This is a genomic window from Mesorhizobium sp. WSM4904, assembly GCF_029674545.1.
GTDB lineage: Bacteria > Pseudomonadota > Alphaproteobacteria > Rhizobiales > Rhizobiaceae > Mesorhizobium.
Window position 1 is genome coordinate 4,523,444 of record NZ_CP121354.1, and the last position, 111,447, is coordinate 4,634,890.

Below are 111,447 nucleotides of genomic sequence, written 5' to 3' on the forward strand. Positions count from 1 at the left end.
GACGAAGATGTGTGCATTCGGGCGAATGCTGGGGTCGTCCGTCAACGTCCCCATGGCGACATGGACGTAGGCGCCCTCACGCACCAATGAATAGAGCAGCGAGCCGCATTGCCCGCAATGCGCGTCGTGGCCGTCGGCATCACCGTGGATCAGCAGCCTGTCGCCGCCCGCGGTGAGACGAAACTTGTCGCGCTCGATGCCGGCGAAGGGTTTGAAGGCCGAGCCCGTGGTGCGACGGCAGTTCGAGCAATGGCAATTCGCGGCGTAGACGAACTCGTCGGCCACCTCGTAGCGAGCCTGGCCGCAGAAGCACTTTCCCGTAAGCGTTCGAACCATTGGCTCCTCCGTCGCCGTGATGCGTGGGACCCTAACGCCTGTCTCCGAAAGTGGGAACCGGTTTCGGGACAAAGACATGCGCAAAAAACCTAAAGCGTATGGAGCGAATCTGAAAGATCGCGACGCGCTTTAATCGAGGTCCGCCACCGCCTCGCCGGCGCCGCCCTCGATGCGATGCGACAGCGAGGCCTCCATGAACTCGTCGAGGTCGCCGTCGAGCACGCTTGACGGGCTGGTGTTTTCGACGCCGGTGCGTAGATCTTTCACCAGCTGATAGGGCTGCAGCACATAAGAGCGGATCTGGTGGCCCCAGCCGATGTCGCTCTTCGATGCCTCGGTGGCGTTGGCTACCGCCTCGCGCTTCTTCAGCTCCTCCTCGTAGAGCCGGGAGCGCAGCATCTCCCAGGCCTTGGCCCGGTTCTTGTGCTGCGAGCGCTCGGCCTGGCAGGCGACCGCGATGCCGGTTGCGAGATGGGTGATGCGGACCGCCGAGTCGGTCGTGTTGACGTGCTGGCCGCCCGAGCCGGAGGAACGATAGGTATCGATGCGCACGTCGGATTCCGAGACATTGATCTCGATCGAATCGTCGATCACCGGATAGACCCAGACGCTGGCAAACGAGGTGTGGCGGCGGGCATTGCTGTCGTAAGGCGAGATGCGCACCAGGCGATGGACGCCCGATTCCGTCTTCAGCCAACCATAAGCGTTGTGGCCCTTGATCAGCACGGTGGCCGACTTGATGCCGGCCTCCTCGCCATCGTGGACTTCCAGCACCTCGACCTTGAAGCGACGCCGTTCGGCCCAGCGCGTGTACATGCGCAGAAGCATCGAGGCCCAGTCCTGGCTCTCGGTGCCGCCGGCGCCGGCATGGATTTCGAGATAGGTGTCGTTGGCGTCGGCTTCGCCCGAGAGCAGCGTCTCGACCTGGCGGGCCTTGGCCTCGCCCTGCATGGAGCGCAACGCGGCTTCGGCTTCGGCGACGACGCCCTCGTCGCCCTCTTCCTCGCCAAGCTCGATCAGGCCGATATTGTCCTCGAGCGCCTGGGTCAGCCCTTTGACAGCCCCAATACCTTCCTCGAGGCTCTGGCGCTCCCGCATCAGCTTCTGCGCTTCGATGGGGTCGTTCCAGAGGCTGGAATCCTCGGCGCGCGAATTCAGGTATTCAAGCCGCTTTATGGCCTGATCCCAGTCAAAGATGCCTCCTCAGCAGGGTTATCGCCTGCCTGATCTCGTCGACAATGTTCTGCGTTTCCGCGCGCATGGGTCTTCGTTCTGTCCTGTTTTTCTCGTTCTGTTCGGAATCGGCGCGATACATAGGCACGGCACCGCCGCCTGTAAAGCGAAATGGGCCGGCGTTGACCCGCCGGCCCATTTCGGAATTCTGAAATCCTAGTAGAGGCCGCCGCCGCCGTCCTGGATGGCCTGGTTGGCCTGCGGCGACAAGGCACCGCCGGCGCCGTTGGAACCGTCCGCGCCCATGCCGATGACCCAGTAGCTGTCGGCCGGACCGGTGCCGGGCTTGAAGGCCTCGATGATGGTGTTGGGATCGCCCTCGGCTGCGCGCATGCCGGTCTTGCGGTTGATGGCGATCAGCTTCATGCCTTCCGGAACCTGGAAGTCGACATTGGGCGTGCCGTCGAGAGCGACGCGCATGAAATCCTTGAAGATCGGCGCGGCGAGACCACCACCGGTGGCGCCCTTGCCGAGGCCGCGCGGCGTGTCGTAGCCCATGTAGAGACCGACGACCAGGTTCGGCGTGAAGCCGATGAACCAGGCGTCCTTCTCGTCATTGGTCGTGCCGGTCTTGCCGGCGATGTGGCGGCCAAGCTCGGCGATGGTGGCGCCCGTGCCGCGCTGCACGACGCCCTCCATCATCGAGGTGATCTGATAGGCGGTCATCGGATCGAGCACCTGCTCCGAATTGTCGACCAGCTCCGGCTCGGGCTGGTTCTTCCATTCGGTGGCGTTGCAGCCCTCGCAGCCGCGTTCGTCCTGCTTGAAGACGGTCTTGCCATAGCGATCCTGGATGCGGTCGATCAGCGACGGTTTGATCGACTTGCCGCCATTGGCCATGATCGAATAGGCCGACACCATGCGCATGACCGTCGTCTCGCCGGAGCCCAGCGCCATCGGCAGATAGGGCGCCAGATGATCGTAGACGCCGAAGCGTTCGGCGTACTCGACAACCAGCTTCATGCCCATGTCGTTGGCGAGCCGCACGGTCATCAGATTGCGTGACTTCTCGATGCCCGAACGCAAGGTGGCGGGGCCGGCGACCGTGCCGTCATAGTTCTTCGGCGTCCAGGTCGTGTTGCCGCTCTGGATGGTGATCGGGCCGTCCATGATCACGGATGCCGGCGTGTAGCCGTTGTCGAGCGCCGCCGAATAGACGATCGGCTTGAACGAGGAGCCCGGCTGGCGCATCGCCTGCGTCGCACGATTGAATTCCGACTGCGCGTAGGAGAAGCCGCCGACCATGGCCAGCACACGCCCGGTATGCGGGTCCATGGCAACCAGGCCGCCTTCCACCTCGGGCACCTGGCGCAGGCTGTAGGCATTGTCCGAGCCGTCGTTCTTCTGCACGAAGACGACGTCGCCCGGCTCCAGCACTTCCGCCGGAGACTTCGCCCTGACGGACTTGCCGTTGACGAAATGGCGCATGGCGAAGCCCATATCGTCCTTGCTGACGGTTCCCTCGACACGGTCCTTGACGAGGTCGCCGGAGACCTGACGCGCCGGCTGAATGCCGATGGTCAATCCGTCGGCCGAACTGTCGAGCACGACGGCCAGCGTCCATTCCGGCACGTCCTCCAGCCCCTTGACGGCACCGAGCGGAACGCCCCAGTCGCCGGAAATGTCGATATGGGTCACCGGTCCGCGATAGCCGCGCAGCATGTCGTATTTCAGCAGCCCGTTCTGCATCGACTTGCGGGCGATCAGCTGGATCTTCGGATCGAGCGTCGTGCGCACCGACAGACCGCCCTCGTAGAGCGCGTTCTCGCCGTAGCGGGCGATGATCTGGCGGCGCACCTCCTCGGTGAAAAATTCGCCCGCGAACAGATAGGAGCCGTTGCGGCGCGGCTTAACGCCGAGCGGCTCGGCCTTGGCCTTCTCGCCCTCGTCATGGCTGACGTAACCGTTCGCGACCATCTGGTCGATGACCCAGTTGCGGCGCTCGAGCGCGCGGTCGGCATGCTTGAAGGGATGGTAGTTGTTGGGGCCCTTGGGCAGCGAAGCGAGGTAGGCGGCCTCGGCGACGGTGAGCTCATTGACCGACTTGTCGAAATAGGTGAGCGCGGCGCCCGCGACGCCATAGGCGCCGAAGCCGAAGAATATCTCGTTGAGGTAGAGTTCGAGGATGCGGTCCTTCGAATAGGCCTGCTCGATGCGGAAGGCCAGGATCATCTCCTTGATCTTGCGCTCATAGGTCTGGTCGGCGGTGAGCAGGAAGTTCTTGGCCACCTGCTGCGTGATCGTCGAGGCGCCGACCTGACGCCTGCCGGAGCCGAAATTCTGCAGGTTGACGATGATTGCGCGACCAAGGCCGGTGATGTCGATGCCGGGGTGGTTGTAGAAGTTCTTGTCCTCGGCCGACATGAAGGCTGCCTTGACGCGATCCGGGACCGCCTGGATCGGCAGATAGAGGCGCCGCTCGCGCGCATACTCAGCCATCAGCGAGCCGTCGGACGCATGGATGCGCGTCGTCACCGGCGGCTCGTATTTGGCCAGGACTTCGTAGTCAGGCAGATCCTTCGTCAGATGGCCGATGTAGATGGCGAGGCCGGCAGCGACCAGCAGCGCCAGCGTCGTGCCGATGCCGAAGAAATAGCCGATGAGACGAATCATGCCCGCTCCAGTCCGAGGTTCGGGATTTTCCTAGACGAAGCCGACAGTCGCGCAAGCTTCCCGGGGCGGTTCCCAATCCGCAATGAAAAACCCATGTCGCCACCATGTGGACAAAATACGGCAGCGCCAAATTTCAGGACTCGGTCCGACAAATAATAACGCCACGTGTTGTCGTCGCGCAACGCCGCTTGTGGTTGTGGTACGGCTTGTGGTTGTGGGCGGATGCAGTCCCGTCAGCCGCCAGCCCGGGCTCCGGCTTTCGCCGCGGCGAACAGGGCGACGGCGTTGATTATGCTCTGGGCCGCCTTGCCTCGCCAGTCGGCGCTGAGCAGCTGCGCCTCGTCCTTGCTGTTGGAGAGATAGCCAAGCTCGACCAGCACGGAGGGAACGTCGGGCGCCTTCAGCACCTTGAAGCCCGCCGAGCGCTGCGGATTGTTGATCAGGCCGACGCTGGTCGACATCTGGCCGACCAGCGTGTGGGCAAAACTCATCGAAAAGCCGTGCGTCTCGCGGCGGATCAGGTCGATCAGGATGTCGGTGACATCCTTGTTGTCGTCTTCGATCTTCATGCCGGCGAACTGGTCGGACAGGTTTTCGCGGTCGGCTTGCGCCTGAGCCTGGGGATCGGAAGCCTTGTCGGAGAATGTATAGACCGTGGCGCCTCGGAGACCCTTCACGGCGATGGTGTCGGCATGGATGGAGATCAAAAGATCGGCCTCATGCTGGCGGGCGATGCGTACGCGCTCGTCGAGCGGCAGGTACGTGTCGTTGTCCCGCGTCATAAACACATCATAGCTGCCGACCGCGGCCAGCTTGTCGCGCAACTCAGCGGCGAAGGCGAGCGTGACGTTCTTCTCAACCGTGCCGCCGGGGCTCTCCGCGCCGCCGTCGACGCCGCCATGGCCGGGATCGATGACGACCGTGAAACGGTGACCCGGCGCGGAAACCGGCCCGGTGCCGACGCGGCCGCCCTTGTCGGTGGAAACGGTCGAGCCGGTCGTCAGCGACTGGTTGGCGAGGGCTTCGTCGAATTCCCGTGCCGATGCGGCCGACATGTCGATGGCAATGCGATAGCCACTTCCGTCGTCATTCTTCAGCACGTCAAGCTTGTCGACGACGAAAGGCCCCTTGCCCGTGAGGATCAGCCGCGAGCCTTTGCCCTGATCGCCGTAGCGAACGGCGCGAACGAGCCCGCGCGGCTTCACATCCTTGGCGTTGAGAGCGAATCGCGTGCGCGGCAGGTCGACGACAAGGCGGTTGGGGCCGCGCAGCAGGAACCACTTCACGTCCGGTTCGCGGTCGAAGGTCACGACGATGCGCATCCTGGTGGCGTCGCCGGCCATCTTGTAGCCGGTTGCGCCAAGCAGCCCATCGGCCCGCGCGGCGGCGGTCAGGCCAAGCAGGACCGCCAGCAGGAAAAGGGTTCTTGCCACCAGTCGGAGATGGCCGGCGGCGCCACGCCACTTGTCTGCGGTGCCTGCCAGTCCCATCTCTTGTCCGTCGCTCCCGGTTTGGCGCCATGCGCCGGGTCGTTTCACAGAAGGGCCTGTCTGGCCGCCAACTCGATTAACGATTGGTATCCAGAGAAGGTTAACCAAGCCTTTTCATGCAGCGGTGGAGCGCGACCTTCCCCAACGGAAGCGCTTTTTGCCGGCATCCGAAATCGGGGTTGCCTTCCACCCCGCCAAATCATAAAAGCGACATTGGATCACTGCAATCCTGGAACCGCCCGCCTCTGCATTTCCCGCCGGGGTAAGATATGAAGGCGCTTCCGGGTTTCAGGTGATCGCGACGATTTTCGTAGGCGCACTCCCGTGGCGGGGGATCGCTTGCGCGATGAAAACGGCCGGGGATGTCCCGCGCCGGCTCTGTATGAGCAAACAAGCTGGTCCGGCTAAAGCCCGGGCTTTGGTTCAAAAGGTTCTGCTGGGTGCCGATGGCTTCAAGCGCAATCATGGAAAGGTCCGCATCGAACCGCGCCATTGTGGCTGCGGGCGGCACCGCCATCGCGTTGAAGCTCCGGCCGGCGGACATTCAATTATCCGGCATCCACACAAATCCAGGCACACAGCGGCGGGGTCTGCCTCGCCAGCTGCGGCTGATGGCTGCCGGGAGGAAACGAAATAATGCCCAACAAGATGCTGATAGACGCCTCCCACCCGGAGGAAACACGCGTTGTTGTCGTTCGCGGTAACCGCATCGAAGAATTCGACTTTGAATCCCAGGACAAGAAGCAGCTCAAAGGAAACATCTACCTCGCCCGCGTAACCCGCGTCGAACCTTCCCTACAGGCAGCCTTTGTCGAATATGGCGGCAACCGTCACGGTTTTCTCGCCTTCAGTGAAATTCACCCCGACTACTACCAGATCCCGGTCGCCGACCGTCAGGCACTGCTGCGCGCCGAAGCGCAGGAGGCCGAGGATGAAGACGACGAGGAGGTGGAGGCTGGCGAGGAACAGCAGGCGCGCGATCGCGGCAGCCGCCGCAGCCGCCGGCGCGGCGGCAAGAATCGCGACCGCGCCGAGCAGAAGCGCGGTGCTGAAGCTGCCGGTTCCGAGGAAATTAGCGAACACGCCGGGGAGACCGCGGCCTCAGACGATTCCGACAATGCGCCCGGCGATGCAGCCGATGCCCCGACGGAGACCGCCGAAACAGTCTCCGAGACCGTCGAGGCCGTGACCGAGGCCGCTGACGAAGAGGGGAACAAGGCTCCCGAGGCCAGCAGCAGCGAGACCGCCGGAAGCGAAGCCGCCGAGCACGCGGATGACAAGCCGTCCGAGGGCGGCCCCACCTCGATGGCTGCGAGCGTCGACGCGGACGTGATTTCGGAAGCGGTGCCGCAGGCCGAATCCGACAGCGAGGTCGCTCCGGCCAGCGAAGCCGCCCCCAGCGACAACGATCGCGGCATGCTCGAAGAGGTGCAGTCGGCGCATTCCGACGAGCACGAGATCGAATCCGTCGGCGCCGAGGATGCGCTGGAAGAGGTCCGCAACCGCCGTAAGCCGGTCCGCCGCCAGTACAAGATCCAGGAGGTCATCAAGCGCCGCCAGATCCTGCTGGTCCAGGTCGTCAAGGAAGAGCGCGGCAACAAGGGCGCGGCGCTGACCACCTACCTCTCGCTCGCGGGCCGCTACTCGGTGCTGATGCCCAACACCGCGCGTGGCGGCGGCATCTCGCGCAAGATCACCAACGCCCAGGACCGCAAGCGGCTGAAGGAGGTCGTCGCCGACCTCGAAGTGCCGCAGGGCATGGGCGTCATCCTGCGCACCGCCGGCGAAAGCCGCACCAAGGCCGAGATCAAGCGCGACCACGAATATCTGATGCGGCTGTGGGAAAACGTCCGCAGCCTGACGCTGCAGTCCACGGCCCCTGCCCTGGTCTATGAGGAAGGCAGCCTGATCAAGCGCTCGGTGCGCGACCTCTACAACAAGGACATCGACGAGATCCTGGTCTCCGGCGAGGACGGCTATCGCGAGGCCAAGGACTTCATGCGCATGCTGATGCCGAGCCACGCCAAGGTGGTGCAGCCTTACCGCGACACCACGCCGATCTTCGTGCGCAACGGCATCGAGGCGCAGCTCGACCGCATGCTGCAGCCGCAGGTGACGCTGAAGAGCGGCGGCTACATCATCATCAACCAGACCGAGGCGCTGGTCTCGATCGACGTCAACTCCGGCCGCTCCACCAAGGAGCATTCGATCGAGGACACCGCGCTCCACACCAATCTGGAAGCCGCCGAGGAAGTCGCGCGGCAGCTCAGGCTGCGCGACCTTGCCGGCCTCATCGTCATCGACTTCATCGACATGGAGGAGAACCGCAACAACCGCTCCGTCGAGAAGCGGCTGAAGGATCACCTCAAGAACGATCGCGCCCGCATCCAGGTCGGCCGCATCTCGCATTTCGGGCTGATGGAGATGTCGCGCCAGCGCATCCGCGCCAGCGTGCTAGAATCGACGATGAAGCCCTGCCCGCATTGCGGCGGCACCGGCCATGTGCGCTCGGACTCTTCTGTGGCGCTGATGGTGGTGCGGGCGATCGAGGAATTCCTGCTCAAGGATTCGCGCAGCCACATCACCGTGCGCACGCCTGCCGCCACCGCGCTCTATGTGCTCAACCACAAGCGCGCCAACCTTGTCGAGCTCGAGGCTCGGTTCGGCCTGACCATAACGCTCGAAGCCGACGAGACGCTGGGCGCGCAGCACTACGCGATCTTCCGCGGCGCCGTTGCGGAGAAGCCGGAAGGCTTCGTCGAGGTGCGCAGCCTGCCGACCTATGTCGAGCCGGAGGAACCCGAGGACGAGATCGTCGTCGAGGAGGAAGAGGAGGTTTCGGTCCAGGCCGAACAGCCGCGTCACCCGCAGCAGGGACAGCAGCGGTCCGAGGACGGAGAAGGCGGCCGCAAGCGCCGCAAGCGGCGGCGGCGGCGCGGCGGCAAGGATCGCGACCGCGAGCATCAGGCCCATGGCGATGCCGTTTCGGCCCCAGCGCCGGCGGATGCAGCCGCGGCGTCAGGCGAAGCAACGGCCGAGGTAACGGCTGAAACACCGGCCGGCGCGGAAGCGGCCGAAGAGGATCACGGCAAGAAGCGCCGTCGCGGCAAGCGCGGCGGCAAGCGCAATCGCCGCGAGGAAGGCGAAACCGGGGCCGATGCCAGCGCCGGCGATGGTCTCGAAGGCGGTGAAGCGGAAGTCGAAGCTCCCGAAGGCGCGCCGCCGGTCGCTGCAGCCGAAGAGCAGGCCGCGCCCTCGCCCGCCAATGACGATGCATCGGAGACGGAGAAGCCGAAGAAGCCGCGCCGTGCTTCGCGATCAAAGAAGGCTGCCGAGGAAAAGGTGGCCGAGACCGCGCCCGAGCCGGTCGAGGAGTCCGCCGCGCCCGAGGTTGCCAAACCGGAACTGGCAGCAGCCGCTTCCGCTGCGAGCGAGGCCGAGGCGCCCGCCAATGCGCACCCGACGCGGCGCAAGCCCCAGTCGATCGACGCGCCGGTCGTTCCCATCGTTTCGTCCAACGTCTCCGAGGAGGCCAAGGCCGAAGAAAAGCCGAAGCGCGCCGGCTGGTGGCAGCGGAAAGGCTTTTTCTAGAATTTTCAGTCGACTAGGCTGATCTTTTAACAAAAATCCCGCGCCACCCCGGCGCGGGATTTTTTGTTTTCGATGCGTTTTGATTTCTGAAGCCGAACCCTTAAGGCGCGTCGCGGATCCAGGCGCGCCGCGCCTTAAGCTTTTGTTTTGATGCTTCTCCGCTGCGCACTTTTGGGCGACATGCATTGGCTCAAGGCGCGAAGATCGACCAGTTCATCATCCTGGCTAGCTTCTCCAGCGCGATGGAGCCGAGCTTGGAGTTGCCGTACTCGTTGAGGCCTGGCGACCAGACGGCGATCGAGGCCACGCCCGGCACGATGCCGAGAATGCCGCCGCCGACGCCGCTCTTGCCCGGAATGCCGACGCGGAAGGCAAAGTCGCCGGAGCCGTCATAGTGGCCGCAGGTCAGCATCAACGCGCCGATGCGGCGCGCCCGCTCCGGCGACACGACCGAATGGCCGGTCGCCGGATTCCTGCCGCCATTGGCAAGGAAGCGGCCGGCCATGGCGAGCTGCCGGCAGCTCATCGCAATGGCGCAATGGTGGAAGTAGACGCCGAGCGCCAGCTCCGGCTCGTGATGGAGATTGCCGAAGGATTTCATGTAATTGGCCAGAGCGAAGTTGCGGTAGCCGGTGGCGCGCTCGGAGGCCGCGACCTCACGATCGATGATGATGGTGTCGTCGTCGGCAAGGAACTGGACGAAGCGCAGGATTTCGCCGATCGCCTCGCGCGGCTGATGGCCGGCGAGCAGGACGTCGGAAACGACGATGGCGCCGGCATTGATGAACGGATTGCGCGGAATACCGTTCTCATGCTCGAGCTGGACGATCGAATTGAACGGATTGCCGGACGGCTCGCGGCCGACGCGGTGCCAGAGCGCATCGCCGACCTTGCCCAGCGCCAGTGTCAAGGTGAACACTTTCGAGACGCTCTGAATCGAAAACGGCTGATCGGCGTCGCCGGCAAGGATGACGCGGCCGTCATTGGTCACCGCGGCAATGCCGAATTTCCTTGGATCGACCTTGCCAAGCTGCGGGATGTAGGTGGCGACATCGCCACGATCGGTGCGCTCCCCCATTTCGGCGGCCACCTCGGCCAGCGCTTGCTCGAGTTCCGGCATGGCTTCTATTTCAGCCAGCGTTCGATGCGGGCCAGCGCCTCGACCATGTCGTCGTGGCTGCCGGCATAGGAAAAGCGCATGGTGCGGTGACCCTGCAGCGGGTCGAAGTCGCGGCCCGGTGTAGCCGCCACATGCGCCTCGGCCAGCATCTTGCGCGCGAAGGTCATGCTGTCATTGGTGTGCCGGGTGACATCGCAGAAGGCGTAGAAGGCCCCGTCCATGGGTGCCGCGAGCGCCAAGCCGAGTTCCGGCAGGCGCTTCATCAGAAGGTCGCGGTTCCAGGCATAGCGCGCCTTCACCGCTTCCAGTTCCTCGGTTGCCTTGAAGGCCTCGATCGCCGCGACCTGCGACAATTCCGGCGGCGAGATGTAGAGGCTCTGGGCGATGCGCTCGACCGGCCGCACCAGTTCCTCCGGCAGCACCATCCAGCCGATGCGCCAGCCGGTCATGCAGTAGTATTTCGAAAAGGAGTTGATCACCGTCACGCCGGCGCCATGGGCGAGCGCCGTGACATCGGGCGCGGCATAAGCCAGACGATGGTAGATCTCGTCCGATATCACCGCGATGCCGAGCTCTTCGGCGGTCTTCACCAGCGCGGAAAGCTCGTCGGCCGGAATGACCGCTCCGGTCGGATTGGCGGGGCTGGCGAACAGCACGCCTTTCAGCGGTTTTTCGCGATGCGCGGCCTTCAGGTGGTCGGCATACAGATAGGCGTCCGAGCCAAGCTCGATCTCGACGATCTCGATGCCGAGCGCGGCCATGATGTTGCGGTAGGCCGGATAGCCGGGCGCGGCGATGGCGACGCGGTCGCCCGGGTCGAACATCGCCAGGAAAGCAAGGTTGAAGGCGGCGGACGAGCCCGTGGTCACGGCGATGCGGCCAGGTGCGACATCGATCCCGTAGTGCTCGCCATAGTGTTCGGCAATCGCCTTGCGCAGCTCAGCCAGCCCCAAAGCGTCGGTGTAGCCGATGCGGCCATGTTTGAGCGCAAGAGCCGCAGCCTCACGGACTCCGGCCGGCGCGGGGTCCGACGGCTGGCCGACCGCCATCGACACCACGGGAATGCCGGTGGCCTTCAGCCGGTTGGCTTCGGCCAGAATATCCATGGCATGGAACGGCTCGACCTCGCCGCGGCGTGAAAGCGAAACGACCATTTGACCTCTCGTCCAGCCTGCCTTTTTTGTTGGAGCAATTCCGCGTGGAAAACCGCTGCGCGGTTTCTGGAATTGCCGCAGTTCGGCGGTAGCGCCGCACAAATGCCCGATTGATGTGGGGATCACAAGCGCGCAGGAAGTTATCGGCGCCGACTTTTCATCCTTCGCCCGCTCGTCTACCAGTGGACCTGTCATGTTGAGCCGACCCGAACGATGATTGGCAAATCGACCGCAATAAAGCGAACCGCGCGCGGATTCGCGACGCTTCTGCTTGCTGCCGCAGTCGCGGTATCGACTTCCGTGAATGCCTTCGCACAAGGCGTTCCGGTGGTGCGCGACGCCGAGATCGAAGCGCTGGTGCGCGACTATGCCCGGCCGATCTTCAAGGCGGCAGGCCTCGCCAATGACGGCATCGACATCGTTCTCGTCAATGATTCGAGCTTCAACGCCTTCGTCACCGGCCGCCGCCTGTTCATCAACACCGGCGCGCTGGTGACGGCCGAAACGCCGAACGAGATCATCGGCGTCATCGCGCACGAAGCCGGCCATATCGCCGGCGGCCACCAGCAGAAGCTGCGCGACCAGCTCGACCGCGCCAAGACGATGGCCATCATCGCCACGCTGCTCGGGGCCGGCGCGATGGTCGCCGGCGCCACGACCAACAGCCGCGGCCTTGCCGGCGCAGGCATAGGCGTCGCCGCCGGCGGCGGCGAGATGGCGCAGCGCAGCATCCTTGCCTATCAGCGAGGCGAAGAGATCACCGCCGACCGCTCGGCGATCACTTATCTCAACGCCACCGGCCAGTCCGGCATGGGCATGCTGAAGACCTTTTCCCGCTTCCAGAGCGCGCTTTCGCTGTCAGGCACCCAGCTCGATCCCTACCGGATCAGCCATCCGATGCCGCAGGAGCGCATCGCCAACCTCGAAGTGCTGGTCAAGGCGAGTCCGTACGTCAACCAAGTCGACCCACCGGCGCTGCAACAGCGGCACGACATGATGCGCATCAAGATCGCCGCCTACATGCAGGGCCAGGCGGCCGTGGCGCGGCTGATGCGCAAGAACCCGACCAGCCTCGCCTCGCGCTACGGCGACGCGCAGCAGACCTATCTCTACGGCAATCCGGGCGCAGCGCTGACCAAGACGGCGGCGCTGATCAAGGAGCAGCCGAAGAACCCCTATTTCCAGGAATTGCGCGGCGACATCCTGATGAAGGTCAACAAGCCCAAGGATGCCGCGGATGCCTATGCCAAGGCCGTCAGCCTCGATCCGGCGCGGTCCGGTTTGCTGATGGTCTCGCTCGGCCAGGCGTTGATGGCGGTCGGCACGCCGGATTCGATCAAGAAGGCGGTGACCCAGCTCAACAACGGGATCGGCCGCGACAAGGAAAATGCGGAAGCCTACCGCTATCTGGCGCAAGCCTATGGCGAATTGGGGCAAATACCGGCCGCCGATCTTGCGACGGCGGAAGGCCATTACTATTCGGCCGACTACAAGAATGCGAAGATTTTTGCCATGCGCGCTCAGCAGAAGTTGAAGCGCGGCGAGCCTGGCTGGCTTCGCGCGCAGGATATCATAAACTACACGCCATCGAACAAGCTCAAATGAACCTCCCGGCCGTGCGCGGCGACTAGAGTGGCCAGGGACAGGCAGAAGGAAATGATCATGAACAAGGCAATCCTGCTCGGCAGCGCCGGCGTAGCGGTAGCGCTCGGCATGCTGGCATTCGGCTTCGTGGCAGGAAGCCCGCAGGCCGCGAAGGCCGATACGACGCAGGCCATCCAGGTGGCTTCCACCGACACCAAGGTCGACCGCAAGGAGGTCGAAGGCATCATCCGCGACTATCTGCTGAAGAACCCGGAGGTTCTGCTCGAGGTTCAGGACGCGCTCGAGGCCAAGCAGAAGGAAGAGCAGCGGCTCGCCGCGCTCGGCGTCATCAAGAACGCGAAGGACGAGATCTTCAACTCCACTTTCGACGGCGTCGTCGGCAACCCGAAGGGCAAGGTCACCATCGTCGAGTTCTACGATTACAATTGCGGCTTCTGCAAACGCGCCATCGAAGACATGAAGGCGCTGACCAAGGCCGACCCGGACCTGCGCTTCGTTCTCAAGGAATTCCCGATCCTCAGCCCGGATTCACAGAAGGCCAGCATGGTGTCGATGGCCTTTCACCTGATGATGCCGGAGAAGTACGGCGAATTCCACACCGCGTTGCTTGGCGGCCAGGGCCGCGCCACCGAGGCAACCGCCATGAAGGTCGCGCTTTCGCTCGGCGCCGACGAGGCGAAGCTGCGCGAGAAGATGAAGGATCCGAGCATCAACGAGGCGCTCTCGCGGACCTACGACCTCGCCACCAAGCTGTCGATCACCGGCACGCCGTCCTATGTCGTCGGCAACGAGGTGGTGTTCGGCGCGCTTGGACAGCAAGTCCTGGCGGAAAAGATCGAAGAGGCCAAGAGCGCGCTCTGAGCTGTCGCGGGCTGCGCCAACAGGCGGTTTTCCGCCTGTTGAGGACAGCGAAAGAACGCACTTGCGCTCTTTTCGCGGGCGGTTATGCCCATTATAGAGGTCCGGCGCGCCGGCTTGGGGCCGGCGTCGAAGAAGGTCGGCATTTTGAAAACGATATTCGTCCTCAACGGTCCCAACCTCAATGCACTCGGCAAGCGCGAGCCGGGGATTTATGGCGGCAAGACGCTTGCCGCCATCGCGGAGGATTGCAAGGCCGCCGGCGCGGCGCTCGGGCTCGAGATCGATTTTCGCCAGTCCAATCACGAAGGCGACCTCGTCGACTGGATCCAGGAAGCCGGCGACAAGGCTTCCGGAATCGTCATCAACCCAGGTGCCTACAGTCACACCTCGATCGCCATCCATGACGCCATCCGCGCCGTCGCGCCGTTGCCCGTCGCCGAAGTCCATCTTTCCAATATTCACGCGCGGGAGCCTTTCCGCCACGTCTCCATGGTCGCGCCGGTCGCAGTCGGCATGATCTGCGGGTTCGGGCCACTCGGCTACACGCTTGCGCTGCAGGCACTGGCGGCACGCCTGTGACCGGCTCCCAAACAGAAGGCTCGAAAATGTCGATAAAGAAGAATGGTGTTGACCAGCAGCTGATCCGCGATCTGGCGGGCATACTGAACGACACCAACCTGACCGAGATCGAGGTCGAGCTCGGTGACCTGAAGGTGCGCGTCTCGCGCCAGTCACAGGCCGTCCATGCGGTCGCCGCGCCACTTCCCGTCTCCGCACCAGTCGCAATGACGCCGGCCCAGGCGGCGGCAGCACCTGCCGCCGCAGCCGATCCTGCCAAGAACGCCGTACCCTCGCCCATGGTCGGCACCGCCTATCTGGCGCCCTCGCCCGACGCCAAGCCCTTCGTCGAGATCGGCCAGAAGGTGAAGGAAGGCCAGACGCTGCTGATCATCGAAGCGATGAAGACGATGAACCAGATTCCCTCGCCGCGCGCCGGCACGGTGACGGCGATCCTGATCGAGGACGCCCAACCGGTCGAATACGGCATGCCGCTCGTGGTCATCGAGTAGAGCCGGGAACAGCGGAGAGATGTTCCAGAAGGTCCTCATCGCCAATCGCGGCGAAATCGCACTTAGAGTGCTGCGCGCCTGCAAGGAGCTCGGCATCCAGACGGTGGTGGTCCATTCGACGGCCGATTCCGACGCCATGCATGTGCGGCTCGCCGACGAGAGCGTCTGTATCGGTCCGCCGCCGTCGCGCGAAAGCTATCTCAACATCCACCAGATCGTCGCCGCCTGCGAGATCACCGGCGCCGACGCCGTGCATCCGGGCTACGGCTTCCTGTCGGAGAACGCCAAGTTCGCCGACATCCTCGCCGCCCACAACATCACCTTCATCGGCCCGTCCGGCGACCATATCCGCATCATGGGCGACAAGATCGAGGCCAAGCGCACGGCAAAACGCCTCGGCATCCCTGTGGTGCCGGGTTCGGACGGCGCGATCAGCGACGAAAAGGAAGCGAAACGCGTTGCTGCCGAGATCGGCTATCCGGTGATCATCAAGGCTTCGGCCGGCGGCGGCGGCCGCGGCATGAAGGTGGCCCGCTCGGAAGCCGACCTGGAAGTCGCGCTGCAGACGGCAAGGTCGGAAGCGGGCGCCGCCTTCGGCGACGACGCTGTTTACATCGAGAAATTTCTGGAAAAGCCGCGCCACATCGAATTGCAGGTGTTCGGCGACGGCGCCGGCCGCGGCGTGCATTTCGGCGAGCGCGACTGCTCGCTGCAGCGCCGCCACCAGAAAGTCTGGGAGGAGGCCAACTCCCCCGCCCTCAATTCCGAGGAGCGCGCGCGCATCGGTGGCATCTGCGCCAAGGCGATCGCCGATCTCGGCTATTCCGGCGCCGGCACCATCGAATTCCTCTACGAGAACGGCGAGTTCTACTTCATCGAGATGAACACCCGCCTGCAGGTCGAGCATCCTGTGACCGAGGCGATCACCGGCATCGACCTCGTGCATGAGCAGATCCGCGTCGCCTCCGGCGGCGGGCTGTCGGTCAGGCAGGAAGACATCAAGTTCAACGGCCACGCCATCGAATGCCGCATCAATGCCGAGGACCCGCGCACCTTCACGCCGTCGCCCGGCACCATCACGCATTTCCACACGCCAGGCGGCCTCGGCGTCCGCGTCGATTCCGGCGTCTATTCCGGCTACAGGATCCCGCCCTATTACGACAGCCTGATCGGCAAGCTGATCGTGCATGGGCGCAACCGCGTCGAATGCATGATGCGGCTGCGCCGGGCGCTCGACGAGTTCGTCGTCGACGGCATCAAGACGACGCTGCCGCTGTTCCGCGACCTTGTCGGCAATCCGGATATCGCCAATGGCGATTACGACATCCACTGGCTCGAAAAATACCTGGCCGAGGACGATTAAAGCGCGTCGCGCTTGAAGCGGATTCCGGCGACGCGCTTCAATCCTCTTGTTTGATGCATGTCGTCACACCAAAACCGCCGCGCACTTTTGGGCGACGCGGTTTAGGGTCTTGCGGTTATAATGGCGCAATGACTCGTCCCTACGCGCCCGGCTACCGCATCCCTACCGACCTGCTGCTGAAGGCCTATGCCTCGGGCGTGTTCCCAATGGCTGAGAGCGCGACCGACCCGGAAGTGTTCTGGGTGCGGCCGGAAACGCGCGGCATCATCCCGCTCGACGGGTTCCACACGCCTCGCAGCCTGAAGAAGACGATCCGCAGGCATCCCTTCGACATCCGCTACGATTTCGACTTCGAGGCTACGATCGACGGCTGCGCCGAAAAGCGCGACGAGCGCCGCTCGACCTGGATCAACGCACCGATCCGCGAAGCCTATGTCGAGCTCTACAGGCTGGGCCACTGCCATTCCGTCGAGGCGTGGCGCGAGGGCCGGCTGGTCGGCGGCCTCTATGGCGTGTCGCTCGGGCGCGTCTTCTTCGGCGAAAGCATGTTCGCCCGGGAAACCGACGCCTCGAAGACCTGCCTCTATTATCTCGTCGAGCGGCTCAACGAACGCCGCTTCGCCCTGCTCGATACACAATTCACCACCGAGCACCTCAAGCGCTTCGGCGCCGTCGACGTGCCACGCAGCCGGTACGAGAAGATGCTGGCCGAGGCCCTGAAGGGCGACGCGGTTTTTTATCCTTGAGAAAACGCGTCCGGCGGACAAAAGGCGCGCGGGCGCCGAAGGATCAGTTCTGGTCCGTGGTGTCGGCACCGTCCGGCGTGGGCGCTGCGTCCGTCGGCTCAGGCGCGGCGTCGGCCGGCTGCGCGGGTGCCTTCGGCCTGGCGGCATTCGTCTTCGGCTTGCCCGTATCGGCCTTGGCGGCGGTCGGCGGCGGCACATCGGACTTCTGCTTGCAGCCCTTCAGCCAGACGTCATAGACGGCATGCTCGACGGCGTTGAGGCCGGGGCTTTCGGCGAACATCCAGCCGGTGAAGATGCGGCGGATCTTGCGGTCGAGCGTGATCTCGTCGACCTCGACGAAGGAATCGGTCTTCGGCTGTTCCGTCTCTGGCCGCGAATAGCAGACGCGCGGCGTAACCTGCAGGGCACCGAACTGCACCGTCTCGTCGATATAGACGTCGAAGGTGATGATGCGGCCGGTGATCTTGTCGATGCCGGCGAATTCGGCGACCGGATTGGTGATGCGGTCGGAGACTGGCGGTGCTGCCGGTGCCTGCGGGGCGGCAAGCACTGCCGTCGAGGCGGCCAGAAAGGAAGCTGCCGCGACCAATCCCGTCGACATTCGGCTTGGAGCCTTTGAGCGCAATTCCGGACGGAAAACCGCCGCGCACTTTTCCTGGAATTGCTCGAAGAAGCTCATGCAAGGATACCGGTGGTTGCGCCCGGGTGATTCTCTCAATCGCCCAAGGCTAGTCATGGCTGCGATATCGGCAAGCAGCTAAACGCCAATTGTGGCGACAAAGGACCGAAGAACGCGTTTACGAGCCGGGCGTCCAGGCGTCGTAGTCGCCGGTCACCTGCGGACGGTGCTGGTTGGTCAGGATGGAACCCTGCGGGCGATAGGCACCGGGCATTCCGGTGAGGTTCGCCCGATGCGGCTTCTGCCACTCGCGAGCCTTGTAGCTCTCGCCCGATGGGGGCGTGTCGACGCGATGATGGATCCAGCCGTGCCAGCCCGGCGGGATTTTCGAGGCTTCGGAATAGTCGCGATAGATGACCCAGCGCCGGGTGCGGCCTTCCGAATCGATGCCGCCTTCGTAGTAGACGTTACCGGCCTCGTCCTCGCCGACCTTCTTGCCGAAGCGCCAGGTGTGGAAGCGTGTGCCCAGCGTCTGGCTGTTCCACCAGGTGAAAAACTGCAGCAGGAAAGTCTTCATCCAGATCCTCGTGGCGGCAGCGGCCGCGCTGTCTTCCTGCTTATGGCGTCAGGCCATCGCGAAGGCAAGGGTTTTGCCGCGCCCGCGACGTAAATGCTTCGTGCGCCAAAGCGCGTCGCGCTGAAACCGATTCAGGCGACGCGCTTTGGTTTGCTTATGCATGTCGCAAAACCGCTGCACACTTTTGCGCGACATGCATTAATCGATACAGGCGCGGAAGACGCGGCAGCCCTGCTTGCCAAGCGTTGCCTGTGTTTCTAAAGCTCGCACGCCCGCAAAGCGGGCGCCTGGCCCGCTCCGGCCGAGGGAGGTGAGGATTGGCCCCAGAACGGTCCACCGGCAATCGGATCGGCGCCGAAGACATTCGCCGCCGCAAGGGTGGCGTGCCGATCGTCTGTCTCACCGCCTACACCTATCCGATCGCCCGCATGCTCGATCGGCATGTCGACCTGCTTTTGGTCGGCGACAGCGTCGCCATGGTGCTGCACGGCCACCCTACGACGCTCGGCGCCTCGCTGGAGATGATGATCGCGCATGGGCAGGCGGTGATGCGCGGCTCGACAAAAGCCTGCGTGGTCGTCGACATGCCCGCGGGCAGTTACGAGGCCTCGGTGACTGAAGCGGTGCTCTCGGCAAGGCGCATCGTCGGCGAGACCGGCTGCCAGGCGGTGAAGCTCGAGGGGGGCGTCGACATGGCCGCGCAGATCGCGGCAATCGTCGCCGAAGGCATACCGGTGATGGGTCATATCGGCTTGCAGCCGCAATCCGTGGAAAAGGACGGCGGCTACAAGATCAAGGGCCGGACGGAGGAAAACATCGCCGCGCTTTTTCGCGATGCCGAGGCGGTCGAAAAGGCCGGCGCCTTCTCGGTGGTCATCGAGGGCACGGTGGAGTCGGTGGCGTCGGACCTCACCCGCCATGTCTCGATCCCCACCATCGGCATTGGCGCCAGCGGCGACTGCGACGGCCAGATCCTGGTGATCGACGACATGATCGGCATGACGGTCGACCGCGTGCCCAAATTCGTCAAGGAATACGCAACCCTGCGCGACACCGTTTCGGACGCGGCAGCGCACTACGCCGCCGAGGTGCGCAGCCGCGCATTTCCGGGCCCGGACCACGTCTTTTCGGCGACATCGGACAAGGACAAGGCATGAGCTGGCCGATCATCGTCGACAGCGTCGCAGCGCTGCGGGCGCAAATCCGGACCTGGCGCCAGGAAGGCCAGAGGATCGCCATGGTGCCGACCATGGGCGCCCTGCATGACGGCCACATCTCGCTGGTGAGGATCGCGCTCGAACAGGCCGAGCGCTGCGTCGTCTCGATCTTCGTCAATCCGGCCCAGTTCGCGCCGACCGAGGACCTGGACAAGTATCCGCGCCAGTTGGCCCTCGATCTCGACCGGTTGCGGGAAGCCGGCGCGCATCTCGCCTTCACACCGGGTGTGACGGAAATGTACCCGGCAGGCTTCGCCACCAAGATCTCGGTCGGCGGCCCTGCTGCCGGCCTTGAAACGGATTTCAGGCCGGCCTTCTTCGATGGCGTCGCCACGGTGGTGGCCAAGCTTTTCCTGCAGGCGGCGCCTGATTGCGCGGTGTTTGGCGAGAAGGACTACCAGCAGCTTTGCGTCGTCAGGCAGCTTTGCCGCGATCTCGACCTGCCGGTCGAGATCATCGGCGCGCCCACAGTGCGCGACTCCTGCGGCCTCGCCATGTCGTCGCGCAACGCCTATCTCAGCGAGGCCGAACTCGAGGTCGCGCGCAAGCTCAACGCGGTTCTGCGCCAAACCGCAACGGAACTGGCGTCCGGCGCCGATGAGACCGGCGCCATGGAGGATGCCGCAGAAGCTCTCGTCCGGGCAGGCTTTCGAAAGGTCGACTACGTCGCTGCACGCGAAGCAACGACGTTAAGGCCCTGGCGGCGGGACCGCGACGGCCGGCTGCTCGCCGCGGCCTGGCTCGGCACGACCAGGCTGATCGACAATGTGGAGATTCTTCCCGCGCCTGAGTGACGAAGTTTGGACGCCCGGGGATGCTTCAAATCATCTTCGGACGATCTACGTCAGCCGCTTCTCCAGGATGAGCGCGGGCATTCCCGAACCGCCGCCGCAATCGGCTGTCCTGCCGGCGGGCCGGAACCCATTCGCCTCGTAGAAGGCGATCGCCGGAGAATTCGCCCCCTCCACTTCCAGGCGCAGTGACCGCGCTTCCGGGAAGCTGGCCTCGACCTCGTCGAGCAGCGACCGGCCGATCCCTCGCCGCTGACAGTCCGGATGCACGTAGAGCTGGTTGAGCAGGACGATCTTCGGGTCCTCGGTGACGGAAGCGAACGCCATGCCGCCGAGGCGCTTGCCGTTGTCGGCCACCAGGAATTCCGAGTTGGGGCGCGTCAGCCGCGCCTTGAGCGAGGCGATCGAATGCCAGTCATCGGTGATCTCGGTGATGCGCCGGGCGCCGTAGACGGCATCGTAGGTGGCGTGCCAGGTCTCGACCAGCAGCGCACGGATGGCGGCGAGATCGCGTTCGCTCGCCGTCCGCACGAACATGCTAGCCCTCGATGCCGAGCTTGGCCTTGACCAGCTCGTTGACCGCCTGCGGGTTCGCCTTGCCGCCGGTCGCCTTCATCACCTGGCCGACGAACCAACCGGCCATGGTCGGCTTGGCGCGCGCCTGCTCGGCCTTGTCGGGGTTGGCGGCGATGACCTCGTCGACAGCTTTCTCGATGGCGCCGGTGTCCGTGACCTGCTTCATGCCTCGGCTCTCGACCAGCTGGCGTGGGTCGCCGCCCTCGTTCCAGATGATCTCGAACAGGTCCTTGCCGATCTTGCCGGAGATCGTGCCTTCCTTGATCAGGTCGATGACCGCCCCTAGCTGATCGGGCGAAACCGGCGCATTTTCAATATCTTTGCCGGCCTTGTTGAGAGCACCCAGCAGGTCGTTGATGACCCAGTTGGCGGCAAGCTTGCCGTCACGACCGGCCGCCACCTTCTCGAAATAGTCGGCGATCGGCTTCTCCGACACCAGCACTGACGCGTCGTAGGTCGAGAGTCCGAGCGAGCCGATCAGCCGCGCTTTCTTGTCGTCGGGCAATTCAGGCAGATGCTGTGCCAGATCATCGACGTAGACCTGGTCGAACTCCAGCGGCAAAAGGTCGGGATCCGGGAAATAGCGGTAGTCATGCGCCTCTTCCTTAGAGCGCATCGAGCGCGTCTCGCCCTTGTTGGGGTCGAAAAGACGGGTCTCCTGCTCGATCGCACCGCCATCTTCGAGGATGGCGATCTGCCGGCGCGCCTCGGATTCGATGGCCTGGCCGATGAAGCGGATCGAGTTGACGTTCTTGATTTCGCAGCGCGTGCCGAAGGCGCCTCCGGGGCGGCGGACTGAGACGTTGACGTCTGCGCGCAGCGAGCCTTCGTCCATGTTGCCGTCGCAGGTGCCGAGATAGCGCATGATGGTGCGCAGCTTGCTGACATAGGCCTTGGCCTCGTCGGCGGAGCGCATGTCGGGCTTGGAGACGATCTCCATCAGCGCCACGCCCGAGCGGTTGAGATCGACATAGGACATGGTCGGATGCTGGTCGTGCATCGACTTTCCGGCATCCTGCTCGAGATGCAGCCGCTCGATGCCGACCTCGATGTCCTCGAATTCGCCCTGCCGATCCGGACCGACAGACACGATCACCTTGCCCTCGCCGACGATCGGCTGCTTGTACTGCGAGATCTGGTAGCCCTGCGGCAGGTCCGGATAGAAGTAGTTCTTCCGGTCGAAGACCGACTTGTGGTTGATCGCGGCCTTCAGGCCCAGCCCGGTGCGGATCGCCTGCTTGACGCACTCCTCGTTGATTACCGGCAGCATGCCGGGCATCGCCGCGTCGACCAGGCTGACATTGGCGTTGGGCGCGGCGCCGAAAGACGTCGAGGCGCCGGAGAAGAGCTTCGCCTCGGACGTCACTTGCGCATGCACTTCGAGACCGATGATGATCTCCCAGTCGCCGGTAGCCCCGGAGATCAGGCGTTTCGGATCTGGCGTGCGGGTATCGATGATGCTCATTGAGGCCTACGTACTTAGAATTCTCGGATATGCATAACGCATATTTTTGATGTGCAACTTCGCTAGTGCAAACCGCCCGGCGAGACAAGCGCAAAGCCGCCTGCTGGCCTTTTCCGCCGCTTTCGCCTATAGGACATCCATCCCAATGGAGAGTGGATGTCCACTTACGCTCAGTCCCGGTAAGGCCCTGACCTCCTAGCGAGGCAGGGCGACAAAAACCTGAAACCCCGTGCCGCGATTTCCGCGGCGGCGGCTTTTGTTGTTTTCCCGGGAATTCTTCAATGGACATTTCGCGTAACGAACAGCGCATCCTGCACCTGCTCGCGCAAGGCGGGCGCATCGAAATCAAAAAGAACGACAGCAAGAAGATCGCTTCGGTCCAATGCCTGACCCGCGACGGCTGGCATTATCCGGGCCTCGACCTTGACCTCTTTCGAAAGCTAAGGCGGAAGAAGGCCGTATCTTCGTCTTCCGGCGGACCCTACCGCATCACCAGACGCGGGCTGGAACTGGTCCGCGCCGAGCTCGACAATAGATAGAGGCTTTCATGCCCGGTTCCGCCGGCCGGCAATGGCCGGCGGTTCCTCGCCGCCTCAGGCGGTGGCGATATAAGCCCGGATCTCCTCGGCCTCGCGCTCGACATCCTCGATGCGGCGCTTGACCACGTCGCCGATGGAGACGATGCCATCGAGCATACCATCCTTCTCCACCGGAAGATGGCGGAAGCGGCCCCTGGTCATGATTTCCATGACCTCGTTGACCGTATGGCTCTCGTTGCAGATCTTGACCTTGGGCGTCATGGCCGAACGCACCGCGATATCGAGCGCCGCCGCTCCTTCCCTGGCTATGACCCGCACGATGTCGCGTTCCGAAAGAATGCCGACGATCTTGCGGTCGCCATTGGTGATGACCAGCGCGCCGATCCGGTGCTCGGTCAGGATCCGGATGGCTTCGCTCAGCTTTTCATTGGGCCCGAGCGTGAACACGTCATGGCCCTTGCTTTCAAGAATTGCCTTAACCGTCATGGCGTCCTCCTCAGCCTTGCTCGCCGGCTCCTGCCCTGACCGGCTTAAGCCCCAGCGCCCTCGGGAAGACGCTGGGTGGCTCAAAGCGCGCCGCAGCGCGCTTTAAGTCATTGTTTTGATGCATCTCTCTCTCCCAAAACCGCTTCGCAGTTTTGGGCGACATGCATGGCAACATCGTGCGCCGTGATTGGTTGCATTTCAAGTATGATGCGGAGTTACTCGGCCGGCGGCGGACGGTCGAAAAAACGCAGGCCGAAGAAGCCGGCCACAAAGCCGCCGATATGGGCTTCCCAAGCGATCTGGCCGTCGATACCCGGCGCGAGGTCTAGCAGGCCGGTGGCGAGGTTGATCACCATCCAAACGCCGAGAAACGTCACGACGCCGCGCAAGCGCAACACGATTGCGATCGGCAACGGATCGCCGGCGAAGGCCGCCCGGCCGGACGAGCGGTCGATGCGGAAGCCGTAGCGCGCCGCCGCACCCATCATGCCCGAGATCGCGCCCGAAGCGCCGACGAGCGGCATCTCGCCATAAGGGTGCATTGCCCAGAACAGCGCGACCGAAGCGAGCCCGGTCACGGCGTAGAACACCGCAAATCGAAGGGCGCCGAGGCGATTGGCAAGCGGTGAGCCGAAAGCGGCAAGCCAGACCATGTTGATGGCGATATGGGCAAAGCCCCCATGCATGAAGGCGTAGGTGAAGGGACGCGTGAACAGGAACCAGTCGAAGCCGTATTGGCCGGTATAGAGCACCGGGATGAAGGCTCCATCGTAGAGCAGCGTCATTTGCTGGGTTTCGTTCAGCACATATTGCTGCAGCAAAAAGACGATCGAGCATATCGCGATCACCGCCAGCACCACCGGCGGCAGGTTGAACACCGGCTCGCGGCGCGGCTCCGGCGCCTCTTCGTCCGGCCGCGGTTCGGGTTCAGTCGGGCTTGTCGGTTCGTTCATGCGCACTTGGAGTTGGCTGGAGATTCGATGTGAGCGCCAGCATGTAGTTCACGCCCAACCGAATCACAAACCGCGAATCGCCACAGCCGAAGCGAATCAAAAGGAAAGCCGTCCAGGGCTTCCCCTGAACGGCCGGTCGAGTCCCCTGCTCCCCGAAAACTCCGACTAAAGCGCGGTCGATCGCTGCTGAAACGACCGTTTGGAGTGGTTTTCGATGTGCCACAGGCTCCGCAGGCACGCAATGTAAACCACTTGTTAACCTTAACGCCCCCGACCCGTGAACAAACGTTAACGATACTGGCACGCATCCTGCTCCGCACCGCATGAAGGTCATCGGAGGGCGCCCTGTCTGTTCGCCGATGGGACAGCAAGAAAGACAGATTGCTCGGAGCGGAATGGAAATGAATCAGAACGGATCAATCACGCTGTTCCAATATTGGAACCAGCTGCGTGAGGGCCGCCCGGCCCCGAAACGTTCGGAAGTCGAGCCGGCGGACATCAAGTCGCTTCTGGCCGATACGTTCATCCTGGAGCGCGACACGCGCGGCGAAGCCGTGTTCCGGCTGGCTGGCACCAGGCTCTGCGCCCATTACGGCCGCGAGCTCAAGGGGTTCTCCTTCCCTTCGCTCTGGCGCGAGAAGGACCAGCGGCTGGTGTCGCGGCTCATCCACGGCGTCTTCGACCAGAAATCGGTCCTGCTGCTGAACTACGAGGGCTTTAGCCAAAACGGCCGTTCCAACAAGTTCGAACTGCTTGCGCTGCCGCTCGACGGCGGTGTCGAGAACCCGCGCTGCCTGGGCATTATCAGCGCTGCGGAAAGGCCATTCTGGCTGGGTGCCGACCCGCTCGTCGACGCCCTGATCGACGCGATCCGGGTCATCGATCCCGACAAGGAACCGATGTTCCTGAAGAACCGACCCGCGATCGACGTTCCGTCGCTCGTTCCGACTGAGTTCGATGCGCCCGAAACCATTTCGGCGCTCGGCCGCGTGCGCCGGATCCGGCACCTCGTCGTCTTTGACGGCGGGCGCAACGAATAAGGCGATCGCGACGTTTTTGCCCTGATCGGACCTTGCTTCCCGCATTGCCCTGGCGTCTGGTCCCAAGCCATTTAGGGCTGGCTTTTTCCCCTTTGTTAACCTGCTTTGCTGTAACTTTTTCCGGTGAAATTCCTCGCATCGGCGCGCGGAATGCCAACGGGGTGTAGGCAGTCATGAGGTCAGCGGCGGAATACGCGCCGTCCCGAGTGGAGCGGCGTAATTTCCAGCGCGTCCGGGTCAAGATCTACGGGCGATTCATGCTGGAAGACCGCACCGAGCATCCGTGCCAGGTGATCGACATGTCGCCCGGCAACGTCGCCTTGCGCACCGATCGCGTCGGGATGCCGGGCGAAAAGGTCATTGCCTATATCGACCATATCGGCCGCATCGAAGGCGTCGTGACGCGGACCTCGCAGGACGGATTCGCCATGACCGTCATCGCTTCGGACCGCAAGAAGGACAAGCTCGCCGCGCAGCTCACCTGGCTTGCCAACAAGCATGAGTTGGACTTGCCGGAGGATCGCCGCCACGAGCGCGTCGCGCCGCGCAATCCGATGAGCGTGCTGCAGCTCACCGACGGGCGCCAGTATCAGTGCCGCATCATCGACCTGTCGCTTTCGGGCGCGGCGATCGAGATCGACGTCAAGCCGGCGATCGGCGTGCAGGTCATGCTGGGGACAATGCGCGGCCAGGTGGTGCGTCACTTCGAGGACGGCGTGGCCATCGAATTCGCCGTCATCCAGCGGCCGGAGACATTGGATTCGGAATTCAACGCGCCGCGGTCCTGACCACTCCAAAACCAGGCAAGCACCGAACCGGCCCCTCAGCGGCCGGTTTTTTGTTGGTCGGATTGTGCCTCTCGTAATCAGGCGGCATGTCGAGGCACCGCGAGAGCCGGGGACGGCGCCCGGCGAAATCTCAACAATCCGAAATCGAGACAGTTCAAATTTTATATTTATTCTACGGGCGTTTTACTCAATATCTGCTTCGGGTTTTTGCGCCAAATAAATCCCAACGTGGCACAGTCTCTCTCAAACGGGGAGACTACCATAATGAAAATGATGAGGGGCAAGCTGTTGCTCTTGGCAATGGCGATGCAGCTTTCCGCTTGGGGAACGGCAAACGCTGGACCGGTTTTCATGCATACGGGCGGCCGCACCACCCAACCGGTCGGCCATTATGAATTCTGCCAGCGCATCCCGGTCGAGTGCAACGAGAGGACGCCGAAAGGATCACCGGTCGAACTGACCCGCAAGCTGTGGACGACGATCATCAACGTCAACAATTCGGTCAATACGCGCGTCAAGCCGCGCACCGACATGGAGATTTATGGGGTCGAGGAATATTGGGCCTACCCCGAAAACGGCTATGGCGACTGCGAGGACTATGCGCTGGAGAAGCGTCGCGAGCTGATGGCCGCGGGCGTGCCCGCTGGCGACCTTTTGATGACGGTCGTGCGCCAGCCGAATGGCGACGGTCACGCGGTGCTGACGGTACGCACCAGTCTCGGCGAATTCATCCTCGACAACCTCGAGCCGAAAGTGCTCGCCTGGAACGACACGGTCTACACCTACCTCAAACGTCAATCGACCGAGAATTCGGGCGTTTGGGTTTCGATCAACGCGATCCCCGTCCCCAACGACCGGGTTTTAGGAGCCGGCCCTGTCCCCGGGCCGGCTCCGCCTTTTCCGGCGACGCTTACCCGCCACTTCGATCGCAGGCTGGCCGGCCTTTCTTATTGCAGTGGATGAGAGCAACATGGCTGCTCATTCCGGATGGAGGGCGATGCTGGAAATCCCTGACGATCGCGGCGCGCGTCACCTGTTGTTCAAGGCCATAGATGATGCCTTCAAGGCGGGCGACTTCGAGGGTCTCGGCAAGGCGCTCGGCGGATCGGCGCGATGGTTCGACGAGAGAATGGCCTTCGAGCTCGGCCTTGGCCATCCGCTGGAATACGCGATCTATCGGAGTCCGATCGCTTTCATCGCAACCTTGCTTGGTGCGGGCTCGAATCCGAACTACGAGGACCTTGCCGGTTTTCCTTCGATCATCGCGGCACTGTCGACGAAGCGGCCGGAAAGGCTGGACGTCATCCGGCTCCTGCTGGAACACGGCGCCGACCCGAACATGCGCGGCGTGAACGACTGGACGCCCCTGCACTATGCTGTGGCGCAACGCGATGCGGAGGCAATCCGCCTGCTGCTGGCTTCGGGCGCGGATCCATCGCTCAGGACGCACATCGACGACTATGAGACCGCCCTGGAAGGCGCCGACGAAGCCGGCTTCGAAGCGGGGGCGTCGCTGCTGCGCGAGGCGATGTCCCGGCAAGGTTAAGCCGGCGGCGCCACCGGCCAGCTCGCTTCAGGCCTGCTTCAATCCGGCCTTGAAGCGTTTGCCATTGGCGACATAGTGCGCGGCCGAGACGCGCAGCCGCTCGATCGCCGCGTCGTCCAGCGTCCGTATCACCTTGGCGGGCGAACCGACGATCAGGGAATTGTCCGGAAAGACCTTGTTTTCCGTCACCAGGGCGCCGGCGCCGACCAGCGAATTCCTGCCGATCCTCGCGCCGTTGAGCACGATGGCGCCCATGCCGATCAGGCTGTTGTCGCCGACCGTGCAGCCGTGCAGCAGCGCGCGATGACCAATCGTGCAGCCCTGGCCGATGGTGAGCGGATAGCCCGGATCGGTGTGCATGACCGTGTGTTCCTGCACATTGGTGTCGGCGCCGATCGTGATCGGCTCGCCGTCGCCGCGGATGACAACGCCGAACCAGAAGCCGGCATTGCGGCCAATGCTGATATCGCCGATCAGCGTGGCGTCCGGCGCAAGCCAGTTGGTTTCGGCATCCTCGAACCGAGGCGCTTTCCCATCGATCGCGTAGATCGGCATTTTTCGTCTCCGATTCGTCTCAAAGCCGGGAATTCGGCAGAGCCTAACGCATGTCTCCCGAAAGTGCGCAGCGGTTTCGAGACAAAGACATGCTTAAAATCGAAGGCCTAAAGACCGGTCGCCCATGAGGCAATGGCGATCAGCACAATGCCGAGCGCCAGCGCCCAGGCCGCGGCCGTGCAGCCGCAGGAAAGCAGCGCCAGCGTGCCGATGCGCCCCTCGCGCCGTGCAGCCAGCGCTTCGTTGGTGAGCATGAATGGGCCGGCGCAGGCGGTTGCCGCAAGCGAGCGCGCAATATGGGCGGGCGACACATAGGGTTCGGCAAAGGCCAGCCGGCGGCCGGAGATCAGTTCCATCGCCGAGCCCGCAAGCCCGCACGCCGTCAGGCCGACCGCAAAAGCGTAGAGAGGGAGCAACACGATATCCATCTTTACCAACCGTTTACCATGAGACCGCACAGTCGTGCCGACGCGCTGCAAGGGCCATGCCGCGCAAGCTGTGCCACCTGAGGACAGGTGAGCGGATCGGGGATCGCGATGAGAGAGGCAGCCGCCGCCGAGCAATTCGAGGTCGTCGACTCGACCTTCATGAAGCGGGTCTTCTATGCCTTCGCGGCGCTGGCCCTGCTTTCGGTGGCGATCAGCGTCGGCGGCAAATGGCTTGGCCGGTCGATCGCCATGGCCGGCTATACCGACGACACGACGGTCCGACAGGTCGTCATCGGTAACAATCTGATCAGCGTGCCGGCCAACTTCATCCGCTTCGACCAGACCAGGCGCGACGGCATCGCCACGCGCCTCGATCTTTACCTGCGCTATCCCGAGATGGACGGCTACAGCAGCGCCGCGCGCGACGACTTCAACCACGCCACGACCAAGAAGATCATCTTCCTGTCGTTCGAGCCGCGTATGATGTCGCGCGACATGAGCGGCCGTTTCGCGCCGATCTACAGCGCCTTGATCGTCAGGCCCGGCACGCCGGGCCCGAGCGGCACGACGCTTTACGGCTTCACCGAGAAATCGGGCTATCTCAACGAGGTGCTGGCGGTCGCCGACCGGCCGGGCAAGGACCCGTTCGTCGCCCGCTGCCTGAGCGGGCCAAGTGCCGAGGAATCGCTGGCCCCCTGCGAGCGCGACATCCAGGTTGGGGACGATCTCAGCCTCACCTACCGTTTTCCGCGCGAGCTGCTCGGGAACTGGCAGGCGCTCGACGCCGCGATCGCCGCGAAGGTGGCAGGCATCCTGAGGACTGGACGCTGAAGCGCGCCGCTGCGGCCCTTCGTCCCCTCCTGGCTCAACGCATCGGCATGACGGACGCCAAGATACGGTCTGGCATCAGGCTGACGAGGCGCGCTATTGCTCATGCATGACGCCAGCCTATCTCGCTTTCGATCCCGCCAGCCGTCGCCTGCGGCTCGACCCGCACGAGCCGGCCTTCGTGCAGAACCCGTATGAGGCCTATGCCTTGCTGCATGGCGCCTCGAACGCCTTCTTCTGGGAGGATTACGGCTTCTGGTGCTTTGGCGGCTTCGACGACGTCAACCGCCTGCTGCGCGACCGCCGTTTCGGCCGGCAGAACCCGGCCGGCATTCCCGACAGCCGCGGCATCGGCGACGACCGTTCGCACCTCACCGCCTTCGACGCGATCGAGGCGAATTCCATGCTGGAGCTCGAGCCGCCGGTGCACACGAGGCTGCGGACGCTGGTCAACCGCGCCTTCGTCTCGCGTCAGGTCGAGCGGCTGAGGCCGCGCATCGAGGCTCTGGCCAATGAGCTGATCGACCGCTTCGAGCCGGGCGGCGCCGATCTCCTGCCCGCCTACGCCTCGCCTTTGCCGATCACCATCATCGCCGAGATGCTGGGCGTCCCGGTCGAGATGGGACCGCAATTGCTCGACTGGTCGCACCGGATGGTCGCCATGTACATGCATGGCCGCACGCACGTGGTTGAAGAGACCGCGAACCGCGCCGCGCGCGACTTTTCCGACTTCCTGCGCGGCTATATTGCGGAGCGGCGCAATAAACCTGGCGACGATCTGCTTTCGCTGCTGATCGAGGCCCAGGACAACGGCCAGAAGCTTTCCGAAGACGAATTGGTTTCCTCGGCGATCCTTCTCCTCAATGCCGGACACGAAGCGACCGTGCACCAGACCGGCAATGCCGTGCGTTCGATCCTCGCGCAAGGCGGCGATCCGCGCCGTTTTTTCGCTACGCCTGAAGCAAACGCGGCAGCGGTCGAAGAATGCCTGCGCTTCGATGCGCCGCTGCACATGTTCCTGCGCTATGCCTATGAGGAGATCGAAGCGGCGCCGGGCATTCTGGTCAAGCCCGGCGAGATGGTCGCGCTGCTGCTCGGCATGGCCAATCACGACCCGCTGGCGTTTGCCGGACCTGACGCTTTCAACCCGGCGCGCACGGACCAGAAGAACGTGTCCTTCGGCGCCGGCATCCATTTCTGCATCGGCGCGCCACTGGCGCGGCTTGAGCTGCAAGTGTCGTTGAAAACGCTGTTCGACCGGCTGCCAAGATTGCACCTGACCGAGGAGCCGCGCTTTCGCGACACTTATCACTTCCACGGGCTTGAGAGGCTTGCGGTCTATTACTGATGACGAAAGACAATCGACCTGATGTGATCAGAGAGGTTTCTTCGCAACTGATCAGACGTCAGCAAAAGCTCGGGATGGGCGCGGGCGTGCTCGAGGATTGGCACAACCTCCTCTCGCAGCCAACGCAAGCGTTGCACCGCATCGCCTTCTGGGGGCTGTTCGCTCAAACCGACCCTGTCGTTCATTTTCAGGCACCTAGAGCCGGATCACATATTCCTTCCGCGTCGTCTCCAGCACCTCCCAGGTGCCCTTGAAGCCGGGCCGCAGCACGAAGCTGTCGCCGGCCCTGACCGTGCGCGTCTCGCCGCCGTCCTCGGCAATCACCGAGACGCCCGCCAGAATGTGGCAGAACTCCCATTCGTCATAGACGATCCGCCACTTGCCGGGCGTCGCTTCCCAGATGCCTGCATAGAGGCCGCCTTCTTGCTCCTCGACATTCCAGGTTCGGAATTTCGGCTCGCCCGAAATCACGCGGTCCGGGGCCGGCACGCCGGCCTCCGGTTCGACGCTTTCGATATTGACCGCAAGGAAGGCCGACATCGGATCAGACCTTATCGAGCGCCTGTTCGAGATCGGCGACGATGTCGTTGACATCCTCGATGCCGATCGACAGCCGGACGGTGTCTGGCCCGGCACCGGCCTTGATCTTCTGCTCGTCGGAAAGCTGGCGGTGCGTGGTCGAGGCCGGATGGATGACCAGCGACTTGGTGTCGCCGACATTGGCGAGGTGCGAGAACAGCTCCAGCGCCTCGACGAACTTGACGCCAGCCTCATAGCCGCCCTTGAGGCCGAAGGTGAACACGGCGCCCGCGCCCTGCGGCGAATATTTCTTCTGCAGCGCGTTGTTCTTGTCGCCGGGCAGGCCGGGATAGTTCACCCACGCGACCTTCGGATGGTTCGACAGCCAGCCTGCGACGCTCGCCGCGTTGTCGCAGTGGCGCTGCATCCTGAGCGGCAGCGTTTCGAGGCCGGTCAGGATCAGGAAAGCGTTGAAGGGCGAGATGGCCGGGCCGATATCGCGCAGACCGAGCACGCGAGCTGCAATCGCGAAGGCGAAGTTGCCGAAGGTCTCATGCAGGACGAGACCGCCATACTCGGGGCGCGGCTCCGACAGCATCGGATACTTGCCCGATTTCGACCAGTCGAAGGTGCCGCCGTCGATGATGGCGCCGCCGATCGAATTGCCGTGGCCGCCGATGAACTTGGTCAGCGAATGCACGACGATGTCGGCACCGTGCTCGATCGGCCGTACCAGATAGGGCGAGGCCAGCGTGTTGTCGACGATCAGCGGCAGGCCATGCTTGCGGGCGATATCGCCGATCTTCTCGATGTCGACGAAGATGCCGCCCGGATTGGCGAGGCTTTCGATGAAGATCGCCTTGGTCTTGTCGTCGATCTGGCTTTCGAAGGTCGACGGATCGTTGGTATCGGCCCAGCGCACCTGCCAGCCGAAGTTCTTGAAGGCATGGCCGAACTGGTTGATGGAGCCGCCATAAAGCTTTGTGGCAGATACGAAATTGTCACCCGGCTGCATCAGATTGTGGAAGACCAGCACCTGGGCGGCGTGGCCGGATGCGACGGCAAGGGCCGCTGTGCCGCCTTCGAGCGCCGCTATGCGTTCCTCGAGAACCGCCTGCGTCGGATTCATGATGCGCGTGTAGATGTTGCCGAAGGCCTTCAGCCCGAACAGCGATGCGGCATGATCGGCGTCGTCGAAGACATAGGAAGTGGTCTGGTAGATCGGCGTGGCGCGCGCGCCGGTCGCCGGATCGGGCTTGGCGCCGGCATGAACGGCGAGCGTGTTGAAACCGGGCGTACGGGTCACGGAAACCTCCCTCTGGTGATCCAGCGAAAATCGCTGGGCATTCTTGGCGAAGCCCGGCTGGGAATGCAAAGAAGAAAATACCTTTCGGCATGCGATCTGCGACGAACGCCGGAGAAAATCCATCTCTTCCCGGAATAATTTTGCGCAAGCTGCGGGAGGCTTATTTCTGCCGCACACCGAAGCTCTGGAAGCCCCGGCGCATCAAGGGCTTCTTCGACGACAGCACGCCGGAATTGACACCGGTCCAGCCGATCTCGCCCGACAGCTTGCCGTATTCGATCTTCGGGCAGCGGTTCATCACCACCTTGATGCCGGCGGCCTCGGCGCGGGCAGCTGCCTCGTCATGGCGCACGCCGAGCTGCATCCAGACGACCTTGGGCAGCGGATCCATCTTCAGCACCTGGTCGACGATGCCCGGCACTGCCGGTGAGCCGCGAAAAATGTCGACCATGTCGACCGTATGCGGCAGGTCGGCCAGGCTGGCATAGACCGTCTGTCCCAGGATCTGCTTGCCGGCATGACCGGGATTGATCGGCAGCACCGAAAAGCCCTTGGCGAGCAGATATTTCAGCACGAAATAGCTGGGCCTCACGTCGTTGGGGGAGGCGCCGACCATGGCGATCGTCTTCACCGAGTTCAGGATACCGGCGATGTAGGTGTTGTCGTAGGCGTCGTGATTCATGGCTCGTCCTCATACAGCGCTTCGGCGAGAAAGGCAGCCGGATCGCTGCAGAAGTCGCGCATCATGCGAAAATGATCGGTGTCGTGAAAATCGGTCGCATCGAGGCCGAAGCGGCTGATGCGGAAAAGCCGCGCGTTCGGGCAGGCCATCAGCAGCGGCGAATGCGTCGCCATGATCACCTGCGCGATGCCGGAACGCTCCATCCGTTGGAGCAGCTTCAGCAACTCGATCTGGCGCGTCGGCGACAGCGCGCTTTCGGGCTCGTCGAGGATGTAGATGCCTTGGCGGCGGCAGCGCTCTTCGAAGAAGCGGATGAAGCCCTCGCCATGCGACCAGGACAGGAAATCGGGCGGCGGCGCGCCAACATCCAGTGCTGCCCGATCGAGATAGCGCGCTACCGAATAAAACGACTCAGCGCGAAAGAACCATCCCGCGGTAACCTTCGGCAGCCAATGGCACCGTAACGCGGCAGCAAGTGAAATGCCGCTCTTGTCCACGGCACTGGAATGATCGACCGGCCGGTAGCCTTTGCCGCCGCCGGCCTCGTCATAGCCGGCCAGCGCGCCTATTGCTTCGAGTAGCGTCGACTTGCCGGTGCCGTTCTCGCCGACGATGATGGTGATGGCCGACGTGAATTCGAACTCGAATTCGCGATCCCGGAAGATCGGCAGGTTCCAGGGATATTGCTCCCAATCCGCCACCCGCGACGGATCGAGCAGGATGCGCTTGAGATAGGGCGCCTTCAGCCGCGTCAGTTGCTTGCGGGCAGCCACGTCGGACCCTCAACGATAGAAAAGCGCGGCTGCATCCGGGCTATTCGTCGGTCCATTCCGGCTTGCGCTTGCCAATGAAGGCGCCGATGCCTTCCTCGGCGTCGCGGGCCAGCATGTTTTCCACCATAACGCGGCCAGTATAGGCGTAAGCATCGGCCAGACCCATCTCGGCCTGGGCATAGAACGCTTCCTTGCCGGTCTTGACCACCAAAGACGATTTGGATGCAACGGTTTGCGCGTATTTGTTGACAACCTGATTCACATATTCGCGCGGCACGATGCGGTTGACCAGGCCGAATTCCTTGGCGGTCGCGGCGTCGATCGTCTCGCCGGTAAGCAGCATTTCCATGGCCTGCTTGCGCGAGACGTTGCGCGACAGCGCCACCATCGGCGTCGAGCAGAACAGGCCGATATTGACGCCCGGCGTGCAGAAGGTCGCCTCGTGCGAGGCAATCGCGAGGTCGCAACTCGCGACAAGCTGCAGGCCGGCGGCGGTGGCCAGGCCATCGACCTCGGCGATCACCGGCTTGGGGTGGCGCACGATGGTCTGCATGAGCGTCGCGCAGGCGGCAAAGGTCTTTTCGAAGAAGGCGCGTCCGCGGTCGGCATCGGCGCGGTGCGCGGTCATTTCCTTGAGATCGTGGCCGGCGCAGAACACCTTGCCGGACGCCGCCAGGATGATGACGCGCACGGATTTGTCTTCCTTCACGCGGTCGAATTCGGCCTGCAGCGCAGCCATCGTCGCCAGCGAGAGCGCATTGGCCGGCGGGCTGGCGAGCGTGAGGCGCAGCACACCCTTGTCCTGGGTGGCAGAAACGGGGCCGTCGCCGACGGCCGGCTTGATGGCAACGACTTCAGCCACTTTCTAAACCTCTCGGGTCAGCGCTCGCGGTTCATGGAGCAACAGAACTAGCACGCTGCCGGTTGAAGAACAGCCGCGAGACGTGTTTTCTCCGTCGCACCGTTTGGTCCAGCGTGCCTGGAACTTACCTACTCATATAGGACACCGCCGATGCCAGCCCAAAGCAATCTGAAGCCGGTGCTCAACGCGGCGGAAGTCAACGCGCTGATGGCGAGTGTCTATCCGCAGCTGAACGACCAATTCTCCTTCTACGAAGCGATCGAGGTGTTCCCGGGCGGCTGCACGGTCCGGCTCAACGCCGACGAGCGGCATCTGCGCCCGGGCGGCACGGTCTCAGGCCCATCATTGTTCACGCTGGCCGATATCGGCGGTTATGTCTGCGTGCTCAGCCACGCCGGGCCGGACGCGCTGTCGGTGACCACCAACCTCAACATCAACTTCATGCGCAAGGCCGAGGCGGGGCCGATCGACGGCCATTGCCGAATCCTGAAGCTCGGCAAAAGCCTGATGGTGTTCGATATCGACATCGTCGCCGGCCCGGACAGGCACACCGTGGCGCACGCCACCGGCACCTATTCGATCCCGCCGCCCAAGATATCAAGCTGACAATTGAAATGCCTTCGATGTGTATATATATGCGCACAGGTGATGTTTGATCGAGCGTGACAGCCGTAAAATCGTGAAGCGTCTCAAGGACGACGGTTTCGAGCTGGTGTCCGTTCGCGGCTCGCATCACAAATTTCGAAAGGGCGAGATCGTGTTGATCGTACCGCATCCGGAGAAGGATCTGCCAATAGGCACTGCTCGCGCAATCGCCAAGCAAGCAGGCTGGATCAAAACAAACTGATCCCATCCTGGGCAGCAGGTAAGTTGGAGGCTGTTGTGAAGAGCTATTTCGCTTTGGTCGACAAAGATGCGGGCAGCGCTTTCGGTATTCGCTTTCCAGACATTCCCGGCTGCTTTTCAGCCGCGGATGCTGCGGAAGAAATCATTCCGAATGCGGTCGAGGCGTTACAATTGTGGGCAGAGGACATGCCAGTCCCCGAACCTTCCAGCCACGAGGCGATCGTCTCGCTTTCGGAGGTCCGCACAGCCCTGGCCGAGGGAGCATACTTGGTGTCGGTGCCGTTGATCGACAATGACAGTGCTGTGGTCAGGGCCAACGTCACGTTTGAGCGTGGCGTCTTGCGGGCGATCGATGCTGCGGCGCGTGAACGCGGCATAACAAGATCCGCGTTCCTGGCCAGCGCAGCGCGCAAGGAAATCGAAGCCAAGCACTAAACTGCAACACCCACGCTCGCCGAAGCACTACTGAATTCCTGCCGTCACCTATTTGTCCGCCGACGGTCCTAGAATCTGCAGGACCGTCTCGCGGATGAGGTGGCGCAAGTTTGCTGGCTTGTCGAGGTGGCTGGCGACGAGCAGTCCGTCGCCGGCAACGGTGAGGATGTCGGCGGTGGTTTCCGGATCCGGTTTGCCGTCGTCTGCAAGCAAGCCGCGCAGGAGGTCATGCTTCCACCGCCTGTGCTCGCCGATCGCCTGCCTCACCGGATGGCCCGGGTCCGGAAATTCGGCGGCGGCATTGAGAAACGGGCAGCCGCGATAGCCTGGTTGAGCGGCTGCATCCGCAACAAGGTCGAAGATAGCCAGGATCATATCCCGCGCCGGTCGCTTGCCGATTCGGTCGGTCGCAGCCCTCCCTAACCGGCTTTGGTTCTGGACATAGGCTCGGACCAGCTCATCCTTGGCTGGAAAGTATTTGTAGAAAGTGGCCTTCGCCACGCCTGCTTCCGCGATGATCCGATCGACGCCGACCGCGTGCACGCCCTCCGCATAGAAGAGCCTCGTCGCCGTATCCAGAACGCGATTGCGCGCGGAACTTCCGCGACCAACGTCAGTAATGTCAGCAGTGTGATCCGCCATCCCGAATATCCTTTGACGCGTCTCGTTTTCCGGCCTACAGACAGATTTGTCTAGTAGACAGATCTGTCTACTTCCAACCAAAGGGTGCAAAGATGGGATCAGTCATCAGGGAAATGATCGTCGATGCGTTGCCGGAAAAGGTCTGGCAGACCGTCGGCAACTTCGCCGAGGGACCGCGGCTGACAACGCCGGACATCTTCGTGGATTGCCGGCTGGTCGAGCCCGACTTGCGGCAGATGATCTTTGCCGACGGCAAGGTCGTGCACGAGAGGCTGATTGCCCGCGACGAACAGGCACGCCGGATCGTCTGGGCATGGGAAGGCGAAGAGGTGGCGCACGACAACACCTCCATGCAGGTCTTTGCCGAGAATGATGGACGCAGCCGACTGGTGTGGATCCATGACACGTCGCCGGATGAGCTCTGCGGCTGGCTCGCCGCAGCAATGGACCAGCTTGCGCCCGAGATCCGCCGCTCGCTCGAAGCTGCCGGCTGAAGTCCGGATCGTCGGAAGGCGTTCCGACTATTGGCCGGAGCGCTCTTTCCTTGCGGTAAAATAGCACCACATAGCCAAGTTTTTGTTTTTATTTCTTTTTGTGCACCATATGAGTTTTCAGTCGCCTTGACGCGCCTGACACCCTCGCCTATAAGCCCTCTCGAAGCAGCGGCCCGCAACGGCCGCCGTTTTGTTATTGGCGAATGGCCTCAGCGCCCTCGCCAATCCAAGCAACAAAAAACGCCTTTCCTTGTCCCTCGTGGATGAGGAAGGTCAACCTGAGAGCAAAACCATGGCTACCTTTTCGCAGAAGCCTGCGGATGTGGTGAAGAAGTGGGTGCTGATCGACGCCGAGGGTCTCGTCGTCGGTCGCCTCGCCACTGTCGTCGCCAACCATCTGCGCGGCAAGCACAAGCCCACCTTCACGCCGCATGTCGATGATGGCGACAACGTCATCGTCATCAACGCCGACAAGGTGGTGTTCACCGGCAAGAAGTACACCGACAAGGTCTACTACTGGCACACCGGCCATCCCGGCGGCATCAAGGAGCGCACCGCGCGCCAGCTGCTCGAGGGCCGTTTCCCCGAGCGCGTCGTCGAGAAGGCCGTCGAGCGCATGATCCCGCGCGGCCCGCTTGGCCGCCGCCAGATGAAGAATCTTCGCGTCTATGCAGGCGCCGAACATCCGCACGCCGCCCAGCAGCCCGTCACGCTCGACGTGGCCAAGCTGAACCCCAAGAACAAGAGGGCCTCGTAATGGCTGAGCTTTCCTCGCTCGCAGAACTCGGGACTGTCACGACTGCCGCGCAGCCGGCCGCGCCCGTCCATGTCCAGAAGCTCGACAAGTCGGGCCGCGCCTATGCCACCGGCAAGCGCAAGAACGCCATCGCGCGCGTCTGGGTGAAGCCGGGCTCCGGCAAGATCACCGTCAACGACAAGGAATTCGCGACCTATTTCGCGCGTCCGGTGCTGCAGATGATCCTCAACCAGCCGATCGTCGCGGCAAATCGCGCCGGCCAGTACGACATCGTCGCCACCGTCATCGGCGGCGGCCTGTCCGGCCAGGCCGGTGCCGTGCGTCACGGCATCTCCAAGGCGCTGACCTATTATGAGCCGGCGCTGCGCGCGGTGCTCAAGAAGGGCGGCTTCCTCACCCGCGACAGTCGCGTGGTCGAGCGCAAGAAGTACGGCAAAGCGAAGGCCCGCCGCAGCTTCCAGTTCTCGAAGCGCTAAGGAGCGCTTGGGGCCAAGTTTTCCAAGCGCTAAGCGCTACACGATCAAGCTTCCCAAAAGGCTGCCTCCGGGCGGCCTTTTGTTTTCAGGTATGGTCGGGTCAATCCCGTCAGATAACGCCGAACTGGCTGATCGAACGAGCGCAGCACGACGCCTGATGCAGCGACGATGGCGATGGACGCGACGAAAGCCGCGAGATTGTAAGCGGCCAAATCATGCGTGGCCCTCACGATCAGCAGCGAGCAAAAGTAAAACAGCGGTCGGTGGATGGCATAAAGCGGATAGGAGATATCCCCGAGCCACTGCGACCAGCCTACCGATTTCGAGGGCATCTTCTCGTCGCTGGCGGCGGCCACCAAAATTATCGCGCAGAATACCGCGTCAGTCAGCAGGAAGAGTATCCCGGGCGGCCTGATCGACGTGGGCATGGCGAGAATGAGAACGACGCCGGCAGCGCAAAAAAGCCAACCGAACCGAACTGCCGTCCATTGCAGCTTCTTCGACATACGGTACACGAGCACGCCCAGAAAAAAGCCTAGGAGCGCGCGGGCAAACAACATCAGCATCCTTATTTCCGGTTGGAGTAAGATGCAGATTGCGGACACGATGACCACGGCAATCAACAGGCCCTGCGCCCGCCGGCTATAAAGCCACGCGGCGTAGATCACATTGACGACAACCTCGAAGAACAGCGACCAGAAGACCGTATTGAGAGGAAACAGTTCGTCTCCCTCGGCTATGGCCAGTTTCGGGAGCAGAATCAGGGAACCCGAGAACTGAGCGCCCAACGTCCATAGATCGCCGGGATGCGCGGTATAATGGGCTAATCCAGCCAAAAGTCCCAGCACGCTGCCAACCACAATCATCGGCCAGAGGCGGATGAAACGCGCCAGGAAGAAGGCTGATTGGGCCAGTCCGCCTCTCAACTTGTCCTCGTAAGAAAGCGCGATCACGAAGCCGCTGAGAACAAAGAAAAGATCGACGGCCAAATAGCCGCTTGGGACGACATCGACGCAATTGTGAAAAAGCATGACGCCGATAGCCGCGATGCCACGAAGCAGATCCAGCGTCACGTATCGCCTGTGCACGCCATTCTCCTTCAGCTGAAGACAAGTGAATCTCGAGCCGGCTTCCCCGCGCCGCGGCCAAAATGCGTGGTGATCGTCGAGATCGACCTCTATCGCACCAACCGCCCGACTCTAGTCAGTTGTGAAGCCCGCCGACAGGGTGCGCCCCCTTCGCCAAAGGGAGAAGGACCATGCTCTTTACGGATGTTTGCCGCGTTCGGCCGAGCTAATGCCAGCGCCCGGCCGGCGTCTTGATGTAGTCGATGAAGGCACGCAGCGGCGCTGGCACTAGACGGCGTCCGGGATAATAGAGGAACGGCCCGGAAAATTCCTGCCACCACGGCTCCAGCACTGGTTCGAGCGCGCCGCTCTCGAAATGCGGGCGCACCCAGTCCTCGAAGAGCCAGAGAATGCCGACGCCGGCGATCGCCGCATCGATGGCGAGATCGACGCCTCCACCGATGCTGACGACCAATGGGCCCGTGGGATCGACCCGCACCACCTCGCCGTCGCGCTCGAACTCCCAAGGCGTCATGACCCCGCTGGGAAAGCGACCGCGCACGCAGGCATGGGCAAGCAGGTCACGCGGGTGCTGCGGCCGACCGTGCCGGTCAAGGTAGGACGGCGCGGCGGAGGTCGTGAAGCGCTGCGCGCGGGGCCCGATCGGCACCGCGATCATGTCCTGCTCCAACCGCTCATCATAGCGGATTCCGGCGTCGCAGCTGGCCGCCAGCAGGTCGACAAAGTTCTCCTCCGCGATCACCTCCAGCCGGATGGCCGGATAGGCGGCGAGAAATCCCGGAACGATTTTTGGCAGCACCAGCCGCGAGGCGCTTATCGGCACGTTGAGACGCAAGGTCCCGGCGGGCCGGTCGCGAAAGCCGTTCACCACATCGAGCGCAGCTTCTACCTCGCCCAATGCGGGGCCGAGCCGCGCCAGCAGGCTGGCGCCAGCCTCGGTCAAAGCAACGCTGCGCGTGGTGCGGTTGAAGAGCCTAACACCGAGCTGAGTTTCCAGACGGCGGATGGCTTCGCTTAGCGCGGAGGCGCTGCCCGCCGTCGCACGGGCTCCTTCGCGAAAACCGCCGGCGCGCGCCACCGCCATAAACGCCTGGAGATCGTTGAGGTCCGCCGTCATTGTCCTAAATTTCGCACAAGCTGTACCGATTATAGTCGATTATCGGAACAGCAACCATGCCCTATCTCCGCTGTCGACAGCGAAGGAGAACCACGATGTCCAGCGTAGACAAATCCGGCACCTACAAACTCGGCGACCGCTCGGTCCACCGCCTCGGCTACGGCGCGATGCAGCTTGCGGGCAAAGGCGTGTTCGGTCCGCCGAAGGACCATGACGCGGCAATCGCCGTGCTGCGCGAAGCGGTGGCGCAAGGCGTGAACCATATCGACACCAGTGACTATTACGGACCGCACGTCACCAACAGATTGATCCGCGAAGCGCTGGCGCCCTATCCTGACGATCTCGTCATCGTCACAAAGATCGGCGCCCGCCGCGGCAGCGACGCGTCCTGGCTGCCGGCCTTCACAGCCGATGAACTCGAGCAGGCAGTGCACGACAACCTTCGCAATCTTGGCCTCGAGGCGATGGACGTCGTCAATCTGCGCATCATGTTCGGGGTGCACGGTCCGGCGGAAGGCTCCATCGAGGCGCAAGTCACCAAGCTTGCCGAGTTGCAGCGCAAAGGCCTCGTGCGCCATATCGGTTTGAGCAACGTGACCCGCGCGCAGATCGCGGAGGGCCGCAGGATCTGCGACATCGTTTGCGTGCAGAACCAATACAATCTGGCGCACAGGCAAGACGACGCGCTGATCGATGAGCTTGCCCGCGACGGCATCGCCTATGTGCCGTTCTTCCCGCTCGGCGGTTTCAGCCCGCTGCAGTCCTCGACCTTGTCGGGCGTCGCGGAACAGCTCGGCGCGACGCCGATGCAGGTCGCGCTGGCGTGGCTGCTGCGGCGCTCGCCGAACATCCTGCTGATCCCAGGCACGTCGTCGGTCGGGCATCTGCGGGAGAATCTTGCGGCGGCGGAGCTGGAGCTATCGGCGGAGGTGCTGAGCGAATTGGACGGGGTCGCGAAAGCTGCGTGATTGGCTGATCTCCCCCCTTGTGGGGGAGATGGCCGGCAGGCCAGAGGGGGGCGCGAAGGAACGCCAGCCTCAACGGGCTTGCTATAAATGATGACTTGGAAATACGGGCGCGATTGGCCTAGACGCTGGACAGGCCGGCGGGACAGCGCCCCCCTCTGCCCTGACGGGCATCTCCCCGCTTGCGGGGAGATTGGCGGCTTCCGCGCCGCGCTCTAATTGATACTCGCCGTATGAGCCGGCTCTGCAGTCCGGCCATCGGCCGTATAAGGCACTCGATACCCGTTCGCCGCCAGCCATTCGATCGCCGCCTTCGGCTCGTCGGTCTGGATGATGGTGGCTCCGCGGTCGACCCAGAAACCCCAGGCTTCGCGCGGCAGGCTGGCGGCCACTGCCAGCTCGTCGCCGCGGCCGCCGGCGAGGAAGCCGCCCGGCTTGTTGACGATGGCATAGGTGTCGGCCCAGAGGTGCCAGTCACCTCGGATCGCCACCGCTCGCATACGAGTGCTGAACAGCGGCCCGCCGCTCGTCGTCAGCATCTCGGCACCGTTGCGCCAGGCGATCAGCTCGATGGCGCGAGGCGCGAATGCCTTGTCAACCTCGCCGGCAAAGGTGGCATCGTGCACGGCATCGTCGGCGAGGATCGGCATGAACTGGAAGCCGCCGCCCGCCTGGGCAAGCGCTGTCCTGGCCGCATCGATGCGCTGGCGGTTCCACAGGTTTTCCTTGACTATAACCTGCTCGGCCATGCCGAGATCGCGGGCGACCGCGATCATGCCGGGCAGGTCCGTCACCTCCAGCTTGTTGTCGAGGTTGATCAGGATCCGATCCTTGGCCGCGAGCAGCATCTCGCGCAGCGTCGATACCGGCTCGTCGGTGACCGCGCCCGTACCTTCGATCACCAGCCGGCATTTCTTCAGCTCGGCCAGCGTGTATTTCGCCACTTCGCCCTTACAGGTGGTCGTGCGGTCGAGCCAGCTGTCATGCACGATGACGAACGCGCCGTCCTTCGAGCGCCTGACATCGACCTCGACGATTTCCGCGCCGATCGCGATCGAACCCTCGACCGCGGCAAGCGAGTTCTCGGCATAGAGCGTCTTGCCGGCCTGCATGCTGCCGGCCCGGTGCGCGGCGATCATCACATGGTCGCGCCACTGGTTGGCGTGCTCGAAGCGGTCGAGGATTTGGGCAGCGCGCGTCTCGCCGGCCAAAGCCTGGCTCGAGGCAGTCGCAAGCGTGGCGGACAGAAGCAGGCTCAGCCAGAGTGTTCGCATCAGGGGGAATCGCTCCGTTCCGGGTCGGGACCCGGTTAGGCGATCCCCATGACAGGGCGGTGAACGAAGCCGGCTAGCTGTCTCCTTGTTTTGGCGCAATTGCGGGCGGAAAATACTTTTTCTGGAATTGCTTGGGTCAAATCCGCTTGGAAAGGCGACGGAACCACGCCAGCGCCGGCATCTCGACAAGACGCCAGGAGAACCAGGACGCAACGATGACGGCAATCAACATCGCCACGATCGCGGCGAAGCCGATCCATGGCGAGCCGACGCCGAAGCCGGCCACCTGATCGCCGCGCAGGGTCATGCCGCCGACGATGCCAAACCCGAGCTTGCGCTCGATGAGGCCGCCGATGTTGATCATGCGCGCCTGGACGAAGATGTGGATCATGTAGATCGAGTAGGAGAGCGAGCCGAGCAGCAGCAACGGACGGCTGCGCAGCAGCGCACTGACCAGGCCACCCTCGTGAGCGAAGAGGTAGAGGGCCAGCGCGAAGACGACGGGTGCTGCAATGCCGGCGTCATTCGTTCCGGCGACAGAAACGAACATCCCGATCACCGCGATCATGACGAGCTCGGCCAGCGTCCAGGCGATGCGCCCTGCCCCGCCGACCATCGCCTGTCGCGCCTCTGCAATGGAATCGTGCTGAAACCAGGCAAGCAGCGCGCCGAGCGAGAAGCCGTAAAGGCAGCGGATGAAGCCGAAATCGAAGGACACGTCCATATGACGGGTCGAAAAGGCAAGCAGGAAGAAGGGCGCCGTCACGGCGGCGGCCATGAACCAAATCCAGGCGCGCTTGCCAGTCGCGAACACCACGCCGGCAAAGAGCAGATAGGTGAAGAACTCGGCAGAAATGCTCCAGCTCGGGGCATTCCAGCTCAGTTGATCCTCCACCCCCATGCCCTGCAGCAGGAAGAGATTGGCGATGAGGCTTCTCACGTCGAAGCCGCCGGTGAATGGCGCGGAACCCGTTCCGTGCAGTGCCGGCAGCACCAGCCGCACGGCCTCGAAGCCGGCGAAGGCGGTGAGCATCAGGAGATGCAGAGGGTAGATGCGGCCGAAACGCACCAGCGCGAAGCTGGCAAACCCGTCCGGCTCGCCCAGCCGGCTGCCATAGGAGCTGGCGATGACGAAACCGGACAGCACGAAGAAGAAATCGACGAACAGATAGGAGCCGCCGACGAAGGCGCTTTGGGAAATCATCGACGTCGTCGGGAAATGGAACAGCGCCACCAAAAGCGCGCAGATGCCGCGCCAGGAATCGAGCACCAGGAAGCGCTCGCTGGCCGCCGTACCGGTCCGGGTCGCCGCCGGAGCGGGTGCGAGGTTCAGCAAGGCCGCTTCGGTCATAATGATACAAATCCTGTGTTGCCCTGGCACTCGGCGAGCGCCGTTCCGTATCCGCAAGCTGTGACTGGCATGTTGCGTGCCGGTTCTGTAGTTGTGGCTGCCCGTTGACAACCGAGGACCCGCAATGGCGAACCAAGAGATCGACCACGCCTTCACCGCCCGTTCCAAGACGGGCGCGTCGTTCGAGCCGACCTATGCCGGGGCGCTGTCGTTCATGCGGCGCAAATATACGAAGGACGTGAAGGGCGCGGACGCCGTCGTGTGGGGCATTCCCTTTGACGCCGCGGTCACCAACCGACCCGGTGCGCGCTTCGGGCCGCAGGCGATTCGGCGCGCCTCGGCGATCCTCGACAACGATCCGCAATATCCGTTCTCGCGCGACCTGTTCGAGCAGCTCGCGGTGGTCGACTATGGCGACTGCCTGCTCGACAGCGGCAACCATCAGAAGACTCCGGGCGCGATCGAGCGCGAGGCGGCCAAGATCCTGAGATCAGGCGCCTTCCTCTTGACGCTCGGCGGCGATCATTTCGTTACCTGGCCGCTGCTCAAGGCGCATGCCGCGATCCACGGGCCGCTGGCACTGGTTCAGTTCGACGCGCATCAGGACACCTGGCCGGACGACGGGAAGCGCATCGACCACGGTTCCTTCGTCGCCCGTGCGGTGAACGAAGGCATCATCGATCCCGACCGCTCGATCCAGATCGGCATCCGCACGCATGCGCCGGACACGTTCGGCATCAAGATCCTCTACGGCCACGAGGTCGAGGAAATGCGCGCCTCCGACATCGCCTATGCGATCGTCGAGCGGACCGGCGGCAGGAAGACCTATCTCACCTTCGACATCGACTGCCTCGACCCGGCCTTCGCGCCCGGTACCGGCACGCCCGTAGCCGGCGGCCCTTCATCGGCCAAGATGCTTTCGACGCTGCGCCAGCTCGGCCAGGTCGATATCGTCGGCGCCGATGTCGTCGAGGTTGCGCCGGCCTACGATCATGCCGATATTACGGCGATCGCCGGATCGATCATTGCCATGCATTATCTTGGCCTGGTGGCCGAACGGAAGGCGCGGCTCGAGGACCTGAACAACGGCACTCATGCAGTTCTGCATAACGCAAACGGCATATAGTATTGAAATTGCAAGGAATTTGGTAACCGATGAAACCGAAAATCTTCATTGACGGCGAGCATGGCACGACGGGCCTGCAGATCAGGGCGCTGCTGGCCGACCGCGGCGACCTGGAGATCATCTCCATTCCCGCCGAGCGCCGCAAGGAAGCCGCGGCCAGGGCCGAATTCCTCAACGCCGCCGATGTCGCCATTCTCTGCCTGCCGGATGCCGCGGCCAAGGAGAGCGTGTCGCTGATCGAGAACGGCACGACCAAGGTCATCGACGCTTCGACCGCGCATCGCGTGGCCGAGGGCTGGGAATATGGCTTTGCCGAAATGGACAAGGATCAGGCGAAGAAGATCGCCAGCGCCAAGCGCATCGCCAACCCCGGCTGCTGGCCGCAAGGTCCGATCGCGACGCTGCGGCCGCTGGTTTCGGCCGGCCTGCTGCCCGCCGATTTCCCGGTCACCGTCAACGGCATTTCCGGCTATTCCGGCGGCGGCCGCCCGATGATCGAGGACTATGTCGGCAAGGGCGAGGATGCGCCCGAGTTCCTGCCCTATGGCCTGACGCTGCAGCACAAGCATGTGCCGGAGCTCAGGACCTACGCAAAACTGTCGCACGATCCGATCATGCAGCCGGCGGTCGGCAATTTCGCGCAAGGCATGATCACGGTGGTGCCGCTGCAGCTCGGCGGCCTCCATCGCGTGCCGACGGGAGCCGAGCTCCATGCAGCGATCGCCGACCACTACGCCTCGATCGATGGCGGCGTGGTCGAGGTCGCGCCCTACACGCATATGGAGCGCCTGCCGGAGATCGACCCGGAGGTCTATAACGGCACCAACCGGATGAAGGTCTATGTGTTCGCCAATGACGAGCGGGCGCAGGCGCTGCTGCTCGCCGTCTACGACAATCTCGGCAAGGGTGCCTCGGGCGCTGCCGTGCAGAACCTGGACCTGATGCTCGGCATCGCGCATTGAGCGACGATGCAGGCGCTGCCTGAGCGCTGGAAGGTCAGCGCGCCCGAGCTCGTTGCCGAGACGTTCTCCAGCCGCATCTGGAAGGTGACGCGCGAGGACGGTTCGCCGGCGATCGTCAAGGACCTGAAGCCGTTCGACGACGTCGCGGACGAGCTGCGCGGCGAGCATTTCCTGGCCTGGCGGCGCGGCGAAGGCGCCGTGCGTCTGCTCGGCCGTGACGGGCACCGAATGCTGCTCGAACATGCCGGCGACCGGCTGCTCTCGCAGCATCTCGCCGAGCATGGCGACGATGCCGCGACAGCGATCGCGGCCGAGGTGATGGCGAAGCTCCACTCGCCTTCGAAGGATGCTCCGCCGCCGGACCTGCAGCCGCTGCGCGAAAGATATGTCAGCCTGTTTCGGGCGGCCAAAGCCGATCGCGATGCCGGCCAGAACACGCTTTACGTGGAAGCGGCGGCAACCGCCGAGCGGCTGCTTGCCGAGCCGCATGACGTCAGGCCGCTGCATGGCGACCTGCATCACGACAATATCCTGTTCGGGCCGCGCGGCTGGCTGGCGATCGACCCGAAGGGCGTGCTCGGCGACCCCGGCTTCGATGCGGCGAACATGTTCTACAATCCGCTCGGTCGCAACGATCTTTGCCTCGATCCCCGCCAGATCGCGCATATGGCCGAGGTGTTTGGGAAAACGCTCGGCCAGCCGCCACGCGCCATCCTCGACCACGCGATCGCCTATGGCTGCCTGTCGGCCGCCTGGCACCGCGAGGACGGCAATGCAGTCGATGAAAATCGCGAGCTGTCGATCGCCGAGGCGATCCGGAAGGTCCGCCTCAGTCTCTGACGGCGATCTCGGTCGGCAGCGGATAAGCGCCCTTGGTGCCGCGCCAATGTGCGGCGGCAAAGCCGAGCACGATCAAGGCAAAGCCCTGGTGGGTCAGCGCCATGTGCAGCGGCACTTGCATCAAGAGCGTGCCGATGCCGATCGAGGCCTGCAGCAGCACCAGCAGGAACAGCAGCGTGGCGCGGCGGACATGGGTGGTGCCCGGCTGGCGCCGCCACGTGGCGATCATGTGCCAGAGCGCCACCACAAAGAGCGTGTAGGCGCCGAGCCGGTGCACGAACTGCACCGTCTTCGGATTCTCGAAGAAGTTCAGCCAGGCGGGTTTCAACAGGAGGAGATCGGACGGGATCACCTTGCCGTCCATCAGCGGCCAAGTGTTGTAGGAGAGGCCGGCATGGAGGCCGGCAACCAAGCCGCCGAGATAGATCTGGATCAGCGCCAGGAGCACGATCACGCCGGCGAGCCGCTGCGTAGAACGGTCGGCGGCCGGCTCCGAGTGCGGTGCAAGGCCCCGCGCGACGACCATGATGGCGGTGAAGATCATGGCGGCGATCGTCAGGTGCGTCGCCAGCCGATACTGGCTGACCGAGACGCGGTCGACCAGACCCGAAGCCACCATCCACCAGCCGATGGCGCCTTGCAGGCCGCCGAGCAGAAGGATGCCGGCCAGTTTCGGGCCGAGGCCGCGCTCGATGCGGCGCGTCGCCCAGAAGAACAGAAGCGGCAAGGCAAAGACGACGCCGACGCTGCGCGCGAGGATGCGGTGCACCCATTCCCACCAGTAGATCGACTTGAAGGCCTCGATGCTCATGCCTTTGTTGAGCTCGGCATATTGCGGGATCTGCTGGTAGCGCTGGAACTCTTCCAGCCACTCGGCATAGTTGAGCGGCGGAATCACGCCGTGGATCGGCCGCCATTCGGTGATCGACAGGCCGGAACCGGTAAGCCGGGTGGCGCCGCCGACCAGCACCAGCGCCACCAGCACGAGCAGCACGAAATACAGCCAGCCGCGCACCAGCGCCCGGTTGTGGAGATCGCGGTCGCGGGCGGCGTATGGGGCCGTGGCGGTGATGGCAGCCATGGGACTTTTCCCGGCGGTTGAAACGCGCGATTGGTGGACCATGACCGCCCCGCTGGCAAGACCGGACAGCGCGGCACGCCGTCGCGCTGGCTGGAGACGGTTGCGCGAGCCTTCCGTTCGGCCTAAGCGAGGCGGGTCAACGGGACCGCGACATGCCCATTCGCCTGAAAAAGCTGATCGGAACCATCCTGCTGGTGGCGCTGGTCATCATCTATGCGCTGATCGCCTCGGCCATCGCGGTCACCAGGCTCGCCGAATATGGTTCGACGGCGCACTTCCTGTTCTTCCTGCTCAGCGGCCTGCTCTGGGTGCTGCCGGCGATGGGCATCATCAAATGGCTGATCATCGAGCCGCCTCAGAAGAGCTGAGACGAGCCTTCTTTGGTGGTCGCAATTCCGGACGGAAAACCGCCGCACACTTTCCTGGAATTGCTCAGATGGTGACGACCATCCTGCCGGCGTTGGCGAGCGGCGTCGTCACACCCGACAGCATCGTGCGGATATGGGCGAGGCTCTGGTAGCGGCCGTTGACGGAGATGCGCGGTAGCGCATGCAGGAAACCGGCATGTTCGGCTCTGAGCACGCCGTGCCGGGTCGTCACCGCCGAGACATAGCCGGCATCGCGGGCAAAACCCACCTCGCGGCAACCGACCGCGCGGGCATAGCCGTAGGGGTAAGCGAAATGGCGCGGCTCCTGCCCGAGTCTTTCCTTGAGGATGCGGCGGACGTCACCGATCTCGCGGCGCGCGTCCGCTTCGGACAGCCGCTTGAGGTTGCGGTGGTTGACGGTATGAGCGCCGATCGTCACCAGCGGGTGCTCGGCCATCGCGCGTATCTCGTCCCAATTCATCAGCGTTGCGGAGCGACCCGTGCCAAGCTCGACGCCGTTCGAGCGCGCCAGCTCGCGCAGCGCGGTGCCCTGCTCTTCTTCGGGGACTTCAAGCGTCAACCAGGCATTCAGGCGCGCGACGGTCTGAATCTTTCGGCCGGGTGTCGAGCAATCGATGACCGCCGACCCTCTCGTCGTCTTCAGCGCCAGGTGTGAGCTGGTGTCGACGATGTCCTCGACGACGTCCCACCACAGGTCGACGGCACCGTCGATCAGGCCTGGCGCGACATAGATGGCGATCGGCGCGCCGTGCTTCTCCAGCACCGGCAGCGCCTCGGTCATGTTGTCGCGATAGGCGTCGTCGGCAGTGATTGTGGCGAACTGTCCGTGTCTGCCGCCCGCCTCGATGCGCGCGATCGCTTCGTCCAGACCGACGAAGGCATAGCCCCTTCCCTTCATGTCGGCGATCAGCTTGTCGAGGAAGGCAGGGGCGATGTTCAGATGGCGGTTGACGCTGTTCGGTTTCTCCGGTGTCGCTGTCACGCGATGCAGCATCAGGATGGCGCCGATGCCGCCGACAAATGGCTTCGCCAGCGGTGCGAGGCCGGTATAGCGGGCAACGTTCAACGCCAGTTTCCGGATTGCCTCGCCCCCGTCGATCATTCCTTCACCTTTTCCGCCTAGGCTCATCCCAGCACGACACGCGCCTATGCGAACCCCAGGTTGCAACCAATACGTCTTAAGGATTGAGGGATGGTTGACGCCGCGGCGTCATTTGACGGCAATCGGGTCGCAGCCAACGAAGCGCCCGCGCGCGCGCCTGCCTCGAGCCCGGACCGGTTGACGACAGCGGTGGGCGCCGGGCTCGCGGACTATGCGGAATTCTGTGCTTCGGCGCTGTTTGCCCCGGCGCAGAGCGCATCCTGGGTGCGCAACTGGGCGGCCGAAACCAAATCCGACATGGTCGTCGCCACGTTGAACATCGAAGACCGGCCGGCGTTTTCATTGGCGCTGGAAGTCGTGCGAAGCGGTCCCTTCCGTGTCGCTCGTTTCGCCGGCGGACGTCACGCCAACGGCAATTTCCCCGCCGCCCACCCGCGGTTGCTGCCAAGTATCGACGGCCCGGAGATCCGTTCGCTGTTCTCGGCAATCGCCAAAGCGCGGCCGGACATCGACCTCGTCTCGCTCGAACGCCTGCTGCCCGATCTCGACGGCGCCGCGAACCCGCTCGCCGCGATGCCCAATTTTGCGAGCCCGAACCTTGCGCTGGCGGTCGATCTCGACGGCGGCTTCGATGCGCTGCTTGCCCGCGCGAGCGGCAAGCGCAAGCGCAAGAAGCACCGCTCGCAGACGCGCAAGTTCGAAGCCGTCGGCAGTTTCCGCCGTATCGAGGCGCGGAGCCGCAAGGAGGTCGACAGGCTGCTCGGCGCCTTCTTCGATATGAAGGAAGCGCGCTTCGCCAAGATGGGCATCGCCAACGTCTTCGACGATGAAGGCGTGCGCGCCTTTTTCCAGGCGCTGTTTGCCGATGCGCTTGCCGAGGAAAAGCCGTCCTTCCTGCTGCATGGGCTGGAGGTGGCGGGGAAACTCCGCGCCGTCACCGGCTCCAGCCGGTCGGGCAAGCGCCTGATCTGCGAGTTCGGCGCGATCGCCGAGGACGATCTCGCCTCCACCAGTCCCGGCGACTTCCTTTTCTTCGACAACATCCAGGAAGCCTGCGAGCTCGGTTTCGACGTCTATGATTTCTCGGTCGGCGACGAGCCTTACAAGCGGCTCTGGTGCGACATCGAGGTCCGGCATCTCGAAGTGCTTGCGCCGCTGACGCTGAAGGGCCGGGCGCTGGCGACCGGGCTGCGGCAAGGATCGCGGGCGAAGGCCTTCATCAAGAACAATCCGACGGTCTGGAAACTGACCAAGATGCTGCGCCGGAAGGCTGCCGGACAAGCGGCGGCACCTGCCGCGTCCGAGGACGACAGCTAGCTCTGGAGAGAACCGCACAATCGCCGTCGAGCCCCTGGTCGATGCGGAACCTATCGAGTGCCGAGAGGTTTTCGCACTCAGAAGGAGAACGGCCATGGCTAAATGCGATCAGTGCGGCAATGACTACGACAAGGCGTTCCTAGTGAGCCTGGGCGGGCAAACCTACACGTTTGACAGCTTCGAGTGTGCGGTCCAGAAACTTGCGCCGACCTGCCCTCATTGCAAGGTACGGATCATGGGGCATGGCGTCGAGCAGGGCGATATCATCTATTGCTGCGCGCATTGCGCCGGGCAGGAAGGCGCCAATGATCTGACCGATCGCGCGCCGTGAGGTTCGCGATCGCTTTGCCACCTTCCACGGGAGGGCGGACGCTTTCCCAGGTAGCGTTCTAAACCGCGATCCTGGGCAGTCGTTCAGGCGCTGATTATGCCGCCTGAACGATCTCGACCAGTTCGACGTCGAACACCAGGTCCTTTCCGGCCAGCGGATGATTGCCGTCGAGCTTGACGCTGGCGTCGTCCACGCCGACGACCGTCACTTGCATGGGGCGCCCTTCAGGGGTGTGGGCCTGCAATTGAGTGCCAATATCGACGTTGACGTTTTCCGGCACGCTGGCGCGGTCGATGGTAACGACCGCTTCGGGGCGATGAGGGCCATAGGCGGCGTCGGCGGGAACGGTGACGGTGCTTTTCGCGCCGACTTCCATGCCCTCGACATGGGTCTCAAGACCGGGAATCACCTGTCCCTCGCCCAATGTGAATTGCAGCGGCTCACCACCGGAAGAATCGAATTGGGTGCCGTCGACCAGACGTCCGGTATAGTTGATGCGTACAGTGTCGCCATTCTTGGCCTGTGTCATAGCAGCTATCCTTTTGGGAGTTTTTGGGGACCGGCCTAGGGTTCACGGTCCCGCACTCGATCATCCACGCACGAAGCGCGTGGCGCGAAACGTTAAAACTAGGTGCCCTGCCGCCGATGTAAAGTGCTGGTGCCGCCGAGAAATGCCCCGGTCCGGCGTTTTGCCTAGGGGCTAGCGTGCCTGACGCAGGCTGAACCATGCTCGGTTTGTCGCGGTCCTGGTCTCTTTGCCCGGCGGCTCGCGGTGATTCTTGGCAAGCGTTGCGACGGAAGTGCGTACCAGGTCGACTGTCGCTCAGCCCTATGCAGCCGAGCGACGTCCAGGCAGCGGATTTCCCGGCTCGCGGCCGGCCGGGGTCACAAGCGTGACATCCGGGTAGCCGTTCTCGATCAGCTTCACCGCCGCCTGCGTCACCTCGTCGTCGGCTTCGAGCATCGACAGGAAGACTTCCGTGCCGTCACCGACGAGGCGGCTGATGCCATGCGCATCGGCCGGACCGCATTCGACGACGACGAGGTCGTAGGCCGTGGTCAGCGACTGCATGATGATCGGCAGCCGATCGGCGGCGCGCATGGCGCGGACCGGGTCGGCGGTGCCGACCGGAATCACATGAGCGTCCGAATAGAGATCGGGATGGATGACATCGCTGAACTGCGCTTCGGAGGCCAGAAGATTGGTGATGCCGGGGAAAAGCCCGCTGTCCAGCATCGGCCGCGATGCCGCGCCCGAAGCGGTGAGATCGAGCAGCAGCACGCGCAGGCCGGCGTCGGAGACCTCTCGCGCCACCAGAACGGCGGTCGCGGCCGCCTCGTCGCCCTCCGGGGAGACGAAGATCGCGCGCGCGGCGCCCGAGGCGATGAGCTTTTCCGCCGCCTTGTCGACATCGATCTCGCCCAGCCTGGACTGCCACGACCGGGGCGCGTCCGGCGGGGCCGGCTCGGCAGCCGGTTCCTCGATGGCCACGGCCCGCCTCACCCGGTCGTCGGCCGCCGAATCCTCGCCGGCTTCGTCCGCGGCTTCAGGAATCACCGGCTCGGGGCGCGCCGCCGGCATCGCCACCTGCTCGATCGGCTCGAATCTCGCGCCGGCGGCCGGGCGCATGGCACGGCCGGAGAACAATTCCCTCAGAAGCGTGCCGATCGCCATCAGCAGCAGCGACGCGGCCGCCGCGGCGCCGGCAATCGGACCGATCTTCGGGAAATAGGGTTCCGCCGGCACCTGCGCTTTCGACAGCAGGCGGGCGTCCACAGGCAGATAGTTGCGGTCGGCGCGCGAGGCTGCCTCGCGGTAGCTCGCCATATAGGATTCGAGCTGCTGACGCTGGGCATTCGCGTCACGCTGCAGCGCATCGAGTTGCACCTGCTGTTCGCCGGCGCGGGCCGAAGCGGCCTTTAACTGGTTGACCTCCTGGAGGAGCTGGTCCTCGCGAGCCTTGGCCGTCTGCGCCTGGGTCGCCAATCCCTTGAGAATCTTCTGCGCCTCGTTGCGAATCTGGCCGTCGAGATCGGCAAGCTGCGACTTCAGCGCCCGGATGCGCGGATGGTTGTCCAGCAGCGTGGTCGACAGGTCGGCGATGTTGGTCCTCAGCTCCACCTGCCGCTCGAGCAGGCGCTGGATCAATTCGGAAGACAGAACTTCCGGCACGCTGTCGAGCGTGCCGCCATTCTGAAGCGCCTTGCGCACGCTGTCGGCGGTCGCCTCGGCGGCGGCGCGATTGGCGCGCACCCGCGACAGCTCCGTCGACAGTTCAGAGAGCTGCTGAGTCGCGAGCACCGAATTGTTGCCGCCCATCAGAAGGTCCGATTGCGCGCGGTAAGCGGCAACCTTGGCTTCGGCTTCCTTCACCCGATTCTGCAGATCGGTGATTTCCGGGCCGAGAAAGCCGGTGGCGGCGGTGTTCGATTCCTTTTTCGCATTGCCCTTGGAGGCAAGATAGGCCTGGGCGACGGCGTCCGCGACCCGCGCCGCAAGCTTTGGGTCCTTCGAGGAGAACTCGACTGCAATAACGCGCGTCTTTTCAATGCTGTAGACGTTGAGCTTATCGTGCATTGCCTTGAGCACGCGCTCTTCCGGCGGAATGTCGAAAGGATCGCTCTTCAAGCCGACAAGGACGAGAGCGCGACTCAGCGCCGACATATTCAGCGCTTCGTCGAATTCGGGCAGCTTCTCCAGATCGAGGTCCGTCGCCACCTTCTTGAGGATATCGGGCGACGATATGATCTGGACCTCCGTGGCCACCGCCTCCTCGTCGGTTGCCGGCTTGTCGTCATTGGTTGCGCCGGCCGGACGCGTGAAGACCGACTCGCGCGGTCCGATCTCCAGCTTGGCGGTCGCTTTGTAATACGGCGTGGCAAGCCAGGCGAAGGCAAACGCCAGCCCGGTGACCACGAGCGTGACAAGAACAATGCGCAGCCAGTTCCTCGCCAAACTGGCGAAGAGCTGCCTCAGATCGATATCGACATCTGCGGCCGCGGACTGAACAGACATGCATCCTGCTCCGGAACTTTGAGTCGAGGATGGACCGTAAACAACTATGGTAACTCACCCGTTAAGATCAGAACGCATGCTTATTAGAAGACACTCAAAGAACATTGGGCGAAGGCAATAGAACAACTGGGTTTTTTGCCGGCAGTCACCGCTTCCGGCTACGGTCCTTTACCGGCCATTAACCCTAACAGGATGATAACGGGCGCACTTCCTGGGGTTGGCCGCAGCACTGGCGGCGAGAGCGACGAAGGTTCGTGTCCGATCATGAAAAGCACTGCTTATCTCTTTCGCGCCATGCTTGCCTTGTCGCTGCTTGCCGGCTGCTCCAGCTACCGCCCGACGCCCGCCGCCTTCCATGAAGTGCTCGACCAGCCCTATAGACTCGGCGCCGGCGACCGCATTCGCGTCACCGTGTTCGAGCAGGACGGGCTGACCAACACCTACAGCGTCGATCAGTCAGGCTACATCTCCTTCCCGCTCGTCGGCGCCGTGCCGGCGCGCGGCCACACTGCCCAGCAGCTGGAAAAGGAAATCGCCGACAAATTGCGCCAGGGCTATCTGCGCGATCCCGACGTCTCGGTCGAGATCGATCGCTACCGGCCGATCTTCGTCATGGGCGAAGTCGGAGCAGCGGGGCAGTATTCCTATGTGCCGGGTCTCACCGTGCAGAAGGCGATCGCGATCGCCGGAGGCTTTACGCCGCGCGCCAACCAGGAAAGTGTCGACATCACCCGCGATATCAACGGCAAGGTCATGACCGGCAGGGTGCAGACTTCCGACCCGCTCCTGCCGGGCGACACCGTCTACGTCCGCGAACGCCTGTTCTGAAAATCAACGTGGCGGCTCACCTCCGCATCGTCCACTGCTTTCGCTCACCTGTCGGGGGAATCTTCCGGCATGTGCGCGACTTGACCGAGGCGCAGGTCGCCGCCGGCCATTCCGTGGGCATCGTCTGCGATTCGACCACTGGCGGCGACTATGAGGAGCGGCTGTTCGACGCGATGAGGGAGAGCCTGGCGCTCGGCATCCATCGCACGCCGATGCAGCGTCACATCGGGCCGGGCGACATCGCCGCGGCCTGGCGCACATATGGAATCATCAAGGAATTGCGGCCGGACGTGCTGCACGGGCACGGCGCCAAGGGTGGCGCCTATGCCCGTCTGTTCGGCTCACTGTTGCGGGTTTCAAGGTATCGCGTGGCCCGCCTTTATTCGCCGCATGGCGGCTCGCTCCACTATGACGAAACGACGGCCACCGGAAAGCTGTTCTTCGCGCTGGAGCGCTTCATGGCACGCTTCACCGACTGCCTGCTGTTCGTTTCCGACTATGAGCGAAAAACCTATCGCCGGAAGGTCGGCGAGCCGCCCATCCCCAACAGGCTGGTCTATAACGGCCTGCGCGCCGTCGAATTCGAGCCGGTGGCACCGGTTGATGCCGCCGATCTCCTCTACATCGGCATGATGCGCGACCTCAAAGGCCCGGACATTTTCATCGACGCGCTGGCGCTGGCGGGCAGCGAGATGGGCCGCCCGCTGAGCGCGGTGATGGTCGGCGACGGCGACGACCTGCCGCGCTACCATGCCCAGGCGGAACGGCTTGGACTGAAGAACCAAGTCCGTTTCCTGCCGCCGATGGCGGCGAGAGAAGCCTTCGCGCTGGCCGGGCTGATCGTCGTGCCGTCGCGTGCGGAAGCAATGCCCTACATCGTGCTCGAGGCGCTGGCCGCTGGCATGCCGATGATAGCAACCGCGGTCGGCGGCATACCGGAAATCTTCGGCGAAGGCTCCCCTGCCCTGATACGGCCGGATGCCGGCCAGCTCTCCGACAAGCTCAGAACGGCTCTCGACGATCCCGGCGCCTACCGCAAGCTGATGCCGCAGGGCGGTGAGCTCAAGGCGCGGTTTGGCGCCGACGTGATGGCGGCCGAGATCGAGAAGGCCTATTTCGTAGCGCTAAAACTTTAGAATTCACTAATTCACCAACGCACGTGAGAAGACCGTCAGTCCTCACAAGCAACAACACGCATTCAAAACCATCGGTTGTTTCAAGGCTTTCTTAGCTCTCTTTTGCTATTCACTCGCGCATAGCTCGCGGACAATTCCATGAACGAGATCGATCCCGCGCACCGCTTTTCCATGGACGCGGTGCGCAAATTCGACGGCCCGGCCGAGGGCCAGGCGCCCGGCGGCATCAATGACGTCGCGCGCCAGGTCGCCTCGCAGTACCGGCGCGATACGATGTCGCCGATCATGGTCAGCGGCGTGCTGCGCATGGTCGAGTTCGCGGTGCTGTTCCTGTCGGGGCTCAGCCTCTATTTCTACTTTGTCGGCTTCTTCAACTATCTCGCCTGGCAATATCCGCTGTCGATCGCGGCAGCCTCGTTCCTGGCCGTAGTGCTGCTCGACGTCACCGACAGCTACCAGATCGCGGCGCTGATGCGCCCTCTCGCCAATTTCGGCCGCGTGCTGCTCGTCTGGGCCGGCACCTTCGCGCTGATGGCGCTCACCGCCTTCGCCATGAAAGCCTCGGAGGACTATTCGCGCCTGCTGTTCGGCAGTTGGTTCGTGGTCGGCTTCGTGCTGATCTTCGGGCTCAGGCTGGTGATGTCCAGGCTGATCAGGCGCTGGGCGCGCGACGGGCGCATGGAGCGCCGCGCCGTCATCGTCGGCGGCGGCAAGTCGGCCGAATCGCTGATCCGTTCGGTCGAGAAGCAGCCCTACAACGACATCCGCATCTGCGGGATCTTCGACGACCGTGGCGACAAGCGCTCGCCGCCCATCGTCGCCGGTTACCCGAAGCTCGGCACCATCTCCGAACTGATCGAGTTCGCCCGCATCGCCCGCATCGACATGCTGATCGTGTCGCTGCCGCTGACCGCCGAGTCGCGCGTGCTGCAGCTTCTGAAGAAGCTTTGGGTGCTGCCGGTCGACATCCGGCTCTCGGCGCATTCCAACGCGCTGCAGTTCCGGCCGCGCGCCTATTCCTACATCGGCTCGGTGCCGATGCTCGACATCTTCGACAAGCCGATCAACGACTGGGATTCGGTCGCCAAGCGCAGCTTCGACATCGTCTTCTCGCTCGTCGGCATCCTCCTCTTCTCGCCGGTGATGCTTGCCACCGCGATCGCCATCAAGCTCGACAGCAAGGGGCCGGTTCTGTTCAAGCAGAAGCGGCACGGCTTCAACAACGAGGTGATCGAGGTCTACAAGTTCCGCTCGATGTATGCCGACAGGTCGGACCCGACCGCCAAGCAGACGGTGACCAAGAACGATCCGCGCGTCACCCGCGTCGGCCGCTTCATCCGCAAGACCTCGATCGACGAGCTGCCGCAGTTCTTCAACTCGCTGCTCGGCTCGCTGTCGCTGGTCGGGCCGCGCCCGCATGCGATCGCCGCCCAGTCGCACAACCTGCTCTACAATGAGGTGGTCGATGGCTATTTCGCCCGCCACAAGGTCAAGCCCGGCGTCACCGGCTGGGCGCAGATCAACGGCTGGCGCGGCGAGATGGATACCAATGAAAAGATCCGCATGCGCACCGAGTACGATCTCTACTACATCGAGAATTGGTCGATGCTGTTCGACCTGCGCATCCTGTTCCTGACGCCGATCCGCCTGCTCAACACGGAAAACGCCTATTGAGCGCCGTCGCGCATGAGGTGCCGGCGTCGGCGGTCAACCCGTTGCCGCCTTCCGCGGTCAACCAGTTGCCGCCTCGCGCGGCCAACCAGTTGCCGCCTTCCACGGTCAACGCCAAGCTTATCGCGCTGATCTCATCGGCAGCGATCGTCGTCGGCATCCTGCTTTCCGGCTTCGTCATCAGCGAGCCGGCGCCTTACGAGCTCTACATGGCCGGGCTGATCGCCGTCTGGGCGCTGTTCGGCCTGAGAATATCGCGGGCTATCTTGCCGCTGCTGGTGCTGCTGGTGGCGATGAACATCGGCGGCATGATGGCGATGACGCAGATGGCGGATCTCGCCAACACGCCGCTCTATCTCGCCGTCTCGCTGTTCCTGGCCTTCAGCGCGGTCTTCTTCGCCTCGGTGACGTCGGTCCAGCCGGACCTCTACCGGCTGATCTTCATCGCCTATGTGGTCTCGGCCGTCGCGACGTCGCTGCTCGGCATCGCCGGCTATTTCCATGCCTTCCCTGGCGCGGAGATGTTCACCAAATACGACCGCGCTGCCGGCGCCTTCCAGGACCCGAACGTGTTCGGGCCGTTCCTGGTGTTGCCCGGCACCTATCTGCTCTATCTGCTTTTGACCGGTCCGGTGTCGCGCATGCCGCTGCTGGCGGTGCCGTTGCTGATCATCGCTGTCGGCATCTTCTTCTCCTTCTCGCGCGGCGCCTGGGGCATGTTCGCGGTGTCGGCGGTCCTGCTCACCGCTTGCCTGTTCCTGCAGAGCGCCAGCGGCATGTTCCGGCTACGGCTGGTGGTGATGACGATCGGAGCCGTCGCGCTGCTGGTCATCGCCATCCTCGTCATCCTGCAGCTGCCCGGCGTGTCGGACATGTTCACGCAGCGCGCGCATCTCGAGCAGAGCTATGATACCGCGCGGCTCGGCCGCTTCGCCCGCTACACGATCGGCTTCCAGATGGCGCTGGAGCATCCGTTCGGCATCGGGCCGCTGGTGTTCGGCACGATCTATGGCGAGGACACGCACGACATCTGGCTGAAGGCGCTGATGGATTATGGCTGGCTGGGCTTCGTCTCGTTCCTGACGCTGACGTTGTGGACGATCGGGGCCGGTTTCCGCATTCTGCTGCGCGACCGGCCATGGCAGCCTTACCTGCTTTGCGCCTATGTCGCCTATCTCGGCAATATCGGCCTCGGCACCTTCATCGACATCGACCACTGGCGCCATCTCTATCTGCTGCTCGGGCTGATCTGGGGCGCGATCGCGCTCGAGTACCGGCATCAGAAGCAATTGCGGCTGGCGCGAGCGCCCGTCGCGGCTGCGGCCGCGCTACTTTAAGCCGGCCTTGCGCAAACCATCGACAAGCAGTTCAGTATCCTCAGGATATTTGTGCGGGGGCACCTTGCGCCACTGCTCGGTGGTGAAGTTGGGGTGCACCTTCAACAGCGCATGGGCATGCATCTCGGCCTCTCTTGTGTTGCCGAGATGGGCATGGCTCGCCGCCATGAGCCGATGGCCCTCTGAGCCATCCCGCATCTTTTGCAGTGTCTCTATCGTTTTTTCATATTCGCCCAGCTGAAAATAGGCATCGCCAAGATACCAGAGATAAGCGTCGGGATAGTAGGGATTGAGACGCATCGCCCGTTCCAGCAGCTTCACGGAGCGCTCCGCCTGCCTGACATAAACAAGGCAGTCACCCATCTCGGCCAGCAGATCGGCGTCGTTGGGATTGAGTTGCAGGGCGCGTTCGTAGGCGGCGATCGCCGGATCGTGCTGCTTCTTGTAGAGGTGGGCCAAACCCATCTCGGAGTAACCGCGCGCATCCAGGTCGTCATGCTGGACGGCCAGATTCGCCAGGTTCAACGCCTCGTTCAGCGCAGCTTCCGGATCCTTGGTCCACGCATAACGCCACTCGACATTGAACGTCCGCGACAGGGCGGCATAGCTGCGGGCGTAGCCAGGATCGAGATTGCGCGCCTGCTCGTAGAGGCGCCTGGCATGCCAATTGCTCTCCGGGCGGAAGCGGAAGCTGAGATCCTGTCCGCGCAAGATCATGCCGTAGGCGTGAATATTGGGATGGTTATGCGCCATCAGCCGCCGCTTCTCGGCCATGTCGATCTGTATGGCCAGCCGCGACGCGGTCGTGGCCGTAACGTCGTCCTGGAAGGCGAAGACGTCCTCGATGCTGCCGTCGTAGCGTTCCGACCAGATCGTGTGCTCGGTTTGCGCTTCGATCAGGTCCATTGCAACCCGAAGACGGTTGCCTGCCCGGCGCAGGCTGCCCGAGAGGAGATAGCGAACGCCCAATTGATTGGCGATCTCGCGCAGTGATTGCGTCTGCGCGACAACGGCAATCGTCGAGTGCCGCGCGATCACCATCAGGTTGCGGAATCGGCACAGATTGGAAATGAGGTCCGCCACGACACCCTGGCACAAATGAAAATCCGCCGGGTCGCCCGAAACGTTCTCGAGCGGCAGGACTGCCAGCGAACTCTCCGGCACGAAACGCTCGGGCGCAGGGGCGAAGAGCAGCGGCGGTGTTGCGGACTCGGAATGCGACAATTCGAAATCGACGGCGAAGACCTCGACTTCCTCGGCAATGTTCTTCAGCTTTTGCTTGCCCAGCGACCGGAACGAGCACTCCGGGTCATCGCGAACAAATTGGCGAACGGATTCGGCGATGCAAATGCCGCGCGGCGCCGCCAGCGATTGGATCCGGGCGGCCAAATTGATGCCGTGGCCATAGATGGTGCCGTCGCTGGCGATCGTGTCTCCAACCGTAATTCCAATCCGGTAGGTGATGGGATCGTCGGCGCCCGACCATACCGCCTCGTTGGACAGCTCCCGCTGCATCTCGACCGCGAAATGCAATGCCTGGGTTGCGCTGGGGAACAGCACCACCAGGCCGTCGCCGGCTGTGTCGACAATTGAACCGCCATAGTCGCCGGCCAGGCCGCGTATCAAGTTAAGCGATCGGGTCAGGCGGACAACCGTCCCTGCCTCGTCCTGATCCATCAGGCGACTGTAGCCGTGCACGTCCGCGTAGACGATCGCCGATAGCTTTCGACTAAGCATCTCGTATCGGCTGATGGCCATGGCTTCCCTTGTCCGCGCTCGCAACGCAAATCAATGCACCATATAGCACGCAGATACTGCGCACTGCAGCACGGAAAGAATGGCACATTAGGTCGTGCTCAAGGGAGTGTTGCCGGGACCAAGGAGGGACGCCCGGAATATGCCGCGCCCCGGTCATCCGCTCAGCGCGACAGGGGCGGCTCAGTTCCGTATCGCCGCCCCCAAGCCCCGTCACCAATCCCGGCACGATGCCGGCATACGCCAAACCCGCATTCCATGCGGGTCAGTCGCTGTTGCCGCCGCCGCGGGCGCTCATGCCACGCGCGCTCATCCCCCTCGCGCTCATGCCGCGCGCGCTCATCCCCCTTGCGCTCATCCCGCGCGCGCTCATGCCGGCGCTATCCATGCCTCCTGGTCCGCCGCCGAGCGTCGCGGCAAGCAGCACATCCTCGAACATACCTGTCTCGACATCCATGCGGACGGTGTAGTCGGCCTTGTCGTAGGACCAGACTCGCAGGCCATCGGCGAAGTCGAAGTCGGCTGCCGCGAGGCCCGTCAGTCCGGTCGGACTGGGTGAGCGGGCGGCACTGAACGTGCCGAGATCCTCCGCCACGAGCTCCCCATCCCCGTGCACCAGAAATATTATAGGCCTTGGGAGGTCGTAGTAGCTTCCCTCGAAACTGAAGCCATATATCCTTGCAAACCTGCCGTTTTCCAACTGATCTTCAAGCAGCCTGTTCTTCCCGCTTCGGTTTCCCGCGCCCGGGCGGCGCCCGATGAATTCGAACCCGCTCTCAAGCTTCATGAAATAACCGACAAAGCTATCCCCGCCGGTCACCTGGATTATTGCACCGGTAGGCGTGTCATCCTTGGTCCACGCACTGTCTGCGCCGCCTACCGTATAAACCCCAATCTGATCCAAAACCTTTTGTTTCCAGACGACAACCTTGTTCTTATTTGCCACACGCAGGCCATTCACGACCTTATTGCCAGTCAACGCTGGCACATGCTTCGCCGTCGCTACCTGCGCCACGATCGGATTCAGAAGTGGGTTCACCACCTGCAAATCGATCACAAAATGCCCGAATAGATTTATACCCGACACGCTAAGAAGGCTCTCTACCATTGCCGCTACCCTCCGGTTTCTGGATCATTTGTCTAACGTGTTAAATAGTATGATTTTGTCATCAGGCAGCCTTTTGGCCTCGGCTTTGTCTCTCAGCTACTTCCAACTCATGCGTCACAACATAAACACGGTCGCTTTCGCGCCATAATACACTTATGACCCTACCCCGTTTTTTAGATATGTTATTTACATGATCCTGCAGTAGTTCGATGCTATCCATGATTTCCGTTACGACGTATTGCATAAGATGTTCCTCCTCATCTCACTCAAAGAACGCCAGCCCTGCTTCTGGTCAGGGCGCTTCGCGTTCCCACATGTCTCGCGATACGCAGGTGCCGTGCACAACAAGCGCCATGACGGGCCGGGACGAATACCCTCGGCAAACCGAAGTGGCTTTTCGGCCCGAAAGGCTTGATTTTGGGGCCGGCACTCACAAAGCCGATCGCCCTGCGATTGAGATTGACGTCGATGATGGTGCGCCAGCGCCCGCCGGTCATCATCCTGTCGACGGTGCGCAACGTGTTCCCGACCTCGGCATAGCTGAGACCGTCTGGCGACAGCCGACGCCAGGTTTCGGCAAGAAGCATGCCGAGCTCGTCGCGCGAAGCGACCAATGCCTCGCGAAATGCCCAGGGTGACGCAGCATAGGCTTCATCGAACATCGGCTGGATGACGCGGAAATAGTCGGGGCTGTCCTCCAGCCTGTCGGACAGATCTTCCTGGTCGTGGGTGATCAGGCCGCGGGCGACCAGCTCTTCGTGAAAGAGGTCGACGAAAATGTCGAACATCGCACCGGTGAGCGGTTGGGCGAGAGCATGCTCGTCGCTCCAGCCCTGGACGAAATCCAGCATCGACAGCGGGTTGGCGGCGAGCCTGATCTGGCTGTTACTGGATAGCTCGGCGATGCGGTTGACGAGATTGTGCGTGTAAAGATTGCCGTGGCTCGCTTGCAACAACTCGTCCACCACGGAATCGAAATGCAGGGCCGCGACGAGCGCAGCAAGGTCGGCAGAGGATTCGTGAAAACCGTAATATTCCGCGCTGGCCGTCCCGGGGTCGGGCACGCCGATGATGGAATAGATGACGCAGTGGCCGACCTCGTGGGCGACAACGTCGAAGTTGAGCGTGAACGGCTCGACCTGGCCATCCGGCGTCTCGTGTATGCCGACCTCCAGAAAACCGTAACCCATGAAGGCGTTTTCGTGCAGATTGCGCTGTATCACCAGTTCCAGCCGATCGTGGTCGCGCTGGAAATGCCAGGTGATGGGATGGCCGAAATACTTCTCCCACACGTCCAGGGTGAAACGCACCGAGCCAAACAGATGCGCAGCCTCGAATGTCGGATCGTCCGGGCCGATGTGATCGAAATGCCCGTCGACATCGGGAAACGCCGGAGGAAAGACATCGCCGCGCCAAGGCGGCATTAAATAGAGCGGGTCACCGCGGACATTTTCCGCCAGGCCGTAGGCAAACGCCTTGCCAATGGGGTCGACGACATACATGCGCCTGTCACCGGGGCCTGGGCCAACCGACCCCGCAGGCGACGACACGTGCACGATTTCGGACCGGTGGAAAGACTTAAGGAACGGCGCTTGGGCAAACAGCCGGAAGCGCGTTCCATTCTCGAATACAGAGTCTTCCCCTCCAGATGTCACGATTGCCCCCCGTACGGACAAAGGCATTCAGGTCACATGGACTGCGATATCGTCGGCGAATGCGGTTTCAAGTTAGCCCGTTTTCGTCGGTCAGGCCAGAGTCGTCGGGCGAGCTGCGGCCGGCCGCGAAAGCATATCCATGAGCCAGCAGGTCATAGAACTTGTCGACGCCGGGCAATCCGATGGAAATGGCATAGTCGGCAATGTCTCGAGGTATGGCGCGACCGAGTTGTTCCTCGAAAAACCAGGCAGCGAGCAGGGCACGAGGCATCGGCGCGGACAACGATGGCGAGCGGCGCTGTCTGGCCAGGGCATTCTGTCGATAGCCAGGGTAGAGCTCGAGTTCGCGTAACCGGTCGAGCATGCCTCGATGCAGCTCGGCATCGCGATCTCGCGCGAGCGTCTCGACGGCCGCATCATCCTCGATCATGCGTTCTAGGCCAGCTAGATCCGTTCCGTTTTCGCGTATCCAGTCGATTACGTCCGTTTGCCGCATAAGCCTTCGCCGCGAGCGAAACTCGCCCATGGCGCGCCTGACCGCCAGGCGATCCGGCGCCGCGTCATCGCCGCGGGCAAGCAGACGAAGCAGTGCCTCGCGACGCAACCGCGCATAGTCGCCGCGCAGCCGAAGCTCATCGAGGATGGCATCTTCTTCGGCAGTGGCTTTGTTGCTGATCCACGCTGTTTCATTTCGCCAGGATGCATTGTGCCAGTTTTCCGTCCACTCGAAGTGGAAGTCGGGAGGCGCTTGTGCAGCGCCACGGCGGATAAACGCATCCATCTCCTTCAGCAGTTGCAATCCGTCCTCGCGCTTCCTGTCGACCTTGCCTGTCCGCAGCCAGGCCGCCAGCGCCTGGGCCGTTCCGGGATCGTCGACGTCTGCCAGGACGTCCCCCCAGGTTCTATCCCGGTAGAACCGCGCCTTGGACGAAGCTGCCAGGCGCGCGCCTGTCGGCCTGTCGATGATCTGTTGTGCGACCGCCTGCTCGAGCGTCGCGCGAATATTGACCATCGGCTCGCTCAGGTGGATGTAGCCGGTTTCCGGCGGGCCATGGATAAGCGCGACCTCGTCGTCGTCGGTGAGTTCGCCGTCGCGATAGGCTTCGAAGATGCGTCCGACGCCGCGCATGCCGAACGAATGCAACTCCGCGGCGCGGAGCGCGCCCATGCTGGACGCGCCGAACACCGCGATCCCTTGCGTCAAGGCCCAAAGTATCTCCTTGTGCAAGACGGCCGGCTGACCATCGAAATAGCCGTCGATGACGCCGATTGCTCTTGGGCCGCCGCGAGCGGCGGCATAGAGGTCTCCTTGGCGTACCGGGGGGAGGAATTCGAATCCATCGTAAGGCGCGACGTCGCGCGCCCGCAGACTTGGCCCGCAAAACACGACCAGCTTCATTGTCCCTCGTCCGACATTCGGCGGGCTCGCTCGCCGGGCACATAGGCGTCATGATCGTCGGGACCTTCAAGGCCAGGTATGACCACGCGAACTACAGGCAGGCCGATATCCTCCTTGGCCAGATCGACGGCGATGATCTCGCTTACGCCAGCCGCCTGTAACCTTTCGATCAGCCAGGCCACATTCTGCTCGATCCCTCGTGCGGCCCTCCCCGCGGCAGAGGCAATTCGCCTCGTGACGGAACGCTCGGCCAGCAATCTCTCCGCGTGCCGACGGCGTTTGTCCCGATAATCTTCGCCATACTCCTCGGCGGTCAGATCGTCTCGCGCCGCCGATACGTAGGTCGTTCGCACCTGAGCGGCCTCGATGAGCGCCTTGAGCAAGGCGGTCTCCGGCACCGGGTGCGCTGCCGCGCCTATGCCGCAATGGCTGTTTCGGTCTCGGCGATCGACGATCAGGCAGAAAAAGGCCGGCACGCCGACGTCGGAGGTCGTTTCCCACGCCGCGACGTCGAAGTCCGCGCCTTCCAGCTTCTTCAACACGTCGCGGCATGGGCCGTCCGGCGCACTGCCGAGGTCGACGCCGGTGCGCCGCCGGCGAGCGGACGGCATCCGATTCCACAGGGCCGTCGCGTCGCGTTCGACGATCTCGCAAATCCCATGATGGATGGCTTCATCGAATGTATTTCCGGAAGCGAGCCCGTTGCTGCTGCAGTCGAAAAAACCACTTCCGGGGGGCGGCGGAACCGTGAAGTTGGCCCGCACTGACTCGAACGGCAACCAGCGCGCCGCACCGGAGATCATCTCCCGGCCTTCGATCCACAGCGTCACGATGTCCTTGGTGAATGCCCTTCCGGTGATGCGAGGCAGCTTGCCAATCTCGGCGAACCGGTGCGATTGGGAAAGTTCGGCCATGCTGCCGAACTTCAGCGGGCGCTCGATGTGCTCGGCGTGGTAAAGTTCCGCCGCTTCCATTAGCCCCGAGGCCGTGGCCGCCTCCAGGTCGATGCCCTTGCCCTGCGAAACAGCCAAAGAACGGGCGTTGGGGCGACAGACCATCACAACCGGAATGCCTATGCGATCAAGCCCGGTCACATTGGCGACCCTGGTAATTCCCATCCGCGCCCAGTATGGGCGAACCCGAGCAATCGCGCTACGAGCGCCCTCCATGCGATAAGGAGTTGCTGGCACCGTGTCCAACGACACTGAGGTTGTCTCCTGGCCCCCGAGAGATCGCGAGATCTTAGCGATTTCCGCCGACGCACAACAGGGCAGGTCTCGCTGAAGCGCGTCGCGGTGAAGCGGATTCAGGCGACGCGCTTTAGGTCTTTGTTTTTGTGCATGTCGTCTTCGCAAAACCGCCGCACACTCTTGCGCGACATGCATTGGTCAGCCAACAACCGAACCGCGTCCGACTTGCGATGTGGCTTTCGACTTTGTCACCAACGGCACTTCGGAATCCGCTTCGTTCCAATTTCGAGGATTTTGCCCGACTGGCCTCTTGCGCTTCAATCCTTGAGACTATAGGGCTTTGCGCGGTCCGGAGTGTAGCGCAGCCCGGTAGCGCACTTGACTGGGGGTCAAGGGGTCGTCGGTTCGAATCCGGCCACTCCGACCATTTCAAGCCTGAGACTTGGCCCCCCAAGTCCTTCTGCACCAATCCCCTACTGGCACACGTCGACCCATTTGGCGCCGACGAGATCGGCCATCCTTTGCGGCGCGATCCGCACGGCGGCGTTCGTGGCGCCTGCCGCGGGAACGACCTCGTCGAAGGCCCTTAACGTCACGTCGCAATAGACCGGCAGCGGCGCCGGCAGGCCGAAGGGGCAGACGCCGCCCGGCGGGTGGCTGGTCGCCTCCAGTACCTGTTCGCCGTCGAGCATGCGCGGCTTGCCGCCGAGGGTGTCCTTGCACTTGCGGTTGTCGAGCCTGGCGGTGCCGCTGGTCACGACCAACATGGTCTCGTCGCCGACGCGCAGGCAGATGGTCTTGGCGATTTGCGCCGGCATCACGCCATGCGCCTCCGCCGCCAGCGCCACGGTCGCCGAGCTTGCTTCGGTGACCAGGACCTCGATGTCGGGCGCATGCTTGGCAAAGAAGGCGCGGACCGATTCCAAGCTCATGAGCGAACCTCGTCAGGCATGTTGGCAAATACCGCCGAATCTCGGCGCCGGGATTGGCACATGGCGCCTCGGCCGTCGGCAAGAGCCAGGCTACTGTGGGCCGAGGGCACAAAAAAGCCCGCCAGGTGAGTCCAGGCGGGCTTTTCATGTAGGCGTTCGAGCGCCCTTATTGTTGTGTGGGCCGGTCCTCTGAGGCCGGCACCATTATCAATTCCTCTTCCGGCACCTGCAGCGCGGAAGCGATTCGCCTGAGCTTGGCGGGATCGGCGTCCTTGCCGTCCTCGATGTCGACGATCTCACCCACGGCCAGGCCGCAGGTCAAGGAAAGCTCCTCGATCGTATATCCCCTCGTTTCGCGCGCGGCTTTCAGCGGATTGAGGCCGGACGCGGCAATGATGTTGTTGGAAACAGCGTTTCGTGCGGTGTTGGGCATGGCAACTCCTTGGGATGAAACAAGACCGATGAAATGTGGCGTTGCCTGAGACGGGCGGGAGAATGGCCGTTAACAGGTGATTTGCCAAGAGGGACCGTTGCGGCCGTCACGCCATCGTGAACCGGTCCCGTCGACCGGAGGCCGAGGCCGCAAGCCACCGACATGTAAGGCGCCGCGACGGCCAATCAAGTTCTTTTGAAGCGGTGAAGGCCGGCCCCGCCGGCATTTTGCCCGCTCCAATTCGTTAGGTTTCTGTCAGTGGTCGACGGCGGGCGGCATCAAAACCCCTTTGGAAGGATCGGATGCCATGAAACTGAAGTTATTCGCGATTGTGCTCGGCACGATTTCAAGTCTTGCCAGCGCCGCACAAGCGGATACCGTGCGGGTCCGCGGCACGGTGGTCGACCTCGCCGGAACGGCGCTGACCGTAAAAGGCCGCGACGGCAAGACCGATACGGTCACCCTTTCTCCCGATTGGATGATCTCCGGCGTCGCCAGGGCATCGGCCGCCGATATCAAACAGGGCGATTTCCTCGGCATCGCATCGGTTTCGAAGGCCGATGGCGGCAGTGGCGCCCTGGAAGTCGTGATCTTCCCGGCAGCCCTGAAGGGAACGGGAGAGGGCGACCGCGCCTGGGATCTTAAACCCAACAGCCGGATGACGAACGGCACCGTCGCCGACGTGACCGAGGTCAGCGGCCGGACGGTGACGCTCACCTACAGCAACGGCCAGAAGAAGCAGATCGCCATCCCGCAATCGACGCCGATCGTGAAATTCGCAACCGCCAAACCGGCGGATCTCAAGCCGGGGACGGCGGTGTTCGTCACCGCCTCGCGCGGCAGCGACGGCAAGCTCGTTTCGCGCCGAGTGGTGGTCGGCAATCATGGCGTCGCCCCGCCGATGTGAGGCGAAGAAGCCGGCGAGTTCCAAAAGACCACGATAGCGCTTCGCGCCCTGCGCGTCCGACGGGGCGCGCGGGACCGTCATGGTTCAGTCGGAAACAATCCAGCAACAAGAATCTATAGTCCGGAAAAATTGTCGAAAAAAACCAGGAGGATAGTCCCGATCGCGAGGCTTGGGTCACCGATTTGGTCCGGTGAATCTCGGAACGCCCGCGAAAGGAAACGAAGTCATGAAGAAGTCCCTCCTGTCCGCGCTCGGGCTGGCTCTGGCCCTGGCGTTCACGATGCCGATCCTTGGCGCGACCAGCGCCGACGCGGCTCCGATGAAGAAGCATCATCACCATCGTCATCATCACACGCATCACCGCCGCGTGCATCATCGCCATCATCGTCACCACCATAAGAAGATGGCCCCGAAGAAGGTCTGATCGTTCCCCTTTGCCGATGGGAAGACAGACCTTCTTGTATTGACCAAGCATGCCTTCCCATCGGAATCTTTCGCTGCACAGGGCAGCGCTTGCCTCGAGCAGCTACCGGCCTTGATGGGACGCGCGGTCGCGTTCGATCTTCTGCGTTGCAGTCCAACCACAATCTGCCCGACGAAAAAAATCGTGCGGGACTATGAACCTTCCCCATTGGAGGCCGCACCAAGCGGTCATGGACGCCACGAAGGCGCCCCTCGGCCCAACCGGGACGCCAGGAAGGCGATCCCAACAACCAATGGAAAGAAATGCTCAAATGACCAACTTCAAGCGTATCTCGCTCGCCGCCGCCCTCGTCGTCTCGGCTTTCGGCTCGGTCTCAGCCCCTGCCTTTGCCGGCACGCATCCCACCGGCGACGGCGGCGCCGTCTGCAAGGGCTCGGGCTCCTGTCTGGTGCTGCAGCTCGACTGCAAAGGCACCTATACCGACGCGACCGACAAGAACGGCACCGTCTACGGCAAGTGCAGCCAGGTCATGAAAGTCGATCCGAAGAGCCGGATCAAGCTCGCGAACTGATCGCTCCCATGGCACGGAGGTGGCGTAGACGCGCCGCCTCCGTTTCGTACGCCTCCAAGATCAGCGCCGGCTGATGAGTAGGCCGGCAAGCAGCCCGACCACGACCAGCCCTACCGCTGCCGCCGTGGCCGGATGATCACGCGCGGTACGCTCGAGCGCCCTGCCCTTGCGCCTGACCGCCGGCAGCGCCTCGTGGAGGCGGTCGGCGAGCTGCGAATAGTAGTCGGACGCGGCCTCGCGGCCATCCTCGTAATAGCCATCGCCGCGTTTGGCTAAGGTTTTCCTGAGATCGTCGAGTTGCCGCGAGAGCGCCGCAAATTGCTTGTCCAGATCATGATCGGTCGCGAACAACGCCATGCCATTTGTCCTTCTCCTGCAGAGAAGGCCTAACGCGTGGGCTTGACGGCAGTTCCGACCTTCAGAGCCGCTGACGGCCCAAGCCCGCAGGACCGGCAACCGGAGCTCAACGCACCTGGTCGAGCAGGCGCTTGCACTCCAGGAGGTCGAAGAGCGCCTCCTGCAGCAAAGCCCGGTTGTCACGCGACAATTTCGAGGAGTCCGGCTGCACGGGGCCTTCGTCGTCGCTCTTGCCGAGGCCGAAGAAACGGCGGCTGGGTTTCACCTTGGGCTGGCCGACAAGCGCATCCTCGTCGCCGCGCGGCTGGGCAGCCGCCGTCAGCGGCACCTGATCGGCCTGCCGGCGCTGCGCGATCGCCTCGACCGCGGCCATGTCGCCATTGCCGATGGCGACCAGGAAGTGGTTGCCGTTCTCGCGCAGCAGCTTCTGCACGCCCTTGATCGTGTAGCCTTGGTCGTAGAGCATGTGCCGGATGCCCTTGATCAGATCGACATCCTGCGGCCGGTAGTAACGGCGGCCGCCGCCACGTTTCATCGGCTTGATCTGGTTGAAACGCGTTTCCCAAAAGCGCAGCACATGCTGCGGCAGGTCGAGATCTTCCGCGACTTCGCTGATGGTGCGGAACGCATCGGGGCTCTTGTCCATGGGCGAATCCTCACGCTGGACGACGATCCGGCATTTATGCCGAATCGGGTCTTATTTCAGCGATTTATGAAACAATATTCAAGCCCGGCGTCAAAGCTGACGGCGTTTTTCAACCGTATTTGCCGTCGCGCTATTTGCCGCCCTTGGCCTTGCTGTTCTGGTGCGAGCGCAGGATGCGGTTCTTCAGCACGTTCGACGATTTGAAGGTCATCACGCGGCGCGGCAGGATCGGCACTTCCTCGCCGGTCTTCGGATTGCGACCGATGCGCTCATTCTTGGAGCGGACATGGAAGGTTGCGAAGGAAGACAGCTTCACCGTCTCGCCGCGAACGATGGCTTCGCAAATTTCATCCAGAACGGCCTCGACCAACTCGGCCGATTCAGTTCGCGACAAACCAACCTTGCGGTAAACGGCCTCGGCTAGGTCGGCACGCGTAAGTGTCTTTCCCCCCATGCGACCGTCCCATCAGCTCAAAAAACGTAAATCGATACAGGCAACGGCAGAGCCTAAGTAATTGATCCGGCAAGGTCAAGGACCGAACCCGTGCGTTCGGCACTTAGCGTTCGGCACTTACCAGCGGAGCAACACCGCGCCCCAGGTGAAACCTCCGCCCATCGCCTCGAGCAGGACAAGGTCGCCCTTCTTGATGCGACCATCGGCGACGGCCACCGACAAAGCGAGCGGCACGGAAGCAGCCGAGGTGTTACCGTGCAAATCGACGGTGACCACCACTTTCTGTTCGGCAATCCCGAGCTTCTTGGCGGAAGCGTCAATAATCCGTTTATTGGCCTGATGCGGCACGAACCAGTCGAGGTCTTGCGCCGTGATGCCGGCCTGGGCGAAGGTCGCCTCGATGACGTCGGTGATCATGCCGACCGCGTGCTTGAACACCTCGCGACCTTCCATCCTGAGATGGCCGACGGTGCCCGTGGTCGACGGGCCGCCGTCGACGAAGAGCTTGTCCTTGTGGACGCCGTCCGAGCGCAGGCTGGCCGCCAGCACGCCGCGATCGGCGATGCCGCCCGCCCCTTCCTGCGCTTCCAGAACGACCGCGCCGGCGCCGTCGCCGAAGAGCACGCAGGTCGAGCGATCGCTCCAGTCGAGGATGCGCGAGAAGGTTTCGGAGCCGATGACCAGCACGCGCCTTGCCAGCCCGCCGCGGATGTAGAGGTCGGCGGTGGCGACCGCATAAACGAAGCCGGAGCAGACGGCCTGCATGTCGAAGGCAAAGCCGTGATGCATGCCGAGCCGGTTCTGGATATCGACGGCGGTCGCGGGGAACGTGTTGTTGGGGGTCGATGTCGCCAGCACGATCAGGTCGATGTCGGCAGGCGTCAGACCCGCGCTGTCGAGCGCGGCGCGCGCCGCGGCCTCGCCCAGCGAAGCCGTCGTCTCGTCATCGGCCGCGACGTGGCGCTGGCGAATGCCGGTGCGCTGGACGATCCACTCGTCGGAGGTCTCGACCATGCCTTCGAAGTCGGCATTCTTCATGATGCGGTGGGGCAGCGCGGCACCGTTGCCGCGCACGACTGATCTGATCAAGGTTCGTTCCTATTCCTCGGCGTCGACGGCGACGCCGGATTTCCTGTTTGCCTGGGCATTCGGATTGCGCGCATGGAACAGATCGAGGTCGGCCTCGATCCGGTCAAGCAGATTGTTGCGCACCATGTCGTAGCCGAGCTCGATCGCCGCCGCGAAGCCATCCGAATCGGCACCGCCGTGGCTCTTCACGACGATGCCGTTCAGGCCCAGGAAGACGCCGCCATTGGAGCGGCCGACATCCATCTTCTCGCGCAGCCGGTCGAAGGCGCCTTTGGCGAAGACATAGCCGATCCTGGCCATCAGCGTGCGGCTCATGGCGGCGCGCAAATAGCCTGCGATCTGCCTTGCGGTGCCCTCCGCGGTCTTGAGCGCGATGTTGCCGGCAAAGCCCTCGGTGACGACAACGTCGACCGTGCCCTTGCCGATGTCGTCGCCCTCGACGAAGCCGCGATAGTTCATCGAGGCCATGTTGGCCTCGCGCAGCATGCGCCCGGCCTCCTTGACCTCTTCCTGGCCCTTGATCTCCTCGACGCCGACATTGAGCAGGCCGACACTCGGCCGCTCGATGCCGAACACCGAGCGCGCCATTCCGGTGCCAAGGATGGCGAAATCGACGAGCTGGTGCGCATCCGCGCCGATGGTGGCGCCGACGTCGAGCACCACGCTCTCGCCACGCGTCGTCGGCCAAAGCGCCGCGATCGCCGGGCGGTCGATGGTGGCCATGGTGCGCAGGCAGAATTTCGACATCGCCATCAGCGCGCCGGTGTTGCCGGCCGAGATGCAGGCCTGCGCGGCGCCGTTCTTCACAGCCTCGACCGCCTTCCACATCGACGACTTCCAGCGGCCATGGCGCAGCGCCTGGCTCGGCTTGTCGTCCATCCGGACCGCGATCTCGCAGTGGACGAACTCGCTGACCTCGGCAAGCTTCGGGAATTTGGCCAGTTCGGGACGCACGGCGTCCTCGCGACCATAGATGACGAAGCGGATGTCAGGGCGGCGGATGGCGACCGTCATCAGCGCCGGGATGACCACGCCTGGTCCGTGATCACCGCCCATGGCATCGATGGAAATCCTGATCACTCGGTGTTTTTCTCACGGTTTGCCTGGCTAGCGGCGTGCGCATGCCGAGGTAAGGGGGCTCGCGAAGGTTCGGCGAAAATAGCGGTTTTGGGCTGCCGCACAACCAACTTTTCCAAAATCCAGGCCGCCTTCAGGATTTTCCGAGCAGCGAACGCAGCTTTTTCTGGAATTCGCTTTCCTCAGGCTGATCCTCGCCGGCGGCGTCGAGCGAGGCACCGGGCTTGCGCGGATAAGGATCGATCGCCAGACCGAAAAACTGCTCGGCGAGCGCGCCGACATCGATCGTATCGCCGGAAAATGTTTCCGGGCTGTCCGGCCCGTCGGCATCGAGGACGATCTCGCCGCCGCCCTCGAAGCCTTCGCGTCCGAGCTTCGACTGCTCCGGCAGGAACAACGCCTCGACGGGCTCGTCGATATGGGCCGCGATCGGATCGAGCGTGACGATGCAGGCCTGCGTGATGTCGGCCTCGACGCGGCCGCTGACCTTGACGCCGTTGCGTTTCCAGGACGCCACCAGCAGCTCGGTGCGGTAGCTCTCGACCGAAAGCAGGTCGTATTCGGCGGCAAGCGCCGCGCGCTGCCGCTCATCGGCCTCTATCAAAACCGGCAGGCCCTTTTGCGGCAGGCGGGCGACGTTGGCGACGAAGGATACGGGGCTTCGCTGTTCGGCGTGTTGTTTCATTCTCGCCTCCTTCACGCGGTTCCGGCGACCGGGAACACCACGGTGCCGGACACGATCGATTCGGTCGGCTGCGCGGCAAGCTGCCCGGACGCCGCGGAAACATAGCTCGCCAGCAGCGGCGCTTCCGGCCACTCGCCGGCATCGGGCCTAACGTTACGGGCGAGCGCCGCGGCAAGGGCCACGCCGTCGTCGCCCCGCAAGGCCTCGTCGTAGGCCGCGGTGCGGCCATAGAACATCTTTGCCAGCTTCTTCATGCGCTTCGGCACGCCGACATCGCTGATGCCGAGCTCCCTCAGCGAATGATCGACGTCGAGGAAGAACTCGTCGATCAGCACCTGCGCGACCTCGGCGGCCGGCCCGCCCTCCCCGCGCAGCCGATGCTGGATGAGGTACATATGCAGCGACAGCATCTCGAAGCGGCCGAGCGGCGTATCCGGCACATTCCAGTCGGAATAAAACACGGTTTGCCGCGCCGCCGCCACGATTTGTGCGTAGAGGGCCTCGGTGATGGCGCGGTTGGCGTGACGTTCGCGGCCAAAAAGGCGCTGGAACATTGAGGGTGGTCTCCCGGGGACCTTTTGTTTGATTTGGCCTTGTTGCATCGGCATGCAAGCTGGTTTACCGGTTTTGCGGCCCAGCGCAAGTTGCGGGGATGTGATGGAGAATTGTTGTTGGGTGCGCTGAAATTCAAGTCGTTTCTCACGCCTGTGCCGGCGGGCGTGGCCTCTCTGCTGGTGGCGGTATCCGCGCTTTCCGGCTGCAATTCGTCCAAGATGTTCGGTGATCTCCATCCGAGCGAAACGCTTACGAAAGGCTACGTCATCGATCAGGCGGCAATCGACTCGGTGCCGGTCGGCTCGAGTCGCGAGCAGGTGCTTCTGGCGCTGGGCACGCCGTCGACGACGGCGACCTTCGACAACGAGGCCTTCTACTACATATCGCAGACGCGCAAGCGCTATGTCGCCTTCGACAACCCGCACATCATCGACCAGCACGTGCTGGCGGTCTATTTCGGCGCCGACGGCCGCGTCACCCAGATCGCCAATTACGGCCTGAAGGACGGCAAGATCTTCGACTTCATCTCGAGGACGACGCCGACGGGCGGCAAGGACCAGAACTTCCTCAGCCAGGTCATCAACGGCGCCAGCAAGCTGGCGCCCGGCATCCCGGGCGGTGGCGGCGGTACGCCCTGAACCCGGCTTCCGGGAATTCAGACAATCAAGACCCGCCGGAGCGATCCGGCGGGTTTTTTGCTCACACCGCGACCGGGCGATTGCCAAATGCTTGCTTGCACCCGAGCGTCCCACTATCAATCCTTGCGGGTATCGGGGCTGGACATGAGCAAAAGCAATCGCGCGGAGCCGCAGGGCTGGATGGCGACGGGAACGCCGGATCCGCAGACCGTGACACCGGACTGGCTTGCCATAGACCCTCCGACGATCGACGGCGTCTCATTCAAGGAAATCAGACCTGTCGCGACATCGACCGGCTACCTGACCGAAATCTTCCGCGAAGAGTGGAACCTCGACTTGCTTCCGGTTGGCCAGGTTTTTCAACGCACCTTGTATCCCGGCGCGGTGACGGGTTGGCACGCGCATGCCGTGACGCAGGACCGGCTGTTCTGCTCGATCGGCAGCGTCCGCATATCATTGTTCGACGGACGCAAGGCATCGCCGACTTTCGGTGCGGTCTGGCACAAGATCCTCGGCGCGCTGCGACCGGCCATCGTCATCATTCCGCCGGGCGTGTGGCACGGCGTCGTCTCGCTTGGCCCGGAAACGGCTTTGGTGCTCAACATGGTCGACAAGGCCTATTCGTTCGAAAGCCCCGACCATCGCCGCCTGCCGCCCGATACCGAGCACATCCCCTATAAACTGGTGTAAAGTGGAGCGGCCCGCCCTGCTCGCTTCGACCGCACCGACCGAGCCGCTCGTCTCGGTCGTGATTGCGACGCACAACCGCCCCGCGGCCTTACGGCAGGCCCTGAGAAGCGTCCTGGCCCAGACCTTGCCGGACTGGGAGACGATCGTCGTCGGCGACGCTTGCCAGGCGGAGACCGCGGCGACGGTCGCCGCATTCGGCGATGCTCGTATCTCCTATGTCGATCTGCCTGTGAATTTCGGCGAGCAGTCGGGGCCGAACAATATCGGTTTTGCCAGGGCTCGCGGCCGGTTGGTCGCCATCCTCAATCACGACGATCTATGGTTCCCGGACCACCTCGCATCGATGGCCGGCTGGATCGACGCGACCGGCGCCGATGTCGTCATCGCTCGAGGCGCCATCATAGAGCCGACCTCGATGAGAGGCGATCCTCTCAGGACCTCGATTTACGGGATGGGCAAGGACGGTTTCTACGATCCGGTAGTCACGGCGGGATACGGGTCGGCGCAGATGGTGAGGCGCGCATCGCTGAGCCGGCTCGGTCCCTGGCGTCCCGCCAGCGAGTGCTGGTGCGAAAGTTCGCAAGACTGGCTCTTTCGGGCCTGGCGTAAGGGCGCAGTCATCGCGACCATGCCGCATTTGACCGTTCTGAGCATCTTCTCGGGCCAGCGCGGCGGCAGCTATACCGAGGACACGGCAACCGAGCAGGAGGACCTTGCCAACGCCATGCGGATGCCCGACGACCTTCGCGTCAAAATTCTCGCGGCGGCCGCGGCTCCGCCGCGTCTGAAGAGATCGAGCTACCTGAAACGCAGGCTTTGGGCCGCGTGCGGCATCCATCCCAGGTCCCTCGAGTTTCGCCGCAAATACGGTCGTGGAACCTTTGTCTCCACGCTACGCGAAACCCGTGGCCTACCGCCCATGCCTGAGCGGGAACCGGGCGTGGATGATCTGCTTGCCGTCTACCGTGAGCGCGACAAGCCGGAAGACAGGGGAGAGTAAGTCCGGCATACCCGCCCGATGCCAAGACGCTTGCGTTCAATCGATACTCACCCGAAATGCAAAACCCGCGGGGTCGCTGCCCCGCGGGTTCTCATTTGCAGTCGTGCGGCGGCTTACGAGGCGCCGTGCGCGAGCACGGCAAGCAATAGCAGCGCCACGATATTGGTGATCTTGATCGCCGGGTTGACGGCCGGGCCGGCGGTGTCCTTGTAGGGGTCGCCGACCGTGTCGCCGGTGACCGAGGCCTTGTGCGCCTCGGAGCCCTTCAGGTGCTTGACTCCGTCCTTGTCGGTGAAGCCATCCTCGAACGACTTCTTGGCGTTGTCCCAGGCGCCGCCGCCGGAAGTCATCGAGATGGCGACGAAGAGACCGTTGACGATAACGCCGAGCAGCGAGGCGCCGAGAGCCGCGAAGGCCGAAGCCTTCGAGCCCGAGATCAGGAACACGCCGAAATAGACGACAAGCGGCGCCAGCACCGGCAGCAGCGACGGGATGATCATCTCGCGGATCGCGGCCCTGGTGAGAAGGTCGACGGCGCGCGCATAATTCGGCTTGGACGTGCCGGCCATGATGCCCTTGTCCTCGCGGAACTGCTTTCGCACTTCCTCGACGATCGATCCTGCGGCGCGACCGACGGCGGTCATCGCGATGCCGCCGAACAGATACGGGATCAGGCCGCCGAAGATCAGGCCGGCGACGACATACGGGTTGGAGAGGTCGAAGGAGATCTCGCCCATGCCCTGGAAGTAAGGAAACTTGTCGCCGTTGGCGGCAAAGAACCTGAGGTCGTTCGAATAGGCGGCAAACAGCACCAGCGCGCCGAGGCCGGCGGAGCCGATGGCATAGCCCTTGGTCACCGCCTTGGTGGTGTTGCCGACGGCGTCGAGCGCGTCGGTGGAGTGGCGCACTTCCTTTGGCAGGCCCGACATTTCGGCGATGCCGCCGGCATTGTCGGTCACCGGGCCGAAGGCGTCGAGCGCCACGATCATGCCGGCAAGGCCGAGCATGGTGGTGACGGCGATCGCGGTGCCGAAGAGGCCGCCGAGCTGGTAGGTGGCGATGATGCCGCCGACGATGACGATGGCCGGAAGCGCCGTCGATTCCAGCGAGACGGCGAGGCCCTGGATGACGTTGGTGCCGTGGCCGGTCACCGAGGCCTGGGCGATCGAGTTCACCGGCCGCTTGTTGGTGCCGGTGTAGTACTCGGTGATCACCACGATGAGCCCGGTCACCAGCAGACCGATCAGGCCGCAGATGAACAGGTTTTTGCCGGTGATGGCAAGGCCGCCGACATTGCCGATCTCACCCCAGCCCAGCACCGCCGAGGTGGCCAAGGCCAAGCCGACGATGGACAGCAGGCCGGTGACGATGAGGCCCTTGTAGAGGGCGCCCATGATCGAGCCGTTGGAGCCCAGCTTGACGAAGAAGGTGCCGACGATCGAGGTCAGGATGCAGGCGCCGCAGATGGCGAGCGGATAGAGCATGGCGGCGCCAAGCACCGCCGTGCCCCCGAAGAAGATGGAGGCCAGAACCATGGTGGCGACGACGGTCACCGCATAGGTTTCGAACAGGTCGGCGGCCATGCCGGCGCAATCGCCGACATTGTCGCCGACATTGTCGGCGATGGTGGCCGGGTTGCGCGGATCGTCTTCCGGAATGCCGGCTTCGACCTTGCCGACAAGGTCGCCGCCAACGTCGGCACCCTTGGTGAAGATGCCGCCGCCGAGACGGGCGAAGATCGAAATCAGCGAAGCGCCGAAGCCGAGCGAGACCAGCGAGTCGATGACGACGCGGTCGTTCGGCTGCAGGCCCATCGGGCCGGTCAGGACGGCGTAGTAGATGGAGACGCCGAGCAGCGCCAGGCCAGCCACCAGCAGGCCGGTGATGGCGCCGGACTTGAAGGCGATGTCGAGGCCGGCGGCGAGGCTGTTGGAGGCGGCCTGCGCGGTGCGCACATTGGCGCGGACCGAGACATGCATGCCGATGAAGCCGGCAGCGCCCGACAGCACGGCGCCGATCAGGAAGCCGATCGCGGAAGTGATGGAGAGCAGCCACCAGGCGAGCAGAAGCACGACGATGCCGACGACGGCGATGGTGGTGTATTGGCGCGCCAGATAGGCCTGGGCGCCTTCGCGGATGGCCGCGGAGATTTCCTGCATGCGCTGATTGCCCTGATCGGACGCAAGGACCGAACGTGTCGCCCAGATGGCGTACAGAACTGACAGCAAGCCGCAGGCGATGACGGCGGTAATGATGGTCATTGCCGGATTTTCCTCGATTGATGCCCAGAAGAACCCCTCCCTGGGCCGTTGGAACGGGGATGAAGGCCGCGCACGGAATCCACCCCTTGGCTGCGGTGTATGCGAAACAGGGCTCTGAACGTCAAGATATTGTTCGGTTTTTGCCCGGCTTTCGCCCGAAAGTGGAAGATGGCCACATCCTTTCCCCTCCAGCCTTCGAATTAGATCGATTGAAATGACGCGAGGGAAATCAGCCCTGGCTGAGATCGCGGCCGATCGCCGATAGGCTACTCCGCTTCCCGTCCCATCCGGCGCGCTGCGTAGCGCTCGATTGCCGACAGGCCGTCATAGATCAGCACCGCCAGCGCCGCGACGATCAGGCCGCCCTGCAGCACGAAGGCCAAATTGTTCGAGATCAGGCCGGCGATGATCACCTCGCCCAGCGTCTTGGCAGCCACGGTCGAGCCGATGGTCGCGGTGGCGAGGCTGATGACCACGGAAAGCCGAATGCCGCCCAGGATCACCGGAGCGCTGAGCGGGAGCTCGACCTTCGTCAGCCTTTGCCAGCCGGTCATGCCGGCGCCGCGCGCCGCTTCCATGACGTTGCCCGGCAGGGTGGTGAGCGCGGTCAGCGCGTTCTCGAAGATCGGCAGCAGCCCGTAGAGGAAGAGCGCGATCAGCGTCGGCTTCTCGCCGAAACCGACCGCCGGCACCGCAAGCGCCAGCACCGCGACGGGCGGAAACGTCTGGCCGATATTGACCAGGCTGCGCGACAGCGGCAGGAACTCGGCGCCGGCCGGCCGAGTGACCAGGATGGCGAGCGCGACGGCGACGATCGTCGCAGCCACCGTGGCGACGAGCACGGTCCTTAGATGCAGCAGTGTCAGCGTCAGCAGACTGCCCTGGTTGTAGATCGCTGGCGCGCCGTTCTCGGTCAGCGGCCGGAGCAGCGGCTCGAACCAGACCGGGTTGGCGATGAAAACCACCAGCAGTACAAGAAGCGTCAGCCTCAGCAGCGTAGGCAGCCAGGCCTTCATGCCGGCCTCGCGCGTTTCACCAGTCCTTCAACGGTGACGCGCCCGAGCGGCTTGCCGTCGGCGCCTTTCACCGGCAGCGCCGGACGGCCCGTCCACAGAAGCTCGGCGAGTGCATCGCGCTGGCTGGCGTCGCCGGGAATCGCCTCGCCCTCGGCGCCGCCGGGCTCCACGGCATCGCGCACGCGGCCGAGCGACAGGAGCCGGAACGGCCGTTCGCTGGAGCCGACGAGGGTTTCAACGAAGCCATTTGCGGGCTTCGCCAGGATCTCCGCCGGTTTGGCGTATTGCAGCACCTTGCCGGCATCCATGACGGCGATCTTGTCGCCCATATGCACCGCCTCCTCCATGTCATGGGTGACAAGGACGATGGTGGTGCCGAAGCGCTTCTGGATCGCCAGGAGATCCTCCTGCGCCTTGGTTCGGATGATCGGGTCGAGCGCGCCGAAGGGCTCGTCCATCAGAAGCACATTGGGTTCCGCGGCGAGCGCGCGCGCAACGCCGACGCGCTGCTGCTGGCCGCCGGAGAGCTCATGCGGATAGCGCGGACCATAGGCCTGCGGGTCTAGCTGGTAGAGCGTCATCAGTTCTTCGACGCGAGCGTTGATGCGCTCCTTGTCCCAACCGAGCAGCAGCGGCACGGTGGCGATGTTCTGCGCGACTGTCCGGTGCGGGAAAAGGCCATGGCCCTGGATGGCGTAGCCGATGCTGCGGCGCAGCTCGTATCCGGGCAGGGAGCGATTGTCGGCGCCGTCGATCTTGATCACTCCGGAACTCGGCTCGACCAGCCGGTTGATCATCCTGAGCAGGGTCGTCTTGCCGGAGCCGGAGGTGCCGACGATCACGGCGATGGTGCGCGGCTCGACGACCATCGAGACGTCGTCGACAACGGCAGTTCCGTTATAGCGCTTGGTGATGCCTTCGATCTCGATCATGCCGGGTCCGCCCTGCGCTTGGTGGAGGTCATTTCGATGACCGCGTCGAGGATGATCGCGGCAGCAAAGGCCAGCGCCACGGTGGGCACGGCGCCGAGCAGCACAAGGTCCATCGCCGTCTGGCCGACGCCCTGGAAGACGAACACGCCGAAGCCACCGCCGCCGATCAGCGCCGCTATCGTCGCCAGTCCAATGTTCTGCACCAGCACGATGCGGATGCCGGTCAGGATCACCGGAAAGGCGAGCGGGAACTCGACATCGAACAGGCGCTGGCGGTCGGTCATGCCCATGCCGCGGGCGGCATCGTTGGCGGCGCGGGGTACGCCGGCAAGGCCGACCACTGTGTTCGCTACCACCGGCAGCAGCGAGTACAGAAACAGCGCAACGAAAGCGGGCGCGGTGCCGATGCCCCTGATGCCGGCCTCCGCGGCGCCCGGCACATGCGCGACGATCCAGCCGAGCGGCGCGATCAGCAGGCCGAAGAGCGCGATCGACGGGATGGTCTGGATGATGTTGAGCACGTTCAGCACCCCTGCCCGCAGTGCCTCGACGCGGTGGCATAGGATGCCGAGCGGAACTCCAGCGACCACCGCGGCTGCCAGCGAGCCGAGCGCCAGCGTGATGTGCTTGGAGCCTTCCGCCCAGAAACTGTCGGCGCGGCTGGCATATTCCTTGAGGATGGAAAGGCTGTTGCAGCTTCCCGATACGAGCAACGCGCCGATGGCGAGCGCGGCGACGGCAAGAACGCCGACGCGCGCCAATGGCGAGAGGTTCAGCCGGGTCAGCACATCGGCCAGAAGCAGCGTGAAGGCGAAGATCAGCAGCCAGAAGCCCGAGGCCGGCGCGACGCGGGCGAAGGTGTTGCCGGCGGGCGTCAGGAAACCTCCGGCAACGCCGATCAGGACGGCAAGAGCGACCAACGCAACGATGCCGGCCGCCAGCCTTAGCAAGAGGGGCGTCCTCAGCAGGGCGACGATGCCGCCGACGAGCAGTATCGCCAGCAGCAGGACGCCAAGCGTGGACGGCAGCGCTTCGAGGATCGAGCGCGCCTGTCCGGGCACGATGCGGTTGGCGCGGAAGGTGGCGAAGGGTGCCGCGAAGGCGGCGTAGGCGACGATCAGGGCGATCACCACGCCGAGCTTGTCGAAGCGGGGGATCATAACCGGCCCGCGCGGCTATTTGGAGGGGCAAAATCAGAAAGGCCTCGTTCCGTCGCGCCCCCCTCTGTCCTGCCGGACATCTCCCCCACAAGGGGGGAGATCGGACCTCGCGCAGGCTTTCGCATATCTCCAGCAGTGCTTGGAGAGCGGCGGCGACGAAGCTGCCAATCTCCCCCCTTGTGGGGGAGATGTCCGGCAGGACAGAGGGGAGCGCCTCGCACCGGCGTAACGTCGATCAACGCGAGAGCTGCCTACTTCAGAAACCCGTTCTTCTTGAGGAAATCTTCCGCCACCGCCTTCGCGGGCTCACCACCCAGTTGGACGCGGCCGTTGAGCTGCTGCAGCGTGGCGAGATCGAGCTTGGCGAACACCGGCTTCAGCAGCGACTCGATTTCCGGATGTTCCTTCAACACCTTCTCGCGGATGATCGGCGCCGGCTGATAGACGGGTTGCACATTCTTGTCGTCTTCGAGCACGACGAGGCCCGAGGGCTGGATACCGCCGTCGGTGCCATAGACCATGGCGGCGTTGGCGCCATTGGTCTGGTTGGCGGCCGCGGCAATGGTCGCTGCCGTGTCGCCGCCGGAGAGCGTGATCAACTGGTCCGGCTTCAGCTTGAAGCCGTAAGTGGTCTGGAATGCCGGCAGGGCCGCCGCCGAGTTGACGAACTCGGCCGAGGCAGCAAGAACGACCTTGCCGCCGCCGGAGACATACTTGCCGAAGTCCGACAGGGTGGTGAGCTTGTTCTCGTCGGCGACCTCCTTGCGCAATGCAATCGCCCAGGTGTTGTTGGCTGGCGACGGCGACAGCCAGACGATCTTGTTGGCGTCATAGTCGAGCTTCTTGGCGGTCTCGTAGGCCTTGGCGGCATCCTTCCACACCGGATCGTCCGCCTTCTGGAAGAAGAAGGCGGCGTTGCCGGTATATTCGGGATAAATGTCGATCTCGCCGGCGGTGATCGCCTTGCGCACCACGGGCGTGGCGCCAAGCTGGATGCGGTCGGTGGTCTTGACGTTGTTGGCGTTCAAAACCAGCTGGATGACGTTGCCGAGCACACCGCCCTCGGTGTCGATCTTCGAGGAAACCACCACCTGCGCGTAAGCCGAAGCCGAGGTGATGCCGAGCGCGATCGCTGCTACGGCGAGCTTTCTGATTGAAAACATGTGAAAATCCCTTGTTGTGAACCGATGGGTCGGTGGCCGCATATGAGCATGGCTTTAACGCGCCGTCGGGGTACACGGTTTCATAACTAGCGGGATGCACGCAATAATTTTGTTCCCGGCGCGAATGCCGGGCCGCGCCATGTCCAGACGGCGTAATGTCAGTTGGCTCTGCGCAAGCCCGGCAGCCTCAAGGCGCCCAGCGCGACGAAGCAGAGCGCGACAACCGGGAACACGACCCAGTTCAACATCGTCCAACCCCAGGCGTTGTAGATCGCACCCGACATCAGCGACGCGAAGGCGACCGAGCCGAACAGGACGAAATCGTGGAAGCCCTGCACCTTGCCCTTTTCGGACGGCCGGTAGCAGGCTGCGACCATGGCTGTCGCGCCGATGAAGCTGAAATTCCAGCCGAGGCCGAGCAGGATAAGCGCGGTCCAGAACTGCCAGAGCGCGAGGCCGGAAAGCGCCACCGCTCCGCAACCGATGAGCAGGACCAGCCCGATGGCGACGATGCGCTCGGCGCCGAAGCGGTGGATCAGCGAACCGGTGAAGAAACTCGGCCCGAACATCGCCATGACATGCCAGGAAATGCCGAGCGTCGCATCGTCGGTCGAGAGCCCGCAGCCGACCATGGCGAGCGGCGCGCCGGTCATGACGAAGCTCATCAGCGCGTAGCTGCCGACGGCGCAGAACAGCGCCGCGACGAAGCGCGGCTGGATGGCGATCTCGACCAGCGGCCGAGCGTCGCTTTGCTCGGTTGTCGCGACCCTGCCCGCCGGCCTCGACATATGCAGGAAGGACAGGACGACCGCGCCGACTGCCGCCAGTACGAGGATGGAGGCGAAGGATCCGGCAAACATCACCGGAGCCAGAAGCTCACGGGTGTAGATGACGATCTGCGGGCCGAGAATGGCGGTGACGATGCCGCCCGCCAGCACGAAGGAAATGGCGCGCGCCTTGAATTCCGGCGGCGCGTTGTCGGCGGCGGCGAAGCGGAACTGCTGGACGAAGGCACCGCCGACGCCGATCACGCCGAGACCGAAGGCAAAGAGCCAGAAGCTAGCCTGGAAGAGCGCAAGCGTCGCGATCAGGCCGCCGAGCGCGGTGACGACGGTGCCGGTTATGAAGCCGCCGCGGTGGCCCAGCCGGCGGATGATCGCGGCTGCCGGCAGCGCGCCGAGCGCCACCCCGAGATTGAAGCCGGTGACCGGCGCCGTCGCCAGCGATTTGTCGGGGCCGAGCAGATATTGGCCGGCAAGCGCCCCGAGCGAAATGGCGATCGGCGCGGCGGAGCCGACGATCGCCTGGGCAGCCGCCAGGAGCACTGCCGTGCGGCGCGCTTCCCTACCGGGCCTGGCGACAACTGCCGTGGCGGTCACGATGCGTCCTTGCCGCGACCCTCGCCACGCACCCGGCGCGAGACACGGTCGAGAACGGCGTTGACCAGCTTCGGCTCATCTTCCTCGTAGAAGGCCTTGGCGATGTCGACATATTCAGAGACGATCACGGCAACCGGCACATCCTCGCGCTTCATCAATTCATAAACGCCGGCGCGCAGGATGGCGCGCAGCGTCGAATCCAGCCGCGAAAGCGGCCAGTCTTCGGTCAGCGCCTGTCGGATGACCGGATCGATGGTCTTCTGGTTCTCGACGACGCCGGTCAGGATGGCGCGGAACCACTGCGCGTCCGCCTCGCGATAGAGCGCGCCGTCGACTTCCTTGCCCAGGCGGAAAGCCTCGTATTCGGCGGTGATCTCGAAAACGCCGCTGCCCGCAACGTCCATCTGGTAGAGCGCCTGGACGGCGGCAAGACGGGCGGCGCCCCGCTTGTTGGCGTGGCGCACCGCGCCGGTCTGGGCAGGCTCGCTCACGACTGGGCTCCGAATTTCTCTTTCAGCGCGATCATGGTCAACGCCGCGCGCGCCGCGAACCCGCCCTTGTCGCCTTCGCTGCGCCGGGCGCGCGTCCAGGCCTGCTCATCGTTCTCGGTGGTCAGGATGCCGTTGCCGATCGCGATCGCTTCCTGCACGGAAAGGTCCATCAGCGCACGGCTCGATTCATTGGCGACGATGTCGAAATGATAGGTGTCGCCACGGATGATCGTGCCCAGCGCGACGAAGCCGTCATAGTGCACACCGCCTTCGCCGGCGCCGTCCAGCGCGAAGGTGATCACGGCCGGTATTTCGAGCGAGCCGGGAACGGTGACGACGTCATAGGTGGCGCCGGCTTCGTCCAGCGCGCTGGTCGCGCCTTCGAGCAGCGCGTCGGCGAGGTCGTCGTGAAAGCGCGCCTCGACAATGAGCAAATGCGCCTTCGCCTTCGGACGAATGAACGCTTTGCCGTGTTGGGATATGCCAGCCATAAAAGTCTCCGGGGGGTTGCCGGTGACTTAGGCCGAAGCCGGATTGATCGCAAGCACAAGATTGCAGGTGGTCACGCTTGGCCTATCGCATCTTCGGGTAAGGAGCCGGGAGCGGATGGCCAGTACCGAGGCTTTCAGCCCAGGCGAGAACAGCTTCGTGATCCACTACTTGGCCGGTGTCTACATCGGCCGTCGCTTCGCGAGTCAGTCGTTCTTGCCGTTTGCCATTTCCATTCTCCATCGAAAGCCCTTGCTCATTTAAACAGTTGCGCGATATCGGCCATTGGCCGAGACAGCTTCATTGGCTGATCCGGAAATGGTAGAAAACTCTCGCGTTCGTAGAAGAGCCGCGCGTGCTCGTCCTTTGCATCGACAATGACGGCGAACGAGGCAATCTCGCTGCTGAGCGACCGAAGCAAGGCATCGGCGAGGAGGTATCGGCCGTAACCCCGGCCCTGTAGCCGTCGATCGACGGCCAAGCGTCCGAGCAGCGTCGCCGGGATGAGCGGATAACGCGGCAGCTTGAGGACAGTCTGGGCAGGCCATTCGCCGACATTCACCGCAGTTGATGAGAGCGTGTAGTAGCCAGCGATAGCTCCATCCGGCATGACCAGCACGAACGGCGCTGCAATGTTCTTGCGGGCGTCTTGCCCCGCCTGCATCCGGAGATACCGATCGAGCGGTTCTGCGCCGCTTTCGAACAAGGTCCTGTCGCGCTGCGGGCCAAGCACCTCAACTCGTAAGGAACCCTCGGTCGAGCCCGTCACCTCAGGTGGCAGTGGCTTGGCGATACCGACGCACCGTATCGCGCAGACGATCATTCACCGGCTTCGGATTGATGAGGGCATCCACGAAGGCCCTGCTGTCGCGAACAGACAGATCGAGCCGCTGGTGCTCCTCGATGGTCCGGCGCGCAGCTTCCTGGACGCAGGTCAGCACGAAGTCCGTCACGGTGCGACCTTGCAGCGCCGCAGCATGTTCGATCAGGCTCTTCTGATCCGTCGTGATGCGTGCCTCCAGACGTTCGCCACGGGCGCGACTGCGAGGTGGATGGGTATGTGCCGTCATCGTCATATCTCCTGAAAACAATGTACGGCCAACAGCCGGCAGCTTCAAGCCCCGCTCACAGCCCCTCCTTAGCTGCCTCCGCCAGGCGCGCCGCGTAGCGGGCCATCGTATCGATCTCGAGGTTGACGCGGTCGCCGGCCTGACGCTCGCCCCAGGTGGTGACGCTCAGCGAATGCTGGATCAGAAGCACGTCGAAGCGGGTCCCTTCGACCTTGTTGACGGTGAGCGAGGTGCCGTCGAGCGCGACCGAGCCCTTCGGCGCGATGAATTTTGCCAGATGCCGCGGCGCTTCCAGCGTGAAGCGCACGGCATCGCCCTCCTCCTTGCGCTCGACGATCTCGGCGGTGCCGTCGACATGGCCGGAGACGATATGACCGCCGAGTTCGTCGCCGATCTTCAGCGCCCGTTCGAGATTGATCCTGGTGCCCGATTTCCAGCTCGACGCCGTGGTCAGCCGCAGCGCTTCCTCCCAAGCCTCGACCTCGAACCAGCGGGCGTTCGAGCCATGCTCGGGCAACGCGGTGACCGTCAGGCAGACGCCGCCGCAGGAAATCGAGGCGCCGATCGCAATGGTTTCGGGGTCGTAGGCCGTGTCAATGCGCAGGCCGACGCCTTCGCTCAGAGGCTTTACCGTCGCGACGGTGCCTACATCGGTAACGATCCCGGTAAACATCACAAATTCCTTATCCATTCGGCGTAGCTGTCCTCGCCGAAGCGCATCTGACGCAACTCGCGGAACCCTGCCGGGATATGGTCGGCGTCGATGGGCGATGCAATGCCGTCCTCGCCGATCGCTTCCGGTCCTTGGAACAGGACGATGCGGTCGACCAGCTTTTCCTCCAGGAAGGCTCTAGCCACCTTGGCGCCGCCCTCGACCAGCACGCTTGCCATGCCGAGCGCCGCCAGATCCTCCAGCAGTTCCGGCAGGGCCACTTCGCTCTCATACGTTTCCGTGCCGATGAAGTGCACGCCTACACGCTCGAGCGCGGCCCGCCGATGCGGATCGGCCTCGGGGCACGCGGCGACATAGAGCGGAACACGGTCAACGCCGGAAACAAGCTTGGACGCCTCCGGCAACCGGATCTGGCGATCGAGGATGATGCGCGCCGGCGAGCGGTTCTCCAGGCCCGGCAGCCGCACGGTCAGCGCCGGGTCGTCCTCGAGCGCAGTGCCGATGCCGACCAGGATGGCGTCGGCCTCGGCGCGCATCAGATAGACTTCGCGCCTGGCGATCTCGCCAGTAATCGCGACCTGGCCGGCCCCTCTCCTGCCGATCTTGCCGTCGCTGGAAAGCGCAAGCTTCAGGATAACTTCCGGGCGTTTTTTCAACGATCGAATCAAATAGCCGGCCATCTGCTCCGCGGCTTCGGTGGCCAGCACCTTCTCCAACACCTCGACGCGGGCGGCGCGCAGGATAGCGTAGCCCTTGCCGGAGACGCGCGGATCGGGATCGCTTGCCGCGCCGACGACGCGCGCAATGCCTGCATTGACCAGCGCATTGGCGCAAGGCGGCGTGCGACCATGATGGGCGCAAGGCTCCAAGGTGACATAAGCCGTAGCACCTCGCGCAAGCTCACCGGCCTCGGCCAAAGCCTCGGTCTCGGCATGCGGCCGGCCGCCGATGGCGGTGACGCCGGTGCCGACGATCATCGGACCGGCGCCGTCGTCGCGCACGATGATCGTGCCGACGGAAGGATTGGTCGACGTGCGGCCGGCGTTGCGGCGCGACAGCCGGATGGCCGCGGCCATGAAACGGCGATCAAGGGCCGCCTGTTCGGCCTCGCTCAATCGAGATTCCGCCATGATCAGCCGGCGTCCTCTTCGGTCTTTTCCTCGTCGCCCTTCAGCTCGCCCAGCAGCTCGTGAAAATCCTTGGCCTCACGGAAATTGCGGTAGACCGAGGCGAAGCGGACATAGGCGACGTCGTCGAGCGATTTCAGCGCTTCCATGACCAGGCGACCGACCTCGCCGGAGGCCACTTCCGTCTCGCCCGAGCTTTCGAGCTGCCGCACGATGCCGGTCACCGCGCGGTCGATGCGCTCGGGATCGACATTGCGCTTGCGCACCGCGATCTCGACCGAGCGCAAAAGCTTGTCGCGGTCGAACGGCACCTTGCGGCCGGACTTCTTGATGACGACGAGGTCGCGCAGTTGCACACGCTCGAAGGTGGTGAAGCGGCCGCCGCAATCCGGGCAGACGCGGCGCCTGCGGATCGCCGCGCCGTCCTCGGCGGGACGCGAATCCTTCACCTGCGTATCTTCGGACTGACAATAGGGGCAGCGCATGGAGAGCCTTGGGTTCGCGATTCTGTGGCGAAAGGATTAGAGCCTTTTGTGCCTCAGAGATAGCGAGGCGCGAGCAAGATTGCCAGCGCCCGCCCCGACCGCCCTGTCGGTGTCAGGGTGCAACGTCCTTGGTCGCGAAGCCGCAGGAAGTGCCGAGATTGCGATAGGCCTTGGTGAACCCATCCATCGGAATGCTGACAACGGCCTGCTTACCGAAGGCGATGTCGAGCGAGGTGACTTTGCGCATGGCGCGTAACAATGCCAGGCTGGTCTTGGCCTGGTTGTCGACCATCCAGCTGGGGCGGCCGTTGACGGCATCGGCGGAGGAAACCGTCGCCGAAACCTTGACGCCGGGATCGCCGAAGGTCGCCGCGATGTTCTTGCCGGTCGGCAGATCCTTGTTGTCGACGGTGATCATGACGGCGGGATAGGCATCGGGCGGCAACACGTCACCGGTCGAGATCGACAGCGTCAGCGTGCCGGCATTGCCGTTGCCGTCGACGAAGGCCGTCGAGGCGGCGCAGGTCTTGTGCGCGTCCTGCCCGGTATCGAGCGTATCGATGATCGTGGTCCATCTGCCGAAGATCGTGGTGGCCGGCATGTCGGCGCTCGGCTGCGTCTGCTCTTGGGCAGCCGCGCCGGATACAGCGAAAGCGGCCAGCGAGCTGAACAGGGCCAGGGTGGCGGGACGGAAATTGCGCATCATCAAGTCTCCAGTAAGCGGCGCCGCCCGATCAAGGCGGCGCGTGGCGCAGGATAAAAGATGACGCGAAGCGCGTGGTCAACCAAGCAAGGGGGTCAACCGAGATAGGGGTAGAGCGGGAACCGATCCGTCAACGCCGTGACCTTGGCCTTGACCGCAGCCTCGACCGCCGCGTTGCCCTCGTCGGAATTCGCCACCTTCAGCCCGTCCAGCACCTCGGCGATCAGCTTGCCGATCTCGCGGAATTCGGCCTGGCCGAAGCCGCGCGTCGTGCCGGCCGGCGTGCCCAGACGGACACCGGAGGTGACGAAGGGCTTTTCCGGGTCGAACGGGATGCCGTTCTTGTTGCAGGTGATGTTGGCGCGGCCGAGAGCCGCCTCGGCGCGCTTGCCGGTGGCGTTCTTCGGGCGCAGGTCGACCAGCATCAGATGGTTGTCGGTGCCGCCCGAGACGATATCGAGGCCGGTTTCCTGAAGGCTCGAAGCCAGCGCCTTGGCATTGGCGACGATGCTTTCGGCGTAGGCCTTGAAGCTCGGCTTGAGCGCCTCGCCGAGCGCCACCGCCTTGGCGGCGATGACATGCATCAGCGGACCGCCCTGCAGGCCCGGGAAGACCGCCGAGTTCATCTTCTTGGCGATCTCCTCGTCGTTGCACAGGATCATGCCGCCGCGCGGGCCGCGCAGCGACTTGTGTGTCGTCGTGGTCACGACATGGGCATGGGGCAGCGGCGACGGGTGCATGCCGCCGGCGACGAGGCCGGCGATGTGGGCCATGTCGACCATCAGATAGGCACCGATCGAATCGGCGATCTCGCGGAAACGCTTCCAGTCCCAGACGCGGGAATAGGCGGTGCCGCCGGCCAGGATCAGCTTCGGCTTGGTCTCATGCGCGGTCTTCTCGATCGCGTCCATGTCGAGCAGATGGTCGTCCTTGCGCACACCGTAGGAGACGACCTTGAACCACTTGCCGCTCATATTGACCGGCGAGCCGTGGGTGAGATGGCCGCCGGAATTCAAGTCGAGGCCCATGAAGGTATCGCCGGGCTGCAGCAGCGCCAGGAACACGGCCTGGTTCATCTGGCTGCCCGAGTTCGGCTGGACGTTGGCGAAGTTGCAGCCGAAGAGCTTCTTGGCGCGCTCTATGGCCAGTTCCTCGGCCACGTCGACGAACTGGCAGCCGCCATAGTAGCGCTTGCCCGGATAGCCCTCGGCATATTTGTTGGTCATGATCGAGCCCTGCGCTTCGAGAACGGCTCTGGAAACGATGTTTTCCGAGGCGATCAGCTCGATCTCATGGCGCTGACGGCCGAGCTCGTTGCGGATGGCGCCGAAGATTTCCGGATCGGCATCGGCAAGCGTGGTCTCGAAGAAGGATTCGAATTTGCTGGAGGCTACCGCGGCGTCTGACATGGCTTGCTTTCCCTTGGGGCCGGAGGTCTGCGAGGTCGCCGCGCCATTAACACAGTTGTTTCGAGCCCGCCACGTTTGCGGCGCGAAATTTGCTAGCCGGATTGCGCCAAGCCAATCGGCTGAACCGTTATTTCCTGTCCCGTCGGCTCTTGAGCAGGGCCTCGGTCAGCGTGATCTCGGAAAGCAGCGCGCGCATCGTGTGGTCGTTGATCTCGCGGCTGCGGAACATGGCGCGCACGGCAGCGCGCTCCGCCTCGATGCCGGCGTGCCTAAGCTCGAGCTCCAGCCGCCCTGCTTCGCGCGCCTCGGCACGCGCCTCATCGGCTTCGTCGGAGGCCGCGATGCGGCGCCGGTAGCCGGCAACGATGCTGTCGGCGACCGCAAGCCGGGCTTCGGCCGCTTCGCCTTCCTCGCCGCCTTCACCGGCGAGACTCTCGATCGTGGCGATGGCCGCGTTGGCCGCGCCTACACGAGCCCGGCGTTCTTCGGCCGCGCCCGGATCCTCGCCCGGCTCCACCAGCCCGCGCGCGATCCTCGGCAGGGCAAGGCTGGCGATCACCAGCGAGCAGATGATGACGCCGGCTGCGAGAAAGATCACCACGTCTCGCGCCGGAAAGGGCGAGCCATCCTGCAGCGCGAGCGGCAGCGACAGAATACCTGCCAGCGTGATCGCGCCACGCACGCCGGCCACCGATCCGGCAAGCCTGACATGGAAACCAAAGGGTTCCGCCTTGCGCTTGCCGAACCGCGCGGCGATCACCGACGCGATGTCGCCGATCCAGATCCAGAGGAAGCGCAGGCCGATCAGGCAGAGCGTCAAAATGAGCACGGTCAGCGCCGGCTCGAACAGCCAGTGCCGGCTGGTGAGCTCGGGCGGAACCCTGCGGATGATGTCGGGAAGCTGAAGGCCGAGCAGGATGAAGAGAGCGCCGTTGAAGATAAACGCCAGCGTCGACCATAGCGACATCGCCTGGATGCGCGCCGAGACCGACAGATGGCGGAAAATGCCCGAGGTTCCGGTGAGCAGACCGGCGGTGACCGCGGCCAGGATGCCGGAGGCGCCGACATGCTCGGCGATGAGATAGGCGACGAAGGGCAGCAGGATCATGACCAACACCTGCGCCTCCGCCGGTGTGCCGCCGATGCGGCCGAGCACTTGCAGCGCCTTGGCGGCGATGAACAGCGCGCCGATGCCGGCAAGGATGCCGGCTGCCACGGCATAGAGGAAACTCAGCGACGCATCGGCGAAAGAGAAGCTGCCGGTCAGCGCGGCCGCAACGGCGAAGCGGAACATGACCAGGCCGGACGCATCGTTGAGCAGGGATTCGCCCTCCAATATGTGCATCAGCCGGGCCGGAACGACATTGCGGTCGACAATCGAGGACACCGCGACCGCATCGGTCGGCGACAGCACGGCGGCCAAAGCGAAGGCGACCGTCAGCGGGATGCTCGGCACCAGCCAGTGGAGCGCGTAGCCGAAGCCGACGATAGTGAAGAAGACCAGGCCGATCGCGAGATCGAGGATCGGCCCGCGCAGCTCGATCAGCTCCCGCTTCGGCGCGGCGAAAGCGTCGCCGAACAGAAGCGGCGGGATGAACACCAGCAGGAAGAGTTCCGGATCGATCTCGACATGCAGGCCGCCCGCCGGCCAGGCAAGGGCTGCGCCGATGGCGATCTGCAGCACTGGCAGAGGCACGCGCACCAGCCGCACCAGCGCCCCCGAAAGCGCCACGAAAGCGAGCACGACGAGAATGAAAATGGCGACTTCCATGGTGCGATTCCGGCTCTCCGGCCGACCATGCGCAATTGCCGGCGCCGCGTCCAGACAGGCGGCTTCAACTGGCTGATCTTCCCGCTGACAGGTGCCGCGGTTACAGTCCAGTCCCCGTGCCTGACGACAAAAAAGGCCGCTCCAGGAGCGGCCTTTTGTTCGAAATATCAGTTGTTTACAGTGCAGACGTAATCTGCAGCTCGCTGTTGCCGTCGAGGCCGTAGATGTCATCGCGGAACTGGACGACGCCAGGCCCGGTCGACCATGCCGACAGGTAAAGGAAATGGACCGGCACCGGATTGACGACCTGCACCGGGGTGTTCTCGCCGGTCTTGATCGCCGCCTCGAAATGCTGGCGGTCCCATCCGGGCGTGTCGCGCAGGATCCAGGTGACGAGGTCGCGCACGTTCTGGACGCGCACGCAGCCCGAAGAGTCGAAGCGCATCAGCTTGCCGAACAGGCTCTGCTGCGGCGTGTCGTGCATGTAGACGCCGTCCGGGCTCGGGAAATTGATCTTGACCGAGGCCATGGCGTTGCCGGCGCCGGGATCCTGGCGGAAGCGGTACTTGGCGGCATCGTCCGTCGACCAGTCGATGGTCATCGGATCGACCTCGCTGCCGTCCGGCGCGAACAGGCGGATGTGGCTGTCCTTGAGATAATTAGGATCCTTCCGCATCAGCGGAATGATGTCCTTGCGCACGATCGAGACCGGCGCGTTCCAGTAAGGATTGACGATGATCTCGTTGATCTTGGAATTCACGATCGGCGTCTGGCGGTCGATCTTGCCGACGATCGCGGTGTGGCGAAGCACGACGCGGTCGTTCTCGACGGCTTCGATCTGCGCCGCCGGAATGTCGACCAGCACATAGCGGCTGCCCAGCGTGCCGGCCTTTTCCTTCAGGCGCTGCAGATTGGTCTGCAGCTGGCCGAGCCGGATCTGCGCCGAGACGTTCATCGCCGCATAGGTGTATTTGCCCATCGCGCCGTCGGCCGGCAGGCCATGGCGAAGCTGGAAGCGCTTGACCGCGGAATCGACGTAGGAATCGAAGGCCGTCGAAATGCCGGCGCTCTGCGGCAGGTCGCCCGAGATCATCAGCCGCTTGCGCAACGGCACGACATCAGGGTCGTCGACGCCGAGCTGCAATTTCTTGGTCGCCGGAACCTGCTCCCAGCCGCCCTGGCCGACGATGTTCTGGTACTGCGCCACCGCCTGCTCGGTGAAGGCGACGGTCTGCTGGCTGAAGATCGGCAGCGTCGAAGCGACCTTGTTCGTATTGTTGGCGCGGGCGTCGAACTGATCGTCCCAATTGCCGCGGGTCGAGGATTTGAGGATATCCCCGACCACATCCTGCGCGCTGGCATGGCCGGCGACAACGGCGGCGGCGAGCGCAGAGGCTCCGGTTAGGAAGAAACGGCGGCTGGTTCTCATGGACGTTCCAGACATTCTAGCTGTATTCGATCTCGCTCAGTTTGCTCTACTGGCGGGTTGCCCGCACTCTAGGGTCGGCAATCTTAACAATTAGCCAACCATGTCCCGCATCGCCCGGCTGCCGGAAACGCACAGCCTCGAGGCAGGTTCCAGGAGGCGCAGGCCCGCAGCGTCACCCGCATTCTCGCTTTCACCGCGATTATGGCGGCAACGTGGCCTTGGCCCGCGATTTGCCTTCGACGAGACGACGAAAGATGGGAGCGATGCTTTTCTGCACTGGCCCTAAAGCGCGTCGCGATCTTTCAGATTCGCTCCATGCGCTTTAGGTTTTTGATTTTACGCATGTCTTTATCCCGAAACCGGCTCCCACTTCGGGAGACATGCTTTTAGTCGGTTGCTTCCCTTGCAGCGCACCATAGCCGGTACGCACGACTTCTGGGCAAGGCTGGAATTCCCTTGGTGACAGGAAAGGACCGGCGCGTTTCGGCGCCGGCCCATATTCTTCCCCGGGGGACCGCGCTTCTTCGGCGCGGCTTCGATGTCTCAGGTTTGAACGCGCTTACATCCGATAAGCGATCGTGTCGTTCCAGAAGCGGTCGAGACGCTGGAGCGCGCGGTTCATCTGCTTGAACTCGTCGGTGTTGATGCCGCCGACCGCCTCGATCGAGCCGACATGGCGCTCATAGAGCCCGGCGACGACGTCGGCCACCTCGTTGCCCTTCGGCGTCAGCGAGACGCGCACCGAGCGGCGGTCGATGCGCGAGCGCTGGTGGTTGATGAAGCCGAGGTCGACCAGCTTCTTCAGATTGTAGGAGACATTCGAGCCGAGATAATAACCACGCGAGCGCAGCTCGCCGGCGGTCAGCTCCGAATTGCCGATGTTGAACAGCAGCAGCGCCTGGATGGCGTTGATGTCGGAGCGGCCGTTGCGGTCGAACTCGTCCTTGATCACGTCAAGCAGACGGCGATGCAGACGCTCCACCAGCTGCAGCGATTCCATGTACAGCGAACGGATCGCCTCGCGGCGATCGTCGGATACGTTGGCGGTCTTCGCCGCCGGACGCGAATTGATCATTGTCTTTGCCTCTCGTTTGTCGCCCGGTGATTTTTTGTTCTTCACCTTGATCGCGACACTATCGAATACTCATAAAATTCGACTTAAACGCCAGGGCTAACAAGAGCTTACCGGTAAGAGGTTTCGAAAGAGGCTTAACGAACGGTCACACGAGCAAGAACAATTAACCTAAAGATTTAGCCAACGGTTTTAGGGCAAACCGCCGACCCCGCACCTAGGTTCCCCGAGCCGTTCGGCAACCTAAGGCGCTGCCCACTTTCGGGCGACATGCATTTGCTTTGATGCATATCGTTCTCCCGAAACCGGTGCCCACTTTCGGGCGACATGCATTACTGCCGGAGCTGGCGCTTCTGCAGCCATATGATCACCCGGAAGACGATATAGAGCAGCGCGACACAGGCATGCGAGACGACGATCAGCAGCCGGTGGCCGAAGAGGTCGGGAAAGCCGGCATACATGACGGTCTCGGTCGCCGCGCAGATGAACCAGATCACCGGTCCCCAGGAGGCGAGCATCCAGAGGCCCGCGGCGGCGAAGGGAAAGAAGACGGCAAGCGTGGCCGCGGCCACCTGCCAGTGCACCGGCATCAGGTCGAAGCGCCATAGCTCGCCCGGATAGATGCCGATCAGCCGGATCCAGTAGAGGATGCCGAAGAGCAGGCAATAGCCGGCAATCACGCGCTGGAACCAGGCGAAGATGACCTCGGTGGTCGAGGGCTGCAGCACCACGCGCCTGGAGGTGACCTCGCTCACAGCTCGAGCTCCGCGGCTCCGAGCGGCGCGAAATAGGCGTCGATATCGGCTGCCCTCACCGCTTCGAAGCTGGCTGGCCGCCACTCAGGCTTCGAGCCCTTGTCGATGATGGCGGCGCGGATGCCTTCGTAGAAGTCGTGGCCAGCAAGCATCCGGTTGAGGATGCGGAACTCCATTTTCATGCACTCGTCCATCGACAGCGTCAGCCCGGCGCTGATCTCGCGCCAGGCGACGTTGAGGCTGGTCGGCGAGCGCGTCCTGATCGTCGCCAGGGTCTTGGCGGCGAAGGCATCGGTGGCGGCAGCCTCCTCAAGGCTGGCGATAATGCCGGCGAGCGAGACTTGCGAGAAGTGGCGCGCGATCGAATCCAGATCCTGTCGCTCGGTCTCGCGCTTCGCCGGGGTGAAGAAATCGCGCAGCTCCGCGTTCGGATCGCCGCTTGTCGCGAGTTCGTCGAGCAGGCCGGCCTGGTCCTCGGCCTTGATCGTGTGCGTGGCGAGGCCCGACCACAGTGCATCGCCAAAGCGGATGCGGTTTCCCGTCAGCCCCAGATACATGCCGAAGCTGCCGCCGAGATCCGGCAGCAAGTGGCTGGCGCCGACATCGGGGAAGAAGCCGATGCCGACCTCGGGCATGGCGAACTGCGCGTTCTCGGTCAGCACGCGGTGCGAGCCGTGGAAGGAAATGCCGACGCCGCCGCCCATGACGATGCCGTCGATCAGCGCGACATAGGGCTTCTTGAAGCGCGCTATGCGGGCGTTGAGCCGGTATTCGTCGGCGAAGAAATCGACCGGCGGCTTGCCGGCGCGGCCGGCCTCGTAGATGTGCAGGATATCGCCGCCGGCGGAGAACGCCCTGCCCTCGGCCTTGACGACGACGGCGGCGACGCCGGCATCGCCCTCCCAGGCGTCGAGCGCCCTGCCGAGCGCCTTGACCATACGGTGGGTGACGGCATTGAGCGCCTGCGGCCGCGTCAGCGTGACGACACCCGCCTTGCCCAAACGCTCGAAGCGAATCTCGTCGCCTCCGCCAAAATCCATCACCAGAGAATCCTTCTCTCCGCCCTTCCAGGGGGATTGAAGTGCTAAAGGCGGCATAGGGATGCGTCAATGGCGGGATCGCCGCGCTGGCGACCAGCCGCGCCAGGTGTTAGGTAACCGGCAAAGGGTTGCGCCCGCGCGGCCCGACAGATTTGCGAGCAAATCGACATGCCTGGATTTTCTCGTTTCGCGGCTGGATTGACCGGCCTCCTATGGCTCGGAGCTCCCTCGGGCTTTGCCGCAACGCCCGCGGAACTCTACCAGGCACAGACCATCGTCACCGGTACAGGCGAGCCGAACCGCCAGATCGGCTTCAAGGATTGCCTGGAGAAGGTGCTGGTCAGGGTTTCCGGCGACCAGCGGCTGACGCAGAAATCGGAAATGCTGGCACTGCGCAACAAGGCAGCCGACTTCGTCCAATCCTTCCGCTACCACGACCGGCTGGAAGGCATTCCGATCCATGACGAGCAAGGCACCCATGACAGGCCGCACGACCTGACGTGCCTTTACAAGCCCGCGGTAGTCGACAAGCTTTTGGCGCAACTCGGCAGCAGGCCCTGGCACGGCGAGCGGCAGACGCTCGCCGTCTTCCTCACGACCGAGCAGGGCGCGAGGCATTTCGTGCTGACGGCCGACGAGGATCGCGGCCAAACGATGCGCGAATCCTTCACCAACGCCACCGGTCCGCTGCTGATGCGCGTCACCTTTCCAAAAACCAGGCAGCTTGCCGGGTTGGACGAGAAGGCGCTCCCGGCGGCGGATATGGCAAGGCTCGACCAGCTCGCGAAAAATGTGGGGGCGGCCCGGGCGCTTGCCGGCAGTATCGTGTGGAGCGACAAGGAACTCGGCTGGATCGCCGACTGGCGGCTGGCCGATCGCGGCAAGACCTATCAATGGCAAGCGCGCGGCGTCAGCTTCGACGAGGCTTTTCGCGTGGCCGTGAGGGGAGCGGCGCAGATATTGTCGGGCAACGGGCAGCCGTGAGCCGCCATTCCGGCGGCGTCTTCACCTTGACGATCGCGGCTGCGCGGACCCGCCCCAGGCGCCGCTGCCGACCTTCCACAAGGGAGGCATGACGGCGAAAGGCAGCACCGTGTGCGCGATCGTTGCCGCGACGCGGCCGTTGCTCGATCCGATCGTGCGGTAGATCGCCTTGACATGCGCCTTGACGGCATCGACGCCGATGCCGAGCGCGGAGGCGATTTCCTCGTAGGAGCGGCCTTCGATGAGGCCGGACGCGACTTCGAGCTGGCGCGCGGTGAGGCTGGGAAAAGCGAGCCCCAACCGCTCCGCGGGCTTGACCCTGGCCAGAGTGCGCTGCTGCGCCTGCCGGTAGCTGCGCAATATATGCGGGCGATAAGCTTGCAGCCGGTCACGCTCCTCGTCGCTGAAGGGCGGCCGGCCGACGACGCGATGGCCGACGATCAGAAGCGAATAGCCCTCATGCTCCATCACCACGGCCATCATGCGGTGTGCGCCCGATGGCAGGAACGCTTCCTTCGCCATCGGCAGACCGAAGAACTCCTCGTCGCTGAAGAAGTCGGATTCGCGCAGCGCCCGCTCGCCATAGAAAGCCGGATCGTACTGCCAGAACGGATGGCTGAGCATGTGGCGGGCGAACGCCTCGACCGCACGAGCACGGTTTTGCGGATCGTCGTCCACCGAAAGCAGGCTGCGGAATTCGCGGCTTCGGTGATGGTGTTCGGCATAGGAGACGACATCCGCGCCGATCAACCGGGCGACGCTGCCGAACAGCACGGCCGGCAGCTCGGCCAAATCCGGCTCGGCGGCATAAAGCGCGATGATTTCGTCCTTTAGAAGTTCGTCAGCCACGCTTACGCTACCGCTACATTAGTCCATTGAAAAATAACGGAAATCCGTTGTTGCCAAGGTGCCACAGATGCGACCGAAAAGCTACAGGCAGCGGGGCCTTGGACATGCTTTCGGCCGCCTCTACCCGTTCGGGTAATGGCCAATTCCCCAAGCACCGTGTCACCGCTTGCGTCGAGGCGAATGCGACCGCCGAGCATTGGCCCAGGGGGTGCTCCCGGCGGCGGCCGGGACCTCGGACGGACACTGTCAGGGTCAAAGCGGAGGGCGGCCGATGCGATGGAATTGGACGCGGGCATGAAGGCAAATGTCCTCTGGCGATCTTCTGCTGCCTCATTGCTGATCTGCGGTACGGTGTCCGTCGTCGGCTTCGCCTCTATTGAGCCGTCGCCGGCTTTCGCGGCGGGGGGTGCGGGCGGCCCCGGCGTTGCCGGCGGCGTCAACCCGGGAGATTCCGGCCAGGATGCCCCAGTTGGCTCCGGCGGTGGCGGTGGCGGCGGTGGTCCGGGTGCGGCCGGCGGCACCGGCGGAGGCGACTTTTCTGGAGGCATTTTCCAGCCGGGAGCCCTGGGAGGAGCAGGCGGAATCACGCCTGGAGCGGATGGCGAGGACGGCGACACCGGTTATAGCCGCGGCGGGCCTGGCGGTGGCGGCGGCGGCGGCGGCGCGCATGGCATCGAGAGCACCACCACGATCGACAACCAAGTCGGTCAGACCCTGGCCGGCGGCAAAGGTGGAAATGGCGGCAAAGGCGGTGCGGTCGGCTACGGCGGAGGCGGCGGCGCCGGCGGCTATGGCGCGGTGCTGAGCGCGCCCGGCCGAGTCAGCAATGCCGGCACAGTTACGGGCGGCGACGGCGGCAATGGCGCGACGCACGACTACGCCGGCGGCGGCGACGGCGGGGCCGGTGTTCTCACAGGCGACGGCGCGACCGTCACCAACCAAGGCAACGGGTTGCTGCAAGGAGGGGCCGGAGGTTGGGGCTTCTATATCCTCGACTCAGGCAAGGGCGGCAGCGGCCTCATAGGTGGCAACGATGCAAACGTCACCAACCTTGACGCGGCTGCTATCGTCGGAGGCAATGGCGGCAGCACGCCCGTGGACAGCACCGGCAGCGTCGTCACAGGAGACCGGGGCCGCGGCGGGGATGGCGGCGCGGGTATCGAACTCGGCAACAATGCGGTCATCTTCAATCGGAATGCAGCCACGATCGCTGGCGGCGATGGCGGCGACAGCCGACACGGCGACGGCGGCAAGGGCGGCTCCGGCATCAGCGTCGGGCTGGGGGCGACGATCGGCAACAGCGCATCGATCACCGGCGGCGACGGCGGAAACGCCGGCAGTGTTCTTGACGGGGTGCCTACGTTCGGGGGCGCGGGCGGCGCCGGCGTAAGCGGTTCCGGCCTTCTGACCAATACCGGAACGATCACCGGCGGCAATGGCGGCGCGGCCGGCGGCGCGAGCACTGCCGGCCAAGGTGGCGAGGGCGTCTCGGGATCGAATCTCACCATCATCAACAGCGGCACGATCAGCGGCGGCTTTGCCGCCGATGGCCTCGGCGTGCGAGCCAACGCCATCAGCTTCACCGGAGGCGTCAACCATCTGGAACTGCATGGGGGTTTTGCCGTCAACGGAAACGTGGTCGCGGCCGGCATGCAAGATACGCTGGCGCTTGGCGGCGCCGCCGACGGCGTCTTCGATGCCTCCGCCATCGGCTCGCAATACCAAGGCTTCGAGATATTCGAGAAAACCGGCTCGAGCACATGGAGGCTGACCGGCGCCACGGACGCGGTCACGCCGTGGATCATTGCCGGCGGCACTCTGTCAGTCTCTTCGGACGCCAATCTCGGCGATCCCGGCGGCAGTCTCACATTGGACGGCGGCACGCTGCAGAACACGGCTTCATTCACAAGCGCGCGTCAAGTCGTCATCGGCGACAACGGCGCCACGTTCCTGACCGACGCCAATCTTGCTTTGGCCGGAGCGATCAGCGGCGATGGCCTCTTCAACAAGAGCGGCGCCGGCACGCTGACGCTGTCGGGCACCAACAGCTATACCGGCGGCACCCGCATCCTCGCCGGCACGCTGGAGGCGGCCGGCGGCCACGCGATCGGCGACGCCTCCTCCGTTTTCCTGCTCGGCGGCAACTTGCGAATCCAAAATGACGAGACGATTGCCACGCTATCCTCGGGGGACACGGCTTTCGGCAATGTCGAGCTTGCCGGCGGCAATCTGACGGTCAGCCAGAACTCGGCCAGGGTCACCAGCTATTTCTACGGCGGCATCACCGGCAGCGGCGGCTTCATCAAGGACGGAACTTTCCGCCAAGTGCTGGCTGGCGACAGTAGCTACACCGGTGCGACCCAGATCCTTGCCGGCACGCTGTTTGCCGTCGGCGCCGGGCGCGATTCCATTCCCGACGGTTCCGCGGTGACGATTGCCGCCGGCGCCACGCTGTCGCTGGTCCGGCCGACGACCGTGCTGCCCGGCGTGGAGAGCGACGACGAAACGATCGGCTCGCTCGCGGGTGCCGGCACTGTCCTTCTCGGCGGCAGCACGCTGACCGTGGGCGCCGACGGCACCAGCACGACCTTTTCGGGGCTCATCTCCGGAACGGGCGGCCTCACAAAGACAGGCGCCGGCGCGTTGAACCTCACCGGCGACAATTCCGGCTTCAGCGGCCCGACCTCGATCGAGGGCGGCACACTGCGGGTGAACGGCAACATCGGAGGCAATGTTGGCGTCGAGACCGGCGGCACGCTCGGCGGCTCGGGGACGATCGGCGGCAACGTCAGCGTCGCCGGCGTGATCGCGCCCGGCAATTCGATCGGCACGCTGACGGTGGACGGCGACTATGTTCAACTCGGAGGCTCGACATATGTCGCCGAGATCGACCCCGCCGGGAATTCCGATTTGATCGACGTTGGCGGCGTGGCGACGATAGAGGGCGGCACGGTCTTCGCACTGAAGGCACCAGGCGGCTATGCGGTGGGGACGCGCTATACGATCCTGACCGCCGATGACGGCGTCACCGGCACCTTTGGCTCACTGACCCAGAACGCGCCCTTCGTCAGTCTCGCTCTGATCTACGATCCCGGGGCCGTCTATCTCGATGTCACGCGCAACCAGGTCGCGTTCTGTGACGTCGCCGCCACCCGCAACCAATGCGCCACCGGTCAAGGCGCCGAGAGCCTTGGGCAGGGCAATGCGGTCTATGACGCGATCGCCGGCCTGCCCGACAGCGAAACCGCGCGCGCCGCCTTCGACCAGCTTTCCGGCGAAGTCCATGCCTCGATCAAGGGCGCGATGCTGGAGGACAGCCGCTTCGTGCGCGAGGCGGCAACGGCACGGGTGCGAAGCGCTTTCGAGGGTGTCGCTGCCTCGCCACTGCCGGTTATGGCCTACGGCGACGGTGGACCGGTATCGGCGCCAGCCGATATCGGTCGCTTCGCCGTATGGGCCTAGGCGTTCGGCTCTTGGGGCAAGATCGATGGCGACGGCAATGCGGCGGCTCTGGATCACGATACCGGCGGCCTGCTCGTCGGCGCCGATGCGCCGGTCGGCGACTGGCGCGTCGGCGCGCTGGCCGGCTACAGCCACTCGTCCTTCGACGTAGATGATCGCGCCTCTTCGGCATCGAGCGACAATTATCACCTGGGCGTCTATGGCGGTCGGCAATGGGGCGTTCTCGGCCTCAGGGCCGGCGCCGCCTATAGCTGGCACGATGTGGAGGCGGCCCGATCGGTCGCCTTCACCGGTTTCGCCGATGCACCGTCGGCCAGCTATGACGCGGGAACGGCACAGATATTCACCGAACTCGGCTACAGGATCGAGCCCGGCAACATCGGTTTCGAGCCGTTCGCCGGCCTCGCCTATGTCAACGTCCATACCGACGGCTTCACCGAGACGGACGGCCCGGCGGCGCTCGCCAGCCAGGCCTCCAATACCGACGCCACCTTCACCACGATAGGCCTGCGCGCCTCGACCGCCTTTGCGCTTGGCACCGTCAGCGCGACGGCGCGCGGCACACTCGGCTGGCGTCACGCCTTTGGCGACACCACGCCGCTGGTGGTCAACGCCTTTGCCGGCGGCAATAACTTCACCATTGCCGGCGCGCCGATCGCACGGGATGCCGCCGTTGTCGAGGCTGGTCTCGACCTCGACATCGCGCCCGAGGCCAGTTTCGGCCTGTCCTACTCCGGCCAGATCGCAAGCCGCGCCCGCAACCACGGCTTCAAGGCTCAACTCGGCTTCAGGTTCTGACCGCCTGACGAGGATCCGGCGTGGCCGTACGATGATGCCCGCGCCACACCACCGCGACAGCGCGCTCGCCTGTTTCACCGCTGCCATGGGCGTTCCGATTGCTGGCACAATCGTGTCGCATTGGTCAGCGGCAAACGCGCGTGATAAAAGCGCGGCCAAAAGAGAGTTTTGGCGATGAACAGATTCACCCCCGCAAAGCCTGCCGGCGCGCGCAGCGTCGACGAGATCACTCACAGCCGGCGGCTGCGGCGCATGCGCAAGGCCGACTGGTCGCGCCGTCTGGTGCAGGAGAACCAGCTGTCGGTGAACGACCTGATCTGGCCGATCTTCGTCGTCGACGGCAAAAATGTGCGCGAGCCGATCGCCGCCATGCCCGACGTCTATCGCCTGTCCGTCGACCTCGCGGTCAAGGAAGCCGAGCGCGCCGCCAAGCTCGGCATCCCGGCGATCGCCACCTTCCCCAATATCGAGCTTTCGCTGCGCGACCAGACCGGCTCGCACATTCTCGATCCGGAAAACATCATCAACCGCACCACGCGCGCCATCAAGGAGGCGGTGCCGGAGATCGGCATTATTACCGACGCCGCGCTCGATCCGTTCACCAGCCACGGCCATGATGGCATTTTGCGCGACGGCATCATCGTCAATGACGAGACCGTCGAGCAGGTCGCCGCGGCGGCCGTCATCCAGGCGGCGGCCGGCGCCGACATCATCGCGCCGTCCGACATGATGGACGGGCGCATCGGCGCCATCCGCGACGCGCTCGACGCCAACGGTTTCCAGGACGTCGCGATCATGTCCTATGCGACCAAGTTCGCGTCGGCCTTCTACGGCCCCTATCGCGAGGCGGTGGGCACTGCCGGCCTGCTCAAGGGCGACAAGAAGACCTATTACGTCGACCACGCCAATTCCGACGAGGCCATGCGCGAGGCCGAGCAGGACCTCGCCGAAGGCGCCGACATGCTGATGGTGAAGCCGGGGCTGCCCTATCTCGACATCATCCGCAGGCTGAAGGACGAGCTGCAGATGCCGACCTTCGCCTACCAGGTATCGGGCGAATATTCGATGATCAAGGCAGCCGCCGCCAATGGCTGGATCGACGGCGAGAAGGCGATGCTGGAATCGCTCCTCGCGCTCAAGCGCGCCGGCTGCGACGGCATCCTCACCTATTTCGCGCCGACCGTGGCCGAGATGCTGAAGGGCTGACCTCCTCCCCATCGCCTTTGAGGTCTTGCTGTCCAGGTAAGCCCACCGGGCGATTTTGGGCGTCCAGAGAAATTCCGCTTGCAAATCGCAATCAGTCAAGCTATTCCGTAACTGATTGCACATTACAACTGGTTTAGGAGGCAATCATGTCCAAGCTGCGTGTCAACGCTTTCACCCTGTCGCTCGACGGCTACGGCGCCGGTCCGGATCAGACTCTCGAAACCCCGCTCGGCGTCGGCGGCGAAGCCCTGCATAAATGGATGATCGGCACCCGCACCTTTCGCGAGATGGTGATCGGCAAGGAGGGCGGCACCACCGACATCGACGATAGCTTCGCGGTGCGCAGCTTCGAGAATGTCGGCGCCTGGATCCTCGGCCGCAACATGTTCGGGCCGATCCGCGGCGAGTGGCCGGACGAGAACTGGAAAGGCTGGTGGGGCGACAACCCGCCCTATCAGGTGCCGGTCTTCGTGCTCACCCATCACAAGCGCGCGCCGATCGTCATGGAAGGCGGCACGACGTTCCATTTCGTCACCGACGGCATCCATTCGGCGCTCGAACAGGCGAAGGCGGCGGCCAACGGCAAGGACGTACGCGTCGGCGGCGGCGTTTCGACTGTGCGGCAATATCTGCAAGAGAGGCTCATCGACGAGATGCATCTGGCCATCTCGCCTCTCCTGCTCGGCTCCGGCGAGCATCTTTTCGCCGGTCTCGACATGCCGAAGCTCGGCTACCGCTGCACCAGCCAGGTCGCGACGGCCGATGCCACGCATGTGATGATCGGGAGGGATTAGGAAATAGACCCAACGTCTTGTGATGATTGGCGAAACCCTTGGGGGCAGGCCCTTTCTCCCCGTCACTATACGGGGAGAAATGCCCGGCAGGGCAATGAGGGGCGGCGCTACCGATCCAGTTATTTTGCCGACAATACGACCGACTGCAGCGATTTACCGACTTCAATTTTCGAGGTGGGCGCCGCCCCCTCATCCGCCCTTCGGGCACCTTCTCCCCGTGAACGGGGAGAAGGTAATACGCCTCAATACTTCGCCGGTACATAAAGCTCGCGCGGCAGCACCTGGCGCTCGTAGGACGGGTTGAAGACACGCTCCGGCAGCGTGATCTCCTCATGCGGCACGTCCTCATAGGGCATCTGCTGCAGCAGATGGTCGATGCAGTTCAGCCGCGCCCGCTTCTTGTCGTTGCCTTCGACGATGAACCAGGGCGCCTCCTTGATGTTGGTGCGGGCGAAGGTCTCTTCCTTGGCCTTGGTGTACTGCTCCCAGCGCACGCGCGACTGCAGGTCCATCGGCGACAGCTTCCACTGCTTCATCGGATCGTGGATGCGCATCAGGAAGCGCATCTGCTGCTCCTCGTCGGTGATCGAGAACCAGTATTTCACCAGCGTGATGCCGGAGCGCACAAGCATGCGTTCGAATTCCGGCACGTCGCGGAAGAATTCCTCCACCTGCTCGGGATTGGCAAAGCCCATCACGCGCTCGACGCCGGAGCGGTTGTACCAGGAACGATCGAACAGCACGATCTCGCCGCCCGCCGGCAGATGCGGCACGTAGCGCTGGAAATACCATTGCGACTTCTCGCGCTCGGTCGGCGCCGGCAGCGCCACGACGCGGCAGATGCGCGGGTTGAGGCGCTGGGTGATACGCTTGATGACGCCGCCCTTACCGGCGGAGTCGCGGCCCTCGAAAATCACCACCAGCTTCTTCTTGTGGTAGGCGACCCAGGACTGCAGCTTGATCAGTTCCGACTGCAGCCGCAGCAGCTCGCGGAAATAGGTCATCCGCTCGATGGAGGGCGGATGCGACTTCTTGTAGATCCTGGCGATCTCGAGCGAGAGCGCGGGCTCGGAAATCTCCAGCTCATAGTCCTCGTCGAGCGTGTCCTCGAGCTCGGCTTCCAGCCAGTCCTTGGCTCCGGAATTCGTTTTGAGTTCGTTCATCGCGCAGCTCCTGCCTGCCAGCCACTTTCGCCTCGGATGCGTTCCGGCCCGGGAAACGCAACTCCGTAAGCCGACTGAGATACAGATGCGCAATGACGGTTTTATTGCAAGCGCGGACCAGCATACTGGACTAGCTGATATGTGATCGGCCCGTATCGATGGCGGGGCGACAAGCCGCCGGAATTGTCCTACAAATACCCTCCGCCTCTTTCCGGCGCCCGCCACGGCGCGCCTTTTCAAAACAAATCGCGAGGACCTGACATGGAATACCGCACGCTTGGCCGTTCCGGCCTCAAGGTTTCGACACTGACGCTTGGCACGATGACCTTCGGCGGCACAGGCCCGTTCGCCGCCGTCGGCAATTCCGATCTTTCGGAGGCCAGGCGCATCATCGACACCTGCATCGATGCCGGCATCAACCTCATCGACACCGCCAACGTCTATTCCAATGGCCTGTCGGAGGAGATCGTCGGCGAGGCGCTCGGCGGCAAGCGCAAGAACGATGTGCTCATCGCCTCCAAGGCGCGCATGCGGATCGGCAGCGGCCCCAACGACGAAGGCCTGTCGCGCCACCATCTGATCCGCGAATGCGAGAGAAGCCTGAAGCGGCTCAAGACCGATGTCATCGACATCTATTTCCTGCACGAATGGGACGGCGTCACGCCGCTGGAGGAGACGATCGCCGCACTCGACACCTTGGTCGGCCAGGGCAAGGTCCGTTATGTCGGCTGCTCCAACTATTCCGGCTGGCAGGTGATGAAGGCGCTCTCGATCAGCGACAGCCATCATCAGCCACGCTTCGTCACCCAGCAGATCCACTACACGCTGGAAGCGCGCGAGGCGGAGTACGAGTTGCTGCCGATCTCGGTCGACCAGGGCCTTGGCGTGCTGGTGTGGAGCCCGCTGGCCGGCGGCCTGCTTTCCGGCAAATACCGCCGCGATAGCCCGACGGCGCGCCAGCTTGGCGGCTGGTCGGAACCGCCGATCCGCGACGAGGACAGGCTGTGGCGCATCGTCGACGTGCTGGTCGAGATCGGCAAGGCGCGCGGCGTTTCGGCGGCTCAGGTGGCGCTTGCCTGGCTGCTCGGCCGCCCGGCCGTTTCTTCGCTGGTGATCGGCGCCCGCAATGAAACCCAGTTGAAGGACAACCTTGCCGCGGCAAGCCTGACGCTGTCGTTGGATGAGCGCTTGCGGCTCGACGCCGTCAGCCGGCCACCGGTGCTTTACCCATACTGGCACCAGCAGTTCACCGCCAAGGACCGGTTCGGCCCGGCCGATCTTGTGCTTGATCGCAGTGTCATCTGAGGACCGTCAGCCTGTGATGTAGCGCCAGACTTCCGGATCGGGTTCGATCTGGCCGCTCAGCACGAAATATTTGTAGAGGACGAGCAGCGAGACCGCCCGCTCGTCCTTTTCGTTGCTGAACCGGCGGCAGTAGGCGTTTGCCGCCGTTGTGATGCGTTGGGCTTCCGCAGGATGCTTTTCGAAATAGGCGATCTTGTCGGCGACATCCGAAAAATCCGGCGCCAGCGGCACGTAGTGGACATTGGCCTCGAGCTCAGCTTCGGCGAACCATGTCTCGTAGGTCGGAGGCGGCATCAGGCAGAGCGAATTCGAGCTCATGATCCATTTCAGGTTCGTCGCCACGTCGTTGCCTTCGAGCGAGACGATGTAGCGGAACTGCAGCTGCTGCGGGATCGTGAGGTAGGGCTTGCGGTAGTTCTCCGGCGCGCTCGGCTTGGGCGAGCCCGCATCGCAAACCGGCAAACCGCGCACGGCATCGACGAACCGCTTCCGGATCGGATTGTTGAGATCGCCGCGCCAGACCGCCATCGGGCGCTTGTCGGCGAAGGACAAGCTGTCGCGGGGAAACCGGAAATGACGGAACTTGTCGAGCTTCATGATCACGGCATTGCCGTTGTCGTCACGGATAGGCCGATCCTTGACAATCGCCGGCATCCTGGGCACGTTAACGACATCGCCGAACTCGAGATCGATGAGCAGGCCGCGATCGAAGTAGCGCGCGAACTCCTTCAGATCGTAATAATACATGCTGCCGAACTTGGGTATTTGACCGGCCGGTACGGCCGCCGCGCTCGGCACGAAGCTATGGTCGAGCCTGTTGTAGTAGTTGACTCGATCACGGACCGTTTTGCCGGAGAGCTTCGCCTGCCGCAGGCGGCCAGCCAGGCGCTGGCGAAAGAGAGCCTGCGGCACCACATCGCGCGTGATGTTGCGTATGAAATAAAATACCCGTGCTGCGGTGCGTAAGGGCGAGGCCATGCGTCCGTCGTTTCAGTAGTGCGGTGTTGTTCCCCGCACCTCCTACAGCATTGCGCCGCACATCTTGCAAGCCCGCGCGCCGTGACGAACTTGTGAGAGTCCTTATATTCGGGCGACGGTAGAGAGTAATCAGGTAGCGACGACGGCGAAACCCCTGGCGCGCAGGCCGCGCCGATCCTCATGCAGCGATGTCACCAGCCGGTCGCGGCTGCCCGCGATATGGGCCGAGAGCAGCCGCGCCGCGTCGTCGGCGTCCCCGTTCCGCACGGCTGCCAGGATGGCATGGTGCTCGGCCCAGGCGCGCCCCAATGCCGCCTCGTCGCGCACTTCCAGCCAGCGGGCGCGCGACAGTCTCGTCATCGCGTCGCGCACGGCTCGCAACAGGAATTCATTGCCGGAGAGCCTGGCCAGCTCGATGTGAAAATCCATGCCGACGCGGTGCCATTCCTCGCGCGGCGTCTCGGCGTCGCAGGAATCGAGCATTGCCGCGATCACCTCGACCCCGCTGCGGTCCTCAAGCGCCGCCGTCAGCCTCACCGCCGCCACCTCGACCGCCTCGCGATAGACGGCGATCTGGCCAAGCTCGGCAAGGTTGATCGGCGCCACGGTCCAGCCGCGGCCGTCGCGGCCGATCAGCCCTTCGGTCTCGAGCCGCAGCAATGCGGCCCTGACCGGGGTGCGCGAGGCGCCGAAGCGGCTTTCGATCCAGCGCTCGGTCAGCCGCTCGCCCGGGCCGATCTCCAGCCCGAGGATCATCTCGCGAAGCTGCCTTTCGACGTTCTGCATCTGCGACATCGTTCGTTCCACTTTTCGGACGCCGCATTGACAGCGGCTGGGTTCGGGTTCATGACGGATACCAGTTTGGTATCCCAAAATGGTATCCGGAGCAATCCCGGATGACCGGGCAGGCATGACATGGCAGACGACACTTCGGAACAGAGCGGCTACAGCATCCATTGGCGGCGCAATCTCGCCGTCTGCTTCGCCGGCTCGTTCAGCACGCTCATCGCCATGACGCTGCTCTTGCCCTTCCTGCCGCTTTACGTCGAACAGCTCGGCGCCGAGGGGCACGCGGCGATCGTGCAATGGTCGGGCATTGCCTATGGCGCCACCTTCTTTGCCGCGGCGCTGGTCGCGCCCTTGTGGGGGCGGCTCGGCGACCGTTACGGCCGCAAGCTGATGCTGGTGCGCGCCTCGTTCGGGATGGCGATCTGCATGTCGCTGACCGGCATGGTCGAGAGTGTCTGGCAATTGGTGTTGCTGAGGCTCCTCATCGGCTTTGCCGGCGGCTATTCCTCGGGATCAACGATATTGGTGGCGATGCAGACGCCGAAGGACCGCTCCGGCTGGGCGCTCGGCGTGCTCTCGGCCGGCATCACCGCGGGCTCGCTGGTCGGGCCGCTGCTCGGCGGCGTGCTGCCGCCGGTGATCGGCATCCGCGCCACCTTCCTGCTCTCCGGCGGTGTGATTTTCCTTGCGTTCCTGGCCACGACTTTCCTGATCAAGGAAAACCCGCCGGCGCGCAAACCCGTCTCGGCGGCAAAACCGAAAAGCGGCTGGTCGCAGATCCCCGACAAGCGCCCTGTCGTCGCCATGCTGACGACCGGCATGCTGCTCGCCTTCGCCACCATGTCGATCGAGCCGATCATCACCGTCTATGTGCAGCAGCTCGTCGAGGACCAGAGCAAGGTGACGATGGTCGCGGGCGTGGTGATGTCGGCGGCCGCGCTCGGCACCATTCTATCCTCATCATGGCTGGGCAAGCTCGCCGACTGCGTCGGCCACTGGAATGTCGTCGTCGGCGCGCTCGCGATCTCGGCGCTGCTGCTCATCCCGCAGGCTTTCGTCACCGACGGCTGGCAGCTCATCGGGCTGCGCTTCCTGATGGGCCTGGCGCTCGGCGGCCTGCTGCCCTGCATCACCAGCATCATCCGCCACAACATCCCGGACGGCGTCGGCGGCAACGTGCTCGGGTTGTCGATCTCGGCGCAATATGTCGGCCAGGTAGCGGGGCCGCTCGCCGGCGGCTTCGTCGGCGGCCATTTCGGCATGCGGGCGGTGTTCCTCGGCACATCCGTGCTGATGGCGCTGGGCGCGGTCTATAACTGGATTGTCCAGTCGCGGCGGGCGCGGCATATGCTGGTCGAGGCCGGCGAATCCTGATTGGCGCGCCTGCCCGCCGAAACACGGAGCATTGAAATGAGCCTTGCCGGGCAATCCTCAAACGGCGCCGGCCGTGTCCTCGTGCTGGCCGGCG

At 63.8% G+C, this 111,447-nt stretch carries 115 protein-coding genes and 1 tRNA gene (2 of these 116 only partly in view); 48 read left to right on the top strand and 68 right to left on the bottom strand.

Annotated features, from left to right (window positions below; genetic code table 11):
- The 5 genes from QAZ47_RS21760 to QAZ47_RS21780 form a co-directional block, all read right to left on the bottom strand.
- On the bottom strand, positions 1-336 hold the 5' portion of the coding sequence (locus QAZ47_RS21760; RefSeq protein WP_278202731.1) for a GFA family protein. Its footprint begins 69 nt before the window's first position; only the first 336 of its 405 coding nucleotides appear in the window; the start codon lies at positions 334-336; its stop codon lies off the left edge, out of view.
- Between the two features lie 129 nt (positions 337-465).
- Positions 466-1,597 (bottom strand): peptide chain release factor 2 gene (gene prfB / locus QAZ47_RS21765; protein WP_278230661.1). Its coding sequence is split into 2 segments (ribosomal slippage): positions 466-1,530 and positions 1,532-1,597, totalling 1,131 coding nucleotides; the frame shifts between segments, so codons are not numbered across the junction.
- Between the two features lie 128 nt (positions 1,598-1,725).
- Positions 1,726-4,182 (bottom strand): penicillin-binding protein 1A, encoded by a 2,457-nt coding sequence (locus QAZ47_RS21770; protein ID WP_278202733.1) that lies wholly within the window; start codon positions 4,180-4,182, stop codon positions 1,726-1,728.
- 233 nt (positions 4,183-4,415) lie between these two features.
- Complete coding sequence (locus tag QAZ47_RS21775) at positions 4,416-5,672, bottom strand: N-acetylmuramoyl-L-alanine amidase (RefSeq protein ID WP_278230662.1); 1,257 nt, start codon at positions 5,670-5,672, stop codon at positions 4,416-4,418.
- Between the two features lie 199 nt (positions 5,673-5,871).
- Entirely contained in the window at positions 5,872-6,216 is a 345-nt protein-coding gene (locus QAZ47_RS21780) for a hypothetical protein (RefSeq protein WP_278202735.1), read from the bottom strand.
- A 92-nt stretch (positions 6,217-6,308) separates the two neighbouring features.
- Between QAZ47_RS21780 and QAZ47_RS21785 the strand changes: the two genes are divergently transcribed.
- Positions 6,309-9,263, top strand: coding sequence for an Rne/Rng family ribonuclease (locus QAZ47_RS21785; protein WP_278230663.1), 2,955 nt, complete (start codon positions 6,309-6,311; stop codon positions 9,261-9,263).
- Positions 9,264-9,453: 190 nt separating this feature from the next.
- Here the strand turns inward: QAZ47_RS21785 and QAZ47_RS21790 are convergent, their stop codons facing one another.
- Both QAZ47_RS21790 and QAZ47_RS21795 read right to left on the bottom strand, forming a co-directional pair.
- On the bottom strand, positions 9,454-10,383 hold the full coding sequence (locus tag QAZ47_RS21790) for a glutaminase (protein WP_278230664.1): 930 nt from the start codon (positions 10,381-10,383) through the stop codon (positions 9,454-9,456).
- A 5-nt stretch (positions 10,384-10,388) separates the two neighbouring features.
- Positions 10,389-11,537: an aminotransferase class I/II-fold pyridoxal phosphate-dependent enzyme gene (locus tag QAZ47_RS21795; RefSeq protein ID WP_278230665.1), complete on the bottom strand. Its 1,149-nt coding sequence runs from the start codon at positions 11,535-11,537 to the stop codon at positions 10,389-10,391.
- Positions 11,538-11,750: 213 nt separating this feature from the next.
- Here QAZ47_RS21795 and QAZ47_RS21800 point away from each other — a divergent pair, with 213 nt between their 5' ends.
- The 6 genes from QAZ47_RS21800 to aat all read left to right on the top strand — a co-directional run bounded on the left by QAZ47_RS21800 (position 11,751) and on the right by aat (position 17,182).
- Positions 11,751-13,142 (top strand): M48 family metalloprotease, encoded by a 1,392-nt coding sequence (locus QAZ47_RS21800; protein ID WP_278230666.1) that lies wholly within the window; start codon positions 11,751-11,753, stop codon positions 13,140-13,142.
- Between the two features lie 57 nt (positions 13,143-13,199).
- The gene (locus QAZ47_RS21805) at positions 13,200-14,003 is read left to right on the top strand and encodes a DsbA family protein (RefSeq protein ID WP_278230667.1); all 804 of its coding nucleotides are present in this window, start codon (positions 13,200-13,202) and stop codon (positions 14,001-14,003) included.
- Between the two features lie 144 nt (positions 14,004-14,147).
- The gene (aroQ, locus tag QAZ47_RS21810; protein ID WP_278077942.1) at positions 14,148-14,582 is read left to right on the top strand and encodes a type II 3-dehydroquinate dehydratase; all 435 of its coding nucleotides are present in this window, start codon (positions 14,148-14,150) and stop codon (positions 14,580-14,582) included.
- Positions 14,583-14,608: 26 nt separating this feature from the next.
- Positions 14,609-15,073 carry an acetyl-CoA carboxylase biotin carboxyl carrier protein gene (gene accB / locus QAZ47_RS21815; RefSeq protein ID WP_278230668.1) on the top strand — a complete coding sequence of 155 codons (465 nt, stop codon included), beginning with the start codon at positions 14,609-14,611 and terminating at the stop codon, positions 15,071-15,073.
- 19 nt (positions 15,074-15,092) lie between these two features.
- On the top strand, positions 15,093-16,436 hold the full coding sequence (gene accC / locus QAZ47_RS21820) for an acetyl-CoA carboxylase biotin carboxylase subunit (protein WP_278230669.1): 1,344 nt from the start codon (positions 15,093-15,095) through the stop codon (positions 16,434-16,436).
- A gap of 128 nt (positions 16,437-16,564) precedes the next feature.
- Positions 16,565-17,182: a leucyl/phenylalanyl-tRNA--protein transferase gene (gene aat / locus QAZ47_RS21825; RefSeq protein ID WP_278230670.1), complete on the top strand. Its 618-nt coding sequence runs from the start codon at positions 16,565-16,567 to the stop codon at positions 17,180-17,182.
- A gap of 43 nt (positions 17,183-17,225) precedes the next feature.
- Here aat and QAZ47_RS21830 read toward each other — a convergent pair whose 3' ends face one another.
- Together QAZ47_RS21830 and QAZ47_RS21835 are read right to left on the bottom strand one after the other, a co-directional pair.
- The gene (locus tag QAZ47_RS21830) at positions 17,226-17,783 is read right to left on the bottom strand and encodes a DUF2155 domain-containing protein (protein WP_278230671.1); all 558 of its coding nucleotides are present in this window, start codon (positions 17,781-17,783) and stop codon (positions 17,226-17,228) included.
- Positions 17,784-17,979: 196 nt separating this feature from the next.
- Complete coding sequence (locus tag QAZ47_RS21835; protein ID WP_278230672.1) at positions 17,980-18,378, bottom strand: NADH:ubiquinone oxidoreductase subunit NDUFA12; 399 nt, start codon at positions 18,376-18,378, stop codon at positions 17,980-17,982.
- A gap of 317 nt (positions 18,379-18,695) precedes the next feature.
- Here QAZ47_RS21835 and panB point away from each other — a divergent pair, with 317 nt between their 5' ends.
- Both panB and panC read left to right on the top strand, forming a co-directional pair.
- Entirely contained in the window at positions 18,696-19,535 is an 840-nt protein-coding gene (gene panB / locus QAZ47_RS21840; RefSeq protein WP_278230674.1) for a 3-methyl-2-oxobutanoate hydroxymethyltransferase, read from the top strand.
- Entirely contained in the window at positions 19,532-20,389 is an 858-nt protein-coding gene (gene panC / locus QAZ47_RS21845) for a pantoate--beta-alanine ligase (RefSeq protein ID WP_278230675.1), read from the top strand. The genes panB and panC overlap by 4 nt, the downstream gene beginning before the upstream one ends.
- A gap of 45 nt (positions 20,390-20,434) precedes the next feature.
- Here the strand turns inward: panC and QAZ47_RS21850 are convergent, their stop codons facing one another.
- Entirely contained in the window at positions 20,435-20,923 is a 489-nt protein-coding gene (locus tag QAZ47_RS21850; RefSeq protein ID WP_278230676.1) for a GNAT family N-acetyltransferase, read from the bottom strand.
- Between the two features lies 1 nt (position 20,924).
- Positions 20,925-22,427 (bottom strand): Asp-tRNA(Asn)/Glu-tRNA(Gln) amidotransferase subunit GatB, encoded by a 1,503-nt coding sequence (gene gatB / locus QAZ47_RS21855; protein ID WP_278230677.1) that lies wholly within the window; start codon positions 22,425-22,427, stop codon positions 20,925-20,927.
- A gap of 281 nt (positions 22,428-22,708) precedes the next feature.
- Here gatB and QAZ47_RS21860 point away from each other — a divergent pair, with 281 nt between their 5' ends.
- Positions 22,709-22,966: a YjhX family toxin gene (locus tag QAZ47_RS21860; protein ID WP_278230678.1), complete on the top strand. Its 258-nt coding sequence runs from the start codon at positions 22,709-22,711 to the stop codon at positions 22,964-22,966.
- A gap of 54 nt (positions 22,967-23,020) precedes the next feature.
- Here QAZ47_RS21860 and QAZ47_RS21865 read toward each other — a convergent pair whose 3' ends face one another.
- The gene (locus QAZ47_RS21865) at positions 23,021-23,452 is read right to left on the bottom strand and encodes a CBS domain-containing protein (protein ID WP_278077672.1); all 432 of its coding nucleotides are present in this window, start codon (positions 23,450-23,452) and stop codon (positions 23,021-23,023) included.
- A 215-nt stretch (positions 23,453-23,667) separates the two neighbouring features.
- Positions 23,668-24,405, bottom strand: coding sequence for a rhomboid family intramembrane serine protease (locus QAZ47_RS21870; RefSeq protein ID WP_278230679.1), 738 nt, complete (start codon positions 24,403-24,405; stop codon positions 23,668-23,670).
- 401 nt (positions 24,406-24,806) lie between these two features.
- Here QAZ47_RS21870 and QAZ47_RS21875 point away from each other — a divergent pair, with 401 nt between their 5' ends.
- From QAZ47_RS21875 to QAZ47_RS21890, 4 genes are all read left to right on the top strand, one after another.
- The gene (locus tag QAZ47_RS21875; protein WP_278230680.1) at positions 24,807-25,445 is read left to right on the top strand and encodes a PAS domain-containing protein; all 639 of its coding nucleotides are present in this window, start codon (positions 24,807-24,809) and stop codon (positions 25,443-25,445) included.
- A gap of 173 nt (positions 25,446-25,618) precedes the next feature.
- Complete coding sequence (locus QAZ47_RS21880) at positions 25,619-26,233, top strand: PilZ domain-containing protein (RefSeq protein ID WP_278077675.1); 615 nt, start codon at positions 25,619-25,621, stop codon at positions 26,231-26,233.
- A gap of 264 nt (positions 26,234-26,497) precedes the next feature.
- A complete protein-coding gene (locus QAZ47_RS21885; protein ID WP_278230681.1) occupies positions 26,498-27,196 on the top strand; it encodes a transglutaminase-like cysteine peptidase in 699 nt (232 codons plus the stop codon).
- 7 nt (positions 27,197-27,203) lie between these two features.
- A complete protein-coding gene (locus tag QAZ47_RS21890) occupies positions 27,204-27,779 on the top strand; it encodes an ankyrin repeat domain-containing protein (protein WP_278230682.1) in 576 nt (191 codons plus the stop codon).
- A gap of 27 nt (positions 27,780-27,806) precedes the next feature.
- Here the strand turns inward: QAZ47_RS21890 and QAZ47_RS21895 are convergent, their stop codons facing one another.
- Together QAZ47_RS21895 and QAZ47_RS21900 are read right to left on the bottom strand one after the other, a co-directional pair.
- Positions 27,807-28,334, bottom strand: coding sequence for a gamma carbonic anhydrase family protein (locus QAZ47_RS21895; protein WP_278230683.1), 528 nt, complete (start codon positions 28,332-28,334; stop codon positions 27,807-27,809).
- Between the two features lie 107 nt (positions 28,335-28,441).
- The gene (locus QAZ47_RS21900; RefSeq protein ID WP_278230684.1) at positions 28,442-28,762 is read right to left on the bottom strand and encodes a hypothetical protein; all 321 of its coding nucleotides are present in this window, start codon (positions 28,760-28,762) and stop codon (positions 28,442-28,444) included.
- 108 nt (positions 28,763-28,870) lie between these two features.
- Between QAZ47_RS21900 and QAZ47_RS21905 the strand changes: the two genes are divergently transcribed.
- Positions 28,871-29,593, top strand: a complete 723-nt coding sequence (locus QAZ47_RS21905; RefSeq protein WP_278230685.1) for a hypothetical protein — start codon at positions 28,871-28,873, stop codon at positions 29,591-29,593.
- 106 nt (positions 29,594-29,699) lie between these two features.
- Positions 29,700-30,938: a cytochrome P450 gene (locus tag QAZ47_RS21910; RefSeq protein WP_278230686.1), complete on the top strand. Its 1,239-nt coding sequence runs from the start codon at positions 29,700-29,702 to the stop codon at positions 30,936-30,938.
- Here QAZ47_RS21910 and QAZ47_RS21915 read toward each other — a convergent pair.
- The 6 genes from QAZ47_RS21915 to QAZ47_RS21940 all read right to left on the bottom strand — a co-directional run bounded on the left by QAZ47_RS21915 (position 30,932) and on the right by QAZ47_RS21940 (position 35,080).
- Positions 30,932-31,123 carry a hypothetical protein gene (locus tag QAZ47_RS21915; protein WP_278230687.1) on the bottom strand — a complete coding sequence of 64 codons (192 nt, stop codon included), beginning with the start codon at positions 31,121-31,123 and terminating at the stop codon, positions 30,932-30,934. The genes QAZ47_RS21910 and QAZ47_RS21915 overlap by 7 nt on opposite strands.
- A 10-nt stretch (positions 31,124-31,133) precedes the next feature.
- On the bottom strand, positions 31,134-31,478 hold the full coding sequence (locus QAZ47_RS21920; protein ID WP_278230688.1) for a cupin domain-containing protein: 345 nt from the start codon (positions 31,476-31,478) through the stop codon (positions 31,134-31,136).
- 4 nt (positions 31,479-31,482) lie between these two features.
- Entirely contained in the window at positions 31,483-32,763 is a 1,281-nt protein-coding gene (locus QAZ47_RS21925; RefSeq protein WP_278230689.1) for an O-acetylhomoserine aminocarboxypropyltransferase, read from the bottom strand.
- Positions 32,764-32,923: 160 nt separating this feature from the next.
- Complete coding sequence (locus tag QAZ47_RS21930; RefSeq protein ID WP_278230690.1) at positions 32,924-33,445, bottom strand: CoA-binding protein; 522 nt, start codon at positions 33,443-33,445, stop codon at positions 32,924-32,926.
- Positions 33,442-34,218: an AAA family ATPase gene (locus QAZ47_RS21935; RefSeq protein ID WP_278202765.1), complete on the bottom strand. Its 777-nt coding sequence runs from the start codon at positions 34,216-34,218 to the stop codon at positions 33,442-33,444. Before QAZ47_RS21935 ends, QAZ47_RS21930 begins: the two co-directional genes overlap by 4 nt.
- Before the next feature lie 40 nt (positions 34,219-34,258).
- On the bottom strand, positions 34,259-35,080 hold the full coding sequence (locus QAZ47_RS21940; protein ID WP_278230691.1) for an enoyl-CoA hydratase: 822 nt from the start codon (positions 35,078-35,080) through the stop codon (positions 34,259-34,261).
- Positions 35,081-35,230: 150 nt separating this feature from the next.
- Between QAZ47_RS21940 and QAZ47_RS21945 the strand changes: the two genes are divergently transcribed.
- The 3 genes from QAZ47_RS21945 to QAZ47_RS21955 are packed head-to-tail and all read left to right on the top strand — an operon-like array spanning position 35,231 to position 36,361.
- A complete protein-coding gene (locus QAZ47_RS21945; protein WP_278202767.1) occupies positions 35,231-35,686 on the top strand; it encodes a PaaI family thioesterase in 456 nt (151 codons plus the stop codon).
- A gap of 49 nt (positions 35,687-35,735) precedes the next feature.
- A complete protein-coding gene (locus QAZ47_RS21950) occupies positions 35,736-35,927 on the top strand; it encodes a type II toxin-antitoxin system HicA family toxin (protein ID WP_278207903.1) in 192 nt (63 codons plus the stop codon).
- A gap of 35 nt (positions 35,928-35,962) precedes the next feature.
- On the top strand, positions 35,963-36,361 hold the full coding sequence (locus tag QAZ47_RS21955) for a type II toxin-antitoxin system HicB family antitoxin (RefSeq protein WP_278202768.1): 399 nt from the start codon (positions 35,963-35,965) through the stop codon (positions 36,359-36,361).
- A 48-nt stretch (positions 36,362-36,409) separates the two neighbouring features.
- Here QAZ47_RS21955 and QAZ47_RS21960 read toward each other — a convergent pair whose 3' ends face one another.
- A complete protein-coding gene (locus tag QAZ47_RS21960) occupies positions 36,410-37,003 on the bottom strand; it encodes a TetR/AcrR family transcriptional regulator (RefSeq protein ID WP_278230692.1) in 594 nt (197 codons plus the stop codon).
- Positions 37,004-37,095: 92 nt separating this feature from the next.
- Here QAZ47_RS21960 and QAZ47_RS21965 point away from each other — a divergent pair, with 92 nt between their 5' ends.
- The 3 genes from QAZ47_RS21965 to rpsI all read left to right on the top strand — a co-directional run bounded on the left by QAZ47_RS21965 (position 37,096) and on the right by rpsI (position 38,730).
- Positions 37,096-37,497, top strand: a complete 402-nt coding sequence (locus QAZ47_RS21965; RefSeq protein ID WP_278230693.1) for an SRPBCC family protein — start codon at positions 37,096-37,098, stop codon at positions 37,495-37,497.
- A 292-nt stretch (positions 37,498-37,789) separates the two neighbouring features.
- Positions 37,790-38,254, top strand: coding sequence for a 50S ribosomal protein L13 (gene rplM, locus QAZ47_RS21970; RefSeq protein ID WP_278230694.1), 465 nt, complete (start codon positions 37,790-37,792; stop codon positions 38,252-38,254).
- The gene (gene rpsI / locus QAZ47_RS21975; RefSeq protein ID WP_278077690.1) at positions 38,254-38,730 is read left to right on the top strand and encodes a 30S ribosomal protein S9; all 477 of its coding nucleotides are present in this window, start codon (positions 38,254-38,256) and stop codon (positions 38,728-38,730) included. The genes rplM and rpsI overlap by 1 nt, the downstream gene beginning before the upstream one ends.
- A 44-nt stretch (positions 38,731-38,774) precedes the next feature.
- Here the strand turns inward: rpsI and QAZ47_RS21980 are convergent, their stop codons facing one another.
- Both QAZ47_RS21980 and QAZ47_RS21985 read right to left on the bottom strand, forming a co-directional pair.
- Positions 38,775-39,818, bottom strand: coding sequence for an acyltransferase (locus QAZ47_RS21980; RefSeq protein ID WP_278230695.1), 1,044 nt, complete (start codon positions 39,816-39,818; stop codon positions 38,775-38,777).
- A 205-nt stretch (positions 39,819-40,023) separates the two neighbouring features.
- Complete coding sequence (locus tag QAZ47_RS21985) at positions 40,024-40,935, bottom strand: LysR family transcriptional regulator (protein WP_278230696.1); 912 nt, start codon at positions 40,933-40,935, stop codon at positions 40,024-40,026.
- A 95-nt stretch (positions 40,936-41,030) separates the two neighbouring features.
- Here QAZ47_RS21985 and QAZ47_RS21990 point away from each other — a divergent pair, with 95 nt between their 5' ends.
- Positions 41,031-41,903 carry an aldo/keto reductase family oxidoreductase gene (locus QAZ47_RS21990; RefSeq protein WP_278230697.1) on the top strand — a complete coding sequence of 291 codons (873 nt, stop codon included), beginning with the start codon at positions 41,031-41,033 and terminating at the stop codon, positions 41,901-41,903.
- A gap of 212 nt (positions 41,904-42,115) precedes the next feature.
- On the opposite strand, the gene QAZ47_RS21995 is transcribed toward QAZ47_RS21990, so the two are convergent.
- Positions 42,116-43,174 (bottom strand): glycerophosphodiester phosphodiesterase family protein, encoded by a 1,059-nt coding sequence (locus QAZ47_RS21995; RefSeq protein WP_278230698.1) that lies wholly within the window; start codon positions 43,172-43,174, stop codon positions 42,116-42,118.
- Between the two features lie 136 nt (positions 43,175-43,310).
- Positions 43,311-44,525 carry an acyltransferase gene (locus QAZ47_RS22000; protein WP_278230699.1) on the bottom strand — a complete coding sequence of 405 codons (1,215 nt, stop codon included), beginning with the start codon at positions 44,523-44,525 and terminating at the stop codon, positions 43,311-43,313.
- 124 nt (positions 44,526-44,649) lie between these two features.
- Between QAZ47_RS22000 and speB the strand changes: the two genes are divergently transcribed.
- Genes speB through QAZ47_RS22015 form a run of 3 tightly spaced genes read left to right on the top strand, consistent with a single transcriptional unit; the run spans position 44,650 to position 47,453 of the window.
- Positions 44,650-45,651, top strand: coding sequence for an agmatinase (gene speB / locus QAZ47_RS22005; RefSeq protein ID WP_278230700.1), 1,002 nt, complete (start codon positions 44,650-44,652; stop codon positions 45,649-45,651).
- 29 nt (positions 45,652-45,680) lie between these two features.
- Positions 45,681-46,613 (top strand): N-acetyl-gamma-glutamyl-phosphate reductase, encoded by a 933-nt coding sequence (gene argC, locus QAZ47_RS22010; RefSeq protein ID WP_278230701.1) that lies wholly within the window; start codon positions 45,681-45,683, stop codon positions 46,611-46,613.
- Positions 46,614-46,619: 6 nt separating this feature from the next.
- Positions 46,620-47,453 carry an aminoglycoside phosphotransferase family protein gene (locus QAZ47_RS22015; protein WP_278230702.1) on the top strand — a complete coding sequence of 278 codons (834 nt, stop codon included), beginning with the start codon at positions 46,620-46,622 and terminating at the stop codon, positions 47,451-47,453.
- Here QAZ47_RS22015 and QAZ47_RS22020 read toward each other — a convergent pair.
- Positions 47,443-48,534 carry a COX15/CtaA family protein gene (locus QAZ47_RS22020; protein WP_278230703.1) on the bottom strand — a complete coding sequence of 364 codons (1,092 nt, stop codon included), beginning with the start codon at positions 48,532-48,534 and terminating at the stop codon, positions 47,443-47,445. The genes QAZ47_RS22015 and QAZ47_RS22020 overlap by 11 nt on opposite strands.
- 152 nt (positions 48,535-48,686) lie before the next feature.
- Here QAZ47_RS22020 and QAZ47_RS22025 point away from each other — a divergent pair, with 152 nt between their 5' ends.
- The gene (locus QAZ47_RS22025) at positions 48,687-48,902 is read left to right on the top strand and encodes a DUF2842 domain-containing protein (RefSeq protein WP_278202781.1); all 216 of its coding nucleotides are present in this window, start codon (positions 48,687-48,689) and stop codon (positions 48,900-48,902) included.
- Between the two features lie 64 nt (positions 48,903-48,966).
- On the opposite strand, the gene QAZ47_RS22030 is transcribed toward QAZ47_RS22025, so the two are convergent.
- The gene (locus QAZ47_RS22030) at positions 48,967-50,025 is read right to left on the bottom strand and encodes a polysaccharide deacetylase family protein (protein ID WP_278230704.1); all 1,059 of its coding nucleotides are present in this window, start codon (positions 50,023-50,025) and stop codon (positions 48,967-48,969) included.
- 90 nt (positions 50,026-50,115) lie between these two features.
- On the opposite strand from QAZ47_RS22030, the gene QAZ47_RS22035 reads away from it, so the two are divergent.
- Positions 50,116-51,342, top strand: a complete 1,227-nt coding sequence (locus tag QAZ47_RS22035; protein ID WP_278230705.1) for a GNAT family N-acetyltransferase — start codon at positions 50,116-50,118, stop codon at positions 51,340-51,342.
- A gap of 94 nt (positions 51,343-51,436) precedes the next feature.
- On the top strand, positions 51,437-51,673 hold the full coding sequence (locus QAZ47_RS22040; RefSeq protein ID WP_278077701.1) for a hypothetical protein: 237 nt from the start codon (positions 51,437-51,439) through the stop codon (positions 51,671-51,673).
- A gap of 94 nt (positions 51,674-51,767) precedes the next feature.
- On the opposite strand, the gene QAZ47_RS22045 is transcribed toward QAZ47_RS22040, so the two are convergent.
- Together QAZ47_RS22045 and QAZ47_RS22050 are read right to left on the bottom strand one after the other, a co-directional pair.
- Positions 51,768-52,202 carry a peptidylprolyl isomerase gene (locus QAZ47_RS22045; RefSeq protein WP_278230706.1) on the bottom strand — a complete coding sequence of 145 codons (435 nt, stop codon included), beginning with the start codon at positions 52,200-52,202 and terminating at the stop codon, positions 51,768-51,770.
- Between the two features lie 300 nt (positions 52,203-52,502).
- Positions 52,503-54,689 carry an exopolysaccharide transport family protein gene (locus QAZ47_RS22050; protein WP_278230707.1) on the bottom strand — a complete coding sequence of 729 codons (2,187 nt, stop codon included), beginning with the start codon at positions 54,687-54,689 and terminating at the stop codon, positions 52,503-52,505.
- 264 nt (positions 54,690-54,953) lie between these two features.
- On the opposite strand from QAZ47_RS22050, the gene QAZ47_RS22055 reads away from it, so the two are divergent.
- The 4 genes from QAZ47_RS22055 to QAZ47_RS22070 all read left to right on the top strand — a co-directional run bounded on the left by QAZ47_RS22055 (position 54,954) and on the right by QAZ47_RS22070 (position 59,661).
- Complete coding sequence (locus QAZ47_RS22055; RefSeq protein ID WP_278202786.1) at positions 54,954-55,517, top strand: polysaccharide biosynthesis/export family protein; 564 nt, start codon at positions 54,954-54,956, stop codon at positions 55,515-55,517.
- A gap of 8 nt (positions 55,518-55,525) precedes the next feature.
- The gene (locus QAZ47_RS22060; RefSeq protein WP_278202787.1) at positions 55,526-56,653 is read left to right on the top strand and encodes a glycosyltransferase; all 1,128 of its coding nucleotides are present in this window, start codon (positions 55,526-55,528) and stop codon (positions 56,651-56,653) included.
- 138 nt (positions 56,654-56,791) lie between these two features.
- Positions 56,792-58,327, top strand: coding sequence for an undecaprenyl-phosphate glucose phosphotransferase (locus QAZ47_RS22065; RefSeq protein ID WP_278202788.1), 1,536 nt, complete (start codon positions 56,792-56,794; stop codon positions 58,325-58,327).
- 65 nt (positions 58,328-58,392) lie between these two features.
- Positions 58,393-59,661, top strand: coding sequence for an O-antigen ligase family protein (locus tag QAZ47_RS22070; RefSeq protein WP_278207904.1), 1,269 nt, complete (start codon positions 58,393-58,395; stop codon positions 59,659-59,661).
- Here the strand turns inward: QAZ47_RS22070 and QAZ47_RS22075 are convergent.
- The 5 genes from QAZ47_RS22075 to QAZ47_RS22095 all read right to left on the bottom strand — a co-directional run bounded on the left by QAZ47_RS22075 (position 59,653) and on the right by QAZ47_RS22095 (position 66,672).
- Positions 59,653-61,419, bottom strand: coding sequence for a tetratricopeptide repeat protein (locus QAZ47_RS22075; protein ID WP_278202789.1), 1,767 nt, complete (start codon positions 61,417-61,419; stop codon positions 59,653-59,655). The two genes, QAZ47_RS22070 and QAZ47_RS22075, sit on opposite strands and share 9 nt — an antisense overlap.
- Positions 61,420-61,681: 262 nt before the next feature.
- On the bottom strand, positions 61,682-62,524 hold the full coding sequence (locus QAZ47_RS22080) for a hypothetical protein (protein ID WP_278202790.1): 843 nt from the start codon (positions 62,522-62,524) through the stop codon (positions 61,682-61,684).
- A 266-nt stretch (positions 62,525-62,790) separates the two neighbouring features.
- Complete coding sequence (locus QAZ47_RS22085; RefSeq protein ID WP_278230708.1) at positions 62,791-64,026, bottom strand: hypothetical protein; 1,236 nt, start codon at positions 64,024-64,026, stop codon at positions 62,791-62,793.
- A gap of 220 nt (positions 64,027-64,246) precedes the next feature.
- Positions 64,247-65,578: a TfuA-like protein gene (locus tag QAZ47_RS22090; RefSeq protein ID WP_278202792.1), complete on the bottom strand. Its 1,332-nt coding sequence runs from the start codon at positions 65,576-65,578 to the stop codon at positions 64,247-64,249.
- Entirely contained in the window at positions 65,575-66,672 is a 1,098-nt protein-coding gene (locus QAZ47_RS22095; protein WP_278230709.1) for a YcaO-like family protein, read from the bottom strand. Before QAZ47_RS22095 ends, QAZ47_RS22090 begins: the two co-directional genes overlap by 4 nt.
- 446 nt (positions 66,673-67,118) lie before the next feature.
- Here QAZ47_RS22095 and QAZ47_RS22100 point away from each other — a divergent pair.
- A tRNA-Pro gene (locus tag QAZ47_RS22100) sits at positions 67,119-67,195 on the top strand.
- Between the two features lie 46 nt (positions 67,196-67,241).
- Here QAZ47_RS22100 and QAZ47_RS22105 read toward each other — a convergent pair.
- Both QAZ47_RS22105 and QAZ47_RS22110 read right to left on the bottom strand, forming a co-directional pair.
- On the bottom strand, positions 67,242-67,700 hold the full coding sequence (locus QAZ47_RS22105; RefSeq protein ID WP_278202794.1) for a YbaK/EbsC family protein: 459 nt from the start codon (positions 67,698-67,700) through the stop codon (positions 67,242-67,244).
- Positions 67,701-67,866: 166 nt separating this feature from the next.
- On the bottom strand, positions 67,867-68,133 hold the full coding sequence (locus QAZ47_RS22110) for a helix-turn-helix transcriptional regulator (RefSeq protein ID WP_278202795.1): 267 nt from the start codon (positions 68,131-68,133) through the stop codon (positions 67,867-67,869).
- A gap of 307 nt (positions 68,134-68,440) precedes the next feature.
- Between QAZ47_RS22110 and QAZ47_RS22115 the strand changes: the two genes are divergently transcribed.
- From QAZ47_RS22115 to QAZ47_RS22125, 3 genes are all read left to right on the top strand, one after another.
- The gene (locus tag QAZ47_RS22115) at positions 68,441-69,040 is read left to right on the top strand and encodes a hypothetical protein (protein ID WP_278202796.1); all 600 of its coding nucleotides are present in this window, start codon (positions 68,441-68,443) and stop codon (positions 69,038-69,040) included.
- Between the two features lie 226 nt (positions 69,041-69,266).
- Entirely contained in the window at positions 69,267-69,464 is a 198-nt protein-coding gene (locus QAZ47_RS22120) for a hypothetical protein (RefSeq protein ID WP_278202797.1), read from the top strand.
- Positions 69,465-69,774: 310 nt separating this feature from the next.
- Positions 69,775-70,035: a hypothetical protein gene (locus QAZ47_RS22125; RefSeq protein WP_278202798.1), complete on the top strand. Its 261-nt coding sequence runs from the start codon at positions 69,775-69,777 to the stop codon at positions 70,033-70,035.
- A 60-nt stretch (positions 70,036-70,095) separates the two neighbouring features.
- Here QAZ47_RS22125 and QAZ47_RS22130 read toward each other — a convergent pair whose 3' ends face one another.
- The 7 genes from QAZ47_RS22130 to QAZ47_RS22160 all read right to left on the bottom strand — a co-directional run bounded on the left by QAZ47_RS22130 (position 70,096) and on the right by QAZ47_RS22160 (position 74,897).
- Positions 70,096-70,392, bottom strand: a complete 297-nt coding sequence (locus tag QAZ47_RS22130; protein WP_278230710.1) for a hypothetical protein — start codon at positions 70,390-70,392, stop codon at positions 70,096-70,098.
- Positions 70,393-70,498: 106 nt separating this feature from the next.
- Positions 70,499-71,038, bottom strand: a complete 540-nt coding sequence (locus QAZ47_RS22135) for a MerR family transcriptional regulator (protein WP_278077717.1) — start codon at positions 71,036-71,038, stop codon at positions 70,499-70,501.
- A gap of 130 nt (positions 71,039-71,168) precedes the next feature.
- Positions 71,169-71,492, bottom strand: coding sequence for an integration host factor subunit alpha (locus tag QAZ47_RS22140; protein ID WP_010915609.1), 324 nt, complete (start codon positions 71,490-71,492; stop codon positions 71,169-71,171).
- A 117-nt stretch (positions 71,493-71,609) separates the two neighbouring features.
- On the bottom strand, positions 71,610-72,581 hold the full coding sequence (locus QAZ47_RS22145; RefSeq protein ID WP_278230711.1) for a beta-ketoacyl-ACP synthase III: 972 nt from the start codon (positions 72,579-72,581) through the stop codon (positions 71,610-71,612).
- 9 nt (positions 72,582-72,590) lie between these two features.
- The gene (gene plsX, locus QAZ47_RS22150) at positions 72,591-73,661 is read right to left on the bottom strand and encodes a phosphate acyltransferase PlsX (RefSeq protein ID WP_278230712.1); all 1,071 of its coding nucleotides are present in this window, start codon (positions 73,659-73,661) and stop codon (positions 72,591-72,593) included.
- A gap of 130 nt (positions 73,662-73,791) precedes the next feature.
- A complete protein-coding gene (locus tag QAZ47_RS22155; protein WP_278230713.1) occupies positions 73,792-74,343 on the bottom strand; it encodes a YceD family protein in 552 nt (183 codons plus the stop codon).
- A gap of 11 nt (positions 74,344-74,354) precedes the next feature.
- Positions 74,355-74,897 (bottom strand): ubiquinol-cytochrome C chaperone family protein, encoded by a 543-nt coding sequence (locus tag QAZ47_RS22160; protein ID WP_278230714.1) that lies wholly within the window; start codon positions 74,895-74,897, stop codon positions 74,355-74,357.
- 117 nt (positions 74,898-75,014) lie between these two features.
- On the opposite strand from QAZ47_RS22160, the gene QAZ47_RS22165 reads away from it, so the two are divergent.
- From QAZ47_RS22165 to QAZ47_RS22175, 3 genes are all read left to right on the top strand, one after another.
- Positions 75,015-75,536: an outer membrane protein assembly factor BamE gene (locus QAZ47_RS22165; protein ID WP_278202804.1), complete on the top strand. Its 522-nt coding sequence runs from the start codon at positions 75,015-75,017 to the stop codon at positions 75,534-75,536.
- Positions 75,537-75,680: 144 nt separating this feature from the next.
- The gene (locus QAZ47_RS22170) at positions 75,681-76,226 is read left to right on the top strand and encodes a dTDP-4-dehydrorhamnose 3,5-epimerase family protein (RefSeq protein ID WP_278202805.1); all 546 of its coding nucleotides are present in this window, start codon (positions 75,681-75,683) and stop codon (positions 76,224-76,226) included.
- 1 nt (position 76,227) lies between these two features.
- Positions 76,228-77,226: a glycosyltransferase family 2 protein gene (locus tag QAZ47_RS22175; RefSeq protein WP_278230715.1), complete on the top strand. Its 999-nt coding sequence runs from the start codon at positions 76,228-76,230 to the stop codon at positions 77,224-77,226.
- Positions 77,227-77,339: 113 nt separating this feature from the next.
- On the opposite strand, the gene QAZ47_RS22180 is transcribed toward QAZ47_RS22175, so the two are convergent.
- The 20 genes from QAZ47_RS22180 to QAZ47_RS22275 all read right to left on the bottom strand — a co-directional run bounded on the left by QAZ47_RS22180 (position 77,340) and on the right by QAZ47_RS22275 (position 97,651).
- The gene (locus QAZ47_RS22180) at positions 77,340-79,487 is read right to left on the bottom strand and encodes a sodium-translocating pyrophosphatase (RefSeq protein WP_278230716.1); all 2,148 of its coding nucleotides are present in this window, start codon (positions 79,485-79,487) and stop codon (positions 77,340-77,342) included.
- A 266-nt stretch (positions 79,488-79,753) separates the two neighbouring features.
- Positions 79,754-80,503: an ABC transporter permease gene (locus QAZ47_RS22185; protein ID WP_278230717.1), complete on the bottom strand. Its 750-nt coding sequence runs from the start codon at positions 80,501-80,503 to the stop codon at positions 79,754-79,756.
- Positions 80,500-81,435, bottom strand: a complete 936-nt coding sequence (locus QAZ47_RS22190) for an ABC transporter ATP-binding protein (RefSeq protein WP_278202810.1) — start codon at positions 81,433-81,435, stop codon at positions 80,500-80,502. The genes QAZ47_RS22185 and QAZ47_RS22190 overlap by 4 nt, the downstream gene beginning before the upstream one ends.
- Positions 81,432-82,595: an ABC transporter permease gene (locus tag QAZ47_RS22195; protein ID WP_278230718.1), complete on the bottom strand. Its 1,164-nt coding sequence runs from the start codon at positions 82,593-82,595 to the stop codon at positions 81,432-81,434. Before QAZ47_RS22195 ends, QAZ47_RS22190 begins: the two co-directional genes overlap by 4 nt.
- Before the next feature lie 251 nt (positions 82,596-82,846).
- Positions 82,847-83,758, bottom strand: coding sequence for an ABC transporter substrate-binding protein (locus QAZ47_RS22200; protein ID WP_278230719.1), 912 nt, complete (start codon positions 83,756-83,758; stop codon positions 82,847-82,849).
- A 158-nt stretch (positions 83,759-83,916) separates the two neighbouring features.
- Positions 83,917-85,137 (bottom strand): MFS transporter, encoded by a 1,221-nt coding sequence (locus tag QAZ47_RS22205; protein ID WP_278230720.1) that lies wholly within the window; start codon positions 85,135-85,137, stop codon positions 83,917-83,919.
- Positions 85,134-85,628, bottom strand: coding sequence for a transcription antitermination factor NusB (nusB, locus tag QAZ47_RS22210; protein ID WP_059184868.1), 495 nt, complete (start codon positions 85,626-85,628; stop codon positions 85,134-85,136). The genes QAZ47_RS22205 and nusB overlap by 4 nt, the downstream gene beginning before the upstream one ends.
- The gene (ribH, locus tag QAZ47_RS22215; protein ID WP_278230721.1) at positions 85,625-86,119 is read right to left on the bottom strand and encodes a 6,7-dimethyl-8-ribityllumazine synthase; all 495 of its coding nucleotides are present in this window, start codon (positions 86,117-86,119) and stop codon (positions 85,625-85,627) included. Before ribH ends, nusB begins: the two co-directional genes overlap by 4 nt.
- A 254-nt stretch (positions 86,120-86,373) precedes the next feature.
- Positions 86,374-86,886, bottom strand: coding sequence for a GNAT family N-acetyltransferase (locus QAZ47_RS22220; protein WP_278233842.1), 513 nt, complete (start codon positions 86,884-86,886; stop codon positions 86,374-86,376).
- A gap of 1 nt (position 86,887) precedes the next feature.
- A complete protein-coding gene (locus tag QAZ47_RS22225; protein WP_278230722.1) occupies positions 86,888-87,193 on the bottom strand; it encodes a DUF1778 domain-containing protein in 306 nt (101 codons plus the stop codon).
- Between the two features lie 49 nt (positions 87,194-87,242).
- Positions 87,243-87,860 (bottom strand): riboflavin synthase, encoded by a 618-nt coding sequence (locus tag QAZ47_RS22230; protein ID WP_278230724.1) that lies wholly within the window; start codon positions 87,858-87,860, stop codon positions 87,243-87,245.
- Positions 87,860-88,990 carry a bifunctional diaminohydroxyphosphoribosylaminopyrimidine deaminase/5-amino-6-(5-phosphoribosylamino)uracil reductase RibD gene (gene ribD / locus QAZ47_RS22235; RefSeq protein ID WP_278230725.1) on the bottom strand — a complete coding sequence of 377 codons (1,131 nt, stop codon included), beginning with the start codon at positions 88,988-88,990 and terminating at the stop codon, positions 87,860-87,862. The genes QAZ47_RS22230 and ribD overlap by 1 nt, the downstream gene beginning before the upstream one ends.
- A 2-nt stretch (positions 88,991-88,992) precedes the next feature.
- A complete protein-coding gene (gene nrdR / locus QAZ47_RS22240) occupies positions 88,993-89,472 on the bottom strand; it encodes a transcriptional regulator NrdR (RefSeq protein ID WP_059184872.1) in 480 nt (159 codons plus the stop codon).
- A 112-nt stretch (positions 89,473-89,584) separates the two neighbouring features.
- Complete coding sequence (locus QAZ47_RS22245) at positions 89,585-90,175, bottom strand: hypothetical protein (RefSeq protein WP_278233843.1); 591 nt, start codon at positions 90,173-90,175, stop codon at positions 89,585-89,587.
- 95 nt (positions 90,176-90,270) lie between these two features.
- A complete protein-coding gene (glyA, locus tag QAZ47_RS22250; protein ID WP_278230726.1) occupies positions 90,271-91,584 on the bottom strand; it encodes a serine hydroxymethyltransferase in 1,314 nt (437 codons plus the stop codon).
- Between the two features lie 127 nt (positions 91,585-91,711).
- Positions 91,712-93,355 (bottom strand): Na+/H+ antiporter, encoded by a 1,644-nt coding sequence (locus tag QAZ47_RS22255; RefSeq protein ID WP_278230727.1) that lies wholly within the window; start codon positions 93,353-93,355, stop codon positions 91,712-91,714.
- Positions 93,356-93,530: 175 nt separating this feature from the next.
- Positions 93,531-94,784 carry a L,D-transpeptidase family protein gene (locus QAZ47_RS22260; RefSeq protein ID WP_278230728.1) on the bottom strand — a complete coding sequence of 418 codons (1,254 nt, stop codon included), beginning with the start codon at positions 94,782-94,784 and terminating at the stop codon, positions 93,531-93,533.
- Positions 94,785-95,343: 559 nt separating this feature from the next.
- The gene (locus QAZ47_RS22265) at positions 95,344-95,859 is read right to left on the bottom strand and encodes a MarR family winged helix-turn-helix transcriptional regulator (RefSeq protein ID WP_040983294.1); all 516 of its coding nucleotides are present in this window, start codon (positions 95,857-95,859) and stop codon (positions 95,344-95,346) included.
- Positions 95,860-96,188: 329 nt separating this feature from the next.
- Entirely contained in the window at positions 96,189-96,611 is a 423-nt protein-coding gene (locus tag QAZ47_RS22270) for a DUF6163 family protein (RefSeq protein WP_278230730.1), read from the bottom strand.
- Positions 96,608-97,651 carry a 3-hydroxyisobutyryl-CoA hydrolase gene (locus tag QAZ47_RS22275; RefSeq protein WP_278230731.1) on the bottom strand — a complete coding sequence of 348 codons (1,044 nt, stop codon included), beginning with the start codon at positions 97,649-97,651 and terminating at the stop codon, positions 96,608-96,610. The genes QAZ47_RS22270 and QAZ47_RS22275 overlap by 4 nt, the downstream gene beginning before the upstream one ends.
- Before the next feature lie 168 nt (positions 97,652-97,819).
- Between QAZ47_RS22275 and QAZ47_RS22280 the strand changes: the two genes are divergently transcribed.
- Positions 97,820-98,635, top strand: a complete 816-nt coding sequence (locus tag QAZ47_RS22280) for a DUF2066 domain-containing protein (protein ID WP_278230732.1) — start codon at positions 97,820-97,822, stop codon at positions 98,633-98,635.
- A 21-nt stretch (positions 98,636-98,656) separates the two neighbouring features.
- Here the strand turns inward: QAZ47_RS22280 and QAZ47_RS22285 are convergent, their stop codons facing one another.
- Positions 98,657-99,484 carry a helix-turn-helix transcriptional regulator gene (locus tag QAZ47_RS22285; RefSeq protein ID WP_278230733.1) on the bottom strand — a complete coding sequence of 276 codons (828 nt, stop codon included), beginning with the start codon at positions 99,482-99,484 and terminating at the stop codon, positions 98,657-98,659.
- A gap of 294 nt (positions 99,485-99,778) precedes the next feature.
- On the opposite strand from QAZ47_RS22285, the gene QAZ47_RS22290 reads away from it, so the two are divergent.
- From QAZ47_RS22290 to QAZ47_RS22305, 4 genes are all read left to right on the top strand, one after another.
- Complete coding sequence (locus QAZ47_RS22290; RefSeq protein ID WP_278230734.1) at positions 99,779-102,946, top strand: autotransporter-associated beta strand repeat-containing protein; 3,168 nt, start codon at positions 99,779-99,781, stop codon at positions 102,944-102,946.
- A gap of 48 nt (positions 102,947-102,994) precedes the next feature.
- Positions 102,995-103,744, top strand: a complete 750-nt coding sequence (locus QAZ47_RS22295; RefSeq protein WP_278233844.1) for an autotransporter domain-containing protein — start codon at positions 102,995-102,997, stop codon at positions 103,742-103,744.
- 174 nt (positions 103,745-103,918) lie between these two features.
- Positions 103,919-104,950 carry a porphobilinogen synthase gene (gene hemB / locus QAZ47_RS22300; RefSeq protein ID WP_278202827.1) on the top strand — a complete coding sequence of 344 codons (1,032 nt, stop codon included), beginning with the start codon at positions 103,919-103,921 and terminating at the stop codon, positions 104,948-104,950.
- Positions 104,951-105,096: 146 nt separating this feature from the next.
- Positions 105,097-105,744: a dihydrofolate reductase family protein gene (locus QAZ47_RS22305; protein ID WP_278202828.1), complete on the top strand. Its 648-nt coding sequence runs from the start codon at positions 105,097-105,099 to the stop codon at positions 105,742-105,744.
- A 242-nt stretch (positions 105,745-105,986) separates the two neighbouring features.
- Here the strand turns inward: QAZ47_RS22305 and ppk2 are convergent, their stop codons facing one another.
- Positions 105,987-106,907: a polyphosphate kinase 2 gene (ppk2, locus tag QAZ47_RS22310; protein WP_278076991.1), complete on the bottom strand. Its 921-nt coding sequence runs from the start codon at positions 106,905-106,907 to the stop codon at positions 105,987-105,989.
- A gap of 261 nt (positions 106,908-107,168) precedes the next feature.
- Between ppk2 and QAZ47_RS22315 the strand changes: the two genes are divergently transcribed.
- The gene (locus tag QAZ47_RS22315; protein WP_278230735.1) at positions 107,169-108,212 is read left to right on the top strand and encodes an aldo/keto reductase; all 1,044 of its coding nucleotides are present in this window, start codon (positions 107,169-107,171) and stop codon (positions 108,210-108,212) included.
- Between the two features lie 6 nt (positions 108,213-108,218).
- Here QAZ47_RS22315 and QAZ47_RS22320 read toward each other — a convergent pair whose 3' ends face one another.
- Both QAZ47_RS22320 and QAZ47_RS22325 read right to left on the bottom strand, forming a co-directional pair.
- Positions 108,219-109,190, bottom strand: a complete 972-nt coding sequence (locus tag QAZ47_RS22320) for a glycosyl transferase family 90 (RefSeq protein ID WP_278230736.1) — start codon at positions 109,188-109,190, stop codon at positions 108,219-108,221.
- 129 nt (positions 109,191-109,319) lie between these two features.
- Positions 109,320-109,985 carry a GntR family transcriptional regulator gene (locus tag QAZ47_RS22325; protein ID WP_278230738.1) on the bottom strand — a complete coding sequence of 222 codons (666 nt, stop codon included), beginning with the start codon at positions 109,983-109,985 and terminating at the stop codon, positions 109,320-109,322.
- 120 nt (positions 109,986-110,105) lie between these two features.
- Here QAZ47_RS22325 and QAZ47_RS22330 point away from each other — a divergent pair, with 120 nt between their 5' ends.
- Positions 110,106-111,353 carry a multidrug efflux MFS transporter gene (locus QAZ47_RS22330; RefSeq protein WP_278230740.1) on the top strand — a complete coding sequence of 416 codons (1,248 nt, stop codon included), beginning with the start codon at positions 110,106-110,108 and terminating at the stop codon, positions 111,351-111,353.
- A 36-nt stretch (positions 111,354-111,389) separates the two neighbouring features.
- Positions 111,390-111,447, top strand: the start of a protein-coding gene (locus QAZ47_RS22335) for a DUF423 domain-containing protein (RefSeq protein ID WP_278230742.1). 317 nt of this gene lie beyond the right edge of the window; the window shows 58 of its 375 coding nt (coding positions 1-58); it begins with the start codon at positions 111,390-111,392; the stop codon falls past the right edge of the window.

Bases quoted from the DNA above. Each gene is read 5' to 3' on its own strand.
- QAZ47_RS21770 (WP_278202733.1), bottom strand. From the start codon at position 4,182: ATGATTCGTCTCATCGGCTATTTCTTCGGCATCGGCACGACGCTGGCG.
- QAZ47_RS21775 (WP_278230662.1), bottom strand. From the start codon at position 5,672: ATGGGACTGGCAGGCACCGCAGACAAGTGGCGTGGCGCCGCCGGCCAT.
- QAZ47_RS21780 (WP_278202735.1), bottom strand. From the start codon at position 6,216: ATGTCCGCCGGCCGGAGCTTCAACGCGATGGCGGTGCCGCCCGCAGCC.
- QAZ47_RS21785 (WP_278230663.1), top strand. From the start codon at position 6,309: ATGCCCAACAAGATGCTGATAGACGCCTCCCACCCGGAGGAAACACGC.
- QAZ47_RS21790 (WP_278230664.1), bottom strand. From the start codon at position 10,383: ATGCCGGAACTCGAGCAAGCGCTGGCCGAGGTGGCCGCCGAAATGGGG.
- QAZ47_RS21795 (WP_278230665.1), bottom strand. From the start codon at position 11,537: ATGGTCGTTTCGCTTTCACGCCGCGGCGAGGTCGAGCCGTTCCATGCC.
- QAZ47_RS21800 (WP_278230666.1), top strand. From the start codon at position 11,751: ATGATTGGCAAATCGACCGCAATAAAGCGAACCGCGCGCGGATTCGCG.
- QAZ47_RS21805 (WP_278230667.1), top strand. From the start codon at position 13,200: ATGAACAAGGCAATCCTGCTCGGCAGCGCCGGCGTAGCGGTAGCGCTC.
- accB (WP_278230668.1), top strand. From the start codon at position 14,609: ATGTCGATAAAGAAGAATGGTGTTGACCAGCAGCTGATCCGCGATCTG.
- accC (WP_278230669.1), top strand. From the start codon at position 15,093: ATGTTCCAGAAGGTCCTCATCGCCAATCGCGGCGAAATCGCACTTAGA.
- aat (WP_278230670.1), top strand. From the start codon at position 16,565: ATGACTCGTCCCTACGCGCCCGGCTACCGCATCCCTACCGACCTGCTG.
- QAZ47_RS21830 (WP_278230671.1), bottom strand. From the start codon at position 17,783: ATGTCGACGGGATTGGTCGCGGCAGCTTCCTTTCTGGCCGCCTCGACG.
- QAZ47_RS21835 (WP_278230672.1), bottom strand. From the start codon at position 18,378: ATGAAGACTTTCCTGCTGCAGTTTTTCACCTGGTGGAACAGCCAGACG.
- panC (WP_278230675.1), top strand. From the start codon at position 19,532: ATGAGCTGGCCGATCATCGTCGACAGCGTCGCAGCGCTGCGGGCGCAA.
- QAZ47_RS21850 (WP_278230676.1), bottom strand. From the start codon at position 20,923: ATGTTCGTGCGGACGGCGAGCGAACGCGATCTCGCCGCCATCCGTGCG.
- gatB (WP_278230677.1), bottom strand. From the start codon at position 22,427: ATGAGCATCATCGATACCCGCACGCCAGATCCGAAACGCCTGATCTCC.
- QAZ47_RS21860 (WP_278230678.1), top strand. From the start codon at position 22,709: ATGGACATTTCGCGTAACGAACAGCGCATCCTGCACCTGCTCGCGCAA.
- QAZ47_RS21865 (WP_278077672.1), bottom strand. From the start codon at position 23,452: ATGACGGTTAAGGCAATTCTTGAAAGCAAGGGCCATGACGTGTTCACG.
- QAZ47_RS21870 (WP_278230679.1), bottom strand. From the start codon at position 24,405: ATGAACGAACCGACAAGCCCGACTGAACCCGAACCGCGGCCGGACGAA.
- QAZ47_RS21875 (WP_278230680.1), top strand. From the start codon at position 24,807: ATGAATCAGAACGGATCAATCACGCTGTTCCAATATTGGAACCAGCTG.
- QAZ47_RS21880 (WP_278077675.1), top strand. From the start codon at position 25,619: ATGAGGTCAGCGGCGGAATACGCGCCGTCCCGAGTGGAGCGGCGTAAT.
- QAZ47_RS21885 (WP_278230681.1), top strand. From the start codon at position 26,498: ATGAAAATGATGAGGGGCAAGCTGTTGCTCTTGGCAATGGCGATGCAG.
- QAZ47_RS21890 (WP_278230682.1), top strand. From the start codon at position 27,204: ATGGCTGCTCATTCCGGATGGAGGGCGATGCTGGAAATCCCTGACGAT.
- QAZ47_RS21895 (WP_278230683.1), bottom strand. From the start codon at position 28,334: ATGCCGATCTACGCGATCGATGGGAAAGCGCCTCGGTTCGAGGATGCC.
- QAZ47_RS21900 (WP_278230684.1), bottom strand. From the start codon at position 28,762: ATGGATATCGTGTTGCTCCCTCTCTACGCTTTTGCGGTCGGCCTGACG.
- QAZ47_RS21905 (WP_278230685.1), top strand. From the start codon at position 28,871: ATGAGAGAGGCAGCCGCCGCCGAGCAATTCGAGGTCGTCGACTCGACC.
- QAZ47_RS21910 (WP_278230686.1), top strand. From the start codon at position 29,700: ATGACGCCAGCCTATCTCGCTTTCGATCCCGCCAGCCGTCGCCTGCGG.
- QAZ47_RS21915 (WP_278230687.1), bottom strand. From the start codon at position 31,123: ATGAACGACAGGGTCGGTTTGAGCGAACAGCCCCCAGAAGGCGATGCG.
- QAZ47_RS21920 (WP_278230688.1), bottom strand. From the start codon at position 31,478: ATGTCGGCCTTCCTTGCGGTCAATATCGAAAGCGTCGAACCGGAGGCC.
- QAZ47_RS21930 (WP_278230690.1), bottom strand. From the start codon at position 33,445: ATGAATCACGACGCCTACGACAACACCTACATCGCCGGTATCCTGAAC.
- QAZ47_RS21945 (WP_278202767.1), top strand. From the start codon at position 35,231: ATGCCAGCCCAAAGCAATCTGAAGCCGGTGCTCAACGCGGCGGAAGTC.
- QAZ47_RS21960 (WP_278230692.1), bottom strand. From the start codon at position 37,003: ATGGCGGATCACACTGCTGACATTACTGACGTTGGTCGCGGAAGTTCC.
- QAZ47_RS21965 (WP_278230693.1), top strand. From the start codon at position 37,096: ATGGGATCAGTCATCAGGGAAATGATCGTCGATGCGTTGCCGGAAAAG.
- rplM (WP_278230694.1), top strand. From the start codon at position 37,790: ATGGCTACCTTTTCGCAGAAGCCTGCGGATGTGGTGAAGAAGTGGGTG.
- rpsI (WP_278077690.1), top strand. From the start codon at position 38,254: ATGGCTGAGCTTTCCTCGCTCGCAGAACTCGGGACTGTCACGACTGCC.
- QAZ47_RS21985 (WP_278230696.1), bottom strand. From the start codon at position 40,935: ATGACGGCGGACCTCAACGATCTCCAGGCGTTTATGGCGGTGGCGCGC.
- QAZ47_RS21990 (WP_278230697.1), top strand. From the start codon at position 41,031: ATGTCCAGCGTAGACAAATCCGGCACCTACAAACTCGGCGACCGCTCG.
- QAZ47_RS21995 (WP_278230698.1), bottom strand. From the start codon at position 43,174: ATGCGAACACTCTGGCTGAGCCTGCTTCTGTCCGCCACGCTTGCGACT.
- QAZ47_RS22000 (WP_278230699.1), bottom strand. From the start codon at position 44,525: ATGACCGAAGCGGCCTTGCTGAACCTCGCACCCGCTCCGGCGGCGACC.
- speB (WP_278230700.1), top strand. From the start codon at position 44,650: ATGGCGAACCAAGAGATCGACCACGCCTTCACCGCCCGTTCCAAGACG.
- argC (WP_278230701.1), top strand. From the start codon at position 45,681: ATGAAACCGAAAATCTTCATTGACGGCGAGCATGGCACGACGGGCCTG.
- QAZ47_RS22015 (WP_278230702.1), top strand. From the start codon at position 46,620: ATGCAGGCGCTGCCTGAGCGCTGGAAGGTCAGCGCGCCCGAGCTCGTT.
- QAZ47_RS22020 (WP_278230703.1), bottom strand. From the start codon at position 48,534: ATGGCTGCCATCACCGCCACGGCCCCATACGCCGCCCGCGACCGCGAT.
- QAZ47_RS22025 (WP_278202781.1), top strand. From the start codon at position 48,687: ATGCCCATTCGCCTGAAAAAGCTGATCGGAACCATCCTGCTGGTGGCG.
- QAZ47_RS22030 (WP_278230704.1), bottom strand. From the start codon at position 50,025: ATGATCGACGGGGGCGAGGCAATCCGGAAACTGGCGTTGAACGTTGCC.
- QAZ47_RS22035 (WP_278230705.1), top strand. From the start codon at position 50,116: ATGGTTGACGCCGCGGCGTCATTTGACGGCAATCGGGTCGCAGCCAAC.
- QAZ47_RS22040 (WP_278077701.1), top strand. From the start codon at position 51,437: ATGGCTAAATGCGATCAGTGCGGCAATGACTACGACAAGGCGTTCCTA.
- QAZ47_RS22045 (WP_278230706.1), bottom strand. From the start codon at position 52,202: ATGACACAGGCCAAGAATGGCGACACTGTACGCATCAACTATACCGGA.
- QAZ47_RS22050 (WP_278230707.1), bottom strand. From the start codon at position 54,689: ATGTCTGTTCAGTCCGCGGCCGCAGATGTCGATATCGATCTGAGGCAG.
- QAZ47_RS22055 (WP_278202786.1), top strand. From the start codon at position 54,954: ATGAAAAGCACTGCTTATCTCTTTCGCGCCATGCTTGCCTTGTCGCTG.
- QAZ47_RS22065 (WP_278202788.1), top strand. From the start codon at position 56,792: ATGAACGAGATCGATCCCGCGCACCGCTTTTCCATGGACGCGGTGCGC.
- QAZ47_RS22075 (WP_278202789.1), bottom strand. From the start codon at position 61,419: ATGGCCATCAGCCGATACGAGATGCTTAGTCGAAAGCTATCGGCGATC.
- QAZ47_RS22080 (WP_278202790.1), bottom strand. From the start codon at position 62,524: ATGGTAGAGAGCCTTCTTAGCGTGTCGGGTATAAATCTATTCGGGCAT.
- QAZ47_RS22085 (WP_278230708.1), bottom strand. From the start codon at position 64,026: ATGTATGTCGTCGACCCCATTGGCAAGGCGTTTGCCTACGGCCTGGCG.
- QAZ47_RS22090 (WP_278202792.1), bottom strand. From the start codon at position 65,578: ATGAAGCTGGTCGTGTTTTGCGGGCCAAGTCTGCGGGCGCGCGACGTC.
- QAZ47_RS22105 (WP_278202794.1), bottom strand. From the start codon at position 67,700: ATGAGCTTGGAATCGGTCCGCGCCTTCTTTGCCAAGCATGCGCCCGAC.
- QAZ47_RS22110 (WP_278202795.1), bottom strand. From the start codon at position 68,133: ATGCCCAACACCGCACGAAACGCTGTTTCCAACAACATCATTGCCGCG.
- QAZ47_RS22115 (WP_278202796.1), top strand. From the start codon at position 68,441: ATGAAACTGAAGTTATTCGCGATTGTGCTCGGCACGATTTCAAGTCTT.
- QAZ47_RS22120 (WP_278202797.1), top strand. From the start codon at position 69,267: ATGAAGAAGTCCCTCCTGTCCGCGCTCGGGCTGGCTCTGGCCCTGGCG.
- QAZ47_RS22125 (WP_278202798.1), top strand. From the start codon at position 69,775: ATGACCAACTTCAAGCGTATCTCGCTCGCCGCCGCCCTCGTCGTCTCG.
- QAZ47_RS22130 (WP_278230710.1), bottom strand. From the start codon at position 70,392: ATGGCGTTGTTCGCGACCGATCATGATCTGGACAAGCAATTTGCGGCG.
- QAZ47_RS22135 (WP_278077717.1), bottom strand. From the start codon at position 71,038: ATGGACAAGAGCCCCGATGCGTTCCGCACCATCAGCGAAGTCGCGGAA.
- QAZ47_RS22140 (WP_010915609.1), bottom strand. From the start codon at position 71,492: ATGGGGGGAAAGACACTTACGCGTGCCGACCTAGCCGAGGCCGTTTAC.
- QAZ47_RS22155 (WP_278230713.1), bottom strand. From the start codon at position 74,343: ATGAAACAACACGCCGAACAGCGAAGCCCCGTATCCTTCGTCGCCAAC.
- QAZ47_RS22160 (WP_278230714.1), bottom strand. From the start codon at position 74,897: ATGTTCCAGCGCCTTTTTGGCCGCGAACGTCACGCCAACCGCGCCATC.
- QAZ47_RS22170 (WP_278202805.1), top strand. From the start codon at position 75,681: ATGAGCAAAAGCAATCGCGCGGAGCCGCAGGGCTGGATGGCGACGGGA.
- QAZ47_RS22180 (WP_278230716.1), bottom strand. From the start codon at position 79,487: ATGACCATCATTACCGCCGTCATCGCCTGCGGCTTGCTGTCAGTTCTG.
- QAZ47_RS22185 (WP_278230717.1), bottom strand. From the start codon at position 80,503: ATGAAGGCCTGGCTGCCTACGCTGCTGAGGCTGACGCTTCTTGTACTG.
- QAZ47_RS22190 (WP_278202810.1), bottom strand. From the start codon at position 81,435: ATGATCGAGATCGAAGGCATCACCAAGCGCTATAACGGAACTGCCGTT.
- QAZ47_RS22195 (WP_278230718.1), bottom strand. From the start codon at position 82,595: ATGATCCCCCGCTTCGACAAGCTCGGCGTGGTGATCGCCCTGATCGTC.
- QAZ47_RS22200 (WP_278230719.1), bottom strand. From the start codon at position 83,758: ATGTTTTCAATCAGAAAGCTCGCCGTAGCAGCGATCGCGCTCGGCATC.
- ribH (WP_278230721.1), bottom strand. From the start codon at position 86,119: ATGGCTGGCATATCCCAACACGGCAAAGCGTTCATTCGTCCGAAGGCG.
- QAZ47_RS22225 (WP_278230722.1), bottom strand. From the start codon at position 87,193: ATGACGATGACGGCACATACCCATCCACCTCGCAGTCGCGCCCGTGGC.
- QAZ47_RS22230 (WP_278230724.1), bottom strand. From the start codon at position 87,860: ATGTTTACCGGGATCGTTACCGATGTAGGCACCGTCGCGACGGTAAAG.
- ribD (WP_278230725.1), bottom strand. From the start codon at position 88,990: ATGGCGGAATCTCGATTGAGCGAGGCCGAACAGGCGGCCCTTGATCGC.
- nrdR (WP_059184872.1), bottom strand. From the start codon at position 89,472: ATGCGCTGCCCCTATTGTCAGTCCGAAGATACGCAGGTGAAGGATTCG.
- QAZ47_RS22245 (WP_278233843.1), bottom strand. From the start codon at position 90,175: ATGCGCAATTTCCGTCCCGCCACCCTGGCCCTGTTCAGCTCGCTGGCC.
- glyA (WP_278230726.1), bottom strand. From the start codon at position 91,584: ATGTCAGACGCCGCGGTAGCCTCCAGCAAATTCGAATCCTTCTTCGAG.
- QAZ47_RS22255 (WP_278230727.1), bottom strand. From the start codon at position 93,355: ATGGAAGTCGCCATTTTCATTCTCGTCGTGCTCGCTTTCGTGGCGCTT.
- QAZ47_RS22260 (WP_278230728.1), bottom strand. From the start codon at position 94,784: ATGAGAACCAGCCGCCGTTTCTTCCTAACCGGAGCCTCTGCGCTCGCC.
- QAZ47_RS22265 (WP_040983294.1), bottom strand. From the start codon at position 95,859: ATGATCAATTCGCGTCCGGCGGCGAAGACCGCCAACGTATCCGACGAT.
- QAZ47_RS22275 (WP_278230731.1), bottom strand. From the start codon at position 97,651: ATGGATTTTGGCGGAGGCGACGAGATTCGCTTCGAGCGTTTGGGCAAG.
- QAZ47_RS22280 (WP_278230732.1), top strand. From the start codon at position 97,820: ATGCCTGGATTTTCTCGTTTCGCGGCTGGATTGACCGGCCTCCTATGG.
- QAZ47_RS22290 (WP_278230734.1), top strand. From the start codon at position 99,779: ATGAAGGCAAATGTCCTCTGGCGATCTTCTGCTGCCTCATTGCTGATC.
- hemB (WP_278202827.1), top strand. From the start codon at position 103,919: ATGAACAGATTCACCCCCGCAAAGCCTGCCGGCGCGCGCAGCGTCGAC.
- QAZ47_RS22305 (WP_278202828.1), top strand. From the start codon at position 105,097: ATGTCCAAGCTGCGTGTCAACGCTTTCACCCTGTCGCTCGACGGCTAC.
- ppk2 (WP_278076991.1), bottom strand. From the start codon at position 106,907: ATGAACGAACTCAAAACGAATTCCGGAGCCAAGGACTGGCTGGAAGCC.
- QAZ47_RS22315 (WP_278230735.1), top strand. From the start codon at position 107,169: ATGGAATACCGCACGCTTGGCCGTTCCGGCCTCAAGGTTTCGACACTG.
- QAZ47_RS22320 (WP_278230736.1), bottom strand. From the start codon at position 109,190: ATGGCCTCGCCCTTACGCACCGCAGCACGGGTATTTTATTTCATACGC.
- QAZ47_RS22325 (WP_278230738.1), bottom strand. From the start codon at position 109,985: ATGTCGCAGATGCAGAACGTCGAAAGGCAGCTTCGCGAGATGATCCTC.
- QAZ47_RS22330 (WP_278230740.1), top strand. From the start codon at position 110,106: ATGGCAGACGACACTTCGGAACAGAGCGGCTACAGCATCCATTGGCGG.